A 113,112-nucleotide genomic window follows, 5' to 3' on the forward strand; every position below is an offset into this window, starting at 1 on the left:
GAGCACCATCGGCAGGAATGGCACAGGGTTGACGATTGCGTTGGCGAGCCAGGCAAACGTGCCGTTGAATTCGAAGGCCAGCGCACCGGCCAGGGCGGCGAGCAGTGCACAGCCGAGCTTGCGCAGCAACGCCAGGGTCGACAGCCCGGCGATGATCTGCAGCGAAAGATGCATGTACAGCTGGCCGTTTGGAAGCGCGAGCAGTACGTTCAACGGCGATAGCGCTGCCGCCTGCATTTCGCCGGCAAGCGGCGCGCCCACACCCTCGTAGTGATTCCACCAGGGCAGGTGGCCCGACAGAACATCGAGTGCGGCACGATAGCCGAGCGCGTGGCTCGTGAACGCGATATTCGGGTCGATGGTCGGCATCGGAGGAAAGCCGCCGAAGGGACCTGGCAACACGTTGGTGGCGATTCCGGTATAAAGCGCGACCGGATCGGAAATCAGAATCCCGAACAACAAGGGAGCCTTGACCAGTAGGGGGGCGAGTATGACGATGGCGACGCAGATCGCAAACTGGCGGCGTTGCGGTAGTCGCTCAGCAGATTCAATAGGATGCATGTGCTGCGGGCCGAAGGAACGGTAACAGCGCGCAATCCTAGCATTTCAAATGTCTTTAAGGCATCCTCCAGCCCCCCAACACCCGTATTTCCCCCGCTTGCTCAGCGGGCTTCGGACAGGACCGGCGCCGGAACAACCATGGAGCGGCGAATGGGCCGCCCCTCCCGCCACCCATAATGCAGGTAATGCTGACCCGCATCCACTCCTGCCGCCGCCACGTCCGGATTGACGGCGAGATATTCCTGTTCATTGAAATCCGGCGGCAATTCAATCGCTTGGTCCGGGTCCAGTTCGCTACGCTTTCCGCAGACGCGCTGCGAGCTGTTACCGGCGTCCTGTCCGGAGCATAGCTCCTTGAGTTTGCGGTGCGTGCGCCAGAACGGCACGGCCGGCGTTGCGTCGCTGGCCTGCCGCTCCATTCGTCGCCAGCTGTCGGCAATATGTTCGCGATTCCGCGAGCGCCTCATTACTACAGAAAACTCGATGTCGTCGTGCAGTGTGTCGCAGAAGTTTTCACAAGCGAAATCGATCAGCTCCATCTCGCATAGATCGGCAATCAGTTTTGCGAACGAGCGCGGCGTGAAAACCCAGCAGTGAACGTCGTGATACGTGCCGTTTTCGAACGCGTCGCGCGCGAGATGTAGCGCGCCTTGCCATGTGTGATGCCGCTTGACCGAGTGCGGGTCGATCCGCTTTCGCCACGCTTCGTGGGCCGAGACATCGGCGGCGGACAGGCAGTGATCCAGCAGCGAGTAGGGCTGCGGTACCCGCGCACGGGCGATATAGCTGGCCAGTACTTCGGGCAGGCGGCTTTCGCGGCGGAAATAGTCGAAGGTGAAGCGCCGGTCGGGAACCACGAGACGCACTTCGCCGGTCGGTTTGAGGACCGCGGCCAGCTCTCTGAGCCACGTCACCGGATCGGGAACATGCTCGACGACGTGAGAGGCCACCACGTAGTCGACATAGCGGCCCTTGATCGCTTCATGCAACGTGTTGCGCCCCCACACCGCGTCGACATCGACGATTTCATTAATGTCGAGATGAGGATCGTCCTTGTACTTCTGACGCAGGTGCGGTGTGTCCGTATGGTCGACGTAGATGATTTCGCCGCCGTCGCTGCGTCGCACGAGAGGCCAGCAAAGCGGGCCTATTTCTACGCCCACTAAGGCGCTGACGTCTAGCCCTTTCAGCAGACGGCAACGCCGCTTATCCCGAAATTCACCGATGCTTAGTCCGCTGTCTTCCTTCGCCATGTTGCCTCCTCGTATTGGACGGCACAGCTTCCAGTGACCGACGATCACCGCATTGCGCGAGACCGCTTACGCCATCAGGTATGCATCTGCACCTTGATGGAGTCCGAACTTTTATCGCTGGCCAGACGGAAGGCCTCGTCGACGTCGTCGAGGCTCAGGTCGTGTGTGATCATGGCGCGCAACGTATCGCCCTTGCGCGCCAGCAGATCGATCGCCAGCGCGAAATCGTGCTGACCGTCGATATAGCCGTAGCAGTTCGGCAGATGAATCGTCAGTTCCTTGATGTGCGGTTTGATGATTTCGATGTTCCTGAAGCCGTGATCGAAGGCACCGAGCACGCACACGTGGCCGAGCGGGCGCACGAACTGACAGGCGAAGTCGAACGTGTCGGCCGTTCCGCCGACCGCTTCGATCGCGTAGTGCGCGCCCAATCCGCCGGTTGCCTGTTCGACCATGGCGAGCGCTTCGGCGCGATCGGCCGGCAGGATCGCGGTGGCGCCCATCGCCAGCGCCGCGCGCGCCTGAGCCGCATGTCTTGCGACCACGTAGACATTTTCACTGCCAGCGTCCAGCGCCGCGGCGAGTGCCGCGAGGCCGATCGTGCCCGCGCCGATCACGACGCCGACCGAGCCGCGCGCAATCGGCATCTTGCGGCATCCGTGGATGCCGACCGCCACCGGCTCGACGATGGCGCCGAGCTGATCGTCGACGGCATCGGGCAGCGGGAACACGCCCGATTCCTTGGTGCGCACGTATTCGGCAAAGCCGCCGCCGAACGGAAATTCGCGCGCGCGGCAGTGAATCGGCGCGCCGAGCTTGCAGTACTCGCATTTGCCGCACGCGGTGCCCATCACCATGTCGATCGTCACGCGCTGGCCGACGCGCACGCTCGTCACGCCCTCGCCGATCTCGACCGCGGTGCCGCTCAGTTCGTGGCCGTTCGGAAAGCTTTGATGAACGTCGACGTTCCGGTAAGCGTGCAGATCGCTGCCGCAGATACCGACGCTCGCCACCTTGACGATCACGGTGCCGGGTAGCAACTCAGGTACCGGGATGCGGCCGACCTTCATCGCGCGCACCCCGTCTTGCAAGCCGGCTCGCATGGACGCGCCTTCGGTGCGATGCTCGAGCGCGTTCGTCGAAGTCATCTATCAATCTCCGCAAAATGTGAGACGTTTGCGCCGCGGCGCCTAACGTGTCTTTCGAATCCAGAAGCTCGCACCGGGATTGCGCATGAAGAGCGGCATCCGCGCGTTCATCAGGTCCGCATGGAAGTGTCCCATGAACGTATTCATCAGGACAACTTCGAACGCGCTGTTGTACTGGAGGAAGGCGCGCAGCAGATAGGCTTCGTTCCACGCGCGGCCTTCGTAGATCCACTGCGGCGGGTATTCGAGCGGCAGGAACACGTCGTGAAAGTGTATGTGCACGCCGGGCGCGAGGATCGGCAGTATCTCGAAGACGATGCGGTTCACGTCGCTGCCGATCTTGCTCACGTGCGACGAATCGACGAACAGTATGTCGTTCGCTTCGAGCTCCGCGAATACGGACAGGTCGACGTTCTGCGCGAGCGACTTGACGATCTTCGAGGTGACCTTGTCTTTCTCGGTCAGCAACGACAGCAAGCGTTCATTGTTCGGTTCGACGAAGGTGCACTGGATCTGGCCGTCGAAGAACAGGTCGTTGGTATCGAGCGAAACGGCGGACGAGAAACCCGAGCCGATCTCAACGATGCGGCGCGGCCGCAGGTGGCGAATCATGCAGTACAGCGACGTCGCGTCGCCATACGAGAACATCACGTTCTCGAAGTAGAAGCGCAGGCCGTCTTTCTTGTGCGGCTCGAACGGCATCTCGCCGTAGTACTTGTCGGCGAACTCGCCGACGAGCCGCACCTGCGCCTCTTCGTTGAACTCGATGCCGGGCAGCGTGCGCGAGACGTTACCGAACAGCCGTGCTTCGTCCTGTTTGATGTCGGGGATCGACGGGATCGGCGAATAGTAGTGGCCTGGAGGCACGTCGCCGAGATTCGAAAAGTGCGGAATATTGACCTGAAGCGCGTCGCGATACTTGTCCCGTTCAGCGATCAGTTCTGCAATCTCGGGATGCTGCGCGGCAAGTGAATCGAGAAGCTCGGGCGATGCCGACATCTTGTTTCTCCGCTTGAAAGAATTTGCGAAAAGCCATGACAGAACAGCGAATTCATACCGATATGCCGACTGGCTGGCGAGCCGGCCCTCCCGGCCGGCCAGTCTATCGTACCCCCAGTATTCTGCACGTCCAACATTTCCTGATGTTCCGACATGAGCCCGCATTTACCGTTACTTACAAATTATTCGTCATAGCAATCGGCACAGCCGCGACGCCAAGGGTCATTTGCCGTCCGTTTTCCGTGGAGACCGCGCGTGAGTCGCAAGTGCGCGGCAGAAGAGGGCGGAGGTCATCGTTTCGTAAGCCACGTAAGCCGACGAAAGCATGCAGCAGGGTGCTCTGCGCGTCGCTCGTGGGCGATCGTCTGCGTTTCGATTTGGCGTAAAATCGAGCCCCTGCCGATAATAGTCCGCGCCTGTTTCGCAGGTCGCGCGAACGCGTGAATTCCGCACCGTCCGGCGGACGGCAGCAGCGCCCACGATACGGGACGATTCGGGACGGAGCCCGCAATATGCATTTTAAAATTCTCCTGACCACTCACAGTACCGCGTTCATGACGAGCGGTGGTGGTGAGTCGGAACTCGTGCAGGTCGCCGAACTTCTCAACGATTCGGACGTACAGGCCGACATTTACGGCATTCGCAGTCGGCCGCTACGCTTTTACGACGCGGTGATGCACTTCTCCGTCCATGCGGACGGCGAAGCGATCGTTCGCGAAACGGTGAATCAGGGCAAGAAGCTGTTCCTGTGGCCGAACGTCTGGTGGTTGAGCGCGCCCGACCCGGCGGAAATCAGCCGCATCGAGGCGTTCGTGCAGCGTGCCGAGCGGCTACTGTTCAAGTCCTCCGCCGAACTCGCGCACTTCAACAGGTACATCACGGTCGATCCAGGTAAATGCGTGGTGGTGGGCTCCGGCATATCCGACCGGTTCCTGCTGCCGGCCGACAAGGATTTGCTCCCCACGGTCTGCGACGTCTCGGACTACGTGCTGTGCCTCGGCTTGATCGAGCCGATCAAGAATCAGCTCGAACTGATCCGCGCACTGAACCAGCTCGACATGAACGGCTTGATGGTCGGCGGTTTCAGGGACGAGGAGTATTACCGGCAGTGCGTTCGCGAAGCGCGTCGGGGGATTCATTTCCTGCCATTCATCCAGCCCTGCAGCGCGCTGTTGCGCTCCGCGCTCGCCAGCGCGATGGTAGTGGCGGAGCCGAGCCTCGATCCGCCCGGGCGCTCGTGCCTCGAAGGCGCGTTCGTGAAGCAGCCCCTCGTCATGGTTGATGGGGATTGGCAGCGCGAGCACTTCGACGACAATGTCTGGTACGCGGCTTCCACCCGCGCGCCGGACATCGTTCCCGCCATTCAAGCTGCCCTGACCGACCCGGACAGGGACGAAAAGATTGAAAGTAACTACGAACGCGTCTATGCACGGCACTCGTCGAGCACGGTAGCAGCAGACCTAATCAGACACCTGATCGATGCCGGCCTCACAAATTACTAAGATTCCCCGACTGCTCGTCGTTCAGCGGCGCTCCATGACCGATGGGCGAATGAATTCGCGCACCATCGGCGCGCGCTTCGCGCCTTTGCTTTCGTACATGCAGCGCCATCAGTTGATCGAGTGGGAGCAGATCTCGGAGGCGGACGTTGGCGTCAGCCATCTGCATCGCTTCGACGTCGTGCTGTTCAACAAGCACGTGTCGAATCTGTCGCTGAAGATCATGCGGATGGCCAACGAACTCGGTCTTCATACGATTTACGATCTCGACGACTGGCTGCTCGATCTGCCGTCGTGGAGCGTGCTCGAAATGAACGAGGACGTGCTCTACAACGTGCTCGCGATGATTCGCGAAGCGAGCGCGGCCACGGCGTCGAACTCGCTGTTGCAGGAGCGCATGCGCAAAGTGCGGCGCTCGGACGACGTCCTGATCATCCCGAACGGTTTCGACGATCAGGCGTTCGACCTGTCGCCGGAACTGTGGACCGAAACCCAGCCGCCGAAGATCATCTTCTCCAATCTCGACGGCATCAAGCTCGTGAGCTTTCGCAAGGAGTTTTTCGGCACCTTGCGCAGTTTTTTCGCGCGGCACGAAAACGTGTCGATCGACTTCTGGGGCGATCCGTTTCCGGAGCTCAACACGATTGCCCGCATGACGCATCGCGGCAGCCGCGGCAACCTCGAATACAAGAAGGCCATTCGCGACGAAGGCTACACGTTCGCGATCGTGCCGCTCGGCGCCGAAGAGGATCCGGAGACGCTGTTTTTCAACTCGTGCAAGTCGCCGATCAAATACGCGGACTACGGCAGCCTCGGCATCCCGAGCATCTATTCGGATTGCCCGACCTACCGCGAAAACGTCAAACATCGTGAGACGGGATACATTGCGTCGAACACGGCCGAGAGCTGGGCACGAGCGCTGGAGGACATGCTGGGCGACCCGCAGCTTCGCCAGTCGATCCGCCGCAATGCCTACGCCGACGTGTTCGACCGTTTCAGCGTGCGACGCATTTCGTCGATGTTCCTGAAGGCCTTGCCCGACCCCAAGCCTTAAAGCAGCTAACACCTATGGATCTTCTTCTGATTCGCCACGGCCAATCGCACGCCAACGTGGCTGGCCTGTTGAACTCGACCGAGCAAGACGAGTTGACCGAGCATGGCCTGCAGCAGGCCGCGAAGCTACGCACGCTGATGGAAAGTCACGGTTTCGCGCCCGACCGCGTTTTTTCGAGCCCGTGGCGGCGCGCGTTGCAGACCACTGAAGTGCTGTTCAAGGACAACAGCGACTGGACCGTCGACGCGCGTCTCGGCGAAACCAATGCGGGGCGGTTCGCGACGTGGAAGGCCGAAGATTTTCGTCTGGCGTTTCCCGACTGGGGCAAACATCTATCGGACCGTTACGAGGGCGGCGAGTCGCATCTCGAACTGGCCGCGCGTTCGGTGAACTGGCTCGAGGAGGAGGTGCTGCGGCACGCTGGGCAGCCTGGCCTGATCGCCGCCGTGTGTCACGCGGGACCGATCTCGGTGATCTCGCAATACCTGCTGAACGTGCCGTTGTCCCGCTTTCCCAACGTGCTGGTGCCGAATGCAACGCTCACGCTGTTCCGGCGCAACGTGCATACCGGAAACTATTATCTGCAGATCGCAGGGCTGTCATGAGTGCATCGATCAAGATCTTCGAGCCGCTTTACGCGCCGGGACAGGTCCTGTCCGAACAGGCTTTTCATCCGCTCGAACTGCGCGATAACGCGCACGCCGCGTGGCGCGAGTTTTATATTCTCGTCGACATGTACCGCAAGGGCATGCATCGGCAGCAGCAGATCACCGGTCTTTTTTCGCCGAAGTTCGCGCTGAAGGCGCACATGGACGGCAGCCGGTTTCTGGAGTTCGTGCAGGCCAATGCCGACGCCGACGTCTGGATGATCAATCCGTTTCCGCAACTCGCGTATTTCTCGTACACCGCGTGGATGCATGGCGAGCATGCGCATCCGGGACTCGTCGAGCGCAGCCAGCAACTGCTCGACGCCTGCGGCATCGCGTGGAATCTGCGTGAGGCGCCCCGTCAGTCGCCGCACACGCTGTGCTATTGCAATTTCTGGGTCGGTTCGCAGTCGTTCTGGGAAAGCTACGTCGGCAAGGTGCTTGAGCCGATTGCCACGTTCCTCGAAACGCAGAGCGGCACCGAGGCCGCGCGCGGGGTGCTGGAGCCCACGATCCACTCGGACGACGCACCGTTCCTGCCATTCGTTGCCGAGCGTCTGTTCAGCACGTATCTGTCGCTGCATCCCGAACTGAAGGTGGCGGCCTATCCGATCGAAGGCGATCAGGTGCTGGACTATTGCGTCAGCGATTTCGAAAAAGACATCGTGCGCTACATGCAAAAACCGATCGACGCGGCGGATCGCGCGCCGGTCTTTCCGCCCGAGCAGATTGCGTTGATGGACTTGCTGTGCACGCTATCGCAGAAGTACGTGCGTGCGCATTTCTCGTTCACACCGCACCCGCATACGGGGCAACCGATCGACTTCGACAGGACCGGCAAGCCGCCAGCGAACGAGTGAGGCGGCGCGATCGGGTTGGATCGCGCCGATGTGCGCCGGGATGCGTTGGTGAGCGGCGGCGCTGACTATCGATCTCTTTTCAGCGAAACGGCCGCCGTACCCGCGCGCGCATGCGTCGACGCGGCCTCCATGCCGACCCCGGCGCCGATGAAGATGTTGCGCCATACCTCGTCGCTGGCACGTTGCAGTACACCGTCGGCGTGTTTGACGAAGGCCGTGTCGATCGGACAGCGGCCGTGGGTCTGACCGAGGCGCTGCGTGATCACGGGTATCCAGGCGGCGAGTTCGGCATGGGCGTCGAACACGCAGTCGGGCGGGCAAATCTCCTGAGCGGCCGTGCCGCCACGCACGAATACGGGCTTGCCGTAATGCATCGCTTCGAGCACCGGCACGCAGAAGCCCTCATGGCGGCTCATCGCGAGCAACGCGTGGGTGGATTCGTAGCACTCGAACAGATCGGCGTCGTCGAGCATGCCCTTGAAGTCGACCTGCTCGAGCACGCCGAGATGCCGCGCGTGATTGATCAGAAATTTCAGGTAATCGTAGTTCGGCGTGCTGCCGACGATGCTCAACGTCGCGCCGAAATCACGCTGCTTCAGCAGCGATAGCATCTCGATGCCGTCCTCGATGCGTTTATGCGGCACCACCCGGCCCACCATCAGCAGGTTCGGCTCAGGGCGCTTTCGGCCCTTGCGCGGTCCTTCGCGCCGGAACACGTACATGTCGGGAAAGATCGGCGGCACGACCTTGATGGCGTCCGCCGCGACGATGCCGGCGAGGCTCGCCGCCGTGCTGCGCGAATTCGCGACGACGGTGTCGAAGTGCGCGAGCAGCGGCAGTTGCGCGAGTGCCTTCTCGCACAACTGTGCGGTGCGCGGTTCGAGCGCGCGCAGCAACTGCGGGTCCGTCACGCCGTGGATGTAGCAGATCTTCCTGCAATCGAGCGCGAGTATCCGCTCGAGGTACGGATCGTAGATCGAGTAACTGAGCAGAACCACATCGTCGCGAGTGACCTCTTCGAATAATGCGTCAAGCGGGCGCACTCCATTCGTTCCCTCCTCGAAACCGCTTGCATACAGCTCGGCCCTCATGCCGAGACGTTCAGCCATGCGTACGAAACCGATGCAGTGGTTACCCACCGCATCGCCCGAGAAAATGTCCGGAGCACATACCCGCAGCGTCATATCGTCTTCGCCTCCGCAATGTCGTTCAACCGTCGCGCATACGCGCGTGCGACTGCCTCAACTGAGTAATCGCGCTCGATGCGCGCCTTCCCCGCCAGTGCGATGCGCTCACGGAGTGGCGCATCGTCGATCATGCGTTTGAGCTGTTCCGCCGCGATCGATACCTCCGGATCGCACCAGTACTGACCTTCGGCGAACAGGTAGTCGCCGGGGCGCAGCGGCACGAGTTCGCCATCCACGAGGAACGCGGTGTCGGGTTCGCAAAAGTCGACGTTGCCCGAGAAGTTCGTGACCACGACCGGCTGCCCCAACGCCATCGCCTCCGCGATCACGCGGCCGAAGCCTTCGCTACGGTGCAGCGAAATATAGGCATCGCAGCAGGCCATGAAGTCGGTCGAGTCCTGGCGGCTCAGGCGCTCGGACACGATGTGAATGCGGCTATCGCCCGCGACAAGGTCGAGCACGGCGCGCCACACCGGGTCGTCGTCGCGCACGTTCATCGCCTTGATGACGAGCCCGACGCCCGGGGAGCTGTCGCCGAACGCCTGCTTGAACGCCTGCACGCCGGCGAGCGGATTCTTGCGGCTCAGCCACGAGTTGCCGTCGAACATCAGGTAGAACAGGAACTCGTTGGCCGGCAGGCCAAAGCGCTCGCGCTTCGGCTCGAGCGGCGCGGGGACCTCGACCGCCATCGGCATCTGGTAGACCGGCGTGTTGCCGAGCCGGCTGTAGACGCTCTGCACGAAGCGGCTCTGCGCCCAGATTTCGTCGACCATCTGATGCACGTTGCCGAATGCGTTCGGCCAGTGGGGCAGTTCCCATGGCCATGCGCCGATCTTGTGCGTGGGCGCGTCGATCAGGGTGCGGCCGCCTTCCAGAGCGAGCCGCACCATTTCGGGCGCCGGCAGGCAGATCAGGCTGATGTTGTACTTGAGCTCGTCGCTGATCAGATGATCGACCGAGTGTTCGAGGCGCGCGGGTCCCGCCATCGGCGCATTGAGCAGCGTGACCGGCGTCGACGACAGTTGCAGTACGCGGGCGGCCATGCGCGCGTCTTCGCCGAGGCCCAGCACACCTTGCGGGAAGCCGATGATGTTGACGCCGAAGTCGTAGCCGATGCCTTCGACGCGCGCGTGATAGCGCGCGGGCTCGTGCGCGTCGTCATCGGCTTCGTCGTCGGCGCTGTCGGTCCAGCGCACCTTCAGCGAGCCGACCAGCGGATATTCGGTCGACGCCCATTCGTTCCACCAGCGCACGAGCTGGTCGCGGCCATCCGCGGTGTTCAGGTCGTACACTTCGCGCAGATCCGGGCGGTCATTCGCGATCATCGTCAGGAAGCGCGGCAGCAAGGTGTCGTCCGCCGGCTGTTCGTCGTCGATTCTCGCGAGCTCTTCGGCCAGATGAGTCGGCGTCCATTTGATCGCGTAGTACTCGTCGTGCCCGTGCTTGTCCCACCACGAGATGAAGCCGAGCCGTTCGCTGAAGCTGTTCAGGTTGAACGATGCCTGCAGGTCGGGCCGCTCGTTCCAGATCAGCAGCAGAAAGCGCGGCAGCAGCGGCAGCGCGCCTTGCTCGCCGGCTTCCAGCTTGAACAGGGTGTCGGGCAACGGCGGGATGGCCCAGTGAAGCGCCGGATACTGGTGCTGCCCGTGTTCAACCCACCACGACAGGCAATTGAGCCGGCTGACAAAAGTGTGCAGTGGACCGAACGCGGCCTGGAGGTCCGGCCGTTCCCCGACAATCTGCGACAGGAAGCGCGGCACGTGCGGGCTGTCGTCGACGGCGGGCTTCTCGGGTTCGAGCATCGCACCGCCGATCGGCGGCTGAATCCACTTGATCCGCTTGTATTCGCGGTGGCCGTGCTGTGCCCACCAGCTCAGGCAGGCGAGCCGGCCGGTCAGCGTAGTCAGGTCGAAGGCGCTGCGCAGATCGAGGCGCTTGGTCGTAATGAAGGCGAGAAAGCGCGGCAACGGTATGTTGCCGGACTGGGGCGCGTCGATCGGCTCCAGCAGTTCGGGCCAAGAAATCGGTTCGAGCAAAGTTTCGGCGAGGTGCTTCGTGTCGAGCACGCTCGGCGCGGTCGAGCCCAGCCAGTATGTGACTGCGTCCGGATGCTGATCGATCAGCGTGTCGTTATCGAGTTGACGCAGGTATTCAAGGTCTTCCTGACGAAGCGCCCAGTTGAAATCCGGATACGTCTCACGCGCCGTCATTTCCCACCAGAAGTACAGAGTGACCCGATCGTCCAGCTCCTTTGAATTGAAGGGCGCGAGGTCGGCTCTGAATTTCATCAGAAAGTAGATCGCGCTCGGCAGGCAGAACCTCTCTGCCGGCGATGGGTGCCGGTACTCTGCCAGCCACCCTGTCTTGTTTTTTTTCGGTCCCAGATTAACCAAGTTTGCAATCCTCGAAGGCCATGCGAAGGAAAAGTCGTCGGCGGTCAGCGTCAGATTGGACGACTAATAGGGTCCTTCAACAACAAATTGCCCCAGCGCTGCCTGACCAACTTGGATTCCTGATTGTGAACGGTGTCGTCAGGGTACACAGCATCGCGCTCACCGCGCCCACGTTCGCCTGCAGCGCCACCGAAATCATTTCTTCGAGCCAGTTGGTATTGATGATTTCGATGTCGTTGGTTCATCAGGCAGACGAGGTCGGCCGTGCTCGCCAGCGCGATGCGATTATTCAGCGCCGAATAGTTACTTGCGAATGAAATAAACGTCCTGGTTGTCGTCCCAGCCGCCAACGATACGTTCCACGGTCGTAAGTTTGTTTTCTTCGCAAAAGGTCCGAAGCCAGCGTTCCGGAATCATCGAAACACCGTAACTTTTCCCGACATCTTTGGCGATTCTGGCACGTGATGAATTTTTAGGTTGAGAGTCAACAAAGGCGTATTCTCCAGCGTCGTACGACGAAAGGAGGCGTTTTCGCGCATCTTCGCCTACCGAATAGCAATCCTTTTCCCTTAGACGCTCGCTCGACCGCGCGCCGTGTGTGGTTACGACAGCGACGCCGCCAGACCGAATCTTGCTGAAGAAATGCCTCAACGCCGATCGGGCGTCTGCCTGCGAAAGATGGGTGATGAGAGATTCCAGTACCGCGACGTCGAACTTCGCGTTTTCAATTGTGGAAAATTCAAAGATCGGGTCAACGATGTGATGTCCATGTACACCGAAGGTCGAACCGCAAAAGTCGACAGCATGCGCCACGATATCGGCAGCATGGACATCACATGCCTTAAATTTCTTGATGAGATGCCGGGTGGTGCGTCCATAACCACAGGGAAGCTCAAGGATCGTTGGGTTTTTGCTACCAGACAACTTAACAGCTCGCTGAGCAAATCCAGCCATCTGTGAACCGACCGATTCATAGTGCGCTACGGAACCCTCGAACGTTTCGTCGTTGGCGTGGATCGGTGCCGCGACTGCGATTTCGACTTTCGGTTTATCGGCGGAGCCGGCGGCGACGGACTCGGCGAATACCTCATCGACCCCCAATTCTCGCAGAGCATTTCGGATTGTCAGATTTTCAGCCCGGTCTCGCAGCCCAAGCTGATCTTTGACGGTCTCACTGAGTCGGGTAATTCTGCGTCGCGCCTCGATCAACGCGGCGACCTGCTCGTATTCGCGCAAGCGCTCCCCACTAAGCTTGCCTTCCGCCCCAGTAACGCCCGTCGAATTACTCAGATCCGATTTGATGTAATAGTCACCGACAATGGTTCCTACCAATTTGAAATCTGCGGGATATGCGGCCGTAATACGCAGCAGAAGATCGTAATCTTCCTCCCAAGTCAGCAGAGTATCGAAATAGAGTTCGGAAGAAGTAATCGATCTGTCGATCAGATAGGAGTGAATCGGGCAGAAGTTAGCCATGAACAGATCCACGAGACCTTCGCCAGGGAAAACCGCGGAGTCCGCGCGTGTAGCCACGATAAATTGCGGGTGTACATCGGCATGCACCACTCTGACAGATGAGAAGACAATTGCGGCGTTGCTTGTCTTCAATTGGTCGACCAGAAGACTGTAGGCCTCCGGATACAACACATCATCGTAATCGAGAAAACCGACGTACTGACCGCTAGCTCTGGATAGGCCCAGATTCAACAGTTCTGTTCGCGCATCTTTTGGTTCTTCCGAAGTGAGATTCACCAATTCCAGAGACGGAGCGTCGTGCATCTTGAGCAAGCGGGCAAGCGACGCCTCGACCTGCGCGATACCAGATTGCGAAAACCTTTGTAACGCAATAATGATATTGAGGGGACGATAGGTTTGTCCGACCAGCGAAAAAACACAACGTTCCAACTCCTTGAGGCGCTTGATATCGTGAAACCTAACGATACAGTCAACTTGATTTTCAATCATGCTTTTACCAACGCGGTTTCGCGAAGCTTGTGTGTGCGGTGAAATCAGCGATCTTGCTCCACGCAACGGGAACAGGCTCTGGGTAATGCTGAGGTAATTGCTTCCCCAAGCCCTCCATTTCGCTCTGCAACCACTGCTCGAACTCCGCGCCACGCCACTTCCTCGCCAGCAAGGTAGCAGACGTGTAGATCATTTCTACCGTCGATACGCTCATCTCGCGATTGGTGACACGATGAAGGAAAAGTGCCTGCGGGCAAGTTTTCAGACTGTATCCAAGCGCTCTGGCGCGCCACGAAAGGTCGACATCTTCGCAATACATAAAGAAGCTCTCGTCGAACCCACCTAATTCCTCGAAGCACGTCCTAGAAATCGCCAAGCATGCACCCGAAACCCATGGTGTTTCGAGCGTTAAGAAATCGTAGGGTTTTGGGTGTTCTGATGGAAATTGAAGTGCTTCAACCAATGCTCTTCCGTCTGCCGCGAATACAGCTTTAACCAGGCTGCCAATCGCGTCCGGATGCAAAACTCCATCCGGGTTGAGGCAAATATAGATGTCAGCACCGTCGTCGAAAGCCCCACGCATCAACTTGTTGTGACCAGCGCCAAAGCCGACATTTCCCTCGGATTGCAGACGTCTCAGGAACTTGCGGTCGAAGTCGTAATGTTCGGTCGAACTACCGTTATCGAGCAGGAAGAGATTGTTTGCTACGGGGAGGCCGGCCTCTAAGAGAGAGATACGAGCCGCTTCGACCGCACGCTGAAGTTCCGTCTGGTCATTGTTATAGGTCACGATTCCGATAACGATCTTTGCGTTGCGCGACGTTTTGACATGCAAACCGAGAGCTCGTTGCTGAATGATGTCAGCCAATCGTTGAGGCGGCTCTGCGATTGGCGTCGGCCGAACGGCGCGGATCTTGACACCCTTCGGGTTAAGAAGATGGAAAACATAATGCTTTGCAAACGCTTTCAAATCGGGAGCGGAGGCGATGGGAATCATCGCCGGGGTTTTCTCATACAGTTCTGGCCGCGCGATTTTCATCCAATGAAAACCTGCATGCTCGCAAGCGTAGAAGAAAAACCGCTCGATTGAATGTGCGAGTGTGGCGTCTTTCTGATTAACTTCAGATGGAAAATCTTCAAAACTTAGGTTCAAATCAACCAGATTCTTCAAGGCTGCCGTTCGCGCCCAGAACATCGAACCCGATGGAAAATCGAGTGGTGTCGACTTGTCTATGGCAAAACCAAGACGGTTTGCGAGCTTCTGCGCGCCGTCGAAGTTGCCTCCCCAATTGGTCCAGTGCCGCATCGTTTCAAAATGCTGGGCGGCGACCATCCCCAGGTTGGAATCATGCTCGAATGCGTAAAGAACACTGCTGACGACTTCGGCCGAACCTGAAAGACTTTCGAGAAGGAAGTGACGCCATTGAGCCAATGCGCTTGCATGATGTGAACGCTTCCCATGCAGACATAGAACGAAGTCGTAGCGCTCGAAAACATTCTTGAATGCGAGCAATTTGGGCGCGATATCGCGACCGCGGTTCGGGACAACACGAACGTCGACTGTGCCTTTCGCCCAGCCCTTGAAAGCGTTCTGGATTAATTCGGCTGAGAATGAATCACAGGTCGATATATACACATCGACACCGACCGGAATGTTATTCAGATACACACGGAACTCTGGCGCGAGTTCGGGATAAAACAAATGAATAATCGCAGCGACGCGTTCAGTTTTAATCTGTTTCAACGTGGGGAACTGAAACGGAACCTTGGCGCTGTAGTCGATTTCGATAGCACGACCTGCCTCCGGAGGCGTCACCGGCGGCAGTGGAGCGCTTTCTAACTGGACGGTCGGCATGGCCCGCTTCAAGTGCTTGGTCAGAGGATGCAGGAATCGAGTCCATGAACGGCGTGACCTTGCAATCTGCGCAGGTGTCTCGCGCAGTGTCGCCACCTCGGCCACTGCAGCATCCGCGATCGCGCGATATCGGCTTTCGATCGCTTTGATTCTGCGTCGCTCATCGAGAATCATGTCGCGGAGCATTCGGCGGTTCTCGTCTTGGCGCCAGAATTGCTCCGTATCTGAGGATCCCGCGTTTGGCGCAGTGTTTGGCGCGTCCGGTCGCGCTCCAACCGCTATTGCAAGCGAGGAGAACACAGGTTCTTGTTCCGTTGGAATTGAGTTCATGCGAGAGCAAATTTATGGAATAGGCGAGAACGAAACTGTATGACCTAATGATGGACTGCCCGTCCAAGAGTCCACAACCGCCTACTCAATTAGGCCGGCCGTATTGTACCCGAGGGCTGCTGCGAGAATGGCGTGTCCGGAAAACTAGTTTCATCAGTGAGACGGTGCCCTTGATCATTTCTAGGGCCCGGCGGCGCGCAAGCCCGAAAAAAAACCGCCTCAGTGGGCAAGCTTAATCCATATCGGAGGAGACATGGAGGCGACGGATTAAGTACAAACCCTAATCAGAATCCATGTGCACGCCCGGAGCAACGCTCCAAGTATTCCTCGTTGCCTCCGTCCTGCGCCTAAGGCGCCGCTTGAGTTTGGACATATCGACCATGAATTAGTCCGTCACGCGGTCGGCGCGCATCCATGGCACAAAGGGAGGCGTGACAAAGCGGGGTCCGCCCATTGATCGGGAGCGGGCCGCGGCAGCGGTACGAAGGGCTATCTACTGGATGCAGGTATCGCGCGGCAGGCTTGTAAGCGCAAGCGGGATATCAAGGCGGCCATGAACCGGCAAGGAGCAGCAGACGAGGAATCGAACGATTCGCATGAAAGTGGTTAGCGGCGCGGCCGGTATAACGCTTGAACGCGGGAATCAGGAACGTCCCGACGATACTTGCAACTGCGTCGGTCAGCAAGAAAAGCCGGAAATCACCGAGCAAACCTTGGCCAACGTGGCGAGAGATATCAAGCTCGCCCCCCCTTTGCGATGAATGGTCCCTGAAAGGAATTGGCCGTTCTTGAAAGCGGGGCAATGATCCCGAAAAAGGGAAAACGACACTGCAATACGACGCGTACGAACGCAGGCGATCCGTACGGCATTAGCCAGAGTCGCGATCACATGGATCACAAATGTAAGCCCGCATATGATCAAAAGCTTAATGTCCATGCTGTTGCGGCGAGGGTTGACCAGGGTGGTCCAAAAGTCTAACCGAGCTCGCAGCCGGTTCGATTGTCGACGACGTAAGGCAGTTCGATATTTGCCTGCTCTTGGTCGGCAAGCGACCCACGATCTACCTTAGATTCGCTCGTCACCGGCATTGCGAATCGGATCAATCGGTCCTTCGGCACCGTTAGCCAGCAGGTTCGACGTCTCCGACGGAAAGCGCCGCATCTTCCTTTCTTCGAACTTACGATCGTATCGTTCAGCGTTCGGCTCGTTTGGTTGCGCCTTGCGCATATGTTGCCGCACGAAGCGACTGAGTGCTCCAGCTAGCTGAGATGTCTTGCGCTTCGCGATCACATATCCCGCCCCGTGTTCTTATCCTCAAGGGGCCGCCCCTCATCCCCGCGAACGAATCCCCACCTCTTCGCCGTCGTCATCGCAAGCGCTGACGCTTGATCTCGGGCGTCGTCGTCGCGTTCGCGCGTCGCTCACCAGTGGGCTTCAGCAATACACCATCGAGCGGCGCGAACAACTCCCCGAGCGTGACGTTCTGTAACTAACAGATGTTCGCGAGCGTCTCGATTGTCGGGTTAGCAATGCGCGTTCGATCGCCGAAATGTAGGTGCGGTCAACGTGCGCCTCGAAGGCGAGGCGTCTCCTGCGACTTGTCGGCCTCATGCCGGCATTGCTTGATACGCCTCCCCGCAGCGTCATATCGTCTTCGCCTCCGCAATGTCGTTCAACCGTCGCGCATACGCGCGTGCGACTGCCTCAACTGAGTAATCGCGCTCGATGCGCGCCTTCCCCGCCAGTGCGATGCGCTCACGGAGTGGCGCATCGTCGATCATGCGTTTGAGCTGTTCCGCCGCGATCGATACCTCCGGATCGCACCAGTACTGACCTTCGGCGAACAGGTAGTCGCCGGGGCGCAGCGGCACGAGTTCGCCATCCACGAGGAACGCGGTGTCGGGTTCGCAAAAGTCGACGTTGCCCGAGAAGTTCGTGACCACGACCGGCTGCCCCAACGCCATCGCCTCCGCGATCACGCGGCCGAAGCCTTCGCTACGGTGCAGCGAAATATAGGCATCGCAGCAGGCCATGAAGTCGGTCGAGTCCTGGCGGCTCAGGCGCTCGGACACGATGTGAATGCGGCTATCGCCCGCGACAAGGTCGAGCACGGCGCGCCACACCGGGTCGTCGTCGCGCACGTTCATCGCCTTGATGACGAGCCCGACGCCCGGGGAGCTGTCGCCGAACGCCTGCTTGAACGCCTGCACGCCGGCGAGCGGATTCTTGCGGCTCAGCCACGAGTTGCCGTCGAACATCAGGTAGAACAGGAACTCGTTGGCCGGCAGGCCAAAGCGCTCGCGCTTCGGCTCGAGCGGCGCGGGGACCTCGACCGCCATCGGCATCTGGTAGACCGGCGTGTTGCCGAGCCGGCTGTAGACGCTCTGCACGAAGCGGCTCTGCGCCCAGATTTCGTCGACCATCTGATGCACGTTGCCGAATGCGTTCGGCCAGTGGGGCAGTTCCCATGGCCATGCGCCGATCTTGTGCGTGGGCGCGTCGATCAGGGTGCGGCCGCCTTCCAGAGCGAGCCGCACCATTTCGGGCGCCGGCAGGCAGATCAGGCTGATGTTGTACTTGAGCTCGTCGCTGATCAGATGATCGACCGAGTGTTCGAGGCGCGCGGGTCCCGCCATCGGCGCATTGAGCAGCGTGACCGGCGTCGACGACAGTTGCAGTACGCGGGCGGCCATGCGCGCGTCTTCGCCGAGGCCCAGCACACCTTGCGGGAAGCCGATGATGTTGACGCCGAAGTCGTAGCCGATGCCTTCGACGCGCGCGTGATAGCGCGCGGGCTCGTGCGCGTCGTCATCGGCTTCGTCGTCGGCGCTGTCGGTCCAGCGCACCTTCAGCGAGCCGACCAGCGGATATTCGGTCGACGCCCATTCGTTCCACCAGCGCACGAGCTGGTCGCGGCCATCCGCGGTGTTCAGGTCGTACACTTCGCGCAGATCCGGGCGGTCATTCGCGATCATCGTCAGGAAGCGCGGCAGCAAGGTGTCGTCCGCCGGCTGTTCGTCGTCGATTCTCGCGAGCTCTTCGGCCAGATGAGTCGGCGTCCATTTGATCGCGTAGTACTCGTCGTGCCCGTGCTTGTCCCACCACGAGATGAAGCCGAGCCGTTCGCTGAAGCTGTTCAGGTTGAACGATGCCTGCAGGTCGGGCCGCTCGTTCCAGATCAGCAGCAGAAAGCGCGGCAGCAGCGGCAGCGCGCCTTGCTCGCCGGCTTCCAGCTTGAACAGGGTGTCGGGCAACGGCGGGATGGCCCAGTGAAGCGCCGGATACTGGTGCTGCCCGTGCTCGATCCACCACGACAGGCACTTCAGGCGCCCGGTGAAGCTTTCGAGCGAGCAGGGCTCCTGCAGGTCCCGGCGCTCACCGTGCAGCAGCCGCAGGAAGCGCGGCACCGGTAGCCAGTCGGCGTGCGAGCCAAATTCGGGCTCAAACATCACGGCGGAGGGCGTGGGCGGCACCCATTTGATCGCGTGGTACTGATGCTGGCCGTGTTCGATCCACCACGACAGACAGCTGAGCCGCCCCCGGAAAGACTGGAGCGTGAAGGTCTCCTGCAGGTCCGGCCGGTCCTTGTAGATCTCGCTCAGGAAGCGCGGCACGTAAGGGCCACCGTCCGCGGGAGGCGCTTCGGGCTCGAGCATGAAGCCGCCGATCGGCGGCTGCGACCACTTGATGCGTGGATATTCGCGCTGGCCGTGGTCTTCCCACCAGCTGAGCGCGTTGAGCCGCGAGGTGAAGCTGTTCAGATTGAACGCGCTGCGCAGATCGCGCCGCTCGGTCGTGATCTGCGCGAGGAAGCGCGGAAACGGCATCGCGCTGGAGTCGGGCGCGTCGATCGGTTCCAGCAGCCCGGGCCAAGCGATCGGCGGACGCCACGTCACGCGCGGGCAGGTGACCTGACCGTACTGCTCCCACCAGTCGAGGCAGTTCAGATAGCCGGTCAGCGTGTTCAGGTTGAATGCCTGGGACAGATCGCCGCGATTGCGCACGATCGTCGTCATCAGCTTCGGCAATTGCAGGCCGGCTTCTTCGAGCACGGTGACGGGCTCGTGCAGCGTCTCGCTCAGATGCTTCGCATCGAGCACGCTCGGTTTGGTCGAGCCGAGCCAGTACGTGACGGCTTCCGGATGCCGCTCGATCAGCGTGTCGTTGTCGAGCTGACGCAAATATTCGAGGTCTTCCTGTCGCAGCACCCAGTTGAAGTCCGGATACGTTTCGCGCGCCGACATTTCCCACCAGAAATACAGCGTGACGCGGTCATCAAGCACTTTGGAATTGAAGCGCGCGAGATCGGCTCTGAACTTCATCAGAAAGTAGATCGCGCTCGGCAGGCAGAACAGTTCCCCCGGCGATGGATGGCGGTACTCCGCCAGCCATCCGGTCTTGTTTTTTTTGGGTCCCAGATTAATCAAGATTTGCAATCCTTGAAGGCCAAGCAAAGGAAAAATCGTCGGCAGTCAGTGTCAGATTGGGTGAATAGCAGGGATCGTTCATCAACAGATGCTCCCAGCGCTGTCTGACCAACTCAGATTCCTGGTTGAAGCGGCTGATTTTTTCCGGTGTGTCTTCGGCGCCGCGGGTTGCCGATTCGTGATGATAAAGCTCCGCGTAGGGCGTCCACACATTGCGGTAGCCCGCTTGCCGCACACGCAGGCAAAAATCGATGTCGTTGTAAGCGACGTGTAACTGTTCGTCGAGGCCGCCGACTTCCTTGTAGATCGACTGGCGAATCAGCAGGCACGCGGCGGTCACCGCGCACATCACGTTGCGCAGGCGCGCGCGCGCGAAGTAGCCGGGGTGCGAATTGGGGAAATGCTTGTGCGCATGGCTCGCGATACCGCCGACGCCGAGCACCACGCCGCCATGCTGGATCGTGTCGTCCGGATACAGCAGTTTTGCGCCGACCGCGCCGACATTCGCCTGCAGCGCGACCGACACCATTTCCTCGAGCCAGTCGGCGTTGATCACTTCGATGTCGTTGTTCATCAGACAGACGAAGTCCGCCGTGCTCGCGAGCGCGACGCGGTTGTTCAGCACCGAGTAGTTGAACGGCGAATCGTCGCGCACGACCTTGATGCGCTCGTCCTCTTGCAGGCGCGCGAACAGGTCGTGCGTTTCCTGCTTGAGCGAGCCGTTGTCGATGATCGTGATGCGCAAGTTCGGGTAGCTCGATTTCTGCCGCACCGATTCCACGCATTGCTCGACGAGTCCGGCGGAATCGCGCGTAGGAATGATGATCTCCACCGACGGCGGCACCTCGGGCAAGTCGTACACGACCTTGTTGAAGGCGTCCGTGCCCGGCGCGTGCTCGGTGTGGGCGTTGATGCCGTTGCGCGCGAGGTGTTCGTCGAGCGCGCGCATCGCCGCGATATGCGCGTACGGCTTGGCTTCGTGGCCGGCCGCCGTGCTCTCGGGGATCATGCGCCAGTGGTACAGCGCGCGCGGCACGTGATACACCGTGTGATGACCCGCGCGATCGATCACGCGCAGCGCGAGGTCGTAGTCCTGCGAGCCTTCGAAGCCGGTTCTGAAGCCGCCGACCTCCTTCATGACCGAAGTCTTGTAGACGCCGAAATGCGAGATCATGTTTTGGCTCAGGAACAGATCGTAGTTGAAGTCGCATTTGAAGTACGGGTCCGAGCGGACCCCGTCGATCGAGATCTTGTCTTCGTCGCTGTAGATCACCGTCGCGTCCGGATGCGCGTTGATCAGCTCGGCGACGCAGTAGAGCGCGAGCGGATGCAATTCGTCGTCGTGGTCGAGCAGGCCGACGAATTCGCCGACGGCAAGCTCGAGCGCCGTGTTGCTGGAGGTGCTGATGTGGCCGTTCGTCGTGCGGTACGCGACCTTGATGCGCGGATCTTTGGCGGCGTAGCTGTCGAGCACCTGCCTGACCTCGGGGTTCGTCGAGCAGTCGTCGGCGATGCACAATTCCCAATTCTCGTAGACCTGGTCGACGACCGAATCGATCGCCATGCGCAGCCACCTGGCCGGCGTGTTGTAGGTCGGCATCACGATGCTGATCAGCGGTTGCAGCGCCCACGCCTTCGAGCGCGCGCGCAGTTCCGGGTAATGCGACGCGGGCGGCTCGTGCCGCTCGATCCATTCCTGATACGTGTGACCCACGGTTGGCGCCGGCGCGGGCTGAGCGCCGCCGCCCCACGACGCCATCCGGCGCGCGCGTTCGAGCAGTTCCGTCGGGCAGTCGGCGTCGGCCACCAGTTCGACGTTGAAGCCGGTGATCGAAAACAGTCCCGCGCGCGCGATCGGATCGAGGCGCAACGGACCGACGAGCGGCGGAAACGCGACGACCTGATCCACCTTGCCGTCAGCGTCGACCACGAGGCCGATCGTCGCGTGCTCCGACATGCCCGCGCCCGCGTCGAAATAGATCATGCATGGCGAGGCCGGCATGTCTTCTTTCGCGAGCTCGAACGAAATACGCGCGGCGCGACCCGACAGCTCTTCCCATCCCGTCAGCTTGAACTGCGGATCGCCGTTCGTCGCGTTCCAGGCGAACCCGGAATTCGAGGACGCCTCGACGTTATTCAAGGGACGAAGTTCGAAGTTCTTCATGAGGTTCTTCACGAGGTTCGTCACGGGTTTTGTCATTTCGTCAGCAGGGAATCGTACAGGTCTTTCAAGGGCGACAGGACGGCCTGCCAGGTCAGATCGCGCGTCGGGGCAGCGGCAGCGCCGCGCGGTTGCGCGAGCGCCGCGCGAATCGATCCGGTGATGCTGTCGACGTCGAACGGATCCAGGTAGGCAACGTGCTGCGCGAAATATTCTTGGGTAGAGCCAACTTTTGTCACCGCGATGCGGGCGCCGGCGGCATGCGCTTCGAGCGCGGCGAGCCCCGGCGTTTCGAGCGTGCTCGGCAGCACGAACGCTTCGCAGGCCGCGTAGGCGGAGCGCAGCAGCGGCGAATCGTGGGGCAGCGTGCCGGCGTAGACGACCTGCGCGCCACCCTCGTCGAAGCATGCCTTCGCATACTCGGGATCGCGCTGATGGCCGATCAGGACAAGCGTCAGGTCGGGGAACGACTTCATCGCCCGGATCAGCGCGAGCTGGTTCTTGCGCGGCTCGATGTTGCCGACGTTCAGGATGAAGCGGCCCTCGATGCCGGATTCACGGCGGAACGGCTCCGCCGCGACAGGCTCGTAAAAGCTCTGTTCGACGCCGTTCAACACGCTCGCGAACTTCTCGCGCGGCAGATCGAAGATGCGAGCGAGCGTGTCGCATTCGATCTCGGAGTTCGCGACCACGCGGTCCGCGAGAGAGAACTGATGGCGGATCTCGCCGATCGGATAGAGATGCCTGGTTTCCTCCGTCACCCACAGACTCGACGACACGACGAGCGGCAAGCCGAGTTGCTTGACGAAGTTGCAGAAGTGCACCGAGCCACCGACGCACGAGAAGAAATGCACCACGTCGTGTTCTAGAAAACGCGGCTTCCACGGATCGAACAGCGTAACGTCGACGCCATGCGCGGGCAGATGCTTGTGATAGGCAAGCAATTGGATTTCTCCGCCGCCGGGGGTATGGAAAGCCATCGGGTAGGTGGCGAACAGCACTTTCATAGGTGGGACTCTAGTCGCTCAAACAGTTCTTTTCTTCAGACCAGCACGTCGCGGCACGCCGCTGCGCGTAACGCCGCTGCGCGTAACGCCGCTGCGCGTAACGCGCGAACATGGCGGCGAGACCGGCAGGTTTCGGGGCATTCACGTGGATGCTCGCCGCGCGCTTGCGCGGCCTTCAGGCGCGGACTTGCCGGTGCGCGGGCCGGGGCCTGGTCGCACGGCCAGCGAGCAGGCCGGCGTGTGCTGTTGTCGAGCACGTCGGATCGATACCACGAATTCCACATGCGCGAATATGTTTGAGTTGTTACGAAGTGTACGAACGACGCGCCAGCAGGCGCAGGTCCGTTTTATTATCACGGCCCGAGGCTCGTGCCGCGTGTTGGCGCTGCCGGCGTGGTCGCGGCAGCGCAGACATTCTAGCGCCCAGGTGGCGCGATGCCATCCCTGACGACTCGCAGGCCGCAACGGGTGTCGCCCGAATACAATACGTTCCCAGCCAGACTTCCTGAGAAAGCACCGCCGATGCCAGATTGTATCGTGTCTGATCCGCCTTTCCCGCCGTTTGCGGCCGCGTCGAGTCCTGACGGCGATCGTCTGTTTGCGTGGGGCGCGCGGCATGGCGTGGGCGTAATCGCGCGCCGCGAAGTGCATGACGGAGCATTGCGATGAGTCTGCAGATCCTCGTCACCGGCGCCAACGGTTTCGTCGGCCAGCCGGTGTCCCGCGCGTTGCTGCGGCGGGGCGATCGCGTGACTGGCGTGGTGCGCCGGCCGCACACGGCCGCCGAGGGCGTGGGCGAATGGCTGCTCGATACCGAAGACTTTGCGGGCATTGACCAGCGCTGGCCGGTCGCGCTCACTTGCGATGCGGTGATCCATCTGGCGTCGCGCGTGCACGTGATGCGGGAGACCCTGACCGAGCCGCTCGCCGCCTATCGCGCGACCAATGTCGAGGGCAGCTTGCGCGTCGCGGCCGCGGCGCGGCGCGCGGGCGCGAGGCGCTTCGTGTTCGTCAGCAGCATCAAGGCGATGGGCGAGGCGAGCAGCGGCCGGCCGATCGCTGAAACGGATCAGCCCGCGCCGTCCGATGCGTATGGCATCTCGAAACTGGAAGCCGAGCGCGCGCTGTTCGACTACGGCCGCTCGACGGGTCTCGAAGTCGTCGTGGTGCGGCCGCCGCTGGTCTACGGGCCGCGCGTGCGCGCGAACTTCCTGCAGCTGATGAACGCGGTCGCGAGAGGCATTCCGTTGCCGCTCGGCGCGCTCAGCGCGCTGCGCAGCCTCGTGTTCGTCGATAACCTCGCGGACGCGCTCGTGCATTGCGCGACCGATCCGCGCGCGGCCGGCGAAACCTTCCATGTGACCGACGGCCGCGACCTCAGCGTGCCGGAACTCGCGCGTCTGCTGGCCACGCAGCTTCACGTGCCCGCGCGGCTCGTGCCGGTGCCGGCCAGCCTGCTGCGTCTCGCGGGTCGCCTGACCGGCCGCTCGGCGCAGATCGATCGATTGATCGGCGAGCTGCGCGTCGACAGTTCGCATATCCGCGAATGTCTGAACTGGTCTGCGCCGCATACGGTCGAGCATGGGCTGCTCGAAACCGCGGCGTGGTATCGCTCGACGCATTGACCACGGGTTGAACCCGCCTTGACTCCGACCTGAACCGCTAACGCTATCGATGCCGCTCGCTGCACACTCCGCCTCTTCCGTCGTCTCTCTACTGCCGTGGGGCGTCGCCGCGCTCGCCGCCTGCGCGGCGATCCTGTGGACGCTGCTGCGCACTGGCCTCGCGTGGCGGCTCGCCACCGACATCCCCAACGACCGCTCGCTGCACACGCGCCCGACGCCGCGCGTCGGCGGCTGGGGCATCGTACCGGTCGCGGTGCTGCTGATCGCGCTGGCGGCGCCGTCGCTGTGGCTGCCCGCGCTTGCCGCGGCGCTGCTCGCGGCGCTATCGCAGATCGACGATCGACGTGGCCTGCCCGCACGCGTGCGCTTCGGCGGTCATGCGGCGGCGGTGGCGGCACTGATCGCCGTCTATCCGGCCGACGTGCCGTGGTGGGCGCTCGCGTGCATGGCGGTTCTGCTCGTGTGGCTCGTCAATCTCTACAACTTCATGGACGGCTCGGACGGCCTCGCGGGCGGCATGGCGCTGTTCGGCTTCGGCGGCTATGCGGTGGCCGCCTCGGTGTCGTCGCACGCGGACCCGGCGCTCGCGACGGCGAGCCTGATCGTCACAGGCGCGGCCGCGGGCTTTCTGCTGTTCAACTTTCACCCAGCGCGCATCTTTCTCGGTGACGCCGGCTCGATCCCGCTCGGCTTTCTGGCCGGCGCGCTCGGCTATTGGGGGTGGCGCGAGGGGGTATGGCCGGTGTGGTTTCCGGCGCTGTGCTTCGCGCCGTTCATCGGCGACGCGTCGGTCACGCTGCTCAAGCGCCTGCTGCGCGGTGAAAAATTTTGGCAGGCGCATCGTGAACACTACTATCAAAGACTGGTGCAGTCGGGTTTCGGGCACGCATCGACCGCGTGGATTTGGTATCTGTTCATGGCGGTGGGCATAATGCTTGCTGTCTGGGCGCTACAATTCGCTCTTCTGTATCAATGGCTGGTTGTCGTCGCATGGGCTGCCGTGCTCGTGGTCGCGGGGCTGTGTATTGATCGCCGCTGGCGGCGCCATGTGTCCCGTTCCGGGCCAATCTGAGGTTCTGCGCAATGAAAAGCTTCAAAGCCAGATGGCTTTCGTTCAGTGCGTTTGCGTTCGACCTGTGCGCGGTGGCAATGGCCTGGCTGCTGGCCTATGTGATCCGGTTCAACGGACCGGTGCCCGCGCCGTTCTGGTCGAGCGGGTTGCATGCGCTCGTGTGGGTGCTGCTGATCTACGCGGTGATGTTCCGCAGCTACGGCCTCTATCGCGGCATGTGGGTGTTCGCGAGCCTGCCCGATCTCGTGCGGATCGCGAAAGCGATCGGCGTCGGCGCGCTCGTCGTCGTGATCGGCTCGGCGCTGTTGCAGCCGGCGCCGGTCGTGCCGCGCTCGGTGCTGATCGTGTCGCCGATGCTGCTGTTCCTGACGATGGGCGGCTCACGCGCGCTGTATCGCGCGGCCAAGGAGTTCTATCGCTACGGCGGACTGGTCGGCCAGGGCAAGCCGGTGCTCGTGCTCGGCGCGGGCAATGCCGGCGCGAACCTCGTGCGCGAGCTGAAGCGCTCGGGCCAGTGGCGCCTCGTCGGTCTGCTCGACGACGATCCGATCAAGCAGGGCCGTGAAATCTACGGCTATCGCGTGGTTGGTGCGATCAGCGATCTGCAGAAAATCTGCACGGAGCTGAAGGTCGAGCATGTGATCATCGCGGTGCCGTCGGCGTCGGTGGAGGCGCATCGGCACATCGCCACGCTGTGCGTGCGCGCCGGCGTACGCGCGATGACGCTGCCCGCGCTCACGCCGCTCACGCAAGGTCAGGCGTTCCTGTCGCGCGTGCGGCAGATCGATCTCGAAGACCTGCTCGGCCGTGACCCGGTGACGATCGACACCGAGCACGTCGCCGCGCTGCTGAAAAACCGCGTCGTGATGGTGACGGGCGCGGGCGGCTCGATCGGCTCGGAGCTATGCCGGCAGATCCTGCGCTTCGGTCCGGTGCAACTGGTCGCGTTCGACATCTCCGAGTTCTCGATCTATCGGCTGAACGAAGAGCTGCGCGACAAATATCCGGAAGTGTCGGTGGTGCCGATCGTCGGCGACGTGAAGGACTCGCTGCTGCTCGATCAGGTGATGGCGCGCTACTGTCCGCACATCGTGTTTCATGCGGCGGCCTACAAGCATGTGCCGTTGATGGAAGAGGTCAACACGTGGCAGGCGGTGCGCAACAACGTGCTTGGCACGTACCGCGTCGCGCGCGCGGCGATCCGCCACGACGTCGCGCATTTCGTGCTGATCTCGACCGACAAGGCGGTCAACCCGACCAACGTGATGGGCGCGAGCAAGCGGCTCGCGGAGATGGCGTGCTCGGCGCTGCAGCAGCAGGGCGCGCGGCGCACGCAGTTCGAAACGGTGCGCTTCGGCAACGTGCTCGGCAGCGCGGGCAGCGTGATTCCGAAGTTCCAGGAGCAGATCGCGCGCGGCGGGCCGGTGACCGTCACGCATCCGGAAATCACGCGTTTCTTCATGACGATTCCGGAGGCGTCGCAACTCGTGTTGCAGGCGTCGAGCATGGGGCGCGGCGGCGAGATTTTCATTCTCGACATGGGCAAGCCGGTGCGAATCGCCGATCTCGCGCACGATCTGATCCGCCTGTACGGTTTCACCGAAGAGCAGATTCGCGTCGTGTTCACGGGTTTGCGTCCGGGCGAGAAGCTTTACGAAGAACTGCTCGCGGACGACGAAACCACCACGCGCACGCCGCACCCGAAGCTGCGCATCGCACAGGCGCGCGAGGTGCCGGACAGCCTGATCGACAATCTGCTGCCGTGGCTGATGCAGCATCGCGTGCCGGCCGACGATGAAGTGCGGCGCGATCTGCGGCGCTGGGTGCCGGAGTATCTGCCGGCGACGGCGACGACGCTGCGTAGTGTGGCGCCGGCGACGCGGGTGTCGTAGGCGTTCCGCCGCCGCGAGTGATCGGAGTAGTCGAAGCATTGAATCAGTACCCGCGAAGGCAGGTCATTTGGCCCGTTGAAATTGGCCGCCGGATGTTTATAGATAAGAGCCCCTACAGATCTGCTGGGGCTTTTTTTTTGCCCAGGAGAGCTGACGACCATCGCGCACGCCTCGGCTTTTCGGAGTCGTCTGAAGCCTGCGCCCGGCACATACACCTAGCATTGAACCGTCGCCGCCCGGTATGTCATTCCCGCTGAGGTGGCGGCTCCGTTGGCTCTTTTTCTGTGATGCAAAGGTATTGCGCGCCCCTGTGGCGCGTTTTTTTTGTCCAGGCGCAAGAGGCGGCAAATCCGGAATCGACCTATAGCGCGCCAGCGGCACGCGCGCTTGCGGTCAAGGCTCACCAATGGGAGGAACCTATGCAGGACGCAATGACCTACAGCCAGCGCAATCAGGAGGCGTGACACATGGCCTACACCGGCAAATTTCTCGTGAATAACGAGCCACTATCACCGCTCACCATTTCTGGCATCGGCACGTTCAACGCGTATTCAGGCAACAATCAATATCGCAATCGGGGCGGCTGCACGATGGTGCCTAATGATGGGCCGCTCCCTGCCGGTAAATACTGGATCGTGGACCGCCCCACGGGCGGCATCCGTTCTCAGGTGTTTGCATGGGCAAAAGATGAGTGGAATGCAGCAATGGGTCACCCATCGAATCACGGTGAATGGTTCGCGCTATATCGTGATGATGGGACGATTGATGATCTGACGTGGATTAATGGCGTCAAACGCGGGCAGTTCCGTTTGCATCCGGCAGGCGGACGCGGGATTTCGCTTGGCTGCATCACGCTGCCGAGCCATAGCGATTTCATGAGAATCCGCAACGCGCTGCTGCACACGGTCAAAATCCCCGCGCGCAGTTCGGGCCTTCTCGCCTACGGAACAATTGAGGTCATCACATATGGCAACACTTGCCCGTAGGGTGTTCAAGGTCGCCCTGTTTATCGGCCTGTGCTATCTCTCTCTGCTCTATGTCCGTCCGTACCATTATGAGTGGACAGAAAGCGAGTCGCGCGCATGGTTTGGTGCTTCGCGTTGGCTTGGTGTCCGCGATCCCGAAGATTTGTATTTCGTGGTGTGGGTGACGATTGAACTGATCGCGGCGGCGCTGGCGTATGTGGCGATCATGAAGCTATGGCGGTGGTATCGCACGAAGTAGACGAAAGCCCCGGCGACGGGGCTTTTCTATTGTGGGAGGGGTCGGGCCGCGAGGCATGCCCCTATCCCGATTTTGCCCAGGAGAGTTGACGACCATCGCGCATGCCCCGGCTTTTCGGAGTCGTCTGAAGCCTGCGCCCGGCACATACACCTAGCATTGAACCATCGCCGCCCGGTATGTCGTTCCCGCTGAGGTGGCGCCCCGGTTGGCTCTTTTTCTGTGATGCAAAGGTATTGCGCGCCCCTGTGGCGCTTTTTTTTGTCCAGGCGCAAGAGGCGGCAAATCCGGAATCGACCTGTAGCGCGCCAGCGGCACGCGTGCTTACGGTCCAGGCTCACCAACGGGAGGAACCTATGCAGGACGCAATGACCTACAGCCAGCGCAATCAGGAGGCGTGAAACATGGCTTACTTCGGCAAATTTCTCGTGAACAACGCGCCGCTGTCATCGCTCACCATTAATGGCATCGGCACATTCGACGCCTATTCCAGCAACGGCCAATACCGCAATCGGGGCGGCTGCACAATGGTTCCCAATAACGGGCCGATCCCCGCTGGCAAGTACTGGATCGTCCCGCGCCCTACTGGCGGCGTGCGCTCTGCGGTAGAAACGTGGTTAAAAGATGAGTTCAATTACTACTCGTCGCACCCGACCGATCACAGTGAATGGTTTGCACTGTATCGTGATGATGGGCTAATCGACGATTACACATGGATCAACGGCGTGCGGCGTGGAAACTTCAGGTTGCATCCGGCAGGTGGTCGGGGTGTTTCGCTTGGCTGCATTACCCTGCCGAGCCGTACGGATTTCCTGAGAATCCGCAACTCACTCCTGCACACCATGACGATCCCTGCCGGCAATTCGGGGCTTCGCGCCTACGGAACAATTGAGGTCATCACCTATGGCAACACCTGTCCGAAGGGTGCTTAAAGTCCTGCTGTTTATAAGTCTGTACCTTCTGTCATTCCGATTTGTCCGACCGTACGACGATGGGTGGACCGAGTCTGAGATGCGTGCATGGATACACGCTTCGGAGGTGCTAGGTATCGGCGATCCCGAAAACCTGTATATCGGCCTGTGGATGACTATCGAACTGCTCGTGGCGGTGCTGGCGTATGTGGCGATCATGAAGCTATGGCGGTGGTACCGCACGAAGTAGACGAAAGCCCCGGCGACGGGACTTTTCTATTTTTGCTCAGGAGAGTTGACGACCATCGCGCACGCCCCGGCTTTTCGGAGTCGTCTGAAGCCTGCGCCCGGCACATACACCTAGCATTGAATCGTCGCAACCCGGTATCGCTTTCTCGCTGAGGCGGCGGTTCGGTTAGCTCTTTTATCTGTGATGCAAATGTTTTGCGCGCCCTTGTGGCGCGCTTTTTTTGCCCAGGCGAAGGAGGCGGCAAATCGGGAATCGACCTGTAGCGCGCCAGGGGCACGCGCGCTTACGGTCAAGGTTCCACGACGGGAGGAACCTGTTGAGGACGCAATGACCTACAGTCAGCGTAATCAGGAGGTGTGACATATGGCCTACACCGGCAAATTCCTCGTGAATAACGAGCCACTATCACCGCTCACCATTTCTGGCATCGGCACCTTTGACGCTTATTCTGGCGACCGGCAATACCGCAATCGGGGCGGCTGCACGGCTGTGCCTAGCAAGGGGCCGATTCCCGCCGGCAAATACTGGATCGTCGACCGTCCGACTGGCGGCATCCGTTCACAGGCTTACGCATGGGGAAAAGACGCGTTGAATGCCGTTTTCGGCCATCCGTCGAATCACGGTGACTGGTTCGCCCTGTATCGGGATGATGGACTAGTCGATGATTTCACTTGGGTCAATGGTGTCAAGCGTGGGCAGTTCCGGTTGCATCCAGCAGGCGGGCACGGCGCATCACTTGGTTGCATACCTTGCCGAGCCATAGCGATTTCATGAGAATCCGCAATGCGCTGCTGCGCACCATGACGATCCCTGCCGGCATTTCGGGGCTTCGGGCCTACGGAACAATTGAGGTCGTCACATATGGCAACACTTGCCCGTAGACTGTTCAAGGGCACGTTGTTTCTGGCGCTGTTCGTTCTCTCTGTTCTTTATGTCCGGCCGTATCCCTACGAGTGGACAGAAAGCGAGTCGAATGCATATTGGGCGGCTTCCGATTGGCTCGGTGTGCGTGACCCTGATGACCTGTATTACATGGTGTGGGTGACTATCGAACTGATCGTGGCGGCGCTGGCGTATGTGGCGATCCTGAAGCTATGGCGGTCGTATCGCACGAAGTAGACGAAAGCCCCGGCGACGGGGCTTTTGTTTATCCCGTGCGTTGATGAATTTGGAGGAATCTCGTGAAGAGAGGGATTTATTGCTACATTTCGAGCCGAGTGAGCCGATTTCAGCCTTTGTCGCTTCTGCTCACCGCTTCCCCTTCCTCACCACCATCCATCGCGGCGACTTGAACCGCACGATGCTCACATAAAGCCACACATAAGTCGCCGCAAACACCACGACGAAGCAGAACAGATGCAGCGTGTGCCGCCAGAACAGCGTCGCCGGCACGACCGCAATCAGGCACAGCAGCCACAGATACGGCGACGTCAGCGAGTTGCGGCGCGTCAGCTCGCGCGCGGTGCGCGCGCCGACCGCCCAGCGCATCAGCCGCTTGTAGACCAGCATATGCAGATGCACGCCATCCGGGATGCCCGGCGACATGCCGCGAATGAACTTCTTGCGGTAGATCGAGAAGCAGGTCTCGAAGATCGGGTACATGAAGAGCAGCACCGGATACCACGCGGATACGTCGCGATTGCGCATCACGAGCAGGATCGACAGCTCGGCGAGCATGAAGCCGATGAAGTAAGCACCGCCGTCGCCGAGAAAAATCAGCCCGGCCGGGAAGTTCCAGATGAAGAAGCCGAGCACCGCGCCCATCATCATGAACGACGCGGACAGCACGACCGGGTCGTGCACCTGGAACGCCACATACGCGAGCGACGCGAACATCATGAACGCGACCATCGACGCGAGGCCGTTGAAGCCGTCGATGATATTGATCGCGTTGGCGAGCGCCGCGACCGCGAGCACCGTGACCACGAACGAGATCGCCGCATATGACAACAGAAAGTCGAGCGGCGGCACGCTGATGCGCGTGACCGCGATGTCGAGAAAGAACCAGGCGAGCGCGGCGGCCGCCATCGTGCAGATCAGGCGTGCGAGCGGCGACACGCGCTTGGTCAGATCCTCGACGAGCCCCGAGCCGAACGCCGGCATGCCGCACGCGATCAACCCGAGAATGCTGCCCGATACGGCCGGATACGCGCGATGCAACTGCACCGCGGAGACGATCAGCCCGAGCAGAATCCCAGTCCCGCCGATGCGCGGCACCGGCCGCACGTGGAATTTCTGGACGCCGGCCAGATCGGTGTCGGTCGAGAACTTTTCATGCAGATGCGCATAGCGCACGATCAACAGCGTGATCAGCAGAGAGACGAGAAAGCCGAGCGCAAAACTAAGCATGAAAGTGGGCCTGTGCGAAGACGCGGAATTATACAAACGAAACGTGCGGCGGCCGGCGCGCGGCACGGGCGCGAAGCTTTGATCCAGGCCGGCAAAAAATCCCAGATAGCGAGACCGAAGCGGCCCGCACGGGCCCGTGAGCGCTCGCTCCTCATGGATTCCCCCTATGCGGCGCGCGCGCGCCGCAACCGTAAACCTGGATGCGACGAAGTGTAAGTCGCGCGCAACAAAGGCGTTCCGGAGACCCAATGCTTAATAACATCACAATTCGTGGCGGACTGACGCTCGTGATCAGCGTATTCGTCGCCTTTCTTCTGACGGTGATCGCTGTCGGCTACGGCGCGCTGAAGCTCGCCAACGACAGCCTCGACGACACGCAGCGCAGTGCGGTCGCGCTGTCGCATCTGAAGGCGAGTTCCGAGAAGCTTCTGCAGGTGCAGCTCGCATTGGGCACCTATCAGACCTTGTTCAGCGTCGGCAAGCAGACCGACGATCTGCTGCCGGCCGCGCACAAGGTGCTGCTCGAATCGAACCACGACTTCCGCAACTACATGGCCGGCCCGTTCGCGAGCGACGTAGAGCGCAAGCTCGCGCAGAGCGTCGGCGACGCGCGCGCGGCGCTCGTCGACAAGGCGATCGAACCGGAATTCAAGGCATTGACCGACTTCGACTTCAACACCTTCCGCAACATCCAGGGCGACACGGCGAACAGCCTGTACGCGTCCTACTCGAAAGCGATCGACGCGCTCGAAAAAGCGCAGATGGACAATCAGCATCAGCAGGCCGCGACCGGCGCGCGACGCTTCCAGCTCGCGACAGTGCTGTTCGGCGCGATAGCGGTGATCGCGCTCGTGATCGCGGTGGGCGCTCGGGTCGCGTTGTCCTCGGCGCTGATCAAGCCGGTCAACGCGACGGTCAAGCACTTCGAGCGCATCGCGGCCGGCGACCTGAGCGTCGCGATCAAGGTGAAATCGCGCAACGAGATGGGCCAGCTGCTCGGCGCGCTGACGCGGATGCGCGACGGCCTCGTGGAAACGGTCGGCAAGGTGCGCGGCAGCACGAGCGCGATCACGCAGGGCGCGAACGAAATCGCGTCGGGCAATGCCGATCTGTCGGCGCGCACCGAGCAGCAGGCGGCCGCGCTGCAGCAGACCGCGGCGAGCATGGAGCAGCTGTCGGCGACCGTGAAACAAAACGCCGACAACGCCAGGCAGGCGAACCGCCTCGCGCACGGCGCGCTCGATACGGTCACGCGCGGCGGCAAGGTGGTGTCGCGCGTGACGGAGACGATGGACGGCATCAGCGAGTCGTCGCGCAAGGTCACGGAGATCATCGGCATGATCGAGGGGATCGCGTTTCAGACCAACATTCTCGCGTTGAACGCGGCCGTCGAAGCGGCGCGCGCGGGCGAGCAGGGACGCGGCTTCGCGGTGGTCGCCTCGGAAGTGCGCAGTCTCGCGCAGCGCTCGGGCGCGGCGGCCAAGGAGATCAAGGAGCTGATCGGCGAGTCGGCGGCGAAGGTCGAGGAGGGTGCGTCGCTGGTGTCGGATGCGCAGAAGACGATTCAGGAAGCGCTGAAGGCCGTCGAGCGCGTGACCGGCGTGATGAGCGAGATCGAGGCGTCGGCGCTCGAACAGAGCGACGGCATCGAGCAGGTCAACAAGGCGGTGTCGCAGATCGACGAGGTCACGCAGCACAACGCGGCGCTCGTCGAGCAGGCGGCGGCCGCGGCGAAGTCGCTGGAAGAGCATGCGATGGCGTTGCGTGATGCGGTCGCGGTGTTCCAGCTGGAAGGGGCAACGGCGTAACGCGTTCAGCAGCCACGGCGCTCACCGTCCTGACGAGGTGAGCACCAAAGCAAACGGCGGCGGCATCCGCGCTACGCGAATGCCGCCGCCATTTTTTAACGGGATGCGCTGGTGCCGAAGCGCTTTATGCAAACCCCTGCGGATTCGTCGACTGCCAGCGCCAGTGGTCCGCGCACATGCGCTCGATGCCGAACTGCGCGCGCCAGCCGATGATTTTCTCGGCCGCGCTCGGGTCCGCGAAACACTGCGCGACGTCGCCCGGGCGGCGCGCGACGATCTCGTACGGCACCGGCCGCCCCGACGCCTTCTCGAACGAGCGCACCACGTCGAGCACGCTATAGCCCTGGCCCGTGCCGAGATTGACGACGAAGCTCGCATCGCGCTCGACGAGCGCATCGAGCGCGGCGAGATGCCCGCGCGCGAGATCGACCACGTGGATGTAGTCACGCACGCCGGTGCCGTCGGGCGTCTCGTAGTCGCCGCCGAACACGCGCAGCTTGTCGAGCTTGCCGACCGCGACCTGGGCGACGTACGGCATCAGGTTGTTCGGAATGCCGGCCGGATCTTCGCCGATCAGGCCACTTTCATGCGCGCCGACCGGATTGAAGTACCGCAGCGTCGCGATGCGCCACGATGGGTCCGACACTTCGAGATCGCGCAGGATCTGCTCGGCGATCAGCTTCGATTGACCATACGGATTGGTCGCCGACAGCGGGAACGATTCGTCGATCGGCGAGCTCTTCGGCACGCCGTACACCGTTGCCGACGAGCTGAACACGAACTGCTTGACGTTGCGATCGCGCATCACGCCGAGTAGCGTCAGCAGGCTGCCGACGTTGTTCGCGTAGTACTCGATCGGCTTCGCGACCGACTCGCCGACCGCTTTCAGCGCCGCGAAATGGATCGCGCCGGTGATCGGATGCGCATCGAAAATCCGCTGCAGCGCGGCTGCGTCGCGCGCGTCGTCGTCGTAGAAGCTCACCGCACGGCCGGTGATTTTCTCGACGCGCCGCAACGCTTCGCGCTTGCTGTTCACGAGGTTGTCGATCACCGCGACGTCGTAGCCGCCGTTCAGCAGTTCGACGCAGGTGTGCGAGCCGATGAAACCCGCGCCGCCCGTTACCAGAATCGTGCCCTTCGTGGTCATGCTGTTGCTCCCATTAAAGTAAAACACCCGTGATTTTTTGCACCAGGTCTTTATAGGTTTCGACGACCATGCGTTCGTCGAATTCGGTTGCGACTTTCTGCCGGCCGCGTTCCGCCATCGCGCGCCGCTCCGCGCCGCTCATGTCGAGCATGCGTGCGAGACTCGCGGCAAGGCTCTGCGCATTGCGCGCTTCGCACAACAAGCCGTTGAGGCCGTCGGCCACCACCTCGCGGCAGCCGGGCACGTCGGTCGCGACGATCGGCCGGCCCATCGCCGACGCTTCCATCAGCGTGCGCGGCACGCCTTCGCGATACGACGGCAGCACCACGCAATCGGCATCGGCGATGAACGGCCGCACGTCGTGCGCCTCGCCCAGATATTCGATCACGCCTTCCTGTTCCCACGCGGCGACTTCGTCGCGCGTGATCGCGCTCGGATTGTCGACGCCGACCGGCCCGAGCAGCTGAAAGCGCGCGTGGCGGTAGCGCGCGCGCAATTGCCGCGCGGCCTCGACGTATTCGCCGACGCCTTTGTCCCAGAGCAGCCGCCCGATCAGCACGAAGCGAAACTCCGCGCGCTCGCGCAGCGGCGTGAACGCGAACTGCTCGAGATCGACGCCCTCGCCGTGCAACAGCCGCGCGCGCTCCGGATGCACGAGCAGCTTGCCGTCGATGAACGCGGCCTGATCGTCGCGATTCAGGAACCACACTTCACGCGGAAAGCGGAACGCAAAACGATACAGCCTTTTGGCGATCTGCGCGGCGCGGCTGTGCTGGATGAACACGTAGCCGAGCCCGGTGGTGACCGCCACCGACTGCACGCCGGCCAGCTTCGCCGCGATCGAGCCGTAGATGTTCGGCTTGATCGTGTAGTGAAACACGACATGCGGACGGATGGTCCTGTACTGCCGATACAGCGCGACGAGCGTGCGCAGATCTTCGCCCGGACTCGTGCCTTTCGACGCCATCGGCAGCTCGATGCAACGGCAGCCCATCGCGGCGAGCAACTCGAACGTGCGGTCGCGCGGCGCGAGCACCGTCACGTCGACGCCGCGCCCGATCAGCGTGCGGATCAGCCGTTGCCGATAGGTATAGATTGCCCAGGCCGTGTTGCAAACGAGTGTAATGCGTAGCGCGGGCGTCGACTTGAAAGAGGGCTTCATGCGAAGAAATGCCGGGCGTTGAATGAAGTGTGGACCATTGATACGAAGACAGCGCCCTACGATGCGGCGCGAACCTCAGCGAATGAAGCGACTGCGACAGCGACAGCGACAACGACAACGACAACGACAACGACAACGACAACGACAACGACAGCGTTCACACGCGGCGCGACTCAACGGTTCGCGCGCGGCGTGAGCAGCACGCGCTTGACCCGCTGCAACGTGCGATAAGGCAGCATCAGATGCAACAGATTCTTCGCGAGGCCCAACCAGTCGTACGGATTGGCCACGTTGAAGTAGCGCAACTGCAAACGCAGCGTCGAACCGATCTGCCGGCGCCGTTTCGTCGCGCTGATGCCGCCTTCGTTCAGCTCATAGAAAAGACCGAGTTCCGGCAGATTCGCGCAGTCATAGCGTTCCATCAGACGTACGAACAGATCGAGGTCCTCCGCCGAACGATACGCGGCGCGGTAGTTGCCGACTGTGCGGACGGCATCGATACGCAGCATCATCGACGGATGCGCGAGGCACGAGCGGAAAAAGCGCTGGCGCCGGATCACGTTCGGCGCGGCCGGCGGCGTCAGCATGAAAAGCGGCTCGCCCGCGCGCGTGACGACCTGGGTCCACATGCCGAGGCCCGCCACGTTCGGATGCGCTTGCATGAACGCGCGCTGCTTCGCGAGCCGCTGTGGCACCGCGCGATCGCCCGCGTCGATGCGCGCCGCATAGCGAAAGCCGCGCTGCGCGAGCGCGTCGATGCCGGTTCGCAGCGCACGCTCGATGCCCCCGTTCTGCGCCATGCGCAGCACTTCGATCTTCAGGTTCGGCAGCGTGGGCGCGACGATTGGCGGCGTGCTGCCGTCATCGACGATCAGTACGTGCACCAGCGCACTTTCTTCGAACGACGCGAGCGTAGAATCGACGTCCGCCTGGCCGTTATAGGCGGGGATCAGCACCGCGACGTCGTCGAGCGTGGTTTGCGCGGTGGCGGATGAATTCGTCATGGGCGCAATTTGAAACGGATGTAATAAAGATTGACCGAGACGGCCGCCAGATAGCCGGCCGCGAGGCCGACGAGCGCGCCATACGCGCCGAGCCGCGGGATCGCCAGCAGATTGACCGCGAACGCGACGGCGAGCGCGAGCAGCCACTTGGCGAGCAACACGAACTTGGCCTGATATTTGAGCACGACCAGATTGCCGATCGCCTCGACGCCGGCGGGCACCGACAGCCACACGGCCCAGCGGAAGATTTCGATCGCGCCTTCGAAGTCCGGCCCGAACACACGGCGGATGATGAAGCCCGCGAGCAGATCGAGCACGAACGCGCCGCACACCATCAGCACGGCGCTCAGCGCGGTGAGCCGCCACATGTTGCGGCGCAGTTGCGCGATGCCTTGCACGCGGTAGACGAATGCGGGCGCAATGGTTTGCGCGAGCATCAGCGCGAGCGTGATCCAGTTTTCATTCAACTGCTGGGCGGCCGAGTAGCGACCGAGGTCGGCGAACGAAATCGCGCGCTCGAGCATCAGCCGGTCCAGTTTCAGAAATAGATACATACAGATGAGCCCGAGCCAGAACACGGTGCCCGCGCTCGCGAAGTGCCTGAAGAACGAACGTTCGACATGCCAGCCCAGCTTGCCGCCATGCCGGCGCATGAAGTAGAGCAACAGCACCGCGCCGATCGCCGCCGATTCGAGCGCCCACAGCCAGCCGAAACGCGCGGGCGCGGCCGTCGCGCGCACCAGCAGATAGACGAGAGCCGCCTTGATCACCGCGGTGCTCATGCTGGTCAGCAATTGCGGCTTGCTGTAGGTCATGCTTTGCAGCCACGCGTTGATCACGCCGACGAACGGCTCGCGAAACAGCATCGTCACCGCGAGGCCGGCGAGCATCGCACCGACGAGCGGTTCGAAGAAGTGCAGCGCAATGCCGAGCCACGTGAGCAGCAGCGCAACGGCCGAGACGGAGAAGCGCAACGCGAACGCGCTGCCGAGGACGGTGCCGAGTTGTTCGGGCGGCCGGTTGACGATGGTCGGTACGAGGATTTCCGCGCCGCAGACCCAGGTGATCGGCGACAGCACCAGCAGCAGCGTATTCGCGTACTGCCATTTGCCGAACGTTTCGGGCCCGAAGTAACGCGCGAGCATGCCGCTGATCACGATTGCGACGCCGATCTGCGTGAGCCGCTCGAGACCCAGCCAGACGATGTTCGTAAACGCTCGGGTGACGTCGGGATTGGCGAAGCGCTTGACCGTCAGCATCCGTTGGCCGCTCGCCGCTGCGCGTCGGTCAAGCCGCCTCGCACGGCCATGCATGCGGCGCTATGCGCATTCGCCCGCCCGGCCGGCAGCCACGGCAACTTTACAAATGGAGGGCGTCTAAGCATTAGAATGGCGGTATTCAGGCTGGTCAGAAAAACGCAATTATAAGTTGGAACCGGACCGCTTCCGGCAAGGGCGCATCGAGGCGCGGTAACAGGTGTTTTTAACGTGAGTATTACGTGGTTTTTAACGCGAATTTTTGCCGCGTTTTAACCGGCGATTGTTACCGGTCGAGATCGGTGCGCAGGTCAAAATTTTCCATTGCACGCAAGTGAGCCAACATGATCTCCAAATCCATTTTCAAGGCGTATGACATTCGTGGCGTCATTGGCAAGACGCTCGACGCCGACGCCGCGCGTTCCATCGGTCGCGCATTCGGCAGCGAAGTGCGCGCGCAGGGCGGCGACGCGGTCGTGGTCGCGCGCGACGGACGCCTGTCGGGCCCCGAGCTGATCGGGGCGCTGTCCGACGGCCTGCGTGCGGCCGGCGTCGATGTCGTGAACGTGGGCATGGTGCCCACGCCGGTCGGCTACTTCGCGGCGAGCGTACCGTTGAAACTGGCGGGCGGCGAGCGCCGCGTCGACTCGTGCATCGTCGTGACGGGTAGCCATAATCCGCCGGACTACAACGGCTTCAAGATGGTGCTGCGCGGCGCGGCCATTTACGGCGAGCAGATTCTCGCGCTGCATCAGCGCATCGTCGACGAGAACTTCGCCGACGGCAGCGGCAGCTACGCCGAGTACGACATCGCCGACGCGTATCTCGAGCGCATCGCGAGCGACGTGAAGCTCGCGCGTCCGATCAAGATCGTCGTCGATACCGGCAACGGCGTGGCCGGTGGGCTCGCGCCGAAGCTGTTCAGGAAGCTCGGCTGCGAACTCGTCGAACTGTTCACCGAAGTCGACGGCAACTTCCCGAATCACCACCCGGACCCGGCGCACCCGGAGAACCTCGAAGACGTGATTCGCGCGCTGAAGGAAACGGATGCGGAAATCGGCTTCGCGTTCGACGGCGACGGCGACCGCCTCGGCGTCGTCACCAAAGACGGCCAGATCATCTACCCGGACCGTCAGCTGATGCTGTTCGCCGAAGAAGTGCTGTCGCGCAACAAGGGCGCGCAGATCATTTACGACGTGAAGTGCACGCGCAATCTCGCGAAGTGGGTCAAGGACAAGGGCGGCGAGCCGCTGATGTGGAAGACCGGCCACTCGCTCGTGAAGGCGAAGCTGCGCGAAACCGGCGCGCCGCTGGCTGGCGAAATGAGCGGCCACGTGTTCTTCAAGGACCGCTGGTATGGCTTCGACGACGGCCTGTACACGGGAGCGCGTCTGCTCGAGATCCTCACGCGTGTCGCCGACCCCAGCAAGCTGCTGAACTCGCTGCCGAACTCGCACTCCACGCCCGAGCTGCAGCTGAAACTCGAGGAAGGCGAGAACTTCGAGCTGATCGCGCGTATGCAGCAGAACGCGAAGTTCACCGGCGCGGACAACGTCGTGAAGATCGACGGTCTGCGCGTCGAGTATCCGGACGGCTTCGGCCTCGCGCGTTCGTCGAACACGACGCCGGTCGTGGTGATGCGTTTCGAGGCCGACAACGACGCGGCGCTCAAACGCATCCAGGACGACTTCCGCCGCGTGATTCTCGCGGAGAAGGCCGATGCGAAACTGCCGTTCTGACGGCTGATGCGGCGCGGCGCTTCGAAGTTCGTCAAGACGGCTCGAAGCGTCGCCCCTACCGAACGCGGCGCGGGTTGCCTTACCGCGCCGCGTTTTTCATGTCTTTCATGGACGGCGCGCTAGAATTGCGGTCCTTTCAACGCATCTTCGAGCCGGATAGCCGGTTTTCTCACTCTTGAGCGCGCAAAAGATACTGATCGTGAGGGTGTCGTCGCTGGGCGACGTCGTTCACAACATGCCCGTGATCGCCGACATCCGGCGCCGCCATCCCGACGCGCAGATCGACTGGCTCGTCGAGGAAAGCTTCGTCGGGCTCGTGGAACTCGTGGCCGGCGTGCGGCGCGCGATTCCGGTGTCGCTGCGGCGCTGGCGCAAGCGCATCCTGTCCGTCGACAACTGGCGCGAGATCGGCGCGTTTCACCGCGCGCTCGCCGCCGAGCACTACGATCTGGTGATCGACTGCCAGGGCCTCATCAAGACCGCGTGGCTCGCGAACATGGCGCGCGGACCGCTCGTCGGCCTCGGCAACCGTACCGAAGGCGCCGGCTACGAATGGCCGGTGCGCTTTTTCTACGGGCGGCGCGTGCCGATCGCGCCGCGCACGCACGTGGTCGAACGCACGCGTCAACTGGTGGCCGCGGCGCTGAACGATCCGCCGCCGCAACCCACCGACGACATCGACTTCGGTCTCGACACGGGCCGTGCCGCGCTCGCGCTGTCGCAGGCGAATCTGAATCTGCCGGTGCCGTACGTGGTGTTCGTGCACGCGACTTCGCGCGCCGACAAGCAGTGGCCCGATGCCGCGTGGATCGAACTCGGGCAGGCGCTGGTGCGGCGCGGCGCGTCGATCGTGCTGCCGTGGGGCAGCGACGCCGAGCGCGCGACCAGCGAGCGGCTCGCGAAGGAGTTCGGCGCGGCCGCGATCGTGCCGCCGAAGCTGTCGCTGCCGGCGGTGGTGGGGCTGATCGATGGCGCGGCCGCGACGGTCGGGGTTGACACAGGTCTGGTCCATATCGCGGCGGCGCTGAAGCGGCCCACGCTCGAGTTGTACAATTTCTCGACCGCGTGGCGCACCGGCGGCTACTGGTCGCCGAACGTCGTCAATCTCGGCGCGGCGGGGCAGCCGCCTACGCTGCAGCAGGTGAAGTCGGTGCTTGCCGGCTTCGGGCTGTTGTAACCCGGGCCGGCCGGCATCAGCACCTGCTGCATCCTGTCGGTGCGCTTCGCCTTGCGCACCCTCCGTTCCAAAGGGCGACCATGAACGAAACCCAGATCATCGAAGTAGCGAACGCCGACTGGCACGGCTGCAACCTGTCCGTGCCTCGAGAGACGCTGCTCGCCGGCGTCGAGCGCGGCAAGGTGCTGTACTTCCCGAACCTGCGCTTCGCGATCGACGGTGGCGAGCAGGCGCTGCTCGACCCGGCGCTCGCCGATCCGAACCGCAAGAACATCAGCCTCGAACCGAACGGCGGCGCGCTGCATGGCGTGGCCGGCGATGCGGTCACGCAATCGGCGGTGCGCGCGTTGATCGCGCGTTATCAGGCGAATGCGCGCACGCTCGTCGACGGGCTCTTCCCCGAATACAGCGGCAAGCTGCGGGTCGCGCCGACGAGCCTGCGGCTGCATCAGGTCGAGACTCGCGAAACCTCGTGGCGCAAGGACGATAGCCGTCTGCACGTCGACGCGTTTCCGTCGCGGCCGAATTACGGCGAGCGCATCCTGCGCGTGTTCACCAACGTCAATCCGCATGGCGTGCCGCGGGTATGGCGCGTCGGCGAGCCGTTCGAGGACATGGCGCAGCGCTTCCTGCCGCGTATCAAGCCGCAGATGCCCGGCTCCGCGTGGCTGCTGAACCTGCTGCACGTGACCAAATCGCTGCGCAGCGAATACGATCATCTGATGCTCAGTCTGCACGACGGCATGAAGGCCGACCTCGACTATCAGAAGACGAGCCCGCAACAGACCATGCCGTTTCCACCGGGCAGCGTGTGGGTGTGCTTCTCCGACCAGACCTCGCATGCGGTGATGTCCGGCCAGTTCATGCTGGAGCAGACTTTCTTCCTGCCAGTGAAGGCGATGGCGCAGCCGGAATGCGCGCCGCTCGGCATTCTCGAGCGCCTGAAGGGCAGGGCGCTGGTTTGAGCGCGGCGGTCGATTCGAGGGCCGGGCAGATGCCGGCCCGCATCGCGCGAGTGAGCGCGCTGCGCTTTGCGAATCACGCGGGGCGCCGATGCTAAGGGCGATCTATCGCGCGCTCTGGTGGCTCATCGCGCCGCTTGCGGTGCTGCGTCTGTTGATCCGTTCGCGTAAGGAGCGCGGTTATCGCGAGCATATCGGCGAGCGCTTCGGTTATTCGCGCGGGCGCTTGTTGGAGGACAGCGCGCCGTTGATCTGGGTGCATGCGGTGTCGGTCGGCGAGACGCGCGCCGCGCAGCCGCTGATCGATGCGCTGACGAAGGCGCGCCCCGACGCGCGCATTCTGCTTACGCACATGACGCCGAGCGGCCGCGCGACCGGCATCGAGATTTTCGGCGACCGCGTGTTGCGCAGTTATCTACCGTACGACATGCCGCATGCGGTACGGCGCTTCTTGCGCGGGTGGCGGCCGTCGCTCGGTCTCGTGATGGAAACCGAGGTGTGGCCGACCCTGATCGACGAGTGCCGTCGCGCCGACGTGCCGCTCGTGCTGACCAACGCGCGGATGTCGGCACGTTCGTTCAAGCGCGCGTCGAAATTCGGCGGTGCGACGAAGGACGTGTTCGGCGGCTTCGCGCGCGTGCTCGCGCAGAGTCCGTCCGATGCCGAGCGGTTGACCTCGCTCGGCGCGCGCAATGTCGCGGTGCTCGGCAATCTGAAGTTCGACATGAGCACGCCGCCCGAACTCGCGGCACGCGGCCACGCGTGGCGCGCGGCGATCGGCACGCGCCACGTGTGGGTCGCGGCGAGCACGCGCGAGGGCGAAGAAGCGCTCGTGCTTGAGGCGTTCGCGGCGCTCGGCATCGACGATGCGCTGCTGATTCTGGTGCCGCGTCATCCGCAGCGCTTCAATGAAGTCGCGGCGCTCGTCGAGAAAGCGGGGTTGCGGCTCGAACGGCGATCGAGTTGGGCGCCCGATGCGAAGGTCGCGTCGGCGGCGCGCACCGCCGACGATGGCGTGGCGCCGCTGCCTCGCGACGTGAACGTGCTGCTCGGCGATTCGATGGGCGAGTTGGGCGCTTACTACGCGGCGTCGGATCTTGCGTTTATCGGCGGCAGTCTGTTGCCGCTTGGCGGACAGAACCTGATCGAAGCGTGCGCGGTCGGCGTGCCGGTGCTGATCGGGCCGCACGTTTTCAACTTCACGCAAGCCACCGCCGATGCGGTCTCGGCCGGTGCCGCCGTGCAGGTGCAGGACCCGGCCGATCTGGCGCGCGCGCTGCGCGCGCTGTTCGGCGACAAGTCGCGGCGGCTCGCGATGGGCGGTGCGGCTGCCGCGTTTGCGGCGAGGCATCGCGGGGCGACGGCGAGGACGGTGGATGTGTTGGCGGCGTTGTTGCCGGAGTAGGGATGGGCGGATGACGTGCAACGCGGCGTGATGCTTCGTCGGATGACGCGGAAAGTGCAGACCGTGCTGGTTAATGTGAACGTGCTGCCGCAGATAGTGAAAAAATTTGGGTAGCGACCCACTTCGGACTCTAAACCAGACGCCACCTCATCGGCAGCTTTTTGGGGTGCAGCGGTCATTTATTCCTTCGAGTCGCACGGCACGTCAACGTGAGAACCGGCATTGCTGTTCAGGCCCGTTGCATACTGAATTCCGTTAGTGCGTTTGCCAGAATGTCCACGGCTTGCTCTGTAACGGCGTTGTATAGAGACGCACGCAACCCGCCAATTGAACGGTGCCCCTCTAGTCCAACGATACCCTGTTCACGAGCCGCCCCGATAAACGCATCGCCGAGCCGAGAATCACCGAATTTAAAAGCCACGTTCATTTGTGAGCGCCAGCGACGGTCCGCGTGGACGGTCACGACCCCCTCCAAAGCGTCCAGCGTGTCATACAGCCGCCGGGCCTTTCTCTCATTGATGCTTTGCATCGCGTGCAGACCGCCAACATCGAAGCGCAGCCAGCGCGTAATCAACGTCAGCACATAGATCGCGAATACCGGCGGCGTGTTGTAGTTGGAACCGTGCGAGACGTGGGTGCGAAAATCGAGGATCGCCGGCAAGCCGTCGGGGATCCGTTCAAGCAGCGAACGCTTGATTACCGCTACCGTTACCCCAGCCGGACCCAGGTTCTTCTGGGCGTGAGCATAAATCATCGAGTATGCGTCTGGCCGAATGGGCTTCGACAGAAAATCGGACGACATGTCCGCAATCAGCGGTACCTGCGTCGCCTCTTCGCAAACCGGAAATTGCAAACCTTCCACGGTCTCGTTCGACACGTAGTGCAGATAGGCGGCAGAGCCGGAGATGTCCAGTTTATCGAGGACGGGCAACTGCCGGTAGCCCGTCGCGTGGCCGTCCCACGCAACTTTCCTCTCAGTCACCTTGGCCGCCTCCGAGGTCGCCCGACCGCTCCAGTAGCCGGACGTCACATATTCGGACGGGGCGAATCCTTTCGCGGCAAAATTCATCGGGATCATCGCGAACTGCAGACTACTGCCGCCCTGCTGAAAGGTAATGGCGTAGTCGTCGGATATACCGAGCAGAACGCGCAGATTCTGTTCCGCTTCGTCCAGTATGGAGCGAAACCAGTCCGAGCGATGGCTCATGCCGAGTACGGAGATGCCGGTTTCCGGTAACGCGGTAATCGCTATGCGCGTCTGTTCCAGCACCGTTTCAGGGAGCGCTCCGGGACCACCGGAAAAATTCAATGCATTGGACTTCACTATGCCTCCGAGGCCAGCCGTTGGATTTTGTATGCGTTCGCAGCCGCGCGGCACAGCATTTCATGAAAGGCGTCAGCAACCCGGCGAATTTGCGGAACCTTATAAGGAAAGATGCTCTGGTCGTCCAAGTCATGCACAACCATGCCCGTCGCGATCTCGAATATGAGTAGCCGGCCATCGCTCGTTTCAGCGCAATCGAATCCTACGTAATCGAGACCGGTCAATTCCGCGACGTTGCGAAACGCCTCGCGGTGACGCACAGCAAAATCGGTGTCAAAGCTCGCCATCAGGTGCGATTCTTCCGCTCGCCGGTCGGGATGCGTCGACATTTCCGCGTAAGGGTAGTGAACCATCCATTCCTTCGAGATGCCCATATGGCACACGAATGGCGTTCCCTCGATCATCACGATCCGGTATTTGCGAAACAGACCGTCGGCGCTGCTGTAGTCGATAAAAGGCGCCATGTAATATTCGACGGCGTCAGACTCAGCCATGTAGCGCGCGAGTTCCTGAGCGTCAGACACTTTTGCCAGACCTTGTCCGGCGTGCGATCCTATCGGCCGTATGATGAGCGGATAGTTTGCGCCGAGTACCTCGGTCAACTGCAACGCTCCTGAAGCCGCTTCGTTGACCCGCTCACGGGAAAGGCGCACCGTGTGGGCCATACAGATACCGGGGGCAGCGCCCAGCAGAGCATAGGCGGTGTCACGCATTGTCTTCGCAATGTGTTCGGACCGGTTTAGTACGCGGCAACCCGTCCCGCTCGTCAGCGACGCGATTTGGGCAAGAACGCCCGCGGTTTCATCCGACGCGCATGCCGCAACGAAGATAACGTCGTGCTCGGGCAATTCGGCATCCCCCAGCGGCCGCGTGTCGACATACAGGACCTCTATCTGCAGGTCGGCGTTCTCAAGCAGGCACTCAAAAGGCGTGTTCGCCATCAGATCGCCCGGAGCCTTGAGCACCAGCACCTTCAAAGGAGTCTTGATCGTCTGGGCGCTCTTTAACCGATAATGTCTGGTCATTAGAAGCGCTTGCTGCTGGACGGCGAGAGCGGCCGCCTTCTGGTATTTCAATTGCAACACTAGCGACAAATCAAGCAGAGCGTACGGGTCGTCTTGGCGCTTTATGTGCTCGAGCAGGCTTTCCCCCAGCGGCGTCAGATCGCTCCCAGCCGTTGCCGCCCGGAGCAACGCAGCCAGTCCCAGTGGCTGATGCATCGATGGAAGGCCGGCATCACCCGTTAATTCAGTTCGAACAGTATTCATGAATGGCGCGTTTCAGTGGAGCGATACCCGGGGCGAAAGAATGCGCTCGCCGGCATTACTTTTACGTGAAGTTCACTCAGGTCATTGACGGTGGGTGTCAGTCGGGATGCGGGTACACGCCGGCATTTCGCCGACGTAGCCGACTTCTTCCTCGAACCATGCTTCTGGCATCGGCCCGGATGTCGCTGCTTTACAGTCCGCGGGAATCGCGACAGCACTCGATGTGTTGGCTACGAGGGACAATCTGGCCGAGCTCGCGCGTCGCTTTGCAATTGACATGTATCTTTTCCTTCAATAGAAACGTCAGGATTTTTGTAACCCAAAACGTGTCCGACATACTGCATTAACCGCAATGTGCAGCCCATGATACGAGCTTGGGGCTGAACCAAACGAGGGAAAAGAGGGGCGATTGACCACCTATTCAGAGGACTTTGAGGCGACGACAGGTCAACGGTGACCGTTTTCCGTCCTTAAACTCAAGCATGGTTCACGACCCGCAGAGTGAATCTCACGGGGCTGACCGCTGTTAGCGGGAATCCTGAATAAGCGGGTGGATCTGCGGCTTCCCGGCGACTTCCCATGCTGTCCAACCAATTGAGAAGGACGACGGCACGTTGGGCGTCGTCGAAACGCAAAGTCCGGTACCTGGGGCGAAGCCGACATTCAAATGTCCGCGCGGGAGGCGAACGATCGTCCGCAGATGGCCGACAGCGTCCGATTGCTGTCCGGCGATCACCACTCAGACTTCCGTCTGTTCGGCCATCTCAAGCGCGTCGTCAACCTCGATGCCGAGATATCTGACGGTACTTTCAAGCCTGTTGCCTGCAGGCAATAGACTCGACTATGTCCCGCGCTGAAGGTCTGGGGGGAGCCGATCGTCGCTGTTTGCTGCGCACGCGCCAGCGCTACTTGTTCACACCTTCAACAACCCCTTCTTTTCAATAAACTTCACCACGTCGTCGAGGCCCTCGAGCGCCTTCAGATTGCACATCACGAAGGGCCGCTCGCCGCGCATCTTCTTCGCGTCCGATGCCATTACGTCGAGGTTCGCGCCCACCAGCGGCGCCAGATCGGTCTTGTTGATCACGAGCAGATCCGACTTCGTGATCCCAGGTCCGCCCTTGCGCGGAATCTTCTCGCCGCCCGCGACGTCGATCACGTAGATCGTCAGGTCCGACAGCTCCGGGCTGAAGGTCGCCGCGAGGTTGTCGCCGCCCGATTCGATGAACACGATGTCCGCATCCGGAAAACGCGTGAGCATGCGGTCGACCGCTTCGAGGTTGATCGATGCGTCCTCGCGGATCGCGGTGTGCGGGCAGCCGCCCGTCTCGACGCCCATGATGCGCTCGGCCGGCAGCGCGCCCGCGACGGTCAGCAGACGCTGATCCTCTTTCGTATAGATGTCATTCGTGATCGCGACGAGGTCGTACTGGTCGCGCATCGCCTTGCACAGCATTTCGAGCAGCGTGGTCTTGCCCGAGCCGACCGGGCCGCCGACGCCCACGCGCAGCGGCGGCAGCTTCTTCGTGCGGATCTGGCTCGCGGTATGGGAAGCAGGATGATGAGATGCGTTCATGATGGATCGTGGGAATCGTGCTACGAGCGGAAGAGCCGCGAATACTGCGACTCGTGGCGCGCCGACAGAATGCCGAGCTGCGGCGCGAACGTGTTGAGGTCGTCACGGGAGGTGGCCAGCGCGCGCGCGACGGCCGCGTCGATCGGCTCACGCAGCGCCACGATGATGCGTTGCCCCGCGAGTTGGCCGAGCGGCACCGCCTTCAACGCGGCGGCGGCCTGGTTCTCGACCCAGCTGAACGCATAGGCGGCGAGCGCGGCATCGACCGGAGCATCGTGCGCATAGGCGGCGAACGCGAACGCGCTCGGCTGCGCGAGTGGCGTGAGCGACGCGAGCGTTGCGCGTCTCGCCACGTCGCCCCATTCGAGCGACACACACAGCTGTCGCAGCGACCAGCCCATCTGCTCCGTTTCGCGGCGCAGTTCGGCGGACTCGCGACTCGCGAGGAATTCGGCGTTGGCGTCGGCGAGTTCCACGGCGTCGTGCGTGCGCCAGCGTTCGATCTGCTGCGCGAGGAACGGCAACTCGCCGCGCGCGAGCACGTCGGTCAGGCCGCGTTCGATCCATATGCGCGCGGAGTCGGCGTCGGTGATGAGTTGCGCTTCGATCGCCGCTTCGAGTCCCTGTGAATAGCTGAACGCGCCAATCGGCAGTGCTGGCGACGCGAGATGCAGCAGCGCGGTGAATTCAGCGATGCGCATGACGATGCGGGTGGTGTCCATGTCCGCACGATTCGTCGTGCACGTGGTCATGGTCGTGATCGTGCGAGTGCGAAGAGCCCTCATGGGCATGAGCATGCTCATGCCCATGATGCTCACCAAACACCTGCTGCGCGATCGCATAGTCCTCGGCGAACGTCTCGTCGTGCCCATGCTTATGTCCACCGCCATACGCCCCGGCTTCAGGCTGAAACGGCAGCGACACCTGCTCGACCGTCGCGCCGATGCGCTCGAGCATGTCGGCGAGCACCGGATCGTATTCGAGTTTCAGATAATCGGCGCCCACTTCGACCGGCGTATGACGATTACCGAGGTGATAGGCGGCGCGCGTCAACGTCAACGCGTCCGATGCGCGTACGACAAGCACGGCTTCATCAGCCGCAACGACACGCACGAGCCCGCCATCATCGGCGACGAGCACGTCGCCATCGCGCAGCACGGTGCCGCGCGGCAACAGCAATGCGACTTCCTCGCCGTCATCGAGCGTCGCGGCGAGACGGCTCTTGCGACGTTCATCGAACGCGAGCGTCAAGGTCGGCGCACGCTTGACGAGTACCGGCGCGATCTTCAAATGCGGCGCGAGAAGTTTGTTCAGTGTACGCATGATCAGAACAGGAAATAGCGTTGCGCCATCGGCAGCACGGTGGCCGGATCGCAGGTCAGCAATTGGCCGTCGGCGATCACCTGGTAGGTTTCCGGATCGACGCTGATGTTCGGGCGCCACGCGTTGTGAATCATGTCGGCCTTCGTCACGTTGCGACAGTTCTTCACCGCGACGATGCGCTTGTGCAAACCATAGCGTTCGGCCACATTCGCATCGGCGGCGAGTTGCGACACGAAGGTCAGCGACGTGCGGCCCAGCGCTCCGCCGCGCGTCGCGAACATCTCGCGATAGTGCACGGGCTGCGGCGTCGGAATCGACGCATTCGGATCGCCCATCTGCGCCATCGCGATCATGCCGCCCTTCAGGATCAGCGACGGCTTGATGCCAAAGAACGCCGGCTCCCAGAACACGAGGTCGGCCCACTTGCCCGGTTCGATCGAACCGACTTCATGCGCGATGCCGTGCGTGATCGCCGGATTGATCGTGTACTTCGCGACATAGCGTTTCGCGCGGAAATTGTCGTGGCGCGCGTTGTCCTCGGGCAGCGCGCCGCGTTGCACCTTCATCTTGTGCGCGGTCTGCCACGTGCGGATGATCACTTCGCCGACGCGGCCCATCGCCTGCGAATCCGAAGAAAGCATCGACAGCGCGCCGAGATCGTGCAGGATGTCCTCGGCGGCGATCGTCTCGCGGCGAATCCGCGATTCGGCGAACGCGATGTCTTCGGCAATCGACGGATCGAGGTGATGGCACACCATCAGCATGTCGAGATGCTCGTCGAGCGTGTTGACCGTGTAGGGCCGCGTCGGATTCGTCGACGACGGCAGCACGTTCGCTTCGCCGCACACCTTGATGATGTCCGGGGCATGGCCGCCGCCCGCGCCTTCGGTGTGATACGTGTGGATCGTGCGGCCCTTGAACGCGGCGACGGTCGCTTCGACGAAGCCCGCTTCGTTTAGCGTATCCGTGTGGATCGCGACCTGCGTGTCGGTATCGTCGGCGACGCCAAGGCAGTTGTCGATCGCCGCGGGTGTCGTGCCCCAGTCCTCGTGCAGCTTCAGGCCGATCGCGCCCGCGGCGATCTGTTCGGTGAGCGGTGCCGGCTGGCTCACGTTGCCCTTGCCGAGAAAGCCGAGGTTCATCGGATAGCCGTCGGCCGCTTGCAGCATGCGTTCGAGATGCCACGGCCCCGGCGTGCAGGTGGTCGCATTCGTGCCGGTCGCGGGGCCGGTGCCGCCGCCGAGCATCGTCGTCACGCCGCTCGCGAGCGCTTCCTCGATCTGCTGCGGGCTGATGAAGTGGATGTGCGTATCGATGCCGCCCGCGGTCACGATCAGCCCTTCGCCCGCGATCACTTCGGTGGCCGCGCCAATCGCGATCGTCACATTCGGCTGGATGTCGGGATTGCCGGCCTTGCCGATCGCCGCGATGCGGCCGTCCTTGATGCCGATGTCGGCCTTCACGATGCCCCAGTGATCGAGGATCACCGCGTTCGTCACGACGGTATCGACGACCTCGGCATGCACGCGCTGCGACTGGCCCATGCCGTCGCGAATCACCTTGCCGCCGCCGAACTTGACCTCTTCGCCGTAGGTCGTGAAGTCGCGCTCGATCTCGATCAGCAGTTCGGTGTCGGCGAGGCGCACGCGGTCGCCGGTGGTGGGGCCGAACATCTCCGCGTACGCGCGGCGGCCAATGCGTAGTGTCATGGTGTGGGTCCGGAATGAGCTACAAGCGAGCGCCAGGCAAGGCAAGGCGGAGCAGGGCGGTCGAAACGCCAGGGCGCGGGCGGCGCATCACAGCTTGCCCATCACCTTGCCGTTGAAGCCGTAGACGATGCGCTCGCCGGCCAGCGCGACGAGTTCGACCGTGCGCTCCTGACCGGGCTCGAAGCGCACCGCGGTGCCCGCCGCGATGTTCAGGCGAAAGCCGCACGCCGCTTCGCGATCGAACGACAGCGCGTCGTTCACCTCATAGAAATGATAATGCGAGCCGATCTGCACGGGACGGTCGCCGGTATTCGACACGACCACCGTGACCGTCGCGCGGCCCGCGTTCAGTTCGTGCTCGCCGTCGTCGACGAGGAGTTCGCCGGGAATCATGGGGCCTGCCTTGACGAAGAGGAGTTCAGGGAATCGGGTGATGGACGGTGACGAGCTTGGTGCCGTCGGGAAACGTCGCTTCGACCTGGATGTCGGGGATCATCTCGGGCACGCCCTCCATCACGTCGGCGCGCGTGAGCAGCGTGGTGCCGTAGTGCATCACCTCGGCGACGCTCTTGCCGTCGCGCGCGGCTTCCATCAGCGCGGCGGTGATGAAGGCGACCGCCTCCGGATAGTTCAGCTTGAGGCCGCGCGCGCGGCGCCGTTCGGCGAGCAGCGCGGCGGTGAAGATCAGCAGCTTGTCCTTCTCGCGAGGTGTCAGCTTCATCGGTGTGGGTCTCGGCGTTTGATGTGTCGTGGCGGCGTCGTGGTCGCGTCGCGGTGACAGGGGCCTGGCGTCGCGCGATCATCCGGTCACGGTATCAAGTTCGGCTAACGGCGCGCTTACAACTACGCTTGCGACCGCGCATGCCACCGCGTCTGCAAAATTACAGGTCGGCGGGCAGCGGTGCGCCGAACCACTTTTTCGACATCGCACCGAGCGTGCCGTCGTGTTTGGCCTGGGCGATCGCGGCATCGACCTTCTGTTGCAGGCGCGGCTCGTTCTTGTTCATGCCGACGAAGCACGGCGAGTTCTTGATCACGAACTTCGGCTCCGGACGGCGCGGCGGATTCTTCGCGAGGATCGCGGCCGCGACGATGTTGCCGGCCGCGATCAACTGCACCTGGCCGGACAGGAACGCGGCGATCGTCGCGTTGTTGTCCTCGAAGCGCTTGATCGTCGCGTTCGGCGCCATCTGCGTGAGACCGATTTCCTCGAGCGCGCCGCGCGTCGCGCCGACGGTCTTGCCGGTGAGATCGGCGGGACCGCTCACCTTGATGTCGGCGGGACCGAACACGCCCTGGTAATACGGCGCGTACGCGCTCGAAAAGTCGATCACCTTCTCGCGCTCGGGCGTTTTGCCGAGCGACGAGATCACGAGGTCGACCTTGCCCGTTTGCAGATACGGAATGCGGTTCGCGCTGTTGACCGGCACGAGTTCGAGCTTCACGTTCATCGCTTTGGCGAGCAGCGCGGCCGTGTCGATGTCATAGCCCTGCGGCTTCATGTCGGGGCCGACCGAGCCGAACGGCGGATAGTCCTCGGGCACGGCGACCTTCAGCACACCGGCCTTGGCGATGTTGTCGAGCGTGTCGGCGTGCGCGGGGCCCGCATGAAACGCGAGATCGGCGACGATGGGCAAGGCGAGCAATGCGGCCAGCAAGGTGCGGCGCGCGGAGCGGGAGAGAGTGCGGGTCATGGGCGTGAGCAGTAGTGGTGTCGTGGGCGTCGGGTCCTCGCTGGCTTCATCGTGGCCGGCCGCGAAGTGGCGAGTCCAATGCAAGCTGCGTGCCATCCCTCTGCGGCGTGGCGGGGCGGCGTGCTACGCCAGTTCGCGCACAGGGTTGGGGCGTGCGCGTGCGCCGCCTTGGTGCGCAAAGAGCGTGATGAAGACGAAAGCGGGAAGCCGCGCTCTCAGGTCGACCAAATCCGCAACGGCACCGCCGCGACACCATGCACGACCGGCCGCAATTGCAGCCAACAGCGCGTGAGCGCGTGCTGCAGCGTTTCCATCGAGCGCGACACCGCGCGCACGAGCAGCACGCCGTTCGTCACGCACGAGGCGGCCGCTCGCAACGTGTCGTCGAACGGCAGTTGCGCGCTCAGCGATTCGGCGAGCGCGTCGTCGCAAGCGGCGCCTACGGCCCACAGCGTGCCGTAGGCCGGAAAGCCGGCGAGCCCCTGCGGCGCGTCGCGCAGCGGATCGTCGGCGGTGAGGCTCGCGCGTTCGAACCACAGCAGCTCGCCATTCGCGCCGACGATGCGCGACACCGCGCGCAAGCTACCCGCCGACCAGCGTTCGCCGGCCGCCTGGCGTCCGAGCTGGGTCGCGTCCCAGCCGATTGCGCTCGCGCCGTCGGCGAGCGTCAGCGAAAAATCGAGGTGCGCGTTCGCGTGATCGAACACGATGTTGTTCTGCGGCAGCCAGTCGAGCTTCGCGTGCTCACCGACACGCAGCGCGATGCGCTGCCGCGCCGCGCGGCCGTTCGACTTGTACCACTTGGTTGCGCCCGGCGTCGTCAGCACCGCATGCGTTTGCGCGGCGAGCGTGATGTCGATGTCGAGCTGATCGCCACCCGCGACGCCGCCGGGCGGATGCACGATCACCGCGTGACAGATCGTCGGGCCTTCCGGATAGAGCGGCCGTTGCACGCGCAGCGGTCCGTCGTGCCGCCGGTGCGCGAGCGTCGTGCGAGCGTCGCCGCCGACGAAGCCGAGTTCGAGTTGCGCGCGCCACGGCGTGTGCGCGGCGGCGAGCGTGGCGTGGTTTTCGTGAAGCGACATGCGGATGGATGGGGGAATCGGCGTGCGACGAGGATAGCACGCGTGTCGAAGCGCGCAAGCCGCGGCAGCGGCTACGACGCGGTACTCTCGGGCGAGGCTTCGGTCACCGACAGCACCTTGATGCCCTCCCACTGCGGATGCAACAGTCGCAGCAACGCAAGGATCGCGCGGGGGGCGTTTTCCTGGACGGTCAACGAGTCGCTGCCTGTCTGGATGGCTTTCTTGCCATGTTGGCAATACTGATATTCGACGTGAACCGTCACGGACATGCTTTTCTCCCTCTATATCGATGTTGTGTCGCCGACCCAGGCCGTAGCGCGGCGGCGTCTAGGGTACGGGTGTCGGCTCGGCGTGATCGTCCACGCCCCGTTCCGCGCGATTGATGAATCCGCAGTCGAGCAATAGCTGACAGAAAGCTTCCGGCGAACACGACGGCCCGGTCGTCCCGGCCATTCTCGCGAGAACGTCGGGGAACGACGCGAGCACGTGCCAGCTGTCGTAATACGCGTGCAGCTGCGGCGCGAGTTCGTTGCCGAGCTTCTCCCAGCGCACCGACAGCATGCCGACCGTACCGCCGCTGTCCACTTCGAATAGACCAAAAGTGACCGCCGACACGACGTTCATCACCCTGCAATAGGAGGCTGGGTTTCTGTAAAACTCGCGTCTGACCTGCTTGTTGTCGTCCATGGTGTCCACCTCGTCGAACCGTTGCGGCGTTGCCTAGGGTCTGTTTACATATGGAACGCACGTGCGTTGCCGCGAGAAGGGCCGCTCGCAAGGATTGCGACGCCGCGAATACTCGACGTATTCGCAAGGAGCGTGACGCAGCGAGCGGCCCTTCTCGCGGCAACCCCAGTTCTGAATTTCATTCCAGGGGAATGCCCGCTATCGGCCGCATGGCGGCGTCGTGCGTCGCTCACGTGGCGCGGCCACGCAGCGCTCCTTACTCCTTGCCCTGCGGCCGATAGCGGGCATTCGCACGTGCGTTCCATATGTAAACAGACCCTAGCCTGTGTAACGGTTGCGCGGCGGATAACTTGAGCTCGCTTACACGGCAATCAACCCCCTTACCCCATCCGCATCCATGTTCGCCCCCTCGCCGCCCGCGACGATCTCGCCGCGACTCATCACCCAGTAACGATCGGCGATCGCTTTGGCGAAGTCGTAATACTGCTCGACCAGCAGCACCGTCATGCCCATGTCCTCGACGAGCTGCCGCAGCGTGCGGCCGATGTCCTGAATGATCGATGGCTGGATGCCCTCGGTCGGCTCATCGAGGATCAGCAGTTGCGGCTCGCTCATCAGCGCGCGGCCGATCGCGAGCTGTTGCTGCTGACCGCCGGAGAGATCGCCGCCGCGCCGGTTGCGCATGTCCTTCAGTACCGGGAAAAGCTCGTAGATGCGCTCGGGGATTTTCTTCGGCGCCTTTCTGCTCGCGGCGCCCACCAGCAGATTTTCCTCGACGGTGAGGCGCGGAAAGATATCGCGGCCCTGCGGCACGTAGGCGAGCCCCTGAGCGACGCGGGCATGGGTCGGCAGTTTCATCAACTGTTCGCCGCGCCATGCGATCGCGCCGCTTTTCGCGGGCACGACGCCCATCAGGCAGCGCAGCAGCGTGGTCTTGCCGACGCCGTTGCGCCCGAGCAGCACCGTCAGCTTGCCGTCGGGCACCGTGAGCTTCACGTCGCGCAGAATATGGCTGCCGCCGTAGTATTGGTTCAGTCGGTCTACTTCGAGCATGGTTCAGTCGTCCTGTCGGGTTGACGATGCGGTGCCGCTTCCAGCAGCAATCAGCGGCCTAGATAAGACTCGATCACCGTCTCGTCGCGCTTGACTTCGTCGAGCGTGCCGTGCGCGAGCACGCGGCCTTCCGCCATCACCGTCACCTTGCCTGTGTCGCCCGCGAGCGCCGCGACGAACTCCATGTCGTGCTCGACGACCATCATCGAGCAGGTGCCACGCAGGTGGTTGAGCAATTCGGCGAGTTGCATCGTTTCCTCATCGGTCATGCCGGCCGCGGGTTCGTCGAGCAGCAGCAGCGCCGGTTGCTGCATCAGCAGCATGCCGATCTCGAGGCGCTGCTTCTGGCCGTGCGATAGCTCGCCGGCGAGCCTTCGCGCTTCGCTTTCCAGCCCGATCAGCGCGAGCGTTTCCTCGATGCGGGCCTGCGCGTCGCCATCAAGCCGCGCGCGCAGCGACGCCCACCAGCCCTTGTCGGTCTTCATCGCGAGTTCGAGGTTTTCCCACACCGGATGCTGCTCGAACACGGTCGGCTTCTGGAACTTGCGGCCGATGCCGGCGCGCGCGATCGCCGGTTCGTTCATGCGCGTGAGATCGATCGACTGGCCGAGAAACACCTTGCCGTGATCGGGCGCGGTCTTGCCCGTGATCACGTCCATCATCGTCGTCTTGCCCGCGCCGTTCGGGCCGATGATGCAGCGCAGTTCGCCCGCGTCGATCGCGAGCGACAGCGCGTTCAGCGCGCGAAAGCCGTCGAAGCTGACCGTCACGTCTTCGAGGTAGAGGATCGTGCCGTGCGATACGTCGATCTCGCCGGGCACGACCGCGTGTCCCATGCTCGCGACGCCGCTCAGCGAGCGTTCCGGTGGTGCTTCGGGCAAATCCAGATCGGGAACCATCGGGTTTTCGTTCATCAGCGGTTCCTTTTACGCGTCAGCAGATCGGCGAGCCCCATGATGCCGTTCGGCAGCAGCAGCGGCACCAGCACGAAGATCAGGCCGAGAAAGAACAGCCAGTATTCGGGGAAGTTCGCCGTGAAGAAGCTCTTCGCACCGTTCACGGCGAACGCGCCGATGATGGGGCCGATCAGCGTGCCGCGTCCGCCGACCGCCACCCAGATCGCCATTTCGATCGAGTTGCCCGGCGACATCTCGCCCGGATTGATGATGCCGACCTGCGGCACGTACAACGCGCCCGCGATGCCGCACAGCATCGCCGACACGGTCCACACGAACAGCTTGTACGCGAGCGGGCTGTAGCCGAGGAACATCAGCCGCGTTTCGCCGTCGCGCACCGCGGTCACCACGCGGCCGAGCTTCGACGTGACGATCGCGCGCGCGCCGATGAACGCGGCGATCAGCACCGCGAACGTAATGAGCAGCAAGGCGGCGCGCGTGCCCTGATGCGTGATCGGAAAACCGCCGATGCGCTTGAAGTCGGTAAAGCCGTTATTGCCGCCGAAGCCCGTCTCGTTGCGAAAGAACAGCAGCATCGCGGCGAAGGTCATGGCCTGCGTGATGATCGACAGATAGACACCCTTCACGCGCGAGCGGAACGTGAAGAAGCCGAACACCCACGCGAGCACGGCGGGTACCAGCACGACGAGCAGGAGCGCGTAGCCGAGATGTTGCGTGCCCTGCCAGTACCACGGCAACTGGTGCCAGTCGAGAAACACCATGAAGTCGGGCAGATCGCTGCCGTACTTGCCGTCGTGGCCGATCGCGCGCATCAGGTACATGCCGATCGCGTAGCCGCCGAGCGCGAAGAATAAAGCGTGACCCAAACTCAGGATGCCGCAGTAGCCCCACACCAGATCGAGTGCGAGCGCGGCGATCGCATAGCACATGAACTTGCCGGTCAGCGTCATCGCATACGCGGACAGATGCAAGGCGCTCGTCTCCGGAATCACCAGCGCGGCGAACGGCACGCCGAGGCCGAAGACGATGATCAGCGCGATCAGCGCGAGCCACGCGCGACGCGACAACAGCGCGGGCCGCGGTGGCAGGCCGAGCGCGAAGCCGGTGTTGGACTCGCGCGCGCCGCCAGCGCCAGCGGCACCGGCGCGCGACGACGAAGCGGAAGCGGGGTTTGCCGATGAAGTAGCCGATGTCATCTCATGCCTCCGCGCTACGGCCCTTCAAGGCGAACATGCCCTGCGGACGCTTCTGGATGAACAGCACGATCAGCACGAGCACCGCGATCTTCGCGAGCACCGCGCCCCAGAACGGTTCGATCGCCTTGCTGACGAGCCCCAGCCCGAAGCCGCCGAGCACGGTGCCCGCGAGCTGGCCGACGCCGCCGAGCACGACCGCCATGAACGAATCGATGATGTAGCTCTGGCCGAGGTCCGGCCCGACATTGCCGATCTGCGACAGCGCGCAGCCGCCGAGCCCCGCGATGCCCGCGCCGAACGCGAACGCATACGAATCGACGCGCGCGGTCTTCACGCCGACGCACGCGGCCATGCGACGGTTCTGCGTGACCGCGCGCACGAACAGACCCAGCCGCGTGCGCGTGAGCACGGCCCACGCGATCGCGACGACGATCAGCGAGAACGCGAGAATCGCGAGCCGGTTGTACGGCAGGATCAGATTCGGCAGCACGGTGACGCCGCCGCTCATCCACGACGGATTGACGACCTGGACGTTCTGCGCGCCGAACACCATGCGGGTGGCCTGAATCAGGATCAGGCTCACGCCGAAGGTGGTCAGCAGCGTTTCGAGCGGGCGGCCGTACAGGTGCTTCAGCACGAGCCGTTCGAGCACGATGCCGACCAGCGCCGCCGCGACGAACGCGGCCGGTATCGCGAGTAGCGGATACCAGTCGAACGCGTTAGGCGCGAAACGCTGAACGAGGTTCTGCACGACATAGGTCGCGTACGCGCCGATCATCAGGAATTCGCCGTGCGCCATGTTGATCACGCCGATCAGACCATATGTGATGGCGAGGCCGAGCGCGGCGAGCAGCAGCACGCTGCCGAGCGACAGCCCCGCGAACAGCGTGCCCGCGATCTGGCTGCGGCGCTGGATCGCATCGAGCTCATCGATGCCGCTTTGCGCGGCCGCGCGCACGCGTTCGTCGGCTTCGGCAAACGTGCCGTCGGCTTTCTTCGCGACCAGCGGGCGCAGCAGTTCGTTCATGTCGAGGTCGTGGCGCGCGGCGACCAGTTGCACCGCATCGAGGCGCTTGGCCGGATCCGGGTCGTGCAATGCGCTCATCGCCCACAGCGTGTCGAGACGTTTCTTCAGAGCGGGATCGGTTTCTTTTGCGCGCGCCGCGTCGACGAGTGGCTTAATCGACGGATCGGGGTTTTGCAGCAGCGCATCGACGGCGGCTGCGCGTGTCGCCCGATCGGGCGAGGCGAGTTGCAGACCCGACAGCGCGCCCGCCACTTTCGAGCGCAGCAGGTTGTTCAGCGTGACCGCTTGCGCGTCGCTCGTGGCGACGGGCTGGCCGGTGACGGCATCGCGGGTGGCGTCGCCGTCCTGCAGCAGTACCGCGCCTGCGTCGGTGGCGAGCGCGTTGTCGTCGGCGAGCGCCTTGAGCACCGCGAGCGACGCGGCATCGTGCGTCGAGATCAGCTTGTCGATCGCGGCGGACTTGGCCTCGAAGTCGTCGCCCGCGAGCGGCGCGACGTCGGCCTGGGTCAGCGCGAATGCGGCGCCCGGCGCGGCGGCGAGAAGGACCGCGAGCGGCAGCAGGAGCGTCGCGCCGCGTCGTCGTACGGAAGTCGGAAATGAAAACGCCATGATGGCCTTTTGCACTGGGTTGAATCGATGAGCCGCTCGAGAGCGCGAGGGCGTCGCGTCAGACGTCGCCGCCGCTTCAGCGGGACGTTGCCGCGCATTGGCGTGCGCGGTCACGCCGCGCGACGCAGCGAACGCGCGGCGGCGGCGCGAAGCGCGTCCGGGTCACGCGCGAGCCGCGCGCGCGTCGGCGCGCAGGTCGCGCGTCGCGACCGGAGCGGCGATACCCGCGCGGTGACCCGCGCGCCACACCGCCGCCGCGAGCCGCAGCGAGGCTCACGCCGACACGTCATGCGACGCGCGAGCGCCGCAGGAACGCCGGAATCGAGCTCACCACATCCGGCTTGCCCGCATTGCCGGCGATGAACGGGCTCCACGGTTGCGCGCGAATCGGTCCCTTGGTGTGCCACACGACGTTGAACTGACCATCCGCGCGTACCTCGCCGATCATCACCGGCTTGTGCAGATGGTGGTTGCCGTCCATCTCCAGCGTGAAGCCCGACGGTGCGGCGAAAGTCTGGCCGACCATCGCGACGCGCACCTTGTCGACCTCGGTGCTCTTTGCTTTCTCGACCGCCTGCTTCCACATATGCATGCCGACGAAGGTCGCTTCCATCGGATCGTTGGTCACGCGCTTCGTGCCGCCCGGCAGGTTGTTGTCCTTGACCCACGTGGCCCATTGCTTCTTGAACTTCTCGTTGGTCGGATTGCGCAACGACATGAAGTAGTTCCAGGCCGCGAGATTGCCGACGAGCGGCTTCGTATCGATGCCGCGCAGCTCCTCTTCGCCGACCGAGAACGCGACGACCGGCACATCCGACGCCTTCAGCCCCTGGTTGCCGAGCTCCTTGTAGAACGGCACGTTCGAATCGCCGTTCACGGTCGAAATCACCGCGGTCTTGCCGCCTTGCGAGAAGGTCTTGATGTTCGCGACGATGGTCTGATAGTCGCTGTGGCCGAACGGTGTATAGACCTCCTGAATGTCGGCTTCCTGCACGCCCTTCGATTTGAGGAACGCGCGCAGGATCTTGTTGGTCGTGCGCGGATACACATAGTCGGTGCCGAGCAGGAAGAAGCGCTTCGCGCCGCCGCCTTCGGCGCTCATCAGGTATTCGGTCGCGGGAATCGCCTGCTGGTTCGGCGCAGCGCCCGTATAGAACACATTGCGCGACATTTCCTCGCCTTCGTACTGCACCGGATAGAACAGCAGGCCGTTCAGCTCCTCGAACACCGGCAGCACCGACTTGCGCGACACCGAGGTCCAGCAGCCGAACACGACCGCGCACTTGTCCTGCGTCAGAAGCTGGCGCGCCTTCTCGGCGAACAGCGGCCAGTTCGACGCCGGGTCGACGACCACCGGCTGGATCTGACGGCCCATCACACCGCCGTTCTTGTTGATGTCGGCGATCGTCATCAACGCGGTGTCTTTCAGCGACGTTTCGGAGATCGCCATCGTGCCGGACAGCGAATGCAGGATGCCCACCTTGATCGGGCCGCTATCGGACTGCGCGTGCGCGAACGGCACACGGCCCGCGAGCGCGAGCGCGCCGGACATGGAGCCGAACTTCAACAGACTGCGACGTTTCATGTGCTTTCCCCTTGTCATTGATGGTCACTGTTTATGAGTGTCGATTTCAGCCAGCCTGGCTGAGCTCGCACGCCTAGCCGATCGTCTACTGCAAGGCACATGCCATGTGACACATTCGGTGCGATGCGCGTGCGATGCCCGTTGCGGCGCGGCTATCGGCGCGAGGGCGGCGCGTCGAGCCATCGATGCCGCGGCGCGAAAGTGGTGCAGTCGCGCGCGCCGCGCCTCGTTCGGGTGCGTGTCGCGCCGCGACGAAGCGCACTTTGCCGCCAGCGAAGCGCCGCTGGCGCGCGTGGGGCATCGGCGGTGCATGGGCGGCATCGGGGCGCCGCGTCTTTGTGCATGACGTGGGGTTTGGGTGGACTGAAAGACCGCCGATGCCGAACAGGGAGAGCCGACAGGTCGTTGGCGGCTTAGGGAAGAGTGAATCCTGGCATATCAAGTCTGTCGCAGGTCATACAGTGGATGGGGCATTGCTATCGTGCCAGTATCCTAAACCGATGATTCGGGTTCTACTTCAAGGGAATCAAACTCTATAAGTAATTCAGCGCCTAGTGTGGCCTCAAGGACCGCAATGTTTTTCAACGGCTTCCCTTTCCCCCACGAGTAAGCTTTGTCCAGCGAGGCTAGTGCCTTCCGGTACTCATCCGAATTGAAATCGGTTAGCACCTTGATTGAGTAGACGATGTTCTGTATCAGAAAGTCGTTGGCCCAACATCGGGTGGCCCCGCTGAACAACAGCCGTACTCGGTCTTTCTTGTTATCGAACATCAGACGAAGTTCGACAACCTCCTTGTCCATGTCCGCTGCTATACCGAGCAGGTACCAGTCGTGAAATGATACGTACTGTTCAATGATTTTCATCTTGAGTCATCCATCCATCAGGGGTTCCAAGGACTGAAGGGTACAACCAAGCCCCCACCGTCTCGCGCGCTGCCATTCCAGTTATGTGCGTGCGGTTTCATGCCATTGTGAAAATGGTCGAAATCCAGGTCTACAACAGGTTTCCCATCATCTCCGAATAGCCGCATCTGCCCACTGCCCGGATTCGTGTACCACGTTCCCGGCTCGCCCTCGTTTGGAGTTTTGGCAATGTCGAATGAGTCAACATCAGCGATACCCGACTGGTATTCGAACGGCTGCGCGTCACCAGGCAGCGTCGATGCGTCTCCATCGCCGGCTCGCGCACCGATCACGGCGACAGCGACATCGAGCAGACTGCCGTCGCTGCTGCGACCAGACGCGGCGGCAGGTGCGACGAACAACGGGACTTGCCGCGTGAGCTGATCGTACGGGCCGGACCGCATGAGTCTGTCGTTCGGCAGATCGGCTGCCCTCACCGCAAAATTCCTCAGCGGCGTGCTATGGGTTTGCGGAAACAGGTCAGCACGACGGCCTTTGACGGCAAGCAGGCCTCCCCGCCGCACCTCTGCGAGAAGCGCATTGATGACCCACCAGCCATCGGTGTCAGGGTCACGGCCTCGGAAAGCTTGAAACGGTAGGGACAGACGCCTCCCAATGCTTTTGATCAGATCCTGGTCCCGTTCCCACCCGCTATGGTTCAGTCCGGCGATACCGAGAAATTCCCTGGTATCTGCTTTGGCCCTCTCGAGGTCGGCGGCCTTCCTCAGGCACGCCTTGTAATGCCACTCGTCACAGATTACATAACAAGCACCCAAGGGCCTCTGACAGCGCAGCTCCACGGAGTGCATCTCAAACACGGACAAGGACATAGGTATTGTCGACGATCTATATGAAGTCGCTGCCCGGATCGGCAGCGATCAGATAATCACCGTGCGACAGGTTGTCCGTACATGGGCGACGGCCCAAAATTTTGGCTGCTCTAGCGAGCGTGCGCAGCACCAAAGACAAACGGCGCAAAGACCATCAGCCCTTGCGCCGCTTCAATGCGCTACCGCGCGGTAAATCTCAATAAGTCGGAACCGACGGATCGACCTGACGCGACCACGCGTCGATCCCGCCTTGCAGATTGAACACGTTGGTGTGTCCGCGCGATTCGAGGAACATCGCGACCTGCGCGCTGCGCGCACCGTGATGGCAGATGCAGACGATCTGCGCGTCGTCATCGAGTTCTTCGCTGCGCGCGGGAATCTCGCGCATCGGAATCGACACGATGCCGGCGATCGACGCCGTTTGCAGTTCCCACGGCTCGCGTACGTCGAGCAGCACGGGTGCGGGGCGCGAGGTATCGGCGAGCCATTCGGCGAGTGCGGGAGCGGTCAGGTTTTGCATCAGCGAGACATCCAGTTCGTGGGGACGGCGGCTTACTCGCCGCCCGTCCAGATCAACAATACAGCGCGAAGCGCAGCGAAAAAGAGCCGCTTAGAACCTGAACCGCGCCGGCTGCACCGCATTGGCGAGCGGCTCGACATAGGTTTCGAACACGTCGGAGATGCGGTATTGCTTCTCGTCGATGCGCGTGATGATCTGCGCCTTCATCACCGGCGCGCCGCCGACGAACGCCGCGAGACGGCCGCCGACCTTCAGCTGTTCGAGGATTTCCTGCGGCAGCACCGGCAGACCGCCCGACGCGCAGATCACGTCGTACGGTGCCGCGCCGGTCCAGCCGCGCGCGGCGTCGCCGGTCGCGACTTCGACGTTCAGCACGCCGTTGGCGATCAGGTTGCTCTTCGCGAACTCGGCCAGTTCCGGTTCGATGTCGACGGTCAACACGTGTTGCGCGCGATGCGCGAGCAGCGCCGCCATGTAACCCGAGCCCGCGCCGATTTCCAGCACGCTTTCGTGCTTCTTCACCGCGAGTTCCTGCAGCACGCGCGCCTCGACGCGCGGCGCCAGCATGTGCTGGCCGGCCGGCAGCGGCACTTCGAAGTCGGCAAAAGCCAGGTCGCGGTAAGCGGCGGGGACGAAATTCTCACGTTTGACGATCGACAGCAGATTCAGCACGTCCTGGTCGAGCACTTCCCAGGGGCGGATCTGCTGTTCGATCATGTTGAAACGCGCTTGCTCGATGTTCATGGTGGATTCGGCGGTTTTGGTTTGGCGAGCGGGCGGCGGCTGCCGCAGACTTTTGTCCTGACCCGGCCCCGGCGGATTGCCGGCGGCCGCGGCTTCGGAGCAAGGTATTCGCATCGCAAGCCGCGTCAGGGGAACTGCGGGATTGTATCAAATGGCGGACTCGCGCCGGCTGCTCGCGGGCAAGCGACAGGCCGGGTGGCCCCCGTGTTAATCCCTAGCGATCCGTCCTTGCGATTCGCATCGCCATCGCCACAAAATGTAATCGATTACATTTTTGCTGCGAGGTCGTGTGTCCCCAACGCCGTCCCGAACGCCGTCCCGATCGTCGCCGGCCCTGGTGTCCGGCGCGAGCAGTCAACCGCAACCGCAGCCGCAGAGGCGCTCGCCGCGCGCGGCCGACGGGCCGTCGATCGCCGGCGTGGCCGAGCAGGCGGGCGTGTCGGTCGCGACGGTGTCGCGCGTGCTGAACGGCCACGAGAACGTGCGGCCCGCTACCCGCGACAGGGTGCTCGCCGCGATCAACGCGAGCGGCTACCGCGTCAACGAACTTGCGCGCAATCTGCGCACCGCCGAAAGCCGCCTGCTGCTGACGATGGTGCCGGACTTCGGCAATCCGTTTTACGCGGAGATCGTGCGCGGTATCGACAGCGTCGCGCGTCAGCACGGCTATTTCATGCTGCTATGCGACACCGGCGCGGACCCGGGGCGTGAGCGCAGCTACTTCGACATGCTGCGGCGGCGCCGCGCGGACGGCGCGATCTGCCTCGATCCGGCGACGATCCAGCAGGCGCTCGGCGAAGCGTCGCAGGCGCTGCCGTGGGTCGCGTGCTGCGAGTTCGATCCGCAGATGGGCGTGCCCTACGTCGGCATCGACAACTACCGCGCGGCCGGCGACGCGGTGCGCCACCTGCTCACGCGCGGCCACCGGCGCATCGGCTTGATCAATTCCGACGTCGACTATCTGTATGCGCGCCAGCGTCAGCAGGGCTACCTCGACGCCTTGAGCGACGCGGGCATCGCGCCCGACCCGCGCTGGCGCATGAATCTGAACAGCCTCGATTACGAAGCGGGTGCGTCGGCCGCGGCTGCGTTGATGCGGCAGCCCGATGCGCCGAGCGCGATCTTCGCGGTGTCGGACACGCTCGCGATCGGCGCGATCCACGGCTTGCGCAGCGTCGGCAAGCGCGTGCCCGACGACGTCGCCGTGGCCGGCTTCGACGACATCTCGCTCGCCGCGCAGATCGATCCGCCGCTCACGACGATCGCGCAGCCGATGCGCGAGCTCGGCGAGACCGCCGCGCGTCTGCTGCTGCAACGCCTCGCGAATCCGCAGGCCAACGTGCCGGGCGTGCTGCTGCCGCATCGCCTCGTGATCCGCGGGAGTGCGTGAGCCATGAGCCTCGCGATCCGTTTCGACGACATCCGCAAGGACTTCGGGCCCGTGCGCGTGCTGCACGGCGTGAGCTTCGAACTCGCACCCGGCCGCATCTACGGTCTGCTCGGCGAGAACGGCGCGGGCAAGTCGACGCTGATGAAAATCCTCGCCGGCTATGAAACGGCAACGTCAGGCAGCGTGCTGGTCGACGGCCACGCGCAGCGCTTCGCCGGCTCACGCGACGCCGAGGCGCAGGGCATCGTGCTGATCCACCAGGAGTTCAACCTCGCCGAGCATCTGACGATCGCGCAGAACATGTACCTCGGTCACGAGAAGCGCCGCGGCTGGTTAGTCGACGATGCCGCGATGCGCAGCGACGCCGCGCGCTATCTCGCGCAGGTCGGGCTCGAGCGCGCGCCGGACACGAAGGTGCGCGAGCTGATCGTCGCGGAAAAGCAGATGGTCGAGATCGCGAAGGCGCTGTCGCGCCGTGCGCGTCTCCTGATCATGGACGAGCCGACCGCGACCCTGACGCCCGCCGAGACCGAACGGCTCTTCGCGCTGATGCTGAAGCTCAAGGCCGATGGCGTGACGATCGTCTACATCTCGCACAAGCTCGATGAAGTGGAGCGCATCACCGACGAAGTGATCGTGATGCGCGATGGCCGCTTCGTCGCGCGCGGTGAAACCGCGGGGCTCGCGCGTCAGCAGATGGCGAACCTGATGGTCGGGCGCGACGTGTCCGACATGTTCCCCGACAAGCAGACGGTGCCCGCCGACACGCCGATCGCGTTACGTGTGAACGGCCTGACGGTGCCCGACTGGGTCGAGGATCTGAGCTTCGAGGTGCGCGCGGGCGAAGTGCTCGGTTTCGCGGGCCTCGTCGGCGCGGGCCGCACCGAGGCGTTCGAGGCGATCCTCGGCTTGCGCAAACGCACGGGCGGCACGATTGAAATCGCCGGCCGGGCAGTCGATCTGAAGAACCCGCGCGACGCGATGCGCCACGGTCTCACGTATCTGAGCGAGGACCGTAAGGGCAAGGGTCTGCACGTCGACCTGAGCCTGCAGGACAACGTCACGCTGATGACGCTCGAACGCTACGCGCACCCGCTGCTCGACATGAAAGCGGGGCGCGCGGCCTTGCAGAAGGCCGTCGGCGAATTCGGCATTCGTACCGGCGACCTGTCGAGCCGCGCGCGCATGCTGTCGGGCGGCAACCAGCAGAAGCTCGCGCTTGCGAAGTTCCTGCAGCCCGACCCGAACGTGATCGTGCTCGACGAGCCGACGCGCGGCGTCGACGTGGGCGCGAAACGCGACATCTACTTCCTGATTCATCGTCTCGCCGCGCAGGGCCGCGCGGTGATCGTCATTTCATCCGAACTGATCGAGTTGATCGGCTTGTGCCATCGCGTCGCCGTCATGCGCGCGGGACATCTGCAAGCGACGCTGACGCTCGAGCATCTGACTGAACAGGAGTTGATCGCTCATGCGACCGGCACCCACTGAAGCCGTGCAATCACGGCGCGCGCTGCGCGTCGCGCAGCGGCTCTACACGCTCGGGCCGCTCGCCGGGCTGATCGTGCTGTGCATCGTCGGCACGCTGCTCAATCGCGACTTTGCGACGCTCGACAACCTGATGAACGTGCTGACGCGCACGTCGTTCATCGGCATCATCGCGGTCGGCATGACCTTCGTGATCATCTCGGGCGGCATCGATCTGTCGGTCGGCTCGATGGCCGCGCTGATCGCGGGCATCATGATCTGGCTGATGAACGGGCTCGCGGCGGGCGCCGCCGGTCATGCGTTGCCGCCGCTCGTGATCGTGACGATCGGCATCGTCGCGGCGTTCGTGCTCGGCGCGCTGTTCGGCTGCGCGCATGGGCTGTTGATCACCAAAGGGCGCATCGAGCCGTTCATCGTCACCCTGGGCACGCTCGGGATTTTTCGCGCAGTGCTGACATGGCTGGCCGATGGCGGCGCGCTGACGCTCAATGATTCTCTATCGGACCTCTACGGTCCCGTCTATTACGCGAGCCTGTTCGGCGTGCCGGTGCCGATCTGGGTGTTTCTCGTGGTCGCGGCCGGCGGCGCGCTGATCCTCAATCGCACCGCGTTCGGCCGGCATGTGCAGGCGATCGGTTCGAACGAACAGGTCGCGCGTTATGCGGCGATTCGCGTCGATACGGTGAAGATCGTCACTTATGTGCTGCTGGGGATTTGCGTGGGCGTGGCCACCGTGCTCTACGTGCCGCGCCTCGGCTCCGCCACGCCGACCACGGGCCTGTTGTGGGAGCTCGAAGCGATCGCGTCGGTGGTGGTCGGCGGCACCGCGCTCAAGGGCGGCGAGGGGCGCGTAATCGGCACCGTGATCGGCGCGATCCTGCTGTCGGTGATCGCGAACATCCTGAACCTGACCAGCATCATCAGCGTGTATCTGAACGCGGCGGTGCAGGGCGTCGTGATTATTTTCGTCGCGTTCGTGCAGCGTGGGCGGCGCTAGCCGCGCACTTCCAGGCGGCGCGAGCGCGGTGAAAAAAGCGCGCTGAACAAATCGCAGCGAAGCAGGCGTAGCAAAGCAGGCGCGGTAAACCAACGGCAGGTCCGAAAAATCGAGGCGAGCGAACGCCTCATGATTGGAGACACACACCATGAAGCAAGTCATTCGAGCGATCGGCGCCGGCGTGCTGGCGTTGGGGATACTGGGCACGAGCGGCGCGGCGCGCGCCGACGACAAGGTCACGCTGGGCGTCGCGATTCCGACGGCCGATCACGGCTTCACCGGCGGCATCGTCTGGTGGGCGAACAAGGCGAAGGCGGATCTCGAGAAGGCGCATCCGGATCTGAAAGTGATCGTGAAAACGGCCGCCAACGCGCCCGAGCAGGCGAACCAGTTGCAGGATCTCGTGACGGTCAACAAGATCAACGCGCTCGTGATCTTCCCGTACGAATCGGCGACGCTGACACAGCCGGTCGAGCAGGTGAAGAAGAAAGGCGTGTACGTGACGGTGGTCGATCGCGGCCTGACGAACACGAGCGCGCAGGACGCCTACGTGGCCGGCGACAACACCGCGTTCGGCAAGATTCCGGCCGAGTACCTGGCGAAGGCGCTCGACGGCAAGGGCAACGTCGTCGCGCTGCGCGGCATTCCGACCACGCTCGACAACGAGCGCTGGACCGCCTTCACCGGCGTGATGAAAAACTATCCGGACATCAAGATTCTCGATGCGAAGTACGCGAACTGGAATCGCGACGACGCGTTCAAGGTGATGCAGGACTACCTGACGCGCTTCAAGCACATCGACGCCGTATGGGCCGCCGACGACGACATGGCGGTCGGCGTGCTGAAGGCGATCGATCAGGCGAAGCGCAACGACATCAAGATCGTGTTCGGCGGCGCGGGCTCGAAGGGCATGGTGAAGAACGTGATGGACGGCGCGCCGATGATCAAGGCCGACGTGTCGTACTCGCCGAAATTCATCTACGACGCGATCAAGCTGACGGCCGAAGCGCGGCTGAAAGGCGACAAGCTGCCGGCGACCACGATCATTCCGTCGGTGCTGATCACGAAGGAAAACGCCCAGCAGTTCTATTTCCCCGACTCGCCGTTCTGAGCGGCGCGCCGAGCATCGTCTAGCACGCGCGGGCGCGGCCCGCGCGCAAAGTTCGAGGAACCGTACGATGAAAACCATCAAAGGGCCGGCGATTTTTCTCGCGCAGTTCGTGGGCGACGACGTGCCGTTCGACAACCTCGCGCATCTCGCGGATTGGGCCGCGGGTCTCGGCTTCAAGGGCATCCAGGTGCCGTGCGACCCGCGCCTGATCGATCTCGACAAGGCGGCCGCGAGCGACGCGTATTGCGACGAACTGCGCGAGAGCGTCGACAACGCGGGCGTCGCGATCACCGAACTATCGACCCATCTGCAAGGGCAACTGGTCGCCGTGCATCCGGCTTACGACACGCTGTTCGACGGCTTCGCCGCGCCGCAGGTGCGCGGCAATCCGGCGGCGCGCACCGAATGGGCGATCGCGCAGATGAAGCTCGCGGCGCAGGCGTCGCGTCGTTTGGGCCTGAGCACGCACGTGTCGTTTTCGGGCGCGCTCGCGTGGCCGTATCTGTACCCGTGGCCGCAGCGGCCGGCCGGTCTCGTCGAAGCCGCGTTCGAAGAGCTCGCGCGCCGCTGGACGCCGATTCTCGATGCGTTCGACGCGGCCGGCGTCGATGTCTGCTACGAACTGCATCCGGGCGAAGACCTCCACGACGGCGTGACGTTCGAGCGCTTTCTCGCGGCGGTCGATCAGCATCCGCGCGCGAACATCCTGTACGATCCGAGCCACTTCGTGCTGCAACAGCTCGACTATCTCGCGTTCATCGATATCTACCACGAGCGCATCAAGGCGTTTCATGTGAAGGACGCGGAGTTTCGTCCGACCGGCAAGCAGGGCGTGTACGGCGGCTACAGCGGCTGGGTCGAACGCGCGGGGCGGTTTCGCTCGCTCGGCGATGGGCAGATCGACTTCGGCGCGATCTTCTCGAAGCTGGCGCAGTTCGATTTTCCGGGCTGGGCCGTGCTCGAATGGGAATGCGCATTGAAGCATCCGCACGACGGCGCGCGCGAAGGCGCGGAGTTCATTCGCCGGCACATCATCCGCGTGGCCGGGCGTGCGTTCGATGACTTCGCGGGAAGCGGTGTCGATACCGCGCAGTTAAAAAGCGTGCTCGGCATCTGACGGCCGGGCGGTGACAGCCGACGCAACACATGGGAGCGCAAACAATGCAGCGAAGAAGGCTCAGGCTGGGGATGGTCGGCGGCGGGCAGGGCGCGTTCATTGGCGCCGTGCATCGGATCGCCGCGCGGCTCGACGATCGTTTCGAACTGGTGGCGGGCGCGTTGTCGTCCGATTCCGAGCGCGCGCGGGCGAGCGCCGTCGAAGCGGGCATCGCGCGCAGCTACGCGGATTGGCGCGAGATGGCGCGCGCCGAGGCCGCGCGCGAGGATGGCATCGACGCGGTCGCGATCGTCACGCCGAATCATCTGCACGCGCCGGTCGCGACGGCGTTTCTCGAAGCCGGTATCCACGTGATCTGCGACAAGCCGCTCGCGGTTTCGCTCGCCGAAGGCGAAGCGCTCGCGAAGCTCGCGCAGTCAAAAAAGCGGCTGTTTGCATTGACGCATACCTATTCGGGCTACCCGCTCGTGCGGCATGCGCGCGAGCTGGTCGAACGTGGCGAACTGGGCGAGATTCGCGTCGTGCAGGTCGAATATGCGCAGGACTGGCTCGCCGAGCCGGTCGAAACAGGCGGCGCGAACAGGCAGGCGGGCTGGCGCACCGATCCGGCGTTGGCGGGGCCGGCCGGGTGCCTCGGCGATATCGGCACGCACGCGTATCAACTGGCCGCTTTCGTGACGGGGATGATGCCGCGCGCGCTGTCGGCCGAGTTGCACACGTTCGTACCGGGGCGTCGTGTCGACGATCACGTGCAGGCGATGCTGCGTTATGCGAACGGCGCGCGCGGCATGTTGTGGGCGAGCCAGGTGGCGAGCGGCGCGGAGAACGCGCTGCGCTTGCGCGTGTATGGCACGAAGGCGGGACTCGCGTTCGATCAGGAGGAGCCGAACGCCTTGTGGTTCACGCCGTTGGGCGGCGCTGCCGAACGATTGACGCGCGCTCGGGTGAAAAGTCAGGTTGCCGCGCATGCGACGCGCGTGCCGGCCGGGCATCCGGAAGGCTATCTGGAAGCGTTCGCGCAGTTGTACCAGGATGCGGCGTTGCAGATCGATGCGTTGAACGATGGTCGCGCGCCGCCAGCCGAGAGCCTGCTGTTGACGACGGTCGATGATGGCGTCGACGGTTTGCGGTTTATCGAGGCGGTGCTGAAAAGCAGTGCGGCGGATGGGCGGTGGGTGCAGATGGAAGGGGCATGAAGCGTTGCAACAAAACGCCAGGTCGGCGAAGCTGCCGGGGCGTCAACCGCCCTTGCTTTTCTTGATCTGCGCTTCGAACGCGATATCGAGCTTGCTGGCCTTGCGCGGCTTCTGCGGGCCGTACGCGTCGACGAACTTGACGAAGTCGTCGAGCGTCAGCGGGTCGGACACTTTCTGGTCGACTCCGCTCGATTTGTCGACCAGATAGAACAGGCCGCCGGACAGACTGATCGCGGCGAAGCGCGGGTTGCCGCTGCGCGTTTTCAGGCGCTCGACGGCGTGGATGGCTCGGGTGGTGCGCATGATGGGGACTGCGGCGGCTGATTGACGAGAGCGTTACTTTAACAATTTTGCCGACGGTATGCGGTTGGGGACTATGGACGAAAACACGCGATGAACCACGACCCGCTCAGCGACAGCGGAGAAGGGTGGCTCGCGCTCGCGCTTCGGCGCCGCGCTCCGGCTTACTCGCTCAGCTCCCGATGCAACGCCCGATACTCCTGCGCGAGCTTATGCCCCGGATCGAGATGAATGACGGGTGTCGCCAGCTGATGCGACTCACGGATCTTCACCGACGATGACAAGCGCGACCCCAGCACCGGCAAGCCTTCGCCGATCAGTTCGTCGACGAGCTTCTGCGGCAGGCTCGCGCGAGGCTGGAACTGGTTGATGACGATGCCCTCCACCTGCAGCGCGTCGTTGTGATCCTGCTGGATCTCCTTGACGTTTTCGAGCAGCGTGTAGAGCGCGCGACGCGAGAAGTCGTCGCAGTCGAACGGAATCAGACAACGCTCGACGGCGATCAGCGCCGAGCGCGTGTAGAAGTTCAGCGCGGGCGGCGTGTCGATGTAAATCGCGTCGTACATGTCGAGTTCGTTCAGCGCGTCGCGCAGCTTGTAGATCTTGTAGCGCGATTCGAGCTTGCCGTGCAGCGTGTCGAGGTCCGGATGGGCGGGCATCACGTCGAGATTCTCGAAGCGCGTCGGATGGATGAACGAGGTCGCTTCCACGGGTTTGAAGCTGAAGCCGAGCGCGGTTTCGAAGAAGCCCGCGACAGTGGGGTTGACCTCGCTCGCCTGGGCGCCGAGCAGGTACTGGGTCGAATTCGCCTGGGCATCGAGGTCGATCACCAGCGTGCGCAGCCCTTCGCTCGCGCTGATGGCCGCCAGGTTGCAGACGATGGTCGATTTGCCTACGCCACCTTTCTGATTGAATACAACGCGCCGCATGGTCTCCCCTTGAACGGAAGCGGTTACAAAGGGCCCAGCATACCTGAGTCGGGTGACGGCGCTGATTTCGATGGGTTGTTCGTGACCGGGTCAGCGTTGCACGGTATCCACGTCGACCACCACCTTCACACGTCCAGTCCCACTGGCAACGAGCTGATAGGCCTCATCCGCGCTGCGCAAATCGAACCGTGTGTCATCGACCACGGGCGCGAGCGCGCCGCTTTCCACGAGCCGCGTCGCTTCGCGCATCATCTCGCCGAGGTGCGCGCGATATCGACCGGTCAGCAACGGATACAGCGTGAAGATCCCTGAATAGCTGGCTTCACGAAACGACAGCGGCGCAAGCGCATGCGTCCCCCAGCCAAGCGCACTGACCACATGCCCGAAGTGCCGGACCGCGGCAAACGACGCATCGAGCGAGGCCCCCCCTACCGTATCGACGACCAGATCGAATCCTTCGCCATCGGTCAAACTCGCCACATACTGTTCGACCGTCTGCGCGCGGTAGTCGATCGGTGTCGCGCCGAGCCGCCGAACCAGCTCGGCATTGTGTGCGCTTGCGGTTGCATAGACGTCGGCGCCGAGCGCGCGCGCCAGTTGCACGGCGATGTGGCCGACCCCTCCGGCGCCACCCTGGACCAGCACTTTGGTTCCGCCTTGCAGATGCGCGCGATCGACGATACCCGCATACGACGTGATGAACGCGAGCGGCAACGCGGCGGCCTCGCGCATCGACAGATTGCGCGGCGCATGGGCGAGCAGGGCGGCATCGACCGCGGCGTACTCGGCGAGTGACCCCTGGATGCCGCCGACGCCGCCGGTCATGCCATACACGTTGTCGCCGACAGCGAACCCGCCGACGCCATCGCCGAGCGCCTCCACCGTGCCCGCGAGGTCGATACCGAGGACGAGCGGCAACGGGTGTTGCGCGTGCGCGGCCTCGCCCGCGCGAATCTTGATGTCGAGCGGATTGGGGCCGCTCGCGGCGACGCGCACCAGGACCTGGCCGGCAGCGGGTTCCGGGCGAGGCAGCGTCGTGTATTCGAGCGGGCCGTTGTATTGGCTGAGGATCAGAGCGTGCATGGACATAACGGTCTCCTTGGTTCGACGCGTTACCGCGCGGCCGCATCGACGAGGGCGGCCACACCGCTCACCGGCTTCATCAAGTCGTCCGGCAGACCATGCCGCTCACGAAGATAGGCCGTCGAGTTGAACGATAGCCACGCACGGCCGTCCGCGTCCTCCCAGACGAGCACCTTCAAAGGAAGATCGAGCGCGGCGGTCGGCGCGAGTTGCATCAGCGGTGTACCGGCTTTGGGATTGCCGAAGATCAGGAGCCGGCTGAACGGCATCGACAGTCCCTCGCGCCCAGCGTCACCGCTGAAATCGATGCACGCGAAAACCGTCAGCCCTCGCTCCAGAATCAAGGTTTGAAGACGCTCGGCGGTCGCGTCGCCCGTATGGGTGCTTGCAACGGTGACGATGCCAGCGCTGGCGTTCTCTGCGATCGAAGCGGTGGCCATCATGCCTCCCGTGCGGATGTTGTGCTCCGGCAGCGTTCGCGTGATCAGGTCTGCGTCACGGGCAACGCGTTGACCGAGACGCAGCATGCGTCGCGTGCGTGCAATGCGCCAACGGAGAAGCGGATCCATGCAGTGTAGGCATTCGCTGGCGCGGTGTGGCTGATCGTGCGGACGCGCTGTGAGGGAAGTTCTACCGAAAGGCGAATGGAAGCGGATGGGGTGCCCGCTGCACGAACGGCTGCTTCCACATTCGCGAAGCCGCCGTCAGGGGCGCCTGATCGGCGCCCCGATGCCAGATTACTGGCTCAGGTAAACAAACTTGCCATTCTTGATGGTGCCCATCACGCTCGCCCGCTGATCGAGACCGACGTGATCCTTCGGGCTCGTATTGACGACCCCGTTCGGCACCACCAGCTCATGCGCGTGTTCGAGCTCGTCGCGCAACGCGACGCGAAACGCCGGCGTACCCGGCTGCGCGGTCTTCAACGCGCGCGCGACGGCGTCCCGCAGGCGCGGGTACACGCCGGCCGCGTCGCCCGCGAACTGCGTGACGCTGCCGGGGCCGTACTTCGCCTCGTACGCGTCGACGAACGCGAGCGCCGCCTTCTTCGACGGATGATCGGCCGGCAGCGTGCGCGCGACGACGACCGGTTGCGTCGGGAACAGCGTGCCTTCCACGTCTTTACCGCCGAGCTTGATGAACTCCGGCGTCGCGATGCCATGCGTCTGATAGATCGGGCCCTTGTAGCCGCGCTCGATCAGCGTGCGCTGCGGCAGTACCGTTGGGGTGCCCGCACCGGCGATCAGGATCGCGTCGGGCTTCGCGGCCATCAGCTTCAGGATCTGGCCGGTCACGCTCGCGTCGGTGCGGTTGTAGCGCTCGGTCGCGACCAGCTGGATATGGCGCAGCGCAGCGAACTTGCGGAACTCGTTGAGCCAGCTTTCGCCGTAGCCATCCGCGAAACCGATGAAGCCGACCGTCTTCACGTCGTGGTTCGACATGTAGCGCGTCATCACGTCGGCCATCGCGCTATCGGTCTGCGCCATCTTGTAGGCCCAGATCTTTTTGCCTTCCTGCGGCTCGACGACGACGGCCGAGCCGATCAGCGTGATCATCGGCGTCTGGCTGTCGGCGACCGGATCGAGCGCGGCCATCGCGGCCGGCGTGATGTTCGGGCCGACGATCACGTCGACGTGGTCCTCGTCGATCAGCTTGCGGATGTTGCGCACGGCGTTGCCGGGGTCGGACGCGTCGTCGAGGAAGATGTAGTCGGCTTTCTGGCCGGCGATCGTCTGCGGCCACATCAGCATCGCGTTCTTGCTCGTGATGCCGATCACGGCGGCCGGTCCGGTGTACGACAGATCGATGCCGACTTTCAGGTCGGCGTGCGCCGCGCCGGCGACGAGCAGCGCCGCGGCCGCGAGGCCGCGCAGGGTGTTGCGTACTTTATTGTTATGCAACTTCATCGGAAGGTCTCCGTAGCGAGAGAGCGGTATGGAAGCGGTTCAAAGCTCATAGGTTTCGTGTTCGCCCTTCAGCGCCTGCTCGATCAGCTTGCGGGTCAGGCTCGGCGACAGCAGCTCGACGAGCGTGTACACGTAGCTGCGCAGATACGCGCCCTGTTTCAGCGCGACGCGCGTCACGTTGCTGCCGAACAGATGGCCGACCGGCATCGCGCGCAAATGGCGGTCGCGCTCGGCGTTGAAGGCGATGTCGGCCATGATGCCGACGCCGAGGCCCAGCTCGACGTAGGTCTTGATCACGTCGGCGTCGATCGCCTCGAGCACGATGTCCGGATGCAGACCGCGCAGGCGGAACGCTTCGTTGATCTTGGTGCGGCCGGCGAACGCGTTGTCGTACGTAATCAGCGGGTACTGGGTCAGGTCGTCGAGCGACAGCAGCTTGCGCTCGAGCAGCGGATGGTCGGGCTGCATCACCGCGACGTGGTGCCACTGGAAGCAGGGCAGCGACACCAGATCCTTGTAGTTCGAGATCGCCTCGGTCGCGATCGCGAGGTCGGCCTGGTCGTGCAGCACCATTTCGGCGACCTGGGTCGGGCTGCCTTGCAGAATTGAAAGGTGAACCTTCGGAAAGCGCTTCTTGAACTCCGCGATCGCCGCGGGCAGCGAGTAGCGCGCCTGCGTGTGGGTGGCGGCGATCGTCAGATTGCCTTGGTCCTGCGCCGCGAAGTCCTTGCCGACCCGCCTCAGGCTTTCCACTTCCTGCAGGATTTTTTCGATCGATTGCAATATGATGCGGCCCGGCTCGGTCAGCGAGCGCACGCGCTTGCCGTGGCGGGTGAAGATTTCGACGCCAAGTTCGTCCTCCAGCTCGATGATCGCCTTCGAGACGCCCGGCTGGCTGGTAAACAACGCCTTCGCCGCTTCGGTGAGGTTGAAGTTCTGCCGCACAGCCTCGCGGACGAAGCGGAATTGGTGCAGGTTCATATATAACCTCGCCGCATATAAAAAGAATTTTTTAGTCGTTTGAAATATAAGGCGAGTTTATTACGATCTGTCCATCTTTTTCAATATGGATATCTGTATTTGTTATAAGCAAATGAGCGATGGGTCTAAACGCTCGCTTGCGCTAGCTGACAAAGACGGTATTCAAGCCGCGGCCGATCCGGACGGTCGCGTGTCACAAGTTTCGAAAAAATTGGGGCCCCCGAATGTACCAATACGATCAGTACGACCAGACCATCGTCGATGAACGGGTCGCGCAGTACGCCGATCAGGTTCGCCGCCGCTTGTCGGGCGAATTGAGCGAAGAGGAATTCCGTCCGCTGCGCCTGCAGAACGGCCTGTACTATCAGCGCCACGCGTACATGCACCGCATCGCGATTCCGTACGGCAACTTGCGCAGCGACCAGATGCGCGTGCTCGCGCAGATCGCGCGCGAACACGACCGCGGCTACGGCCATTTCTCGACGCGTTCGAACATCCAGTACAACTGGATCAAGCTCGAAGAAACGCCGGAGATTCTGCGCAAGCTCGCCTCGGTGCAGATGCACGGCATTCAGACCTCGGGCAACTGCATCCGCAACATCACCGCCGATCAATTCGCCGGCGTCGCGCCCGACGAAGTCGTCGATCCGCGTCCGTGGGCCGAAATCCTGCGTCAATGGTCGACGTTCCACCCCGAATTCGCGTGGCTGCCGCGCAAGTTCAAGATCGCGGTGTCGGGTTCGAAGGAAGACCGCGCGGCCGTGCAGATCCACGACATGGGCGTGTATCTGCGCAAGAACGAGCAGGGCGAACTGGTGGCCGACATCCTCGCCGGTGGTGGTCTGGGCCGCACGCCGATCGTCGGCGCGGTGATCCGCCGCGATCTGCCGTGGCAGCACCTGCTGACCTATAGCGAAGCCGTGTTGCGTGTGTACAACCGCTACGGCCGCCGCGACAACATGTACAAGGCGCGTATCAAGATTCTGGTGAAGGCGCTCTCGCCGGAGAAGTTCGCCGCGCAGGTCGAAGAAGAGTGGCAGCACCTGAAGGACGGCCCGTCGACGCTCACGCAGGCCGAAGTCGATCGCGTGACGCAATACTTCGCGCCGCCCGCTTACGACAAGCTGCCGGACACCGATACGTCGTTCGAAAAGCATCTGCTGGAAAACCGCGCGTTCGCGCGCTGGGTCGAGCGTAACGTGCGTCCGCACAAGGTGTCGGGCTACGCGTCGGTCACGCTGTCGCTGAAGCCGACCACGGTTGCGCCGGGCGACGCGACGGACGTGCAGATGGACGCGGTCGCCGACTGGGCCGACGAATACTCGTTCGGCAAGGTCCGCGTGTCGCACGAACAGAACCTGATCCTCGCCGACGTCAGGAAGCGCGACCTGTTCGCGCTGTGGGAAAAGGCCAAGGCGCAGGGTTTCGCGACGCCGAACATCGGCTTGTTGACCGACATCATCTCGTGCCCGGGCGGTGACTTCTGCTCGCTCGCGAATGCGAAGTCGATTCCGATCGCGCTCGCGATCCAGGAACGTTTCAACGATCTCGACTACGTGTACGACCTCGGCGACGTGTCGCTGAACATCTCGGGCTGCATCAACGCGTGCGGTCACCATCACGTCGGCAACATCGGCATTCTGGGCGTCGACAAGGACGGCTCCGAGTGGTACCAGGTGACGCTCGGCGGCGAGCAGGGCACCGGCGCGACCGGCGCTCACCTTGGCCGTGTGATCGGCCCGTCGTTCTCGGCCGAGGAAATGCCCGACGTGATGACGAAGGTGATCGATACGTTCGTGGAAAACCGCCAGGAAGGCGAGCGTTTCATCGATACGTACACCCGCATCGGCATCGCGCCGTTCAAGGAGCGCGTGTACGCCGCGCGTCAACCGGCTCACGCGTAACCGCGAAAGGATACTGAACAGATGGCTTCAATCATCAAGAATCGCGCGATCGTCAACGACGACTGGAGCGTCGTGCGTGCCGCGGAAGACGGCGCTTTGCCGGCAGTGAGCGAACTGCCGGCCGGCAAGGTCATCGTGCCGCTGGCGCTGTGGCAGGCCGAGCGTGAAGCGCTCGTCGCTGCGCGTAGCGCCGCCGACATCGGCGTATGGCTCGCGCCGGATAATGAACCGGCGGATATCGCCGGCGACTTCGACAAGCTCGCGCTGATCGCCGTGGACTTCCCGGTGTTCCGCGACGGCCGCGGCTACAGCATCGGCCGTCTGCTGCGCGAGCGCTATGGCTACAAGGGCGAACTGCGCGCGATCGGCGACGTGCTGCGCGACCAGATCACGTTCATGTTCCGCTGCGGCTTCGACGCGTATGCACTGCGCGCCGACAAGGACATCAACGACGCGTTGAAAGCGTTCGACGACTTTAGCGTGCAGTACCAGGGCGCCGTGGACACGTCGCCGCTGTTCCGCCGCCGTGCCGCGCAGGCTGGCGCCGCCAAGGTCCCGGCATGAGCGCCGCCCAATCGTTGAGCCCGGAGCTCGCAGCGAAGGTCGAGCGTCTCGACGCGCTGCTCGACTCGATCGCCGCGCGTCACGCGAACGTGAAGCTCGCGAGCAGCCTCGCGGCCGAAGATATGCTGCTCACGCATGCGATCCTGTCGCGCGGCGTGAAGATCGGCATCTTTTCGCTGAACACGGGGCGTCTGCATGCGGAAACGCTCGGCATGCTCGACCGCGTGAAAGAGCGATACGGCTACGACATCGAGCAGTTTCATCCGCAGGCGGCCGCGGTCGAGCAGTATGTGAACGGGCACGGCCTGAACGCATTCTACGAAAGCGTCGAGCTGCGCAAGCGCTGCTGCGAGATCCGCAAGGTCGAGCCGCTCAGTCGCGCGCTTGCCGAGGTCAGCGCCTGGGTGACCGGGCAGCGTCGCGAGCAATCGGTCACGCGTGCCGAGCTGCACGAGGAAGAGCACGACGACGCGCGCAACATCGCCAAGTTCAATCCACTCGCGGACTGGACCGAAGCCGAAGTCTGGGATTATCTTAGTGCGTTCGACGTGCCGGTCAATCCGCTGCATGCGCGCGGTTATCCGAGCATCGGCTGCGAGCCGTGTACGCGTGCGATCCGCCCCGGCGAAGACAGCCGGGCGGGGCGCTGGTGGTGGGAGTCGCGCGATACGAAGGAATGCGGCTTGCATATCACGGCGATTACTCCGATTGCGGTCGAGCGCAACGAAAACGCGTCGGCCTGAGCGCCGTACCGAGCTTGCGGCGCATTATCGCCGAAACCGATCTGAATATTTTCGCCCGTGCGAGAAGCGCTTGCCGGACGAACCAACGAAGGACCCGCTATGAGCACCACGCTCGATTCCACTGTCAACGCTCCGCTTGCCAACACGGTCAACCGGATGGATCACCTCGATTGGCTCGAAGCCGAGTCGATTCACATCCTGCGCGAACTGGTCGCCGAATGCAGCAAGCCGGCGCTGCTGTTTTCGGGCGGCAAGGATTCCGTCGTGGTGCTCGCGCTCGCACTGAAGGCGTTCGGCCTCGGTGCGAACCGCAAAACGCAGCTACCGTTCCCGCTCGTGCATATCGACACGGGCCACAACTACGACGAAGTGATCGGCTTCCGCGATCGTCGCGCGCAACAGATCGGCGCGGAACTGGTGGTCGGCCATGTTGAAGATTCGATCAAGCGCGGCACCGTGCGTCTGCGTCGCGAAACGGATTCGCGCAATGCCGCGCAGGCGGTGACGCTGCTCGAAACCATCGAGCAGTACGGTTACACCGCGATGATCGGCGGCGCGCGCCGCGACGAGGAAAAGGCCCGCGCGAAAGAGCGCATCTTCTCGTTCCGTGACGAATTCGGCCAGTGGGACCCGAAGGCGCAGCGCCCGGAACTGTGGAGTCTGTACAACGCGCGTCTGCACAACGGCGAACACATGCGCGTGTTCCCGATCTCGAACTGGACCGAGCTCGACGTGTGGCAATACATCGCGCGTGAACAGCTCGAACTGCCGTCGATCTACTACGCGCACCAGCGCGAGATCGTGCGCCGCAACGGCCTGCTCGTGCCGGTCACGCCGCTCACGCCGATGCGCGAGGGTGAGACGAGCGAACAGGCGCTCGTGCGTTTCCGCACGGTCGGCGACATCAGCTGCACGTGCCCGGTCGAAAGCGACGCGGACGACGTCGAGAAGATCATCGCCGAGACGGCCGTCACCGAAATCACGGAGCGCGGCGCGACGCGGATGGACGACCAGGTGTCGGAAGCGGCGATGGAGCAGCGCAAGAAGCAGGGTTATTTCTAAGCACACGACGAGGGCAATGCAACCATGAGCAGTATTCATCAACCAGAAGACCTCGGCGTGCTGCGTTTCATCACCGCGGGCAGCGTCGACGACGGCAAGAGCACGCTGATCGGCCGCCTGCTGTACGACAGCAAGGCTGTATTGAGCGACCAGCTCTCGGCGCTGTCGCGCGCGAAGAACAAGCGCACCGTCGGCGATGAAATCGATCTGTCGCTGTTGACCGACGGCCTCGAAGCCGAGCGCGAGCAGGGCATCACGATCGACGTCGCCTACCGCTACTTCGCCACCGCCAAGCGTAAGTTCATCATCGCCGATACGCCGGGCCATGAGCAGTACACGCGCAACATGGTGACGGGCGCGTCGACCGCGCATGCGGCGATCATTCTCGTCGACGCGACGCGCGTGACGTTCGAAAACGGCGTCGCGCAACTGCTGCCGCAAACCAAGCGTCATAGCGCGATCGTCAAGCTGCTCGGTCTGCAGCACGTGATCGTCGCGATCAACAAGATGGACCTCGTCGACTACAGCGAAGCGCGCTTCAACGAGATCCGTGACGCCTACGTCGAACTCGCGCGTCACCTCGGTCTGCAGGACGTGCGCTTCGTGCCGGTGTCGGCGCTGAAGGGCGACAACATCGTCACGGCGAGCGAGCGCATGCCGTGGTATGCGGGCGAGCCTCTACTCGACGTGCTCGAAGCGCTGCCGGTCGAAACCGCGAACGGCGAGGCGCTGCGCTTTCCAGTGCAGTGGGTCGCGCGCCAGGACGGCAGCCGGGCCGACGATTTCCGCGGCTACATGGGCCGGGTCGAATCGGGCGAAGTGAAGCTCGGCGACACGATCGTCGTGCTGCCGGCCAACCGCGAAGCGACCGTGGCGGAGATCATCGCGCCGGTGGTCGGCGGCACCGCGCAGGTGGACCGTGCGTTCGCCGGTCAGACAGTGACGATCCGTCTCACCGAAGACGTCGACGTGTCGCGCGGCGACACCTTCGTGCTGCGCGAAGCGGCGCCGGAGCCGGCGAAGAAGCTCGAAGCGGACCTCTGCTGGTTCGACGACGCGCCGCTGTCGACGCAGCGCAAGTATCTGCTGAAGCAGACCACCAGCACGGTGTTCGCGAAGATCGGCGCGATCAGGGAAGTGCTCGACGTCCATACGCTGTCGCAGGCGACCGATCGCAAGGAACTGGCGATGAACGATATCGGTCGTGTCGCGCTGACCTTGCAGAAGCCGCTCGTGTGCGACGCGTACGACTCGCATCAGGGCACCGGCGCGTTCGTGCTGATCGACGAGGCGACGAACCACACGGTCGCCGCCGGCATGATCCGCGCGTTTTCCGCCTGAGCACGGCAAGGCTAGCAGGCGACGGACGGGCCACACAGGCGGCGCAACGCGCCGCCGCGTACGCTCCAACGAACAGGTTGATGTCAATGGGTAAGGTTTATCTGATCGGCGCGGGACCCGGTGCCGCGGACCTGATTACGGTGCGCGGCGCGCGGCTGCTCGGCGCCGCCGACGTCGTGCTGCACGATGCGCTGGTCGAGGCGGCGATGCTCGACTACGCGCCCGCGCGCGCGAAGCGCATTGCGGTCGGCAAGCGCTGCGGCCAGCTATCGACGGCCCAACAGTTCATCAACAAGCAGATCGTCGATGCGGCTTTGGAGCACGACGTGGTCGTGCGTTTGAAGGGCGGCGATCCGATGCTGTTCGGCCGAGCCGACGAAGAGATGCGCGCGCTCGAAGCCGCGGGCATCGAGTATGAGGTCGTGCCGGGCATCACCGCCGCGCTGGCGAGCGCGGCCACGCTGAAGCGTTCGCTGACGCTGCGCGGCGTGTCGCGCAGCGTCGCGCTCGCGACGTTCAGCCGCGCGCCCGGTTCGGACGAGATTCGCGAGCAGGTCAACGCCGATTCGCTGGTGTTCTACATGGGCCGCGACAGCGGCGTCGAGATCGCGCAGCAACTGATCGATGCTGGCAAGCCCGCGACCACGCCCGTGGCGATCGTCGAGGCGTGCAGCACGCAGCGCGAACGCATGCTGACGCTGACATTGGAAGATCTTGCGGCCGGCGAAGCGCAGCGGTGGGTCGATGCGTCGCAGCCGAGTCTGTTGATGATCGGCGAGGCGTTCGCGGCGCGGCAGACCGAGGCGAAGCGCGCGTCGAACGGGATGCTGGTCGCGGCCTGAATATCCTCGGCAGGGCCGACCCGAGAGCGGCGAATCTGAGCAACCAGAACGAAAAAATCAGAGCTGCCGCAAGCAATACTGCGCGAGCGCATCCAGCACCGAATCATCCTCGCCGACTGCCACCGCGCAGCGAATCTCCACACCGGGATGCGCGGCGCGGCAATGATCGACAATCGCGGGCAAATCCTTGCGGACATGACCGCCTTGCCCGAAGAACACCGGCACCACGGTGATCGCATCGCAGCCTTGCGTGACGAGTTGCGCGACGGCCGTCGGCAGGTCGGGTTCCATCAGTTCGAGAAAGGCGAGCGTAACCGCAGGAGCTTCGCCCGTCGCCGCGCGCGCGGCGCGCAGCTTGTCGGCGAGCCGTTCGAACGGCTCGCGCCAGCGCGCATCGCGCGCGCCGTGGCCAAACAGAATCAGTCCGTGCATAGCCATCGCATCAGCTCCTGACGATGCCCCTCAACGCACTGGCGTTAGTGCCGGTCGACCCACTTCAACCCGACGAGCCCCAGCACGAGGTAGACGAGCCCAGGTGTCGCCGCGGTCAACGGCGCGGGCCACGTATTGAGCGTGCCGATATGCGAGAACAGCGTGTTGAACAGCTGGAAGCTCATGCCGAGCATGATGCCGCCGAATACCTTCATGCCGACCACGCCCGCGCGCGTATGCAGATACGCGAACGGCAGCGACAGCACCAGCATCACGAACACCGCGAACGGATACAGCACCTTGCGCCACAGCGCGATTTCATAGCGCTGCGTGTCCTGATGGTTTTCGGTCAGATGCTGGATATAGCGGAACAGATTGAACATCGACATCCGGTCCGGCGACACCAGCAGCACCGACAGGATCTGCGGCGTCAGCTCCGAGCGCAGCGAATACTCGGGCAGCGTGACCTGCTTCGCGCGATAGACCGGATTGAGCGCATCTGCCGGCGTACCCGGAGCGGGGGCCACGTCGAGCAGTTGCGTATCGGTCACGCCGGTCAGCAGCCAGTGGCCCGGCGGCTGATAGCGGCCGCTCTTCGCGATGCGAATGTTCGACAGGCGGAACTTCGAATCGAACTCGTAGATGCGCACGTTGCTGATCGTCGCGTCGGGCTTCAGCTCGCCGACGTTGACGAAGCGCGTGACCTGCTCGCCGTCGGCGCGCTCGGTCAACGTGTCCTTGACCCACACGCCCGACTGGAAGTTGCTCGACACCGACGAGCCGAGCGCCTCGAGCCGCACGCGCTCGGAGAGCTGATCCGTATACGGGCCGACCACTTCGCCGATCAGATAGGTGACGATCACGAGCGGAATGCCGATCTTCAGCAGCGAGCGCAGCGCCTGATTCGTCGCGAGGCCTGATACGCGGAAGATCGTGTATTCGGAGTTCGCCGCCATCTGCGCGAACACGTAGATCGCGCTGATCAGCGCCGCGACCGGAATGATTTCGTAGAAACGCGACGGCGTTTGCAGCGCGACGCGCAGCACCGCGTACTGAAACTTGTAGTTGCCGTGGCCGACCGAGTTCAGTTCGTTGATCAGGTCGAAGAAGAAGAACAGACCTGAAAATGCAAACAGGATGAACACGAACGTGAGATAGATCTGACGCGCGAAATACCTTTCATAAATGCGCATCGCTCAGGCTCCCTGCGAACGGCTGAACATGGCGCGCGTAAATAGCGGCCGGTTGCGCACCCGCATCCAGAAGATGAACGCGACGATCCCGAGCACGATCACGTGCAGGATCACGAGCCCGACGCCGAACGACATCTTGCCCTGCTCGATCCACGCCTGCACGACGTTCAGCAGATTCGAATAAGTGAGGTAGATCAACACGGCCATCACGAGGTTGATCGTGCGGCTGCGCCGCGGGTTCTGGTGCGCGAGCGGAATGGCGAGCAGCATCAGGTTGATCGCGATCAACGGAAGACCCGCGCGCCACGCGAATTCGGCGAGGTTCTCTTTAGTGGGATTGCGCAGCAGCGTGAGCGTCGGCAAGCCGGTGGTGGTCGGCGTATTGACGACCGGCTGGCTCTGGATCTTCACGCCGTAGCGCGCGAACTCCATGATGCGGAAATCGGGGTGGCCCGGTTCGCCGTCGTAGCGGCGGCCGTTTTCCAGCACGACGAAGCGGTCGCCGTTCTTGTGCGTCTCGATGTGGCCGTTCTTCGACACCACGACGTTGACCTTGCCGCCTTCGGTGCTCGTCACGAACACGTTTTCCACATGCCCCTGGTCGGGCGACATCTTCTCGATGAAGAACACGCGGTGCGTGGTCGGCGATTCGCGGAACTGCCCCGGCGCGAGCAGCGAAACTTCGTCGCGCTGCTGGAAGCGCGCGCGGATCAGCTTGCTCTGCTGGTTCGACCACGGCCAGCCGACGAACACGAAGAACATGATCAGGATGATGATCGGCGTGGCGAAAATGCCGATCGGCTTGATGAATTGCGTGAGACTGACGCCCGAGGACAGCCACACGACCATCTCGGAGTCCTTGTACCAGCGCGTGAGCACGAACAGGATCGACACGAACAGCGTCGCGACGAGCATGATGGCCAGATAGCCGATCACGGTGAGGCCGATCAGGACCAGCACGTCGCGCGGGTCGACCTCGCCCGAGGCCGCGAAGCCGACGATGCGGATCATCATCGTCGTCAGCACGAGCGTGAGGAGAACCATGAACACGGCGCCAGCCGTGTACGCGAGCTCGCGCTGGAGGGAGCGTTCAAAGATCATTGTTGATGACGAGAGGGGGCGCTCACGGCGACGCGGGGGTGTTCGTTCCCGTCACGCCTCCGGTGCAGCCGCCGCGGGAAAAATAGCGGATAATTGCGGCTTTCATCCTAAGCCCAGATTTTATCCGAGGACAAGCGCGATGGACTTTAGCATAAAAGCCTGTGATTGGACCAAAGGCTCGACGAACGGTTTCCTGACCGGGAAATCCGATTGCATCGTGATCGGTGTGTTCGAGTCGCAAACGCTGTCGGGCGCCGCGCTGGAGATCGACGCGGCCACCAAGGGCCTGCTCACGCGCGTCATCAAGGCGGGCGACATGGACGGCAAGGCGGGTACCACGCTGTTCCTGCACGAGGTGTCGGGCATCGGCGCGTCGCGCGTGCTGCTCGTCGGGCTCGGCAAACAGGACGCTTTCAGTCAGAAAGCCTACGGCGAGGCGGTCCGCGCCGCATGGCGCGCGCTGCTCGGCACGAAGATCGTGCAGGTCACGTTCACGCTCGCGCAACTGCCGGTGCTCGAACGCACGGCCGACTGGTGTGTGCGCGCCGCGATCCTCGCGCTGCGCGAGCTGACCTACCGCTTCACGCAAATGAAGAGCAAGCCGGACAACACGCCGCGCGCGTTGAAGCGCATCGTGTTCAGCGTCAACACCGGTGACGAGAAGGCCGCCAAGCTCGCCGCCAGGCAGGGCGCCGCGCTCGCCAACGGCATGGACCTGACGCGCGAGCTCGGCAATTTGCCGAGCAACGTCTGCACGCCGACCTATCTGGCGAACACCGCGAAGAAGCTCGCGAAAGACTGGAAGCTGAAGGTCGAGGTGCTCGGCGAGAAACAGTGTGAAGCGCTGAAGATGGGCTCGTTCCTGTCGGTCACCGCGGGCGCGGTCGAGCCGGCGCAGTTCATCGTGCTGCAGTACCAGGGCGCCGCCGCGAAGGCCGCGCCGGTCGTGCTGGTCGGCAAGGGCGTCACGTTCGACACGGGCGGCATCTCGCTGAAGCCGGGCGAGGGCATGGACGAGATGAAATACGACATGTGCGGCGCGGGCTCGGTGCTCGGCACGCTACGCGCGGTCGCCGAGATGGGCCTGAAGATCAACGTGGTCGGCATCATTCCGGCCGTCGAGAACATGCCGTCGGGCATGGCCACCAAGCCGGGCGACGTCGTCACCAGCATGAAGGGCCTCACGATCGAGGTGCTGAACACCGACGCCGAGGGCCGCCTGATTCTGTGCGACGCGCTCACCTACGCGGAGCGCTTCAAGCCGGCCGCGGTCATCGACATCGCGACGCTGACGGGCGCCTGCATCATCGCGCTCGGCCATCACAACAGCGGCCTGTTCTCGAAGGACGACGCGCTCGCGGGCGAACTGCTCGACGCGTCGCGCGAAGCGGCCGACCCGGCATGGCGCCTGCCGCTCGACGACGAGTACCAGGACCAGCTGAAGTCGAACTTCGCGGACGTCGCGAATATCGGCGGGCGTCCGGCGGGCAGCGTGACGGCCGCGTGCTTCCTGTCGCGTTTCACGGATTCGTACCCGTGGGCGCATCTCGACATCGCCGGCACCGCGTGGAAGAGCGGCACCGCGAAGGGCGCGACGGGCCGTCCGGTGCCGCTGCTCGCGCAGTTCCTGATCGACCGCGCCGGCCAATGACGCAGTGCGGTAAGCGCGCGCACGGCGCGCGGCAAGCGGCGCGGAGCGGCCGATGACGAGAATCGACTTTCACTCGAACGTCGGCGATTCGCTGCTGTACGCGTGTCGCCTCGTGCGCAAGGCGTATCTGGCGGGCCAGCCGCTCGTCGTGCTGGCCGAGCCCGCGCGCCTGCGCGCCTTCGACGAAATGCTGTGGACCTTCTCGCCGCTCGACTTCGTGCCGCACTGCATGGCGGGCACGTCGCTTGCCCCCGACACGCCCGTCGTGCTGGCCACGAATCTCGACGACGTGCCGCATCATCTGGTGCTGCTCAATCTGGGCGCAACGGTGCCGGCGCAGTTCGCGCGCTTCGAAAGATTGCTCGAAGTGGTCGGTAACGCACACGAGGAACTCGCTGCGGGCCGCGAGCGCTATCGCTTCTATCGCGATCGCGGCTATGCTTTGAACAACTACAAGCAGGGCGGCTAGTTCGTTGCGCTGCGCGTCATGGCCGCGAGGAACGCGGCATGCGGACCGCCTGCCCTGGCTTCGACTCAAACACGGAGAGCGCACGTGTCCGATCCCCACGACAATTCGATTCCGGTCCTGAACGAGGTCCTCGTGCCGGGCCGCGCGCGCGAGACGCGCGAGGCGTCGACCGATGCCGCCGCGCCTGCATCCCAGCCGGGCGCCGAGCCCGCAACCCCAGCCGTCGCGCAACCGGCGGCGGTGCCCGAGCCCGCTTCCCGCACGGAGCCCGCGTTCGTGCCACCGCCCGCGCATCGAGCCGACCCGACGCTGGCGCCCGAGCCGGTACTCGCGCCCCAACCGGTGCCCACGCCCGAGCAACTGAGTTCGCCGGAGCCCGTGCTCGTGCCGGAGCCGATGCCGACGCGAGAAGCCGCGCATGCGGCGGAGCATGAGCCTCCCGCGCAGACCGAGCTTCATCAGCCGCACGTGGCTGATCACACGCACCCGAGAAAACACGCACGGCCGCATCACGGCATTCATGTGCGACATGGGCATGACGACTTGCGTGAGGACGTGGAGGTGTCGCCCGGCGTGTTCGATCGTACCGAGCCCTTCATACCGCTCGAAGCCGGCGCGACCGTGCCGCCGGATATCGACCATGAAGGCGCGCACGAAGCCGCTCCCGCTCAGCCCACACCCGATGCCGACGCGCTCGCCGCACGTTTGCACGGACGCTTCCAGCGTTTTCTGACGGGCGAGGGGCGCGGCATCATCGAGGCGCGCTGCCGCGATGCAGTGCAGCAGCACACGAGTCTGCTCGTGAGTCAGATCACGCGCGAGGTCGCGCAGACGCTCGAAGCCGAGATGACCGATTGGGTACGTGAAGCGGTGGAAGAAGAAATCGCGCGGCGCTCGCGTTGACGCCGCGGTGACCTGAGAGCGCCGTTATTTGAGCGTCAGCACCCAAGCCGCCAGCGTGGCCGCCTGATCGGGAGTCAGTTGCGTGTTCGCGGGCATCGGCACGGTTCCCCATACGCCGGTGCCGCCATCGAGGATCTTGCGCTTCAGATAGGAGACGGCGTCGTTGCGTCCCGCATAGCGGGCTGCAACGTCGTGCAGCGCCGGCCCCATGAACGGGCGAGTGACCGAGTGGCAGCTCATGCAGTTCTTCTGCTGGGCGAGCGCGAGCCCGGCTGTTTCGGCACGGGCTGCGGGACTGGCGGCGCTCAATGCGGCGGCGAGCGCAACAGTGGCTGCCACGGCTGCGTACGACATCGATTTCATTATGGTCTCCGCCAGTGCAGATGCCCGGCTCGTGGTGCACGCATTATAAGAGCAAAGGGGCGCACGGATTTTCGTGCGCCCCTTGCGTTTTCGCGTAACGTGGCGGCGGGTTATCGCTGTCGGGGCGGGCCGCGCCGGCCGTGGTCATTACCCCGTCACCGCCCCTCGATTCGCCGGCTGCGCGAGCGCGAAATACTTGGCCATCACGCCGCGTGTGTAGCGCGGCTTCGGCGCCTGCCATGCGGTGCGGCGGCGCTGCAGCTCGGCATCGTCGATGTTCAGTTGCAGCAGCAGCTGGTGCGCGTCGATCGTGATCGAATCGCCTTCCTGCACGAGCGCGATCGTGCCGCCGACGAACGCCTCCGGTGCGACGTGCCCAACCACCATGCCCCAGGTGCCGCCCGAGAAGCGGCCGTCGGTGATGAGCCCGACCGATTCGCCGAGCCCCTTGCCGATGATCGCCGAGGTCGGCGCGAGCATTTCCGGCATGCCGGGGCCGCCCTTCGGGCCAAGATAGCGCAGCACGACGACGTCGCCGGCGACGATCTTGTCGGCGAGGATCGCTTCGAGCGCGCTCTGCTCGTCGTCGAATACGCGCGCCGGGCCCGTGATGACCGGGTTCTTGAGCCCGGTGATCTTGGCGACCGCGCCGTCTTCGGCCAGATTGCCCTTCAGGATCGCGAGATGGCCTTCGGCGTAGAGCGCCTTGTCGATCGGGAAGATCACCTGCTGATCGCTGCGCGGCTTGGCTGGTACGTCCTTCAACTCCTCGGCGATCGTTTTGCCGGTGATCGTCATGCAATCGCCGTGCACAAGCCCGGCGTCGAGCAGGATCTTCAGCACCTGCGGAATGCCGCCCGCCTTGTGCAGATCGGTGGCGACGTACTGGCCCGACGGTTTCAGGTTGCAGATCACCGGCACTTTTTTGCGCATGCGCTCGAAGTCCTCGATCGTCCATTCGATCTCGGCCGCGTGCGCGATCGCCAGGTAGTGCAGCACCGCGTTGGTCGAGCCGCCGGTCGCCATGATCAAGGCAACCGCGTTTTCGATCGACTGCTTCGTGATGATGTCGCGCGGCTTCAGATCCTTCTTGACGGCTTCGACGAGCACACGCGCCGATTCGGCGGCCGAGTCGACCTTCTCCTGGTCGGGATTCGCCATCGTCGACGAATACATGAGCGACATGCCGAGCGCCTCGAACGACGAGCTCATCGTATTGGCCGTGTACATGCCGCCGCACGAACCGGTCGACGGACACGCATTTTTCTCGATGCCCTCGAAATCCTCCTGCGACATGCGGCCCGCCGTGAATTCGCCGACCGCCTCGAACGACGACACGATCGTCAGATCGGTGCCTTTCCAGTTGCCCGGCCGGATCGTGCCGCCGTACACGTAGATGCCCGGCACGTTCATGCGCGCGAGGCCGATCATGCCGCCCGGCATGTTCTTGTCGCAGCCGCCGATCACGACCACGCCGTCCATCCATTGCCCTTGCACGCAGGTCTCGATGCAATCGGCGATCACCTCGCGCGACACGAGCGAGTACTTCATGCCCTCGGTGCCCATCGACATGCCGTCCGAGATCGTCGGCGTGCCGAAGGTCTGCGGGTTCGCGTCGGCGCGCCTGATCGCGGTGACGGCCGCGTCGGCGAGACGCTGCAGGCCGGCGTTGCACGGCGTAATCGTCGAGTGGCCGTTGGCGACGCCGATCATCGGTTTGTCGAAATCCTCCTTCTGGTAGCCGAGCGCGTAGTACATCGAGCGATTCGGTGAACGCGCGATGCCTTGCGTGATGTTCTTCGAACGACGGTTGTAGGCCATGGGGAGCTCCAGTCTGGCTGTTCTGATGAAAGCGCGCGGCGGCGTGCGCGCGCGCATCCGTTCAGTGTAGTTCCGCCAGACCGTGCAAACCGGCGGTTTTGCGTGACACGCGTCGTGTGTATTATTCGCGGTTGTTCAGGTCGTAAAATATATCAATCATGCTGCCGACGATCCCCGACCTGCGCCAGTTGCGCTATTTCGTCACCGTCGCCGAGGAAAAGCACTTCGGGCGCGCGGCCGCGCGTCTGTCGATGACGCAGCCGCCGCTGTCGCAGGCGATCCGCGCGCTCGAGGAGACGCTCGGCGTCGAGCTGTTCGCGCGCACCAAGCGCTCGGTCGAGTTGACGGCGGTCGGCGCCGATCTGTTGCCGGAGGTGCAGCGGCTGCTCGCGGCCGCGGAAGGGCTCAGGCCGCTCGCGCAGAGCCTCGCGCGCGGCGAGGCGGGCGTGCTGTCGCTCGCGTTCGTGTCGACTGCGGATTACGGCCTGCTGCCGCTGCTGCTGCGCGATTTCGGCGCGCGCCATCCGCGCGTGCGGCTCGAACTGACCGAGGCGACCAGCGACGTGCAGGTCGAGGAACTGGTGGCTGGGCGTATCGACGCGGGTCTGGTGATCGCGCCGCTGCCGTCGCGGCATGCGGCGCAGCTGTCGTGGCTGCCGATCGCGCGCGAGCCGCTCGTGATCGCGATGTCGACGGAGATGGCGCAAGGCTTGCGGGGCAGCGTGAACGCATACGGCAAGGGCAGCGCCGCCCAAGACCCCGCCGCCGAATGGCTCGACATGCCCGTCAGCCTGCGCGATGTCGCCGACGCGCCGCTCGTGATCTTCCCAAGGCGTCTCGCGCCAGGCTTTTATGACATCATTATGGATTGCTACGGCGTTGCTGGCCTCGCGCCACGGATCGGCCAGGAGGCGATCCAGATGCAGACCATCGTGAGTCTCGTGTCGGCCGGCATGGGCGTCGCGCTGGTGCCGCAATCGTTGCGTAACCTGCGGCGCACGGGCGTCGTGTACCGGCCGCTGTCCGAGTCGGTGCCCGCGATCGAGACGGGCCTCGTCTGGCGCAGCGACGAGGTCAGCCCGGTGCTGGCGGGCTTCATCGACATCGTGCGCGCGCATGCGGCGAGCGTCGCGTCGCATGTCTAGATTCCGCTCCTGATTCCCTGTAAAACTGCTTTCGAACCTGAACTGCCCATAACTACACGATGCTCATTCACCCCAATTTCGACCCTGTCGCCATCCATCTGGGGCCGCTCGCCGTGCGCTGGTATGGCTTGATGTACCTCGTCGCGTTCGTCGCGGCGATCGTCGTCGCCCGGCTGCGGCTGCGGCTGCCGTACGTCGCCGCGCAAGGCTGGACCGCGAAGGATATCGACGACATGCTGTTCTACGGCGTGCTAGGTACGATCCTCGGCGGCCGGCTCGGCTATGTGCTGTTCTACAAGGCGAGCTTTTATTTCGCGCATCCGCTCGACATCTTCAAGGTCTGGGAAGGCGGCATGTCGTTTCACGGCGGCTTTCTCGGCGTGACGCTCGCGATGATGCTGTTCGCTTATCAGCGCAAGCGCTCGTGGCTGCAAGTCACCGACTTCGTCGCGCCGATGGTGCCCACGGGCCTCGCGGCGGGGCGCCTCGGCAACTTCATCAACGGCGAGCTGTGGGGCCGCGTGACCGAGCCGTCCGCGCCGTGGGCGATGCTGTTTCCCGGCGCCGCGCCTGACGACGCCACATGGCTCGCCGCGCATCCGCAACTGGCCGCGCAATGGCATCTGAACGAAGTGTTCGCGCAATATCACATGCTGCCGCGACATCCGTCGGAGCTGTACGAGATTGCGCTCGAAGGCGTGGCGCTGTTCTTCGTGCTGATCTTTTTCTCGCGCAAACCGAAGCCGCTCGGCGCGATTTCCGCGATGTTCCTGATCGGCTACGGCCTGGCGCGCTTCACGGTCGAATTCGCGCGCGAGCCGGACGATTTCCTCGGCCTGCTCGCGATGGGGCTGTCGATGGGTCAATGGCTGTCGCTGCCCATGATTCTCGCAGGCATCGGCCTGATGGTGTGGGCGTATCGCCGTGGGCGTCGCGAGCAGGCGCAGGCGGTTGGCGCGAACTGAGCGGCGCTCGGCTAGCGTAGCGAGCGTTGCATGAAAAAACGCCACGGCATCGATGGATGCCGTGGCGTTTTCTGTTTGGGCTTGCGCTTGCGCGTCACTTCATCTGCACCGACCCCGACACGTTGACCGTCACCGTCGACGTGCCGCCTTCGAGCGACAGCGGCGCGCTCTTCGCGTCGGCGCCCATCGCGCGTGCGCTCATCATCATCATCGGACGCGGCATCACGCCGCTGTGACTCACGTTGACCTCGCGGATCGAATAACCGCTAAAGCCGAACGCCTGCGAGGACGCCGCGGCCTGCTCGCGAAACGATTTGATCGCCTCGCCGCTGAGCCGCTGTTCGGCCGCGCGCTGCGCTTGCGGCGACAGCGAGAAACGCACGTTGCCAACCTGCATGATCGATGCCATCTGTCCGGCGAGCTTCGATGCCGCGGCAAAGTCGCGCGATTCGAGCACGACTTCCGTGCGGCCGCGCCACGTCGTGATGCGTCCGTCGCGGTCCGTCGACGGGAAGATCGAGAACGCGCCCGAGCGCGCGGTCACGCCGCTGACGCCGCGCGCTTTCTGCAATGCCGCGTCGGCGCGTTCGTTCAGCGTCGACGTCAGCGACGACGGTTCGCTCGCTTCCTGCTCGTAAAACAGCGTGATTTCGACTTCGTCCTGCGGGACTTCCGCGCTCGCCTGCGCATTCAGCGACAGCACGCCCGAAGGCTGCGGCATCATGGTTTGCGCTCGAGCGGGCGCAGGGTTCAGTGCGAGCGCCATAGGCGCGCCCAAGGCGAGCGCAAGTGCGAGGGACCGTGCGGTTTTTGTCGTCATGACTGGAATCCTTGTTTGAACAGGTTGTGCACGTTCGACGCGAGCGCCGGGTGTGGCGCGCGGTTTGACGGATGCGCTGGCGAAGGCATCGGCTTGTCGTCGAGCGGCCGGTTCGAGCTCACGCTTTCGTCGACCGATTAGGCGCGTTTTACCGACGCTTGGTTCCCCAATTAGTGCTTCGCCGCCGCATCGGAAACGATGACCTGGATGCGATCACGACAGGTGCCGCGTCGCGCGTTCGCCCTTAAACCAGCTGTTTAGTGATGAAGCGCCATTCGGCTTCGGTCACCGGCGTGATCGACAGGCGGTTGCCTTTGGCGAGCACGCGCATGTCCTGCAATTCGGCATGCTCGCGCAGCGCGGCAAGCGGAATCAGCCCGATTTTCTTCTTGAACACGACGTCGACGAGCATCCAGCGCGGCGTTTCCAGCGACGATTTCGCGTCGTAGTACGGACTCTTTTTATCGAACTGCGTAGGGTCCGGATACGCGGTCGACGAGACCTCCGCGATGCCCGCGATGCCGGGCTCCGGACAGCTCGAATGATAGAAGAGCACGCCGTCGCCGACCTGCATCACGTCGCGCATGAAGTTGCGCGCCTGATAGTTGCGTACGCCGGTCCACGGCAAGGTGCGATGAGGAGCGTTGGCGAGGTCGTCGATGCTTGCTTCGTCCGGTTCGGACTTCATCAGCCAGTAGCGCATGAATCGGAGTGAGCGTGTGAGATTGAACGAAGCGCTACAACAGCAGGCGCGTACGGAAAAGCCCCTGAAAAAGGCGCTCAAACGAAAAAACGACGACCAAAGAAAAACGGCATCGAACCGAAGTCCGATGCCGTTCCAGATAAGGTCCCCGCCTTAGCCGCTAGGCCGGCATCCTGAACCGAGGGTTCAGAATTGGTCGCAGTTAGCAACACTTCGGGTACATCAGACTGAGTGACGCGCACACCCGTGCTACAAATTTCCGCAACCGTGCACATGGCATTGGTTCAAGGAATGTATGACCTTGGCGAACCAGGCAGGGAAGCTAAACCGATGAAGCTACAACCCAAACCGTTCAACACGTGACCGATTCGAAACCGGCCCACTACTGCTTACTGCAAGCTGTACTGCTCGATCACAGTACCTAGCTGTTCGTTCATTTGCTGCATTGTACGCCGGATTTCTTCAGCAGGAAATGCTTCTCCGTGTCGCACGCTGCTTTGCAGCTTAAGCAGTTCCGATGCCAGCGACAGCGCAGCCATCACCGCGATGCGATCGGTGCCGCGCACGTTGCTGCCGCTGCGGATTTTCTTCATCTCGGCGTCGACGCGCGCGACCGCCTCGAGCAGCGCGCCTTCCGTTTCCGGCGAACAGGCGAGACGATAGGGTACTTCGAGAATCGATACTTCGATCTGCTTGGTGGTCATGCGCTTTCTCCGTGTCGGCTCACGTCGCTTTCCGCTTCCTCGTGTCCGGGCTGGGCGGACTCGAGCAGATCGAGCTGGTTATCCGGTTCGCTGCTCGCGCGTGCGCGCGGCAATTTTTCGAGAATCGCATTCAGGCGCACCTGAGCGTCGTCGATCTTGGCGGACAGCGCGTCGCGTTCCGCCTGCAGTGCGTCGCGCTCTTCGCGCAATTGCGCGAGTTCCGCATGCGTGGCTTGCACTTCGGCACGCGTTTGCGCGAGCTGCTCTTCGAGCGCGAGCCGCGCTTCGTTGTGGCGCTGGCTGATCGCAATCAGCTTGCCGATGTTCTGGGAGAGTGATTCGAGTTCGGTGAGCATGTGCTGCGTCCTCTAAAGACATCGCATTTTAGCGCGGAATATTACAGGTTCCGACAATTGTCTCGTTTCGAGACGTAACAGCATCGCTTCGTGCACGTTCGTTGGGTGTCGCGTCGTCGACCATAAGATAAAAACCGGCAATCAATCCGACAATAACCTGCATTCAACAGAACCGATTGCGCTCCGGTCGACCTTTCTTGACGCCCCGCGAGGTCGCTCCTAAACTTCCCGCACTCTGGTGCCCGCGCGCGCTTTTCGGCGCGCGCAGTTAAACGGGAAGCAGGGCGCGCGCGGTGCCAAAACCGGATGCGCGAACCTGCGCTGCCCCCGCAACGGTAAGCGACCGCATGTGATGTGCTCATGCAGGTCGGTCCTGGTCGCAAGGTTGGAAGTTCAACGTGCGAGTGTGCCACTGCGCGTCACGCGTGGGAAGGCGGATCGATGTGTCGTAGCCCGGATACCGGCCAGAAAAGAGGGACGTCCCCCCGCGAACACGCTAAACAAGGGGGCGCCTCGTGACGCGTCGGCCCGCGGGGAAGCAGGCCGCGCACGCTATCCACAGGAATGTCATCCCATGCTGTCCCCCATCGCCCGCGCAACGCTGCTCGCGTTCGCGAGCCTGCCGCTCGTCGTGCATGCGCAAAGCGCCGAGCCTGCGTCCGTGTCTGCGACGCCGTATTCGTCTTCATCGTCCGCCACGGATGCTACCGCCGCAAACGCTGCAATCGCTGCCAATGCCGCCTCCACCGATGCGCCGGGCAACGTGCTGTCGCCGATCGTCGTGACCGCGCAACGCGGACCGCAAGCGTTGCGCGATGCGATCCCGCAGACTACGCAGTTCGATCAGCAGGACATCGCCGACACGACCGCGACCGATCTGCCCGGCCTGCTGCAACTCGCGCCAGGCGCGCAAATCTCGCGCACGGGTGGCCCCGGTTCGACCACGAGCCTCTTTCTGCGCGGCGCATCGTCGACGCAATCGCTGCTGCTGATCGACGGCGTGCGCGTCGATTCGGTGAGCCTCGGCTCAGCTCAACTCGCACAAATTCCGCTCGATCAGGTCGATCACGTCGAAGTGGTGAACGGCAACGTGTCGGCGTTGTATGGCTCGGGCGCGATCGGCGGCGTCGTGCAGGTGTTCACGAAAGACGGCGGCGATCATCCGCCGCGTTTCAATTTTTCGGTCGGCTACGGCAGCTATCGCACGCAGACGCAAACGGCCGGCGTGAACGGCGCGCTCGATCAGGACGGCCGCACGACTTTCAATATTTCGCTCGCGCGCACGAAGGACGACGGCTTTTCGTCGCTCAATCCGCTCGAGGCGCCGAACGCGAATCCGAACGCAAACGGCAATCTGAACGAGAGCATCAGCGCGTCGCTGCGTCACAAGTTCACCGACAGGTGGGACGCGGGCGTCAGCTACTTCCAGTCGAACAACGACAACAGCTACGACAATGCGTACGGCGAGCCCACCGATCTGAACAATCTCTATAGCAAGGTGCGCCAGGTGTCGGTATTCGCGAACGGCAAGCTGACCGACCGGTGGACCACCCACTTCACGCTCGCCGAGGGCGACGACCGCAGCGTGTCGAACACCAATGGCATCTACAACGGCCGCTTCGATACCGACAATCGCCAGTACACGTGGCAGAACGATTTCGCGCTCGCCGCGAACCAGAAGCTGCAACTCGGCTACGAGCATCTCGACCAGACGCTCGACTCCGACACGTTCGCCGCGCCCGACCGTCACGTCGATTCGGTCTTCGCGGGCTACAGCGCGCGCTTCGGCCGCAACCAGATTCAGGCCAACGTGCGACGCGACCAGTACTCCGATTTCGGTGGGGCGAACAGTTACTATCTCGGCTACGGATTCGACATCACGTCGCGCTGGAAGGTAACCGCAAGCTATTCGGATGCGTTCCGCGCGCCGAGCTTCGACGATCTGTACTATCCGATCAGCGGCAACCCGTCGATCCAGCCCGAGCGCAGTCATTCGGTCGAAGCCGGTTTGCAGTACGCGACCGATGCGCTCGGCGTGATGCGTCTGAACGCATTCCAGACGCGCTATACGAATCTGATCGACTACGTGCAGACGATCCCCGGCATCTACCTCGCGGAGAACGTCGGCCGTGCGAAGGTGCAGGGACTCGAGGGATCGTGGAGCGGTCATGTCGGCAAGACCGACGTGCGCGCGACGGTGACGCTGCAGAACCCGGTCGATCTCGACAACGGTACCGACCTCGTGCGGCGCGCGCGTCGGTTCGGGTCGTTCGCGGTGAATCGCAGCATCGGTGGCTGGCGGGTGGGCGGCGAGTGGATCGTCAGCGGGCCGCGCACCGATAGCACGGGCAACCTCGGCGGTTATGGCATCGTGAATCTGTCGGCGCGCTACAAGGTCACCAAAGCGTGGTACGTCAGCGCGCAAATCGACAATCTGTTCAACAAGGATTATGAAACGGCCTACTCGTATAACTCGCCGCGACGCGGTGCGTATCTCACGCTCGGCTGGCAGCAGCAGTGACGCGCGCGCCGGGGTGGCCGCATGCGTGAGCGCACGCGGATGAGTCGCGCGTCCGCTTCGCTGCGCGCCGCAATGGCGACGCCGCGCCCGATGAACGCGAAACGCGCGGCCGCGATCTGGCTCGGGCTCGCGCTCGCCGCCGTGGCGGTGCTCGGCGCCTCGCTGGTGCTCGGCAGCGTGCCGCTCGCGCCGTCGCGCGTGCTTGCGGCGCTCGTGCCGACGCACACGTTCGGCGGCACGGGCAGCGACGATCTCGCCGGCGAAATCGTGCGTACGTTGCGTTTGCCGCGCGCGCTCGCGGGCTTCGCGTGCGGCGCGTTGCTCGCGCTCGCCGGCGCGCTGCTGCAGGTGCTGCTGCGCAATCCGCTGGCCGAGCCATACGTGCTCGGCGTGTCGGGCGGCGCGGCGACGTTCGCGCTCGTCGCGATGATCGCGGGCGGCGCATGGTGGCTCGTCGATGCGAGCGCGTTCGCGGGTGCGTTCGTGTCGATCCTGCTGGTGCTCGGCCTCGCGCGTCGCGAGCTATGGCGCGGCGAGCCGCAGGACACGTCGCCCCGTTTGCTATTGACCGGCGCGGTGATCGCGGCCGGGTGGGGCGCGCTGATCACGCTGCTGCTCAATCTCGCGCCTGACAGCCGTTTGCGCGGCATGCTGTTCTGGCTCACCGGCGACCTCAACGGCGGCGCGCTGCCGTGGACCGCGCTGATGGCGCTCGCGCTCGTGTTGCTTGCGATCGTGCCGGCCGCGCCGCGTCTGAACGTGTTGCTGCGCGGCGACGCGGCCGCGCAGGCGTTGGGCGTCGCCGTGATGCCGCTGCGTTTGCGGGTGTACCTGGTCGCGTCGCTGGCGGCGGCCGCGGCGGTGACGACCGCGGGCACGATCGGCTTCGTCGGTCTCGTCGTGCCGCACATGCTGCGGCTCGCGTTCGGCAACGATCAGCGCATGCTGCTGCCGGCGGCCGCGCTCGGCGGCGGTGTCGCGGTGATGGGCGCGGATCTGATCGCGCGTACCGTGATCGCGCCCGCGCAATTGCCGGTCGGCGTGATCACGTCGCTGGTCGGCGTACCGGTGTTCCTGTGGATGCTGCTCAAACGCCGCCGATGATACGAGCCAAACCCAGCCCCACCTGTTCGATGCTGAGCACGCAGCGCCTGACGTTGCGCGCCGGCGCGCGCACCTTGCTCGACGCGTTCACGCACACGTTCCATGCAGGCGAAATCTGGTGCATCGCCGGGCCGAACGGCGCGGGCAAGACCACCTTGCTAGCGACGCTGGCGGGGCTGTTGCATCCGGCGGCGGGCTATGTCGAACTCGATGGCGTGCGCGTGGCCGACTGGCAGCCGCTGCCGCTCGCACGGCGCCGCGCGCTGATGCCGCAAAGCGCGGCCGATGCGTTCAACGCAAGCGTGCTCGACATCGTGCTGCTGAACCGCTTCCCGCATCTGGGCGGCTGGGGCTGGGAGCGCGACGAGGATCGCGCGGCCGCGCGGGCGGCGCTCGAACGGCTCGGCCTTGCGGACTTTGCGGCGCGCGACGTGCTGTCGCTATCGGGCGGCGAGCGTCAGCGCGTTGCCCTCGCGGCGGTGCTGTGCCAGGACGCGCCGCTGTTGCTGCTCGACGAACCGTTGTCGCATCTCGACCTGCATCATCAGGTCGACTGTCTCGAAGCGCTCGTCGCATGGACGCGCGAACCGCGCCGCAGTGTGCTGTTCTCGTGCCACGACCTGAACCTCGCGCGCCGCTTCGCGACGCACGCGTTGCTGCTCGACGGCACGGGCGGCGCGTATGCGGGCCCAGTGCGCGACGTGCTGACGCCCGCGTTGACGAGCCGCGCGTTCGGCTATCCGCTGATTCTGATTCGCGACGGCGAGCACGAGGCGCTGATACCTGCGCCGCGCGCGCGTCACGAATCGCCTGCAGGCCATGACGCACAGTCAGGCTGATATTTATTCCTATCCCTTGTTTCGATCACACCTATGACTCGCATCCCACACCCAGCCGGTTTGCCCGAAGTCGCGCCGCTCGATCAGACGCTGCGCGCCGAACTGCAGCGGATCATCGATACGCGCACCAAACCGCCCGGCAGCCTCGGCCGGCTCGAAACGCTCGCGCGCCAGATGGGCCTGATCCAGCGTAGTACGCGTCCCACCGTGCAGCGTCCCGCGATGATCGTTTTCGCGGGCGACCACGGCATCGCCGCCGAAGGCGTGAGCCCCTATCCGCAAGCGGTGAGCGCGCAGATGGTCGCGAACTTCATCGCGGGCGGCGCGGCGATCAACGCGCTCAGTCGCGTCGCGGGTCTCGAACTCGAAGTGGTCAACGCGGGCATCGCGACGCCGCTGCCGTCCACGGACCGACTCGTCGACATTCCGGTCGGGCCCGGCACGCGCAACTTCGCACACGAAGCCGCGATGACGCACGCCGAAGCGCTCGCCGCGATGCAGGCGGGCGCCGCGCGCGTGCGTCATCACGCGGCGCTCGGCACGAACGTGATCGGCTTCGGCGAGATGGGCATCGCGAACACCTCGGCGGCCGCGTGTCTGATGAGCCGCCTGTGCGGTGTGCCGATCGACGACTGCGTCGGCCGCGGCACGGGTCTCGACAATGCCGGACTCGCGAACAAGCGCAACGTGCTCGCGGCGGCGCTCGCGCGCCATGCGGATGCACGCGGGCCGCTCGACGTGCTCGCGACCTTCGGCGGCTTCGAAATCGCGATGATGGCGGGTGCGTATCTGGCGGCCGCCGAGGCGCGCATGACCATCCTCGTCGATGGCTTCATCGCGACGTCCGCGCTGCTGGTCGCCGATGCGTTCTCGCCCGACGTGCGCGAGTACTGCGTGTTCGCGCATGCGTCGAACGAGGCCGGGCATCGGCGCATGCTCGATCATTTCGGCGCGCAGCCGCTGCTGTCGCTCGACATGCGGCTCGGCGAAGGCACGGGCGCCGCGCTCGCGGTGCCGTTGCTGCGCGCGGCGGTGGCCTTCGTCAACGAGATGGCCAGCTTCGATTCGGCGGGCGTCGCCGATCGCGAACCGTGAAGCGCGCGAGCACGCGCTTCGCGATAACGCGAAGCTCGGCCCGCAGCGCCGTGAACCTGCACTCGCCACGTTCATGAACCCGCTCGCGGAACTGCGCTATTTCTTCACGGCGCTCGGTTATTTCACGCGCGTGCCCGTGCCGCGCTGGGTCGGTTTCGAGCCGCATTATCTGAACGCTGCGGCGCGCTATTTTCCGCTCGTCGGCGTGTTGGTCGGCGGCTTCAGCGCGCTCGTCTATCTGGCCGCGCTGCGCGTGTTTCCGGCGAGTGTCGCGGTGCTGCTGTCGATGGCCGCGTCGCTCGTGGTCACGGGCGCATTTCACGAGGACGGTCTCGCCGATTGCATCGATGCGTTCGGTGGCGCCTATACCCGCGACGATGCATTGCGCATCATGCACGACTCGCGCATCGGTGCTTTCGGTGCCATCGCGCTCGTGATCGCTCTCGCGATCAAGTGGCAAACGCTCGCGGCATTGCCACCGCTGCGTGCCGCAAGCCTGATGCTTGCGGCGCATGGCGCGAGCCGCGCGTGCGCGATCAGTTACCTGGCCACGCTCGACTATGCGCGCGCGGCCGGCAAAGCCAAGCCGGTCGCGCAGCGTTTGAGCGGGCCGGCGCTGTTGTGCGCCGCGCTGTTCGGGCTGCCGTGGCTGCTGTGGCCGAACGGCCCCGGCATGCCCGACTGGCGTTTCGCCGCGCTCACGTGTGCTGTGCTGTTCGCGCTGCGCTTCGCGATGGGCCGTTATTTCGTCAGACGCATCGGCGGCTATACCGGCGACTGCCTCGGCTTCGCGCAGCAGATCTTCGAATTGAGCATCTACCTGGTGGGGCTTGCATGGATATCGTCCTGATTCGACATCCCGCTGTCGCGCTCGAGGCGGGGGTTTGTTACGGCCATAGCGATGTCGCGTTGGCGGAAAGCGCCGAGGTCGCGTCCAATGCGTTGGCGGTGAAGCTCGCGAGCTTGCAGGTGCCGGCGCCGCGGGTGCTGATCACGAGTCCGCTTACGCGCTGCGCCGCGCTAGCGACCGAGATCGCGAACGACTTCGGCTGCGTGGTCAGCCACGACGAGCGCTTGAAGGAAATGGATTTCGGCGCGTGGGAAGCGCAGCGCTGGGATACGATCGATCGCGCGCTGCTCGACGACTGGGCTGCCAATTTCGAACATGCGCGCGCGCATGGCGGCGAGAGCGTCGCGCAATTCGTCGCGCGTGTGCGAGCGTGGTTCGATGCGTTCGCGCTGACGCGCGAGCTGTCGCCCGCATACGTGGTCACGCACGCGGGCGTGATGCGCGCGATCGCGTCGTGGGTGCTGGAGGTGCCGCTCGCGCATTGCCTGCAGTGGTCGCTAGATATGACGGGGATCGTCTGGTTGCGACGTAACGACGAGACGCTGCAATGGTCGCTCGTGCGATGGAATGCGTGACCCGCGCGGTCATCCGGAAAACCGATCTTTTTTCTCGCCACACGCGGCCACACGCGGCGCCGTCATGGCGTGGGCTGCTTGCTGCGCGAGCGCGCCAGTTCGAGGTCCTCGCACAGTTGCCGCGCGCCTTGCGCGATGCGCGGCGCGGGGCGATTGATCAGATCGCCGTCGATCGCAAACAGGTTGTTGTTCGCGACGGCCGCGAGGCCCGGCCATGCGCGCCATGTGTCGAGTTGCGGCAGCATCGTGTCGGGCCGCGTCGCGCCGGGCGCGGCGGTGACGATCGCCTGCGGATTCGCCGCGAGCACCGCTTCGATCGACACGGTCGGCACGAGCGGCTGCAGGTCCGCGAACACATTGCGGCCGCCGCATAGCTTGATCACGTCGCTGATCATGTGCTCGCCGTTGAGCGTCATCAGCGGCCGGTCCCATACCTGATAAAAGACGCTGACGGCCGGGCGGTTCGCATACCGCGCGCGCAGACGGGCGATGTCGTCGCGGAAGGCGGCCGCCGCCGCATCCGCGCTCGCCGATGTGCCGAGCAGCCGGCCGAGTCTGGTCAGCGACACGGCGATATCGTCGAGACGGCGCGGCTCGCTGAAAAAGAGCGGCACGTGTAGCTCGCGCAAGCGTTCGAGCTGGCGCTGCGCGTTGCCGTGCCGCCACACGACGATCAGGTCCGGTTTCAGCGCGACGATGCGTTCGAGGTCGAGCGCCTTGTTGTCGCCGACGCGCGGGAGTTGCTTCGCTTCGGGCGGATAGTCGCTGTACGATACGGCGCCGACCATCTTCGGGCCGCCGCCCGCGGCGTACAGCAATTCGGTCACGTGCGGGGCGAGGCTGATCACGCGCTGCGCGGGCGCGGCGAGCGTGACGGTCGCGCCGCTGTCGTCGGTGACGGTGATCGCGGCGTGCGCGCTCAGTGCGCTCAGCGCGAGCGCTGCGGCGCCGAACCAATCGATGAAGCGGTGCGCGGGCGGGGCAAAGCGGATGGAACGTGCTAAGCGGATCATCGGACGAGGGCGGATCACGAAGCGTTGAGCGGCTTGGGTGCGAAGGTCACTGCGCTAACTCGAGCGCGCGGTATCGATCGAGTCAACCGCCTGTTGCAACTGTTGCTCGAAGCGGGTCCATTCGGCTTCGTCGCCCGGCAGCCCGAAGCGCACGCTGGCCGATGGCACCCGAAGCGATGCCGGAAAAAGACGCGTCCACACGCCGCGCCGCGCGAGCGCTTCATGCAACGCGGCGGCGCGCGCATCGTCGGTCCATGCGAAAAGCGGCGTGCCGCGTGTCGCGAAACCGTGCGCATGCAACAGCCCGGCAAGCCGCGCGCTGTCGCCGATGAGCCGCTCACGCATGCGCGTTTGCCACGCGGCATCGTCGAACGCGGCGCTCACCGCATGACGCGCGGGACCGCTGACGGTCCACGCCCCCAGCCTGTCGCGCAACGCGGCGAGCAATGCGGGCGCGCCCAGCACGAAGCCGGCGCGCACACCCGCGAGCCCGAAGAACTTGCCGGGCGAGCGCAACACGACGAGCCCGTCCCGGTGCGTATGCGCCGTCAGCGACGCGACCCGCGCGGCCGGCAGCGTATCGGCGAACGCTTCGTCGACGAGCAGCGTGCCGCCGCGTTCGCGCAACTGCGCGTGCCAGTACAGCAGCCTGGCGGCATCGATATGCGTGGCGGTCGGATTGTCGGGGTTGACGATCGCGACGTGCGTGAGCGCGGCGGGCAGCGTGTCGCGATGCACGTCGAGCGGCGCGACCGCGTGTCCGGCGCGCGCGAACGCGGGCGCGTACTCGCCGTAGGTCAGCGGCGCGATGCCGACCGTCGCGGGCGACAGCAACGCGGGCAGCGCGCGAATCGCCGCCTGGCTGCCGGCGACGGGCAGCACGTGCGCGGCATCGGGCGCGCCGTAGTAGCGCGCGGCCCGCTCGGCGAAGCCGTCGCCTTCGTCGGGCAAACGGCGCCACGCGTCGGCGGGCAGCGGCGGCACCGGATAGCCGTGCGGATTGATGCCGGTCGACAGATCGAGCCACTGCGCGTACGCAATGCCGTAGCGCGCCGCCGCTTCGTGCAGGTTGCCGCCGTGCGCGATCGGGCCGCTTGCGGCGTGCTCGCGCGGTTGCGTCCAGTCGGTCATGCGCTCATCCCATCGCTACGCGCGTCGTTCCGCTCAGCCATGAAACGGCACGCTCAACAACGCCAGCACGATCAGCACGGCCAGCCAGAGAATCACCGTGCGTTCGACCAGCATCAACGCGGCGCCCACGTGACGCGCCTCGGCGGGACGCCCGAAGCCCAGCGTCGGCCGATGCTCGAGCGTGCCCTGATACACGGCCGGCCCGCCGATCAGCACGTTCAGGCTGCCGGCGCCGGCGGCCATCACCGGGCCCGCGTTCGGGCTGTCCCAGCGCGGCGCCTGCTCGCGCCAGCAGCGCCAGGCGGTCAGCGTGTCGCCGAGCAGCGCGTAGCTCGTGGCAGTCAGGCGCGCGGGAATCCAGTTCAGCACGTCGTCGATGCGCGCGGCGGCCCAGCCGAAGCGCAGATAGCGCGGCGTGCGATAACCCCACATCGCGTCGAGCGTATTGACGAGGCGAAAGCCGAGCGCGCCAGGCCCGCCCGCGAGCGCGAACCAGAACAGCGCGCCGAAGATCGCGTCGTTGCCGTTTTCGAGCGCCGATTCGACCGCGGCGCGCGCGAGCGCGGCCTCGTCCGACTGCGCGGTGTCGCGCGAGACGATCCGTGCGGTCAACTCACGTGCCGTGGCCAGATCGCGTTGGCCGAGCGCCCGCGCGATCGGCGCGATGTGATCGCGCAGGCTGCGCGCGCCGAGCGCGAACCACAGCAGCGCCACATGCAGCGCGCAGGCCGCGAACAACGGCAGCACGGCGACGAGCCACCATGCGATCAACACCGGCGGCAGAACCGCGAGCGCCCATGCGAGCAGGCCCTTGAGCCGCAGACGCCGGTCGTGATTGAAGCGCGCCTCGATGCGCGCGGCCCAGTTACCGAAGCCGACGAGCGGATGCCGGCGGCTCGGCTCGCCGAACCAGCGGTCGATGGCGACGCCCGCGACCGCGAGCGTCGCGACCAGCGGCATGGTCAGCGGCGGCATCACGCGCGGCTCGCGCTTTTCAGCGCGAGCGGCAGTCCCGCGACCATCAGCGTGGCCGCGCTGCTCAACGCGGTGATGCGCTGATTGAGGCGGCCGAGTTCGTCGACGTAAAGACGCGTGGCTTCGCCGAGCGGCACGACGCCGAGGCCGATCTCGTTGCTGACGACGATGATCTTGCCGCGCGCGCCGGCGAGCGCCGCTTCGAACGCGGCGGCCTGCTCGTAGTAGTGCGACAGCGGCGGCGCGGCGCCGTCGGCGGGACATAGCAGGTTTGCGAGCCACAGCGTCAGGCAGTCGATCAGCAGACACTGGCCCGGCGCGTCGTGTTGCGCGAGCGCGCCGGCGAGGTCGTCGTCCGCTTCGACGAGCCCCCAATGCGCGGGCCGCCGCTCGCGATGATGCGCAATGCGCGCCTTGAATTCGGCGTCGTCGGTGACGCGGGCGGTGGCGATGTAGGTGACGGGGAGGGCGCTGTCGCTGGCGAGCCGCTCGGCATGCGCGCTCTTGCCCGAGCGGGCGCCGCCGAGGACGAAGGTGAGGTCGCGGGGAGTCATCCTATGATTGTACCGGCGCGATGGGATAATGCCGCTCGATTGCATTGCAACGCCACTGTCCATCTTCCACCTGCACCGCCGTGACCCGAATGCCCATTTCTCCCGACACCCTGCCCGTGCCGCGCGGCACGCTGATGATCCAGGGCACCACGTCCGACGCGGGCAAGAGCACGCTGGTTGCGGGACTGTGCCGCCTCGCGCGGCGCGCGGGTGCGCGGGTCGCGCCGTTCAAGCCGCAGAACATGGCGTTGAACAGCGCGGTGACCGTCGATGGCGGCGAGATCGGCCGCGCGCAGGCATTGCAGGCGCTCGCCGCGGGCATCGACGCGCACACCGATCTGAACCCGGTGCTGCTGAAGCCGACCAGCGATCGCGGCGCGCAGGTGATCATCCACGGCAAGGCGCGCATCAATCTCGACGCGCGCGCGTATCACGACTACAAGCCGGTCGCGTTCGAGGCGGTGCTGGAGTCGTATGCGCGGCTGCGCGCGTCGTACGACACGATTTTCGTCGAAGGCGCGGGCAGTCCGGCCGAGATCAATCTGCGCGAGCGCGACATCGCGAACATGGGGTTCGCGGAGGCGGTCGACTGCCCGGTCGTGCTGGTCGCCGACATCGATCGCGGTGGCGTGTTCGCGCACCTGACCGGCACGCTCGCGTGTCTGTCCGACAGCGAGCAGGCGCGCGTGCGCGGCTTCATCATCAACCGCTTTCGCGGCGACATCGGTCTGCTGAAGCCCGGGCTCGACTGGCTGGAAGCGAAGACCGGCAAGCCGGTGCTCGGTGTCGTGCCGTATCTGCATGGCCTGACGCTCGACGCCGAGGACATGCTGCCGCCCGAGCTGCGCGCGGCGGCGTGCGTTGATTCGCGCCGTCTGCTGCGCGTGGTCGTGCCGGTGCTGCCGCACATCAGCAATCACACCGACTTCGACGCGTTGCGCGCGCATCCGCAGGTCGATTTTCACTATGCGCGCGCGGGTCCGCCGCCGCCGGCCGCCGATCTGATCATCCTGCCGGGCTCGAAGAACGTGCCGGACGACCTCGCGTTTCTGCGCGCACAGGGCTGGGACGACGTGTTCGCGCGGCATCTGCGCTACGGCGGCCGTGTGATCGGCATCTGCGGCGGCATGCAGATGCTGGGTCGCGAGATCGCCGATCCGCATGGCGTCGAGGGCGCGCCGGGCACCTTCGCGGGCTTCGGCTGGCTCGACTATGCGACGGTGCTCACGCGCGACAAGACGCTGAAGAATGTGACCGGGCGCCTGGCGCTGCCCGGCACGCCGGACGTCGCCGGCTACGAGATTCATATGGGCGAGACGCGCGGGCCGGCATTGGACACGCCGGCGCTGCGACTCGACCACGCGGGCGCGCGCGAGGGCGGCGCGGACTTCGGCCGTCCCGATGGCGCGATGTCCGCCGATGGCCAGATTCTCACGACCTACGTGCATGGCCTGTTCGACACGCCGGCCGCGTGCGCGGCGCTGCTCGCATGGGCGGGTTTGAGCGATGCCGAAGCGCTCGACTATCCGGCGTTGCGCGAGGCGTCGCTGGAGCGGCTGGCCGATACGCTGGCCGAGCACGTCGATATGCGCAGGCTGTTCGCGGCGCTGGGGTGACGCTTTGCGCCGGTCTTCTTTATCGGCTTGAACGCGATTGCTGCGCGGGCGGTTCGCTCAGTACAACACCATCTGCGTGCAACGAAACAGCGCGATGGTCTTATCATCCGGACCGGTGACCGTCGCGTCCCAGACCTGCGTGCTGCGCCCAAGGTGCACACCCTTGGCGACCGCGCGGATCGTGCCCTGCGTCGCGGTGCCGAGGAAGTTGCTCTTCAGCTCGATCGTCGTGAAGCTGCGCGAGTTTTCGGGCAGATGCGCGATGCACGCGTAGCCGCACGCGGTGTCGGCGAGGCCGATCACCGTGGCCGCGTGCAGGAAGCCGTTCGGCGCGAGCAGCGCCTCGCGCACGGTCAGTTCGGCGACCAGCGTCCCCTGGTCCACGGTCAGCACGCGCAGGCCCAGCAGGTCCGGCAGCGTGCCCTTCTGGCGCTCCAGCAGGCGTTCGACGGTGTATTCCGGGCGCAGTTTGCTCATGAGATTCAGGTCCTTGTCGAAAAAAACGACGGGTTGGAGCGGCCGATTCGCGATGCGGGGGCTTCGGCCACGCTGAATTTGTCGATATTATCAACGCCTGGACCGGCGGGCGTCTCTGGAAACCGAACTTCGAACGGCAGCGATCGTGGAGCCCGCCGGCGCCGGTCACAGCGGATCGGCGGGGACGGAGCAATAGCGCGGCAAACCGGCTGGCGGTGTCCAGCCTTCTTTCCGGGAGATTTCATGTCGGTGATCGTGGTGGCGAATCCGAAGGGCGGCGTGGGCAAGAGCACAATATCGACCAATCTGGCCGGCTATTTCGCCGCGGCGGGCGAATGGGTCGCGCTGGCCGACCTCGACAAGCAGCACTCCGCGCATGCGTGGCTCGAATTACGGCCCGCCACGCTGCCGAACATCGAAACCTGGGAGGTCAATCCCGACACGCCGGCCAAGCCGCCGAAAGGCCTCGAGCACGCGGTCGTCGACACGCCGGCCGGCCTGCACGGCAATCGCCTGAACATCGCGCTCGATCTCGCCGACAAGGTGATCGTGCCGTTGCAGCCGTCGCTGTTCGATATTCTCGCGACCCAGGAATTTCTCGAGCGGCTGGCGAAGGAAAAGGCGGTCAGGAGGGGCGCGATCGAGGTCGGCGTGGTCGGCATGCGCGTCGATGCGCGCACGCGCTCGGCCGAGCAGCTGCATCGCTTCGTCGAGGGATTGAAGCTGCCGGTGCTCGGTTTTCTGCGCGACACGCAGAACTACGTGCAGCTCGCGGCGCACGGCCTGACGCTGTGGGACGTCGCGAAAAGCCGTGTGGAGAAGGATCTGGAGCAGTGGCAGCCGATCGTCGAGTGGACGAACGGCGCGGGGAAGAAGGGCTGAGGCGGGGGCTGCCCGCCATCAGTCAAGCGTCAAGCTGAGCTTCGCTCAGCTCCAGGCCTGCGTGGGCACGTGGTCGCGGCTGCCCTTGATCCTGTTGTTTTCATCGACGAACACGAGGTCCGGCTTCCAGCCCGCCTTCAACTCCGCCTCGTCGACCACCGCGAACGCCGCGATGATGACCAGATCGCCGAGCTGCGCGCGACGCGCGGCCGAGCCGTTCAGCGAAATCATGCCGCTGCCGCGCTCGCCCTTGATCGCGTAGGTCGAGAAGCGCTCGCCGTTGTTGATGTTCCAGATGTCGATACGCTCGTTTTCGACGATGTTCGCCGCTTCGAGCAGATCTTCGTCGATCGCGCACGAGCCCTCGTAGTGGAGCTCGCAGTGCGTGACCGCGACGCGGTGAATCTTCGACTTCAGCATATTGCGTTGCATGATCAATCCAATCCTGTGTGACTGCGCAGTGTAACTGTGTTCGCGCGGGCGGTTGCGGCGTCAGATTTCGAGGTTGTCGATGAGCCGGGTCGCGCCGAGCTTCGCGGCGGCCAGCAACACGAGCGGTGCGCTGGCGTCCTGCGCGCCGGGCGCGATCAGGTTCGAGCGCTTGCGGATCGCGATGTAATCGGGATTCCAGCCGCGCGCCGCGAGCGTCGCTTTGGCCGACTCTTCGAGTTTCGCGAAGTCGCGCTCGCCCGCGAGCACCGCGTCGCGCACCCGATTGAGTTCGGCGGCCAGCATCGGCGCCTCGGCGCGTTCGGCGGCCGAAAGGAACCGGTTGCGCGAGCTGAGCGCGAGGCCGTCGGTGTCGCGCACGGTTTCGGCGGCGACGATGTCGGTGGGCAGCGCGAACTGGTGGCACATCTGGCGCACGATCATCAGCTGCTGGTAATCCTTCTTGCCGAACACCGCGACGCGCGGCTGCACGCACGACATCAGCTTCATCACGACCGTGCACACACCGTGGAAGAAGCCGGGGCGGAATTCGCCCTCGAGGATCTCGCCGAGATCGTGCGGCGGATGCACGCGGTATTCCTGCGGCTCCGGATACATGTCCCTTTCGGTCGGCGCGAACAGCACGTAGACACCTTCCTTTTGCAGCTTCTCGATGTCGGCTTCGAGCGTGCGCGGATATTTGTCGAAATCCTCGTTCGGGCCGAACTGCAGGCGGTTGACGAAGATGCTCGCCACGACCGGGTCGCCGTGCTGGCGCGCCAGGCGCATCAGCGACAGATGGCCCTCGTGCAGGTTGCCCATCGTCGGCACGAAGGCCGTGCGATTCTGGCCGCGCAACTGGTCGCGCAATTCATGGATCGAGCTGATGACTTTCATGATCGGACAGGGATAGGCTCGCGCGGCGCGCGATCCGGTTGGCGCGACACCTGGCGGAATCGCGCGGCTCATCGCCTCACCGGCAAATGACCGGTTCGGAGCGCGGATTGTAGTGGATTTGGGCAGCGGACGCACCGAAACGCGGCGGCATTTCCGAGCGGCGCGCGGCGCGCTTGCCGCGCACTCCCCGCTGAGGCCCGCCAGGCTTTGCTGCGACGGTGTTCGTAGCGAGATTTCCTCGGTCCGGCCGCGGTCCGGCCGTCAAGCGGCGGTCATTCAGCGCTCAGGCCGGTAGATACGCCAGCCGCACGTAAATCGGCGCGAACGGCTCCGCCTGGGTGATTTCGACGAGCGATTCACGGCACAGTTCGAGCACGGCGATGAAATTCACGATGACGACCGGCACGCCGCGGCTCGTGTCGAACAGATCGGAAAACTCGATGAAGCGCGCATTCTGCAACTGACGCAGGATCAGGCTCATGTGCTCGCGCACCGACAACTCCTCGCGCGAAATCTTGTGATGCTGGACCAGCTTCGCGCGCTTGATCACGTCGGCCCACGCGGCGCGCAGGTCGTCGCTGTTCACGTCCGGGAAGCGCGGGGCGACACTCTGCTCGATGTAGACCTCGGCGCGCAGGAAATCGCGCCCAAGCTGCGGCAACTGGTCGATGCGTTGCGCGGCGAGCTTCATCTGTTCGTATTCGAGCAGGCGGCGCACCAGTTCGGCGCGCGGGTCTTCGGCTTCCTCGCCGGTGTCGGCCTTCTTGACCGGCAGCAGCATGCGCGACTTGATTTCGATCAGCATCGCGGCCATCAGCAGATACTCGGACGCGAGTTCGAGATTGGTCTTGCGCAGTTGCTCGACGTAGCCGAGATATTGCACGGTGACATCCGCCATCGGGATGTCGAGCACGTTGAAGTTCTGCTTGCGGATCAGGTACAGCAGCAGGTCGAGCGGCCCCTCGAAGGTCTCGAGGAATACCTCGAGCGCGTCCGGAGGGATGTACAGGTCGTTCGGCAGCTTGAACAGCGGCTCGCCGTACAGACGCGCGAACGCGACGCCGTCGACCGTGTCGGGCGTCGAATCGGTGGCGGGTGTGGAAAGCGCGGTGTCGGACGGTGCCGGCGCTGGGCCGTGAACCGGGCCGTGTATCGGGCCGTGAAGCGGACCATGCACCTCGTCAGCGTGACTCATCGTCGGCGTGACTGGGAAGCTTAGAAGTTCTGGTAGTACGAGTAAGGCGTCTGCTGCACGCGCGAAGTTTTCTGCTCGGCGCGCTCTTCCAGATCGATCGGCTGTTTGTCCCACAGCAGTGCGCGGCCTTTGCGTTGCTCGGCCTCCAGATTGGGCTTCTGTTGCTTGAGCTGGTTCAGGAACTGGGTGATGTCCGATTGATACATGGCTCGACGTCCGTGGTGGGTAGGGTGGCGGCTCTCGGGCTGGCCGCTGCGCGGTGCCGCGGGGAGGGCGCCGTCGTCCGCGATTTTACCGCATGCGTCGCGGGCGGTCGAAAATCGCCGTGGGCCGCCCATTTTTGAGATGAAGCGCGGAGCTCCGCCAGGGGTACGAGACAGGCCGATCGGGGTCGCGTTGTGGTCAAATAGCATGCCTCGATCGCATGCGCGGCCGGGGCGCGAGAATTCACTCATTGAGGCCGGAGGTCCTGTTTGGCGGGAGGTACGATCGACATGCCGCGTGCGTTGCGCGGCGAGACCGGCCAGGCGCGCGGGCGCGCGCGTGAGCGCGAGGCGCTCGCGCGGTGCTGGCTGCGTGTGTCGCTCGCCATCGGCCTCGGCCTCCTGATGTTGCTGCTCGCCGCGGGCAAGGCTCACGCGGCGAGCAAGGCACCGAGCTACAAGGTCGAGGTGGTCGCCGAGCCGCGCGCGCTGCGCCGGCTGCTCGAACAGCACCTCGATATCTCGCGTTTCGCGAAACGGCCCGACGTCACCGACGACCAGTTCTCGTTCCTGATCACCGCGACGCCACAGCAGGTGCGCGATCTCGCCGCGACGCAGGGCTATTTCTCGCCGCTCGTCAGCACCGACGTGCGCACCGTCGACAACCTGCGGCAGGTCACCGTGCGCGTGGAGCCGGGCCCGCAGACCAAAGTCACGTCGGTCGATCTGTCGTTTCGCGGCGCGGTGCTGACCGAGGACCCATCGCGCGAAAACGCGACGCGCTTCGCGTTCTCGCTG

The 113,112-nt window shown here is 64.0% G+C and carries 105 protein-coding genes, 1 other RNA gene, 4 pseudogenes and 1 riboswitch (2 of these 111 only partly in view); of the genes and pseudogenes, 44 read left to right on the forward strand and 66 right to left on the reverse strand.

The features are described 5' to 3' along the window. The 4 genes from HDG37_RS06400 to HDG37_RS06415 all read right to left on the reverse strand — a co-directional run. Window positions 1-459, reverse strand: the 5' end (the start) of a protein-coding gene (locus HDG37_RS06400) for a hypothetical protein (RefSeq protein WP_221311918.1). The gene continues 1,677 nt to the left of window position 1, outside the view; only the first 459 of its 2,136 coding nucleotides appear in the window; it begins with the start codon at window positions 457-459; the stop codon falls past the left edge of the window. Between the two features lie 203 nt (window positions 460-662). Beyond that, window positions 663-1,814 (reverse strand): methyltransferase domain-containing protein, encoded by a 1,152-nt coding sequence (locus tag HDG37_RS06405; protein WP_184045423.1) that lies wholly within the window; start codon window positions 1,812-1,814, stop codon window positions 663-665. A 74-nt stretch (window positions 1,815-1,888) separates the two neighbouring features. After that, a complete protein-coding gene (locus tag HDG37_RS06410) occupies window positions 1,889-2,962 on the reverse strand; it encodes a zinc-binding dehydrogenase (RefSeq protein ID WP_184045425.1) in 1,074 nt (357 codons plus the stop codon). A gap of 42 nt (window positions 2,963-3,004) precedes the next feature. Further along, on the reverse strand, window positions 3,005-3,961 hold the full coding sequence (locus HDG37_RS06415; protein WP_184045427.1) for a class I SAM-dependent methyltransferase: 957 nt from the start codon (window positions 3,959-3,961) through the stop codon (window positions 3,005-3,007). Window positions 3,962-4,401: 440 nt separating this feature from the next. On the opposite strand from HDG37_RS06415, the gene HDG37_RS06420 reads away from it, so the two are divergent. Genes HDG37_RS06420 through HDG37_RS06435 form a run of 4 tightly spaced genes read left to right on the forward strand, consistent with a single transcriptional unit; the run spans window position 4,402 to window position 8,021 of the window. Next, window positions 4,402-5,463 (forward strand): glycosyl transferase family 1, encoded by a 1,062-nt coding sequence (locus HDG37_RS06420; RefSeq protein WP_409259970.1) that lies wholly within the window; start codon window positions 4,402-4,404, stop codon window positions 5,461-5,463. Between the two features lie 49 nt (window positions 5,464-5,512). Further along, the gene (locus HDG37_RS06425) at window positions 5,513-6,514 is read left to right on the forward strand and encodes a glycosyltransferase (RefSeq protein WP_260332783.1); all 1,002 of its coding nucleotides are present in this window, start codon (window positions 5,513-5,515) and stop codon (window positions 6,512-6,514) included. Between the two features lie 14 nt (window positions 6,515-6,528). Then, on the forward strand, window positions 6,529-7,119 hold the full coding sequence (locus HDG37_RS06430; protein ID WP_184045431.1) for a histidine phosphatase family protein: 591 nt from the start codon (window positions 6,529-6,531) through the stop codon (window positions 7,117-7,119). Beyond that, a complete protein-coding gene (locus HDG37_RS06435; protein WP_184045433.1) occupies window positions 7,116-8,021 on the forward strand; it encodes a hypothetical protein in 906 nt (301 codons plus the stop codon). Before HDG37_RS06430 ends, HDG37_RS06435 begins: the two co-directional genes overlap by 4 nt. A gap of 65 nt (window positions 8,022-8,086) precedes the next feature. Here HDG37_RS06435 and HDG37_RS06440 read toward each other — a convergent pair whose 3' ends face one another. From HDG37_RS06440 to HDG37_RS06485, 10 genes and pseudogenes are all read right to left on the reverse strand, one after another. Continuing rightward, window positions 8,087-9,205 carry a glycosyltransferase gene (locus HDG37_RS06440; protein ID WP_184045435.1) on the reverse strand — a complete coding sequence of 373 codons (1,119 nt, stop codon included), beginning with the start codon at window positions 9,203-9,205 and terminating at the stop codon, window positions 8,087-8,089. Next, window positions 9,202-11,601 (reverse strand): glycosyltransferase family 4 protein, encoded by a 2,400-nt coding sequence (locus tag HDG37_RS06445; protein ID WP_184045437.1) that lies wholly within the window; start codon window positions 11,599-11,601, stop codon window positions 9,202-9,204. Before HDG37_RS06445 ends, HDG37_RS06440 begins: the two co-directional genes overlap by 4 nt. A 303-nt stretch (window positions 11,602-11,904) precedes the next feature. Further along, a complete protein-coding gene (locus tag HDG37_RS06450) occupies window positions 11,905-13,566 on the reverse strand; it encodes a methyltransferase domain-containing protein (RefSeq protein WP_184045439.1) in 1,662 nt (553 codons plus the stop codon). Window positions 13,567-13,570: 4 nt separating this feature from the next. Then, entirely contained in the window at window positions 13,571-15,607 is a 2,037-nt protein-coding gene (locus HDG37_RS39995) for a rhamnan synthesis F family protein (RefSeq protein WP_184045441.1), read from the reverse strand. Window positions 15,608-16,317: 710 nt separating this feature from the next. Further along, window positions 16,318-16,688 (reverse strand): annotated as a pseudogene (locus HDG37_RS06460) (lipid II flippase family protein); the annotation flags it as partial. 129 nt (window positions 16,689-16,817) lie between these two features. After that, complete coding sequence (locus HDG37_RS06465; RefSeq protein WP_184045443.1) at window positions 16,818-17,042, reverse strand: hypothetical protein; 225 nt, start codon at window positions 17,040-17,042, stop codon at window positions 16,818-16,820. A 76-nt stretch (window positions 17,043-17,118) separates the two neighbouring features. Beyond that, window positions 17,119-17,418 (reverse strand): annotated as a pseudogene (locus tag HDG37_RS06470) (helix-turn-helix domain-containing protein). Then, window positions 17,396-20,179 (reverse strand): glycosyltransferase family 4 protein, encoded by a 2,784-nt coding sequence (locus HDG37_RS06475; protein WP_184045445.1) that lies wholly within the window; start codon window positions 20,177-20,179, stop codon window positions 17,396-17,398. Before HDG37_RS06475 ends, HDG37_RS06470 begins: the two are co-directional and overlap by 23 nt. Continuing rightward, window positions 20,172-22,379 carry a glycosyltransferase gene (locus HDG37_RS06480; RefSeq protein ID WP_184045447.1) on the reverse strand — a complete coding sequence of 736 codons (2,208 nt, stop codon included), beginning with the start codon at window positions 22,377-22,379 and terminating at the stop codon, window positions 20,172-20,174. The genes HDG37_RS06475 and HDG37_RS06480 overlap by 8 nt, the downstream gene beginning before the upstream one ends. Then, on the reverse strand, window positions 22,376-23,347 hold the full coding sequence (locus tag HDG37_RS06485) for a glycosyltransferase (RefSeq protein WP_184045449.1): 972 nt from the start codon (window positions 23,345-23,347) through the stop codon (window positions 22,376-22,378). The genes HDG37_RS06480 and HDG37_RS06485 overlap by 4 nt, the downstream gene beginning before the upstream one ends. 665 nt (window positions 23,348-24,012) lie before the next feature. Between HDG37_RS06485 and HDG37_RS06490 the strand changes: the two genes are divergently transcribed. The 9 genes and pseudogenes from HDG37_RS06490 to HDG37_RS06530 all read left to right on the forward strand — a co-directional run bounded on the left by HDG37_RS06490 (window position 24,013) and on the right by HDG37_RS06530 (window position 31,437). Then, complete coding sequence (locus tag HDG37_RS06490; protein ID WP_184045451.1) at window positions 24,013-24,972, forward strand: NAD-dependent epimerase/dehydratase family protein; 960 nt, start codon at window positions 24,013-24,015, stop codon at window positions 24,970-24,972. A gap of 49 nt (window positions 24,973-25,021) precedes the next feature. After that, window positions 25,022-26,044: a glycosyltransferase family 4 protein gene (locus HDG37_RS06495; RefSeq protein ID WP_184045453.1), complete on the forward strand. Its 1,023-nt coding sequence runs from the start codon at window positions 25,022-25,024 to the stop codon at window positions 26,042-26,044. 11 nt (window positions 26,045-26,055) lie between these two features. After that, window positions 26,056-27,936, forward strand: a complete 1,881-nt coding sequence (locus HDG37_RS06500; protein WP_184045455.1) for a nucleoside-diphosphate sugar epimerase/dehydratase — start codon at window positions 26,056-26,058, stop codon at window positions 27,934-27,936. A 467-nt stretch (window positions 27,937-28,403) separates the two neighbouring features. After that, window positions 28,404-28,922, forward strand: a complete 519-nt coding sequence (locus HDG37_RS06505; protein WP_184045457.1) for a DUF2778 domain-containing protein — start codon at window positions 28,404-28,406, stop codon at window positions 28,920-28,922. Next, on the forward strand, window positions 28,903-29,160 hold the full coding sequence (locus HDG37_RS06510; protein ID WP_184045459.1) for a hypothetical protein: 258 nt from the start codon (window positions 28,903-28,905) through the stop codon (window positions 29,158-29,160). The genes HDG37_RS06505 and HDG37_RS06510 overlap by 20 nt, the downstream gene beginning before the upstream one ends. Window positions 29,161-29,561: 401 nt before the next feature. Then, entirely contained in the window at window positions 29,562-30,089 is a 528-nt protein-coding gene (locus HDG37_RS06515) for a DUF2778 domain-containing protein (protein ID WP_184045461.1), read from the forward strand. Window positions 30,090-30,168: 79 nt separating this feature from the next. Further along, the gene (locus tag HDG37_RS40000) at window positions 30,169-30,318 is read left to right on the forward strand and encodes a hypothetical protein (protein ID WP_311539619.1); all 150 of its coding nucleotides are present in this window, start codon (window positions 30,169-30,171) and stop codon (window positions 30,316-30,318) included. Between the two features lie 363 nt (window positions 30,319-30,681). After that, window positions 30,682-31,199 (forward strand): annotated as a pseudogene (locus tag HDG37_RS06525) (DUF2778 domain-containing protein). Beyond that, entirely contained in the window at window positions 31,180-31,437 is a 258-nt protein-coding gene (locus HDG37_RS06530) for a hypothetical protein (protein ID WP_184045465.1), read from the forward strand. The pseudogene HDG37_RS06525 and the gene HDG37_RS06530 overlap by 20 nt, the downstream one beginning before the upstream one ends. 129 nt (window positions 31,438-31,566) lie before the next feature. Here the strand turns inward: HDG37_RS06530 and HDG37_RS06535 are convergent, their stop codons facing one another. Continuing rightward, window positions 31,567-32,667 carry a glycosyltransferase gene (locus HDG37_RS06535; RefSeq protein WP_184045467.1) on the reverse strand — a complete coding sequence of 367 codons (1,101 nt, stop codon included), beginning with the start codon at window positions 32,665-32,667 and terminating at the stop codon, window positions 31,567-31,569. A 248-nt stretch (window positions 32,668-32,915) separates the two neighbouring features. On the opposite strand from HDG37_RS06535, the gene HDG37_RS06540 reads away from it, so the two are divergent. Next, window positions 32,916-34,475 carry a methyl-accepting chemotaxis protein gene (locus HDG37_RS06540; RefSeq protein ID WP_184045469.1) on the forward strand — a complete coding sequence of 520 codons (1,560 nt, stop codon included), beginning with the start codon at window positions 32,916-32,918 and terminating at the stop codon, window positions 34,473-34,475. A 124-nt stretch (window positions 34,476-34,599) separates the two neighbouring features. On the opposite strand, the gene galE is transcribed toward HDG37_RS06540, so the two are convergent. The 4 genes from galE to HDG37_RS06560 form a co-directional block, all read right to left on the reverse strand. Continuing rightward, window positions 34,600-35,622 (reverse strand): UDP-glucose 4-epimerase GalE, encoded by a 1,023-nt coding sequence (gene galE / locus HDG37_RS06545; protein ID WP_184045471.1) that lies wholly within the window; start codon window positions 35,620-35,622, stop codon window positions 34,600-34,602. Between the two features lie 13 nt (window positions 35,623-35,635). Then, window positions 35,636-36,784, reverse strand: a complete 1,149-nt coding sequence (locus HDG37_RS06550; protein ID WP_184045472.1) for a glycosyltransferase family 4 protein — start codon at window positions 36,782-36,784, stop codon at window positions 35,636-35,638. 173 nt (window positions 36,785-36,957) lie between these two features. After that, window positions 36,958-37,788, reverse strand: a complete 831-nt coding sequence (locus HDG37_RS06555; RefSeq protein WP_184045474.1) for a glycosyltransferase — start codon at window positions 37,786-37,788, stop codon at window positions 36,958-36,960. Beyond that, window positions 37,785-39,047: an oligosaccharide flippase family protein gene (locus HDG37_RS06560; RefSeq protein WP_184045476.1), complete on the reverse strand. Its 1,263-nt coding sequence runs from the start codon at window positions 39,045-39,047 to the stop codon at window positions 37,785-37,787. The genes HDG37_RS06555 and HDG37_RS06560 overlap by 4 nt, the downstream gene beginning before the upstream one ends. Window positions 39,048-39,388: 341 nt before the next feature. On the opposite strand from HDG37_RS06560, the gene HDG37_RS06565 reads away from it, so the two are divergent. The 4 genes from HDG37_RS06565 (at window position 39,389) to waaA (ending at window position 44,327) form a co-directional block, all read left to right on the forward strand. Then, window positions 39,389-40,783, forward strand: coding sequence for a phosphomannomutase/phosphoglucomutase (locus HDG37_RS06565; RefSeq protein ID WP_184045478.1), 1,395 nt, complete (start codon window positions 39,389-39,391; stop codon window positions 40,781-40,783). Between the two features lie 175 nt (window positions 40,784-40,958). Then, window positions 40,959-41,960: a lipopolysaccharide heptosyltransferase I gene (gene waaC / locus HDG37_RS06570; RefSeq protein ID WP_184045480.1), complete on the forward strand. Its 1,002-nt coding sequence runs from the start codon at window positions 40,959-40,961 to the stop codon at window positions 41,958-41,960. 80 nt (window positions 41,961-42,040) lie between these two features. Next, the gene (locus tag HDG37_RS06575) at window positions 42,041-42,925 is read left to right on the forward strand and encodes a Kdo hydroxylase family protein (protein WP_184020906.1); all 885 of its coding nucleotides are present in this window, start codon (window positions 42,041-42,043) and stop codon (window positions 42,923-42,925) included. A gap of 88 nt (window positions 42,926-43,013) precedes the next feature. Then, window positions 43,014-44,327 (forward strand): lipid IV(A) 3-deoxy-D-manno-octulosonic acid transferase, encoded by a 1,314-nt coding sequence (gene waaA / locus HDG37_RS06580; RefSeq protein WP_184045482.1) that lies wholly within the window; start codon window positions 43,014-43,016, stop codon window positions 44,325-44,327. A 229-nt stretch (window positions 44,328-44,556) separates the two neighbouring features. On the opposite strand, the gene HDG37_RS06585 is transcribed toward waaA, so the two are convergent. From HDG37_RS06585 to HDG37_RS06690, 22 genes and pseudogenes are all read right to left on the reverse strand, one after another. Beyond that, window positions 44,557-45,651 carry a phosphoserine transaminase gene (locus HDG37_RS06585; RefSeq protein WP_184045484.1) on the reverse strand — a complete coding sequence of 365 codons (1,095 nt, stop codon included), beginning with the start codon at window positions 45,649-45,651 and terminating at the stop codon, window positions 44,557-44,559. Beyond that, window positions 45,651-46,919, reverse strand: coding sequence for a RimK family alpha-L-glutamate ligase (locus tag HDG37_RS06590; RefSeq protein ID WP_184045486.1), 1,269 nt, complete (start codon window positions 46,917-46,919; stop codon window positions 45,651-45,653). Before HDG37_RS06590 ends, HDG37_RS06585 begins: the two co-directional genes overlap by 1 nt. A 739-nt stretch (window positions 46,920-47,658) precedes the next feature. Continuing rightward, a pseudogene (locus tag HDG37_RS39090) lies at window positions 47,659-47,736 on the reverse strand (integrase); the annotation flags it as partial. 96 nt (window positions 47,737-47,832) lie between these two features. Beyond that, window positions 47,833-48,495 carry an urease accessory protein UreG gene (gene ureG, locus HDG37_RS06600; protein ID WP_184045488.1) on the reverse strand — a complete coding sequence of 221 codons (663 nt, stop codon included), beginning with the start codon at window positions 48,493-48,495 and terminating at the stop codon, window positions 47,833-47,835. 20 nt (window positions 48,496-48,515) lie between these two features. Then, window positions 48,516-49,196: an urease accessory protein UreF gene (locus HDG37_RS06605; protein ID WP_184045971.1), complete on the reverse strand. Its 681-nt coding sequence runs from the start codon at window positions 49,194-49,196 to the stop codon at window positions 48,516-48,518. Beyond that, window positions 49,183-49,818: an urease accessory protein UreE gene (gene ureE, locus HDG37_RS06610; RefSeq protein ID WP_184045490.1), complete on the reverse strand. Its 636-nt coding sequence runs from the start codon at window positions 49,816-49,818 to the stop codon at window positions 49,183-49,185. Before ureE ends, HDG37_RS06605 begins: the two co-directional genes overlap by 14 nt. Window positions 49,819-49,820: 2 nt before the next feature. Next, entirely contained in the window at window positions 49,821-51,527 is a 1,707-nt protein-coding gene (ureC, locus tag HDG37_RS06615; protein WP_184020914.1) for an urease subunit alpha, read from the reverse strand. Window positions 51,528-51,614: 87 nt separating this feature from the next. Further along, window positions 51,615-51,920 (reverse strand): urease subunit beta, encoded by a 306-nt coding sequence (locus HDG37_RS06620; protein WP_184045492.1) that lies wholly within the window; start codon window positions 51,918-51,920, stop codon window positions 51,615-51,617. Window positions 51,921-51,945: 25 nt separating this feature from the next. Beyond that, window positions 51,946-52,248, reverse strand: a complete 303-nt coding sequence (gene ureA, locus HDG37_RS06625; protein ID WP_008923043.1) for an urease subunit gamma — start codon at window positions 52,246-52,248, stop codon at window positions 51,946-51,948. Between the two features lie 160 nt (window positions 52,249-52,408). Next, entirely contained in the window at window positions 52,409-53,221 is an 813-nt protein-coding gene (locus tag HDG37_RS06630; protein ID WP_184045494.1) for a transporter substrate-binding domain-containing protein, read from the reverse strand. A gap of 215 nt (window positions 53,222-53,436) precedes the next feature. Continuing rightward, the gene (locus HDG37_RS06635) at window positions 53,437-54,306 is read right to left on the reverse strand and encodes an urease accessory protein UreD (RefSeq protein WP_184045496.1); all 870 of its coding nucleotides are present in this window, start codon (window positions 54,304-54,306) and stop codon (window positions 53,437-53,439) included. Between the two features lie 71 nt (window positions 54,307-54,377). After that, a complete protein-coding gene (locus HDG37_RS06640; RefSeq protein WP_184045498.1) occupies window positions 54,378-54,575 on the reverse strand; it encodes a hypothetical protein in 198 nt (65 codons plus the stop codon). 58 nt (window positions 54,576-54,633) lie between these two features. Further along, a complete protein-coding gene (locus HDG37_RS06645) occupies window positions 54,634-54,993 on the reverse strand; it encodes a hypothetical protein (protein ID WP_244144829.1) in 360 nt (119 codons plus the stop codon). 360 nt (window positions 54,994-55,353) lie between these two features. Then, window positions 55,354-56,046: an urea ABC transporter ATP-binding subunit UrtE gene (gene urtE, locus HDG37_RS06650; RefSeq protein WP_018419653.1), complete on the reverse strand. Its 693-nt coding sequence runs from the start codon at window positions 56,044-56,046 to the stop codon at window positions 55,354-55,356. 50 nt (window positions 56,047-56,096) lie between these two features. Continuing rightward, the gene (gene urtD / locus HDG37_RS06655; RefSeq protein ID WP_184045500.1) at window positions 56,097-56,960 is read right to left on the reverse strand and encodes an urea ABC transporter ATP-binding protein UrtD; all 864 of its coding nucleotides are present in this window, start codon (window positions 56,958-56,960) and stop codon (window positions 56,097-56,099) included. Then, on the reverse strand, window positions 56,960-58,159 hold the full coding sequence (gene urtC / locus HDG37_RS06660; RefSeq protein ID WP_184045502.1) for an urea ABC transporter permease subunit UrtC: 1,200 nt from the start codon (window positions 58,157-58,159) through the stop codon (window positions 56,960-56,962). Before urtC ends, urtD begins: the two co-directional genes overlap by 1 nt. A 1-nt stretch (window position 58,160) precedes the next feature. Continuing rightward, a complete protein-coding gene (gene urtB / locus HDG37_RS06665) occupies window positions 58,161-59,795 on the reverse strand; it encodes an urea ABC transporter permease subunit UrtB (protein WP_184045973.1) in 1,635 nt (544 codons plus the stop codon). 286 nt (window positions 59,796-60,081) lie between these two features. Continuing rightward, complete coding sequence (urtA, locus tag HDG37_RS06670) at window positions 60,082-61,380, reverse strand: urea ABC transporter substrate-binding protein (protein WP_184020929.1); 1,299 nt, start codon at window positions 61,378-61,380, stop codon at window positions 60,082-60,084. 492 nt (window positions 61,381-61,872) lie between these two features. Continuing rightward, window positions 61,873-62,244: a hypothetical protein gene (locus tag HDG37_RS06675; protein WP_184045504.1), complete on the reverse strand. Its 372-nt coding sequence runs from the start codon at window positions 62,242-62,244 to the stop codon at window positions 61,873-61,875. 17 nt (window positions 62,245-62,261) lie between these two features. Then, window positions 62,262-63,113, reverse strand: coding sequence for a hypothetical protein (locus tag HDG37_RS06680; RefSeq protein ID WP_184045506.1), 852 nt, complete (start codon window positions 63,111-63,113; stop codon window positions 62,262-62,264). Between the two features lie 196 nt (window positions 63,114-63,309). Then, window positions 63,310-63,633 (reverse strand): rhodanese-like domain-containing protein, encoded by a 324-nt coding sequence (locus HDG37_RS06685; protein WP_018419659.1) that lies wholly within the window; start codon window positions 63,631-63,633, stop codon window positions 63,310-63,312. Between the two features lie 90 nt (window positions 63,634-63,723). Beyond that, window positions 63,724-64,377: a protein-L-isoaspartate O-methyltransferase gene (locus HDG37_RS06690; RefSeq protein WP_184045508.1), complete on the reverse strand. Its 654-nt coding sequence runs from the start codon at window positions 64,375-64,377 to the stop codon at window positions 63,724-63,726. Window positions 64,378-64,714: 337 nt separating this feature from the next. Between HDG37_RS06690 and HDG37_RS06695 the strand changes: the two genes are divergently transcribed. The 6 genes from HDG37_RS06695 (at window position 64,715) to HDG37_RS06720 (ending at window position 71,676) form a co-directional block, all read left to right on the forward strand. Continuing rightward, the gene (locus HDG37_RS06695) at window positions 64,715-65,767 is read left to right on the forward strand and encodes a LacI family DNA-binding transcriptional regulator (RefSeq protein ID WP_184045975.1); all 1,053 of its coding nucleotides are present in this window, start codon (window positions 64,715-64,717) and stop codon (window positions 65,765-65,767) included. Window positions 65,768-65,770: 3 nt separating this feature from the next. After that, entirely contained in the window at window positions 65,771-67,258 is a 1,488-nt protein-coding gene (locus HDG37_RS06700; RefSeq protein ID WP_184045510.1) for a sugar ABC transporter ATP-binding protein, read from the forward strand. Further along, entirely contained in the window at window positions 67,239-68,252 is a 1,014-nt protein-coding gene (locus HDG37_RS06705; protein WP_184045512.1) for an ABC transporter permease, read from the forward strand. The genes HDG37_RS06700 and HDG37_RS06705 overlap by 20 nt, the downstream gene beginning before the upstream one ends. 148 nt (window positions 68,253-68,400) lie before the next feature. Continuing rightward, window positions 68,401-69,363, forward strand: coding sequence for a substrate-binding domain-containing protein (locus HDG37_RS06710; protein ID WP_018419664.1), 963 nt, complete (start codon window positions 68,401-68,403; stop codon window positions 69,361-69,363). 67 nt (window positions 69,364-69,430) lie between these two features. Next, window positions 69,431-70,480 (forward strand): sugar phosphate isomerase/epimerase, encoded by a 1,050-nt coding sequence (locus HDG37_RS06715; protein WP_184045514.1) that lies wholly within the window; start codon window positions 69,431-69,433, stop codon window positions 70,478-70,480. A 44-nt stretch (window positions 70,481-70,524) separates the two neighbouring features. Next, window positions 70,525-71,676, forward strand: coding sequence for a Gfo/Idh/MocA family protein (locus tag HDG37_RS06720; protein ID WP_184045516.1), 1,152 nt, complete (start codon window positions 70,525-70,527; stop codon window positions 71,674-71,676). A gap of 42 nt (window positions 71,677-71,718) precedes the next feature. Here HDG37_RS06720 and HDG37_RS06725 read toward each other — a convergent pair whose 3' ends face one another. The 6 genes from HDG37_RS06725 to HDG37_RS06750 form a co-directional block, all read right to left on the reverse strand. Next, the gene (locus HDG37_RS06725; RefSeq protein WP_184045518.1) at window positions 71,719-71,979 is read right to left on the reverse strand and encodes a hypothetical protein; all 261 of its coding nucleotides are present in this window, start codon (window positions 71,977-71,979) and stop codon (window positions 71,719-71,721) included. 161 nt (window positions 71,980-72,140) lie between these two features. Continuing rightward, window positions 72,141-72,905, reverse strand: a complete 765-nt coding sequence (locus HDG37_RS06730) for a ParA family protein (protein WP_090803391.1) — start codon at window positions 72,903-72,905, stop codon at window positions 72,141-72,143. A 90-nt stretch (window positions 72,906-72,995) separates the two neighbouring features. Beyond that, window positions 72,996-73,994, reverse strand: coding sequence for a zinc-dependent alcohol dehydrogenase family protein (locus HDG37_RS06735; RefSeq protein ID WP_184045520.1), 999 nt, complete (start codon window positions 73,992-73,994; stop codon window positions 72,996-72,998). A 23-nt stretch (window positions 73,995-74,017) separates the two neighbouring features. Beyond that, the gene (locus tag HDG37_RS06740; RefSeq protein ID WP_260332784.1) at window positions 74,018-74,557 is read right to left on the reverse strand and encodes a DUF302 domain-containing protein; all 540 of its coding nucleotides are present in this window, start codon (window positions 74,555-74,557) and stop codon (window positions 74,018-74,020) included. A 168-nt stretch (window positions 74,558-74,725) separates the two neighbouring features. Beyond that, window positions 74,726-75,895, reverse strand: a complete 1,170-nt coding sequence (locus tag HDG37_RS06745; protein WP_184045522.1) for an ABC transporter substrate-binding protein — start codon at window positions 75,893-75,895, stop codon at window positions 74,726-74,728. 39 nt (window positions 75,896-75,934) lie between these two features. Continuing rightward, window positions 75,935-76,876, reverse strand: coding sequence for a CysB family HTH-type transcriptional regulator (locus HDG37_RS06750; protein ID WP_184045524.1), 942 nt, complete (start codon window positions 76,874-76,876; stop codon window positions 75,935-75,937). Window positions 76,877-77,100: 224 nt separating this feature from the next. On the opposite strand from HDG37_RS06750, the gene HDG37_RS06755 reads away from it, so the two are divergent. The 6 genes from HDG37_RS06755 to cobA all read left to right on the forward strand — a co-directional run bounded on the left by HDG37_RS06755 (window position 77,101) and on the right by cobA (window position 83,332). Beyond that, window positions 77,101-78,780, forward strand: coding sequence for a nitrite/sulfite reductase (locus HDG37_RS06755; RefSeq protein ID WP_184045526.1), 1,680 nt, complete (start codon window positions 77,101-77,103; stop codon window positions 78,778-78,780). A 21-nt stretch (window positions 78,781-78,801) separates the two neighbouring features. Beyond that, a complete protein-coding gene (locus tag HDG37_RS06760) occupies window positions 78,802-79,344 on the forward strand; it encodes a DUF934 domain-containing protein (protein ID WP_184045528.1) in 543 nt (180 codons plus the stop codon). Beyond that, window positions 79,341-80,087 carry a phosphoadenylyl-sulfate reductase gene (locus HDG37_RS06765; protein ID WP_184045530.1) on the forward strand — a complete coding sequence of 249 codons (747 nt, stop codon included), beginning with the start codon at window positions 79,341-79,343 and terminating at the stop codon, window positions 80,085-80,087. The genes HDG37_RS06760 and HDG37_RS06765 overlap by 4 nt, the downstream gene beginning before the upstream one ends. Before the next feature lie 99 nt (window positions 80,088-80,186). Continuing rightward, window positions 80,187-81,149, forward strand: a complete 963-nt coding sequence (gene cysD / locus HDG37_RS06770; protein WP_184045532.1) for a sulfate adenylyltransferase subunit CysD — start codon at window positions 80,187-80,189, stop codon at window positions 81,147-81,149. Between the two features lie 24 nt (window positions 81,150-81,173). Then, window positions 81,174-82,490, forward strand: a complete 1,317-nt coding sequence (locus HDG37_RS06775) for a sulfate adenylyltransferase subunit 1 (RefSeq protein WP_184045534.1) — start codon at window positions 81,174-81,176, stop codon at window positions 82,488-82,490. An 86-nt stretch (window positions 82,491-82,576) separates the two neighbouring features. Beyond that, the gene (cobA, locus tag HDG37_RS06780; RefSeq protein ID WP_184045979.1) at window positions 82,577-83,332 is read left to right on the forward strand and encodes a uroporphyrinogen-III C-methyltransferase; all 756 of its coding nucleotides are present in this window, start codon (window positions 82,577-82,579) and stop codon (window positions 83,330-83,332) included. Between the two features lie 57 nt (window positions 83,333-83,389). Here cobA and HDG37_RS06785 read toward each other — a convergent pair whose 3' ends face one another. The 3 genes from HDG37_RS06785 to lptF are packed head-to-tail and all read right to left on the reverse strand — an operon-like array spanning window position 83,390 to window position 86,058. Continuing rightward, window positions 83,390-83,770, reverse strand: a complete 381-nt coding sequence (locus HDG37_RS06785) for a sirohydrochlorin chelatase (RefSeq protein WP_018419678.1) — start codon at window positions 83,768-83,770, stop codon at window positions 83,390-83,392. Window positions 83,771-83,808: 38 nt separating this feature from the next. After that, entirely contained in the window at window positions 83,809-84,957 is a 1,149-nt protein-coding gene (gene lptG, locus HDG37_RS06790; protein WP_184045536.1) for an LPS export ABC transporter permease LptG, read from the reverse strand. A 3-nt stretch (window positions 84,958-84,960) separates the two neighbouring features. After that, on the reverse strand, window positions 84,961-86,058 hold the full coding sequence (gene lptF / locus HDG37_RS06795) for an LPS export ABC transporter permease LptF (protein ID WP_184021026.1): 1,098 nt from the start codon (window positions 86,056-86,058) through the stop codon (window positions 84,961-84,963). Window positions 86,059-86,197: 139 nt separating this feature from the next. Here lptF and HDG37_RS06800 point away from each other — a divergent pair, with 139 nt between their 5' ends. The 3 genes from HDG37_RS06800 (at window position 86,198) to HDG37_RS06810 (ending at window position 89,081) form a co-directional block, all read left to right on the forward strand. Then, window positions 86,198-87,709, forward strand: coding sequence for a leucyl aminopeptidase (locus tag HDG37_RS06800; RefSeq protein ID WP_184045538.1), 1,512 nt, complete (start codon window positions 86,198-86,200; stop codon window positions 87,707-87,709). Window positions 87,710-87,761: 52 nt separating this feature from the next. Next, window positions 87,762-88,178, forward strand: a complete 417-nt coding sequence (locus HDG37_RS06805; protein WP_184045540.1) for a DNA polymerase III subunit chi — start codon at window positions 87,762-87,764, stop codon at window positions 88,176-88,178. 84 nt (window positions 88,179-88,262) lie between these two features. Next, window positions 88,263-89,081 (forward strand): DUF2486 family protein, encoded by an 819-nt coding sequence (locus HDG37_RS06810; RefSeq protein WP_184045541.1) that lies wholly within the window; start codon window positions 88,263-88,265, stop codon window positions 89,079-89,081. A 24-nt stretch (window positions 89,082-89,105) separates the two neighbouring features. Here HDG37_RS06810 and HDG37_RS06815 read toward each other — a convergent pair whose 3' ends face one another. Together HDG37_RS06815 and ilvD are read right to left on the reverse strand one after the other, a co-directional pair. Further along, on the reverse strand, window positions 89,106-89,444 hold the full coding sequence (locus HDG37_RS06815; RefSeq protein WP_184045543.1) for a c-type cytochrome: 339 nt from the start codon (window positions 89,442-89,444) through the stop codon (window positions 89,106-89,108). 147 nt (window positions 89,445-89,591) lie between these two features. Further along, the gene (gene ilvD / locus HDG37_RS06820; protein ID WP_184045545.1) at window positions 89,592-91,265 is read right to left on the reverse strand and encodes a dihydroxy-acid dehydratase; all 1,674 of its coding nucleotides are present in this window, start codon (window positions 91,263-91,265) and stop codon (window positions 89,592-89,594) included. 158 nt (window positions 91,266-91,423) lie between these two features. Between ilvD and HDG37_RS06825 the strand changes: the two genes are divergently transcribed. Then, on the forward strand, window positions 91,424-92,410 hold the full coding sequence (locus tag HDG37_RS06825) for a LysR family transcriptional regulator (protein ID WP_184045548.1): 987 nt from the start codon (window positions 91,424-91,426) through the stop codon (window positions 92,408-92,410). Window positions 92,411-92,469: 59 nt separating this feature from the next. Continuing rightward, window positions 92,470-93,375, forward strand: a complete 906-nt coding sequence (lgt, locus tag HDG37_RS06830) for a prolipoprotein diacylglyceryl transferase (protein WP_184045549.1) — start codon at window positions 92,470-92,472, stop codon at window positions 93,373-93,375. Between the two features lie 94 nt (window positions 93,376-93,469). Here lgt and HDG37_RS06835 read toward each other — a convergent pair whose 3' ends face one another. The 5 genes from HDG37_RS06835 to HDG37_RS06855 form a co-directional block, all read right to left on the reverse strand. Beyond that, the gene (locus HDG37_RS06835; protein ID WP_184045551.1) at window positions 93,470-94,195 is read right to left on the reverse strand and encodes an SIMPL domain-containing protein; all 726 of its coding nucleotides are present in this window, start codon (window positions 94,193-94,195) and stop codon (window positions 93,470-93,472) included. A gap of 244 nt (window positions 94,196-94,439) precedes the next feature. Continuing rightward, window positions 94,440-94,898, reverse strand: a complete 459-nt coding sequence (locus HDG37_RS06840) for an EVE domain-containing protein (RefSeq protein WP_184045553.1) — start codon at window positions 94,896-94,898, stop codon at window positions 94,440-94,442. Between the two features lie 141 nt (window positions 94,899-95,039). Beyond that, window positions 95,040-95,221, reverse strand: a non-coding RNA gene (ssrS, locus tag HDG37_RS06845) — 6S RNA. Between the two features lie 66 nt (window positions 95,222-95,287). Next, complete coding sequence (locus HDG37_RS06850; protein WP_018419691.1) at window positions 95,288-95,602, reverse strand: cell division protein ZapA; 315 nt, start codon at window positions 95,600-95,602, stop codon at window positions 95,288-95,290. Further along, complete coding sequence (locus HDG37_RS06855; protein ID WP_090803421.1) at window positions 95,599-95,958, reverse strand: ATPase; 360 nt, start codon at window positions 95,956-95,958, stop codon at window positions 95,599-95,601. Before HDG37_RS06855 ends, HDG37_RS06850 begins: the two co-directional genes overlap by 4 nt. A 219-nt stretch (window positions 95,959-96,177) precedes the next feature. Beyond that, window positions 96,178-96,442: riboswitch (cobalamin riboswitch) on the forward strand. Window positions 96,443-96,532: 90 nt separating this feature from the next. Between HDG37_RS06855 and HDG37_RS06860 the strand changes: the two genes are divergently transcribed. The 6 genes from HDG37_RS06860 (at window position 96,533) to cobC (ending at window position 102,942) form a co-directional block, all read left to right on the forward strand. Further along, window positions 96,533-98,479, forward strand: a complete 1,947-nt coding sequence (locus HDG37_RS06860; RefSeq protein ID WP_184045555.1) for a TonB-dependent receptor domain-containing protein — start codon at window positions 96,533-96,535, stop codon at window positions 98,477-98,479. A 39-nt stretch (window positions 98,480-98,518) separates the two neighbouring features. After that, window positions 98,519-99,583: an iron ABC transporter permease gene (locus tag HDG37_RS06865; protein ID WP_184045557.1), complete on the forward strand. Its 1,065-nt coding sequence runs from the start codon at window positions 98,519-98,521 to the stop codon at window positions 99,581-99,583. 29 nt (window positions 99,584-99,612) lie between these two features. Further along, complete coding sequence (locus HDG37_RS06870; RefSeq protein WP_409259975.1) at window positions 99,613-100,422, forward strand: ABC transporter ATP-binding protein; 810 nt, start codon at window positions 99,613-99,615, stop codon at window positions 100,420-100,422. A gap of 33 nt (window positions 100,423-100,455) precedes the next feature. Next, window positions 100,456-101,517 (forward strand): nicotinate-nucleotide--dimethylbenzimidazole phosphoribosyltransferase, encoded by a 1,062-nt coding sequence (cobT, locus tag HDG37_RS06875; RefSeq protein WP_184045559.1) that lies wholly within the window; start codon window positions 100,456-100,458, stop codon window positions 101,515-101,517. A 73-nt stretch (window positions 101,518-101,590) separates the two neighbouring features. After that, entirely contained in the window at window positions 101,591-102,367 is a 777-nt protein-coding gene (locus tag HDG37_RS06880; RefSeq protein WP_184045561.1) for an adenosylcobinamide-GDP ribazoletransferase, read from the forward strand. Then, window positions 102,352-102,942 (forward strand): alpha-ribazole phosphatase, encoded by a 591-nt coding sequence (cobC, locus tag HDG37_RS06885; RefSeq protein WP_184045563.1) that lies wholly within the window; start codon window positions 102,352-102,354, stop codon window positions 102,940-102,942. Before HDG37_RS06880 ends, cobC begins: the two co-directional genes overlap by 16 nt. Window positions 102,943-103,004: 62 nt before the next feature. Here the strand turns inward: cobC and HDG37_RS06890 are convergent, their stop codons facing one another. The 4 genes from HDG37_RS06890 to cobU are packed head-to-tail and all read right to left on the reverse strand — an operon-like array spanning window position 103,005 to window position 106,615. Further along, the gene (locus HDG37_RS06890) at window positions 103,005-103,955 is read right to left on the reverse strand and encodes a cobalamin-binding protein (protein WP_184045565.1); all 951 of its coding nucleotides are present in this window, start codon (window positions 103,953-103,955) and stop codon (window positions 103,005-103,007) included. Between the two features lie 54 nt (window positions 103,956-104,009). Then, window positions 104,010-105,086 carry a threonine-phosphate decarboxylase CobD gene (cobD, locus tag HDG37_RS06895; RefSeq protein WP_184045567.1) on the reverse strand — a complete coding sequence of 359 codons (1,077 nt, stop codon included), beginning with the start codon at window positions 105,084-105,086 and terminating at the stop codon, window positions 104,010-104,012. Between the two features lie 33 nt (window positions 105,087-105,119). After that, a complete protein-coding gene (cbiB, locus tag HDG37_RS06900) occupies window positions 105,120-106,061 on the reverse strand; it encodes an adenosylcobinamide-phosphate synthase CbiB (protein WP_184045569.1) in 942 nt (313 codons plus the stop codon). Next, window positions 106,061-106,615 carry a bifunctional adenosylcobinamide kinase/adenosylcobinamide-phosphate guanylyltransferase gene (gene cobU, locus HDG37_RS06905; RefSeq protein WP_184045571.1) on the reverse strand — a complete coding sequence of 185 codons (555 nt, stop codon included), beginning with the start codon at window positions 106,613-106,615 and terminating at the stop codon, window positions 106,061-106,063. The genes cbiB and cobU overlap by 1 nt, the downstream gene beginning before the upstream one ends. Window positions 106,616-106,704: 89 nt before the next feature. Between cobU and HDG37_RS06910 the strand changes: the two genes are divergently transcribed. Next, window positions 106,705-108,231: a cobyric acid synthase gene (locus tag HDG37_RS06910; RefSeq protein ID WP_184045573.1), complete on the forward strand. Its 1,527-nt coding sequence runs from the start codon at window positions 106,705-106,707 to the stop codon at window positions 108,229-108,231. A gap of 57 nt (window positions 108,232-108,288) precedes the next feature. Here the strand turns inward: HDG37_RS06910 and HDG37_RS06915 are convergent, their stop codons facing one another. Continuing rightward, window positions 108,289-108,708, reverse strand: a complete 420-nt coding sequence (locus tag HDG37_RS06915) for a PaaI family thioesterase (protein WP_184045575.1) — start codon at window positions 108,706-108,708, stop codon at window positions 108,289-108,291. 243 nt (window positions 108,709-108,951) lie between these two features. On the opposite strand from HDG37_RS06915, the gene HDG37_RS06920 reads away from it, so the two are divergent. After that, window positions 108,952-109,590 (forward strand): ParA family protein, encoded by a 639-nt coding sequence (locus HDG37_RS06920; RefSeq protein ID WP_184045577.1) that lies wholly within the window; start codon window positions 108,952-108,954, stop codon window positions 109,588-109,590. Window positions 109,591-109,635: 45 nt separating this feature from the next. Here the strand turns inward: HDG37_RS06920 and panD are convergent, their stop codons facing one another. From panD to HDG37_RS06940, 4 genes are all read right to left on the reverse strand, one after another. Then, entirely contained in the window at window positions 109,636-110,022 is a 387-nt protein-coding gene (gene panD, locus HDG37_RS06925) for an aspartate 1-decarboxylase (RefSeq protein WP_184045579.1), read from the reverse strand. 60 nt (window positions 110,023-110,082) lie between these two features. Further along, window positions 110,083-110,916 carry a pantoate--beta-alanine ligase gene (panC, locus tag HDG37_RS06930; protein WP_184045581.1) on the reverse strand — a complete coding sequence of 278 codons (834 nt, stop codon included), beginning with the start codon at window positions 110,914-110,916 and terminating at the stop codon, window positions 110,083-110,085. Between the two features lie 283 nt (window positions 110,917-111,199). Beyond that, window positions 111,200-112,111 carry a ScpA family protein gene (locus HDG37_RS06935; protein WP_221311919.1) on the reverse strand — a complete coding sequence of 304 codons (912 nt, stop codon included), beginning with the start codon at window positions 112,109-112,111 and terminating at the stop codon, window positions 111,200-111,202. A 20-nt stretch (window positions 112,112-112,131) separates the two neighbouring features. Beyond that, complete coding sequence (locus tag HDG37_RS06940) at window positions 112,132-112,317, reverse strand: DUF3460 family protein (protein WP_184007962.1); 186 nt, start codon at window positions 112,315-112,317, stop codon at window positions 112,132-112,134. Window positions 112,318-112,584: 267 nt separating this feature from the next. Here HDG37_RS06940 and HDG37_RS06945 point away from each other — a divergent pair, with 267 nt between their 5' ends. After that, window positions 112,585-113,112, forward strand: the 5' portion of a protein-coding gene (locus HDG37_RS06945; RefSeq protein ID WP_184045583.1) for an autotransporter assembly complex family protein. 1,326 nt of this gene lie beyond the right edge of the window; the window shows 528 of its 1,854 coding nt (coding positions 1-528); its start codon is at window positions 112,585-112,587; the stop codon falls past the right edge of the window.

The sequence above is a fragment of the Paraburkholderia sp. MM5384-R2 genome (assembly GCF_014201025.1).
GTDB classification, from domain to species: domain Bacteria; phylum Pseudomonadota; class Gammaproteobacteria; order Burkholderiales; family Burkholderiaceae; genus Paraburkholderia; species Paraburkholderia tuberum.

Bases quoted from the DNA above. Each gene is read 5' to 3' on its own strand.
- HDG37_RS06760 (WP_184045528.1), top strand. From the start codon at position 78,802: ATGGCTTCAATCATCAAGAATCGCGCGATCGTCAACGACGACTGGAGC.
- HDG37_RS06785 (WP_018419678.1), bottom strand. From the start codon at position 83,770: ATGGCTATGCACGGACTGATTCTGTTTGGCCACGGCGCGCGCGATGCG.
- HDG37_RS06710 (WP_018419664.1), top strand. From the start codon at position 68,401: ATGAAGCAAGTCATTCGAGCGATCGGCGCCGGCGTGCTGGCGTTGGGG.
- cysD (WP_184045532.1), top strand. From the start codon at position 80,187: ATGAGCACCACGCTCGATTCCACTGTCAACGCTCCGCTTGCCAACACG.
- HDG37_RS06870 (WP_409259975.1), top strand. From the start codon at position 99,613: ATGCTGAGCACGCAGCGCCTGACGTTGCGCGCCGGCGCGCGCACCTTG.
- HDG37_RS06850 (WP_018419691.1), bottom strand. From the start codon at position 95,602: ATGACCACCAAGCAGATCGAAGTATCGATTCTCGAAGTACCCTATCGT.
- urtE (WP_018419653.1), bottom strand. From the start codon at position 56,046: ATGCTCGAAGTAGACCGACTGAACCAATACTACGGCGGCAGCCATATT.
- HDG37_RS06490 (WP_184045451.1), top strand. From the start codon at position 24,013: ATGAGTCTGCAGATCCTCGTCACCGGCGCCAACGGTTTCGTCGGCCAG.
- HDG37_RS06565 (WP_184045478.1), top strand. From the start codon at position 39,389: ATGATCTCCAAATCCATTTTCAAGGCGTATGACATTCGTGGCGTCATT.
- HDG37_RS06560 (WP_184045476.1), bottom strand. From the start codon at position 39,047: ATGCTGACGGTCAAGCGCTTCGCCAATCCCGACGTCACCCGAGCGTTT.
- HDG37_RS06540 (WP_184045469.1), top strand. From the start codon at position 32,916: ATGCTTAATAACATCACAATTCGTGGCGGACTGACGCTCGTGATCAGC.
- HDG37_RS06775 (WP_184045534.1), top strand. From the start codon at position 81,174: ATGAGCAGTATTCATCAACCAGAAGACCTCGGCGTGCTGCGTTTCATC.
- HDG37_RS06515 (WP_184045461.1), top strand. From the start codon at position 29,562: ATGGCTTACTTCGGCAAATTTCTCGTGAACAACGCGCCGCTGTCATCG.
- HDG37_RS06865 (WP_184045557.1), top strand. From the start codon at position 98,519: ATGAGTCGCGCGTCCGCTTCGCTGCGCGCCGCAATGGCGACGCCGCGC.
- HDG37_RS06750 (WP_184045524.1), bottom strand. From the start codon at position 76,876: ATGAACCTGCACCAATTCCGCTTCGTCCGCGAGGCTGTGCGGCAGAAC.
- urtB (WP_184045973.1), bottom strand. From the start codon at position 59,795: ATGGCGTTTTCATTTCCGACTTCCGTACGACGACGCGGCGCGACGCTC.
- cobU (WP_184045571.1), bottom strand. From the start codon at position 106,615: ATGACTCCCCGCGACCTCACCTTCGTCCTCGGCGGCGCCCGCTCGGGC.
- lgt (WP_184045549.1), top strand. From the start codon at position 92,470: ATGCTCATTCACCCCAATTTCGACCCTGTCGCCATCCATCTGGGGCCG.
- HDG37_RS06675 (WP_184045504.1), bottom strand. From the start codon at position 62,244: ATGAAAATCATTGAACAGTACGTATCATTTCACGACTGGTACCTGCTC.
- HDG37_RS06920 (WP_184045577.1), top strand. From the start codon at position 108,952: ATGTCGGTGATCGTGGTGGCGAATCCGAAGGGCGGCGTGGGCAAGAGC.
- HDG37_RS06450 (WP_184045439.1), bottom strand. From the start codon at position 13,566: ATGATTGAAAATCAAGTTGACTGTATCGTTAGGTTTCACGATATCAAG.
- lptF (WP_184021026.1), bottom strand. From the start codon at position 86,058: ATGATCTTTGAACGCTCCCTCCAGCGCGAGCTCGCGTACACGGCTGGC.
- HDG37_RS06915 (WP_184045575.1), bottom strand. From the start codon at position 108,708: ATGAGCAAACTGCGCCCGGAATACACCGTCGAACGCCTGCTGGAGCGC.
- HDG37_RS06430 (WP_184045431.1), top strand. From the start codon at position 6,529: ATGGATCTTCTTCTGATTCGCCACGGCCAATCGCACGCCAACGTGGCT.
- HDG37_RS06700 (WP_184045510.1), top strand. From the start codon at position 65,771: ATGAGCCTCGCGATCCGTTTCGACGACATCCGCAAGGACTTCGGGCCC.
- HDG37_RS06735 (WP_184045520.1), bottom strand. From the start codon at position 73,994: ATGTCCATGCACGCTCTGATCCTCAGCCAATACAACGGCCCGCTCGAA.
- cobD (WP_184045567.1), bottom strand. From the start codon at position 105,086: ATGACCGACTGGACGCAACCGCGCGAGCACGCCGCAAGCGGCCCGATC.
- HDG37_RS06940 (WP_184007962.1), bottom strand. From the start codon at position 112,317: ATGTATCAATCGGACATCACCCAGTTCCTGAACCAGCTCAAGCAACAG.
- urtD (WP_184045500.1), bottom strand. From the start codon at position 56,960: ATGAACGAAAACCCGATGGTTCCCGATCTGGATTTGCCCGAAGCACCA.
- HDG37_RS06730 (WP_090803391.1), bottom strand. From the start codon at position 72,905: ATGCGGCGCGTTGTATTCAATCAGAAAGGTGGCGTAGGCAAATCGACC.
- HDG37_RS06690 (WP_184045508.1), bottom strand. From the start codon at position 64,377: ATGAACATCGAGCAAGCGCGTTTCAACATGATCGAACAGCAGATCCGC.
- HDG37_RS06575 (WP_184020906.1), top strand. From the start codon at position 42,041: ATGAACGAAACCCAGATCATCGAAGTAGCGAACGCCGACTGGCACGGC.
- cobC (WP_184045563.1), top strand. From the start codon at position 102,352: ATGGATATCGTCCTGATTCGACATCCCGCTGTCGCGCTCGAGGCGGGG.
- HDG37_RS06685 (WP_018419659.1), bottom strand. From the start codon at position 63,633: ATGCAAAACCTGACCGCTCCCGCACTCGCCGAATGGCTCGCCGATACC.
- HDG37_RS06620 (WP_184045492.1), bottom strand. From the start codon at position 51,920: ATGATTCCCGGCGAACTCCTCGTCGACGACGGCGAGCACGAACTGAAC.
- HDG37_RS06630 (WP_184045494.1), bottom strand. From the start codon at position 53,221: ATGACCCGCACTCTCTCCCGCTCCGCGCGCCGCACCTTGCTGGCCGCA.
- HDG37_RS06740 (WP_260332784.1), bottom strand. From the start codon at position 74,557: ATGGATCCGCTTCTCCGTTGGCGCATTGCACGCACGCGACGCATGCTG.
- HDG37_RS06635 (WP_184045496.1), bottom strand. From the start codon at position 54,306: ATGTCGCTTCACGAAAACCACGCCACGCTCGCCGCCGCGCACACGCCG.
- HDG37_RS39995 (WP_184045441.1), bottom strand. From the start codon at position 15,607: ATGCTCCGCGACATGATTCTCGATGAGCGACGCAGAATCAAAGCGATC.
- waaA (WP_184045482.1), top strand. From the start codon at position 43,014: ATGCTAAGGGCGATCTATCGCGCGCTCTGGTGGCTCATCGCGCCGCTT.
- HDG37_RS06645 (WP_244144829.1), bottom strand. From the start codon at position 54,993: ATGGACGACAACAAGCAGGTCAGACGCGAGTTTTACAGAAACCCAGCC.
- HDG37_RS06440 (WP_184045435.1), bottom strand. From the start codon at position 9,205: ATGACGCTGCGGGTATGTGCTCCGGACATTTTCTCGGGCGATGCGGTG.
- HDG37_RS06825 (WP_184045548.1), top strand. From the start codon at position 91,424: ATGCTGCCGACGATCCCCGACCTGCGCCAGTTGCGCTATTTCGTCACC.
- HDG37_RS06640 (WP_184045498.1), bottom strand. From the start codon at position 54,575: ATGTCCGTGACGGTTCACGTCGAATATCAGTATTGCCAACATGGCAAG.
- HDG37_RS06720 (WP_184045516.1), top strand. From the start codon at position 70,525: ATGCAGCGAAGAAGGCTCAGGCTGGGGATGGTCGGCGGCGGGCAGGGC.
- HDG37_RS06880 (WP_184045561.1), top strand. From the start codon at position 101,591: ATGAACCCGCTCGCGGAACTGCGCTATTTCTTCACGGCGCTCGGTTAT.
- HDG37_RS06860 (WP_184045555.1), top strand. From the start codon at position 96,533: ATGCTGTCCCCCATCGCCCGCGCAACGCTGCTCGCGTTCGCGAGCCTG.
- HDG37_RS06480 (WP_184045447.1), bottom strand. From the start codon at position 22,379: ATGACAAAACCCGTGACGAACCTCGTGAAGAACCTCATGAAGAACTTC.
- HDG37_RS06680 (WP_184045506.1), bottom strand. From the start codon at position 63,113: ATGTCCTTGTCCGTGTTTGAGATGCACTCCGTGGAGCTGCGCTGTCAG.
- HDG37_RS06405 (WP_184045423.1), bottom strand. From the start codon at position 1,814: ATGGCGAAGGAAGACAGCGGACTAAGCATCGGTGAATTTCGGGATAAG.
- HDG37_RS06495 (WP_184045453.1), top strand. From the start codon at position 25,022: ATGCCGCTCGCTGCACACTCCGCCTCTTCCGTCGTCTCTCTACTGCCG.
- HDG37_RS06485 (WP_184045449.1), bottom strand. From the start codon at position 23,347: ATGAAAGTGCTGTTCGCCACCTACCCGATGGCTTTCCATACCCCCGGC.
- HDG37_RS06555 (WP_184045474.1), bottom strand. From the start codon at position 37,788: ATGACGAATTCATCCGCCACCGCGCAAACCACGCTCGACGACGTCGCG.
- urtA (WP_184020929.1), bottom strand. From the start codon at position 61,380: ATGAAACGTCGCAGTCTGTTGAAGTTCGGCTCCATGTCCGGCGCGCTC.
- HDG37_RS06935 (WP_221311919.1), bottom strand. From the start codon at position 112,111: ATGAGTCACGCTGACGAGGTGCATGGTCCGCTTCACGGCCCGATACAC.
- ureA (WP_008923043.1), bottom strand. From the start codon at position 52,248: ATGAAGCTGACACCTCGCGAGAAGGACAAGCTGCTGATCTTCACCGCC.
- urtC (WP_184045502.1), bottom strand. From the start codon at position 58,159: ATGACATCGGCTACTTCATCGGCAAACCCCGCTTCCGCTTCGTCGTCG.
- HDG37_RS06415 (WP_184045427.1), bottom strand. From the start codon at position 3,961: ATGTCGGCATCGCCCGAGCTTCTCGATTCACTTGCCGCGCAGCATCCC.
- cobA (WP_184045979.1), top strand. From the start codon at position 82,577: ATGGGTAAGGTTTATCTGATCGGCGCGGGACCCGGTGCCGCGGACCTG.
- HDG37_RS06855 (WP_090803421.1), bottom strand. From the start codon at position 95,958: ATGCTCACCGAACTCGAATCACTCTCCCAGAACATCGGCAAGCTGATT.
- HDG37_RS06755 (WP_184045526.1), top strand. From the start codon at position 77,101: ATGTACCAATACGATCAGTACGACCAGACCATCGTCGATGAACGGGTC.
- ilvD (WP_184045545.1), bottom strand. From the start codon at position 91,265: ATGGCCTACAACCGTCGTTCGAAGAACATCACGCAAGGCATCGCGCGT.
- HDG37_RS06890 (WP_184045565.1), bottom strand. From the start codon at position 103,955: ATGATCCGCTTAGCACGTTCCATCCGCTTTGCCCCGCCCGCGCACCGC.
- HDG37_RS06800 (WP_184045538.1), top strand. From the start codon at position 86,198: ATGGACTTTAGCATAAAAGCCTGTGATTGGACCAAAGGCTCGACGAAC.
- HDG37_RS06410 (WP_184045425.1), bottom strand. From the start codon at position 2,962: ATGACTTCGACGAACGCGCTCGAGCATCGCACCGAAGGCGCGTCCATG.
- HDG37_RS06815 (WP_184045543.1), bottom strand. From the start codon at position 89,444: ATGAAATCGATGTCGTACGCAGCCGTGGCAGCCACTGTTGCGCTCGCC.
- HDG37_RS06605 (WP_184045971.1), bottom strand. From the start codon at position 49,196: ATGCGCATCGCTGAATTCACCGCGCTGCTGCATCTCGCGTCGCCAGCA.
- HDG37_RS06745 (WP_184045522.1), bottom strand. From the start codon at position 75,895: ATGAAGTTGCATAACAATAAAGTACGCAACACCCTGCGCGGCCTCGCG.
- ureC (WP_184020914.1), bottom strand. From the start codon at position 51,527: ATGACACTACGCATTGGCCGCCGCGCGTACGCGGAGATGTTCGGCCCC.
- HDG37_RS06530 (WP_184045465.1), top strand. From the start codon at position 31,180: ATGGCAACACTTGCCCGTAGACTGTTCAAGGGCACGTTGTTTCTGGCG.
- cobT (WP_184045559.1), top strand. From the start codon at position 100,456: ATGACTCGCATCCCACACCCAGCCGGTTTGCCCGAAGTCGCGCCGCTC.
- HDG37_RS06425 (WP_260332783.1), top strand. From the start codon at position 5,513: ATGAATTCGCGCACCATCGGCGCGCGCTTCGCGCCTTTGCTTTCGTAC.
- HDG37_RS06765 (WP_184045530.1), top strand. From the start codon at position 79,341: ATGAGCGCCGCCCAATCGTTGAGCCCGGAGCTCGCAGCGAAGGTCGAG.
- HDG37_RS06725 (WP_184045518.1), bottom strand. From the start codon at position 71,979: ATGCGCACCACCCGAGCCATCCACGCCGTCGAGCGCCTGAAAACGCGC.
- HDG37_RS06500 (WP_184045455.1), top strand. From the start codon at position 26,056: ATGAAAAGCTTCAAAGCCAGATGGCTTTCGTTCAGTGCGTTTGCGTTC.
- panD (WP_184045579.1), bottom strand. From the start codon at position 110,022: ATGCAACGCAATATGCTGAAGTCGAAGATTCACCGCGTCGCGGTCACG.
- HDG37_RS06715 (WP_184045514.1), top strand. From the start codon at position 69,431: ATGAAAACCATCAAAGGGCCGGCGATTTTTCTCGCGCAGTTCGTGGGC.
- HDG37_RS40000 (WP_311539619.1), top strand. From the start codon at position 30,169: ATGCGTGCATGGATACACGCTTCGGAGGTGCTAGGTATCGGCGATCCC.
- cbiB (WP_184045569.1), bottom strand. From the start codon at position 106,061: ATGCCGCCGCTGACCATGCCGCTGGTCGCGACGCTCGCGGTCGCGGGC.
- HDG37_RS06835 (WP_184045551.1), bottom strand. From the start codon at position 94,195: ATGACGACAAAAACCGCACGGTCCCTCGCACTTGCGCTCGCCTTGGGC.
- lptG (WP_184045536.1), bottom strand. From the start codon at position 84,957: ATGCGCATTTATGAAAGGTATTTCGCGCGTCAGATCTATCTCACGTTC.
- HDG37_RS06910 (WP_184045573.1), top strand. From the start codon at position 106,705: ATGCCCATTTCTCCCGACACCCTGCCCGTGCCGCGCGGCACGCTGATG.
- galE (WP_184045471.1), bottom strand. From the start codon at position 35,622: ATGACCACGAAGGGCACGATTCTGGTAACGGGCGGCGCGGGTTTCATC.
- HDG37_RS06505 (WP_184045457.1), top strand. From the start codon at position 28,404: ATGGCCTACACCGGCAAATTTCTCGTGAATAACGAGCCACTATCACCG.
- HDG37_RS06705 (WP_184045512.1), top strand. From the start codon at position 67,239: ATGCGACCGGCACCCACTGAAGCCGTGCAATCACGGCGCGCGCTGCGC.
- HDG37_RS06840 (WP_184045553.1), bottom strand. From the start codon at position 94,898: ATGCGCTACTGGCTGATGAAGTCCGAACCGGACGAAGCAAGCATCGAC.
- ureE (WP_184045490.1), bottom strand. From the start codon at position 49,818: ATGCGTACACTGAACAAACTTCTCGCGCCGCATTTGAAGATCGCGCCG.
- HDG37_RS06590 (WP_184045486.1), bottom strand. From the start codon at position 46,919: ATGAATACTGTTCGAACTGAATTAACGGGTGATGCCGGCCTTCCATCG.
- HDG37_RS06435 (WP_184045433.1), top strand. From the start codon at position 7,116: ATGAGTGCATCGATCAAGATCTTCGAGCCGCTTTACGCGCCGGGACAG.
- HDG37_RS06550 (WP_184045472.1), bottom strand. From the start codon at position 36,784: ATGAAGCCCTCTTTCAAGTCGACGCCCGCGCTACGCATTACACTCGTT.
- HDG37_RS06805 (WP_184045540.1), top strand. From the start codon at position 87,762: ATGACGAGAATCGACTTTCACTCGAACGTCGGCGATTCGCTGCTGTAC.
- ureG (WP_184045488.1), bottom strand. From the start codon at position 48,495: ATGAACGCATCTCATCATCCTGCTTCCCATACCGCGAGCCAGATCCGC.
- HDG37_RS06510 (WP_184045459.1), top strand. From the start codon at position 28,903: ATGGCAACACTTGCCCGTAGGGTGTTCAAGGTCGCCCTGTTTATCGGC.
- HDG37_RS06535 (WP_184045467.1), bottom strand. From the start codon at position 32,667: ATGCTTAGTTTTGCGCTCGGCTTTCTCGTCTCTCTGCTGATCACGCTG.
- panC (WP_184045581.1), bottom strand. From the start codon at position 110,916: ATGAAAGTCATCAGCTCGATCCATGAATTGCGCGACCAGTTGCGCGGC.